Origin of the sequence: Paraburkholderia rhizosphaerae (assembly GCF_004366595.1) — a bacterium.
Classification (GTDB): domain Bacteria; phylum Pseudomonadota; class Gammaproteobacteria; order Burkholderiales; family Burkholderiaceae; genus Paraburkholderia; species Paraburkholderia rhizosphaerae.
Map to the genome: position 1 here is coordinate 1 of NZ_SORE01000026.1, position 107,157 is coordinate 107,157.

The following is a 107,157-nucleotide window of genomic DNA, read 5'->3' on the forward strand; positions in this document are numbered from 1 at the left end:
TGCCTGAGACGCCACCGTGCGTTTCTTCTTCATTGGCATATCCATGATTTTTATCGCTCATGATATGCCTCGCCCACGAAATCACGGATAGGTCCCGGGCGGCAAGTCCGAACGCCGCGCATGGTGACGCCGGCGTTACGGCGACCGCTACTCGCCCCAGCCCACCCACTCCTGAGCGAAACATACGCCGTTTGCATCGCTCCGGATCGCCGGTGTCTGGCTCGGGAAGGCCGGATTCGAGACCGGCACTGCGGCTCGCTTTAACGTCGAGCAGGGAAAGCTTGTGACTACCGCTGAATAAAAGAACGCAGAAGCGGCCTTTCTATTTGAACCAACTTAAACAATCACTCGGCCAATCGGTTTGCGACCATCGCTGAATAAACATAAAAGATGGCCATTTTTTAGCGGCCGTCAACTTCCCCTTTCCCCACATCATTTAGAGCCATCCCTCAACCAAGCAACAATAACATCACACCCGGAATCAGACGGCGTCTCCATTTCATAATAACCATTACCCACCAACGTAGCCAACCCTTCGTGTAGCGATATCGATTTCCCACCAGACTTTATCGAGCAACGACCGCTTATCACCAAAAACAAGTGAGCAATAGCATACCCCCCAATGGTATTTCCCGAGCCATATTTTTTACTCGCAACTCTAACCACATCCTTCCCGAAAATTTCCATAACGCTATCGCAAGTTATCTTTTTATGAGATATTTCATTAAATTTAATTATACTGAGAATTTTATGGGACGATAATTCCAGCATTTTCGAAGCCCTCCTTTCCGATGTTAGCAACGACTTCATTCAAGACCGAACTAGCCCCATTCATATAATGGCCGCTATGTGTATTGATATCCAGCCCAAAAAAGCCATTTGCAGCATCACCTGCAATATCCGCTTGTCCAGCGGCAACCACCGGCTTTCCTTCTGACAAAGCAGCGTGAGATATTTCCACCCCGTTCACAGAGTGAGGGCCGACTAAAAGCACCCCATCCGGAGTTACTACATATTTTATTGACCCAGAATTAACCAGCGCCTCGAATTGTGGATCATGAATCTTTGCAACCATCGGCTTGACGCCAAGCCGCTCAGCAGTTGCCAACTCCTGCTCAAGCAAATGGGGCAATTGATTTTCTAGTTCTTCGCAGTTCAGTCCGAGAGGATCGGCCCATCTTAAAGTGTTCGGCGCGTACCGATATGGATTGATACCGCCCATGAGCCCAATCGGATCCTGGCTGATGAAGCTTCCGGTCGCGAGGTCGAAGTATCTGTGCCGGTTATACAGAGAGAGCAAACGCCCTCATCGGACCACGAAGGCGGCAGTCAATAACGCGCTCGCCTAAAACCAAAAGACACAATGCAAAAGACCGCTTCCTCGCAACTGGCAGCAGTTTTTTGCACTTTGGATTCCGCTCACCAGGCGAAGGCTTGAAGAGGCCGGGTTCATGCAGGGGCAGCGCGTGAGAGTTAATGTCGAGCACGGTAGGCTTGTGATTACCGTCGAATGAGGAATAAGAGCATTTCGCAAGCTTTATCTTTAAAAGTATTTACTGGCGCTTCGCATAAATATCTATCTCGTCGCCAATATAGCTACTAAATTTGTATTCGGTTTTTTTTATTGCCTCTCCTTCTGTATAGCAAAATACGTCAGGATCATCGGCGTAGCGATCTACAAAAAATAGCGCTGAATACCCTTGATGCAACAGAAATGCAAATAAATTTTCCGGTGGTGAAACCCCGTTTTCCTCCATCAATTCCAATGTACATTCATTTATATCACCCAAATCCTTGGCTAATATGTCAGTCCCCACCTTAAAATCACCAGCTTCAGAGCCAACGAGAGACAAAAAAATCTTGTATAAATTTGGCAATGCTCCATATTTCTTTTCAATGCCGGATATTTCATCCGCATCGCATCCACTAACTCTCAACCCCTTCGCTTTCATGCCATTCGTAAGATCAACGAGTTTCTGCTGAAATTCAAGTGCATTCATTCTGCGTTACCCCCACTGAACATTTACTTCAATTCCCGGAAACATCTCTCTGAACTGATTTATCACACTAGAACACGAGTCACAAATTGGAAGCTCGGAATACAAGTCGATTCTCCCTGTCGCCGTTGTCGGAAATTCGTTAGCTATGTGCTCGAAAATCTTCACTTCCGAATCGAATTCTCGACTATGACCAACGTCAAATGTTGAGAATTTTCTGCTTTCCAAATCAGGAATTTTTACAAAGGGAGCATCATTAGTATTCCTTCCGCTAAGTGCGTCCGCCGTTCCTTTTCTCCCGTTTATTTCAAAGTCTGATGTTGCAATGTTTCTTTTTTTACCAACATTACCACTAGCTCTGTAATTTTCAGCGCGCAGTTTTGTTTCGCAGGTCAACCCCAAAGGGTCAACCCAGGTAAGAACATTTGGTGCAAATTGATACGGATTCGTGCCTCCAGCGAGGCCAATCGGATCCTGACTAATGAAACTGCCTGTGTTGGGATCAAAGTATCTGTAGCGGTTATAGTGCAGCCCCGATTCCCGATCAAAATACTGCCCCTGCAACCGGATCGCCTGCTCCACCCCCTCCCGATACACTCGCCCAACCCCACCCCACCCGTCATACCCCGCAGCCCAAACAACCTCGCCACGACCATCCGTCAACCGCACCGGACATCCATTCGGATCGGTATGGTAATGATAGACCGCTTTACCTCTACACCCGCCTTCCACCACCGCAAACGGATGAAACGTCCCGGGATAGTAGACATACTCCCGCCCGTCCTCACGGTAAAGCCGTTGCGCCTCACGCCCCACACTCGGCGGCGGCGTTACACCATATCGCAACGTCCGCTGCCCCTCGCAAAGCCTGTCGGCCGCATCATTGTCCTGCCGGACCTCCGCGAGCAGCGCATCGCCATCCCAGAAGAACCATGTCGTGTGCGCCGGGTTACGCTTGAACGCACGCCGCCCCGCGGCATCGTATCCATACCGTGTCACCTGGTCGCCGCAGCGCGATTCGATCAGGCGATGATTCGCATCCCACCGCAGGTAAAGTGCGCGCTCACCCTTACCCGGCACGACCGGCTCACGCATCCTCAGATTGCCCGCCGCATCGAATACGTATCGGCGCCCGTCATGCTCCCCCTCCCTCCGCCACGCCTCCAGGCGCGCATCGTCGTCTTGCCTGACCTCCCGCTTCGGCTCGCGAATCCGCGTACGCAAATGATTGCCCGCCGCGTCCGTCACGAAGCGGCTTATCTTGCCCGCGGGATCGATATGTTCCAGCAGCCGGCCAACCGGATCATAGCGATACGCGTCCACGCCCCATTCACTGTCGCGACGCCGCGTCAGATTGCCCACCGCGTCATACTGGTAGCCCATGCTGAACACCGGCGCCTCGTCGCGCATCACGCTTTGCGCGCTCAAACGGCCCATCGAATCGTACTGAAACGCCCGCGCAAGTCCCACGCCCAGCTGCTCGCGGGTCGCGCGACCCAGCGCATCGCGCTCGATCATCACGGGCGCTTGATCGTTCAGCGTCACACCCACCAGTTGGCCTAACAGATCAAAACCCTGCACAAGCCGGTTGCCCGCGCTAGTCGTACGCTCGACGCACTGCCCGATCTCGTCGTAGCTATAGTTCACCGAGAAGCTGTCCTGCTTCTCCTCAATGAGTCGCCCCGCGTCGTCAAAACGTCGCACCACACGCCGGTGCGCATTACTCATTTCGATGAGCGCGCCTGACGCGTCATATCGGAAACACTCGTGAATCTGCTGTCCCTGCCGATCCGGGTCGGACAAGCTCTTGCGCGTGATGCGTCCGAGCCGATCGGTTTCGTAAGCGATCACCTGACCCAGGGGATCGATGCGCGTATGCAAGCAACCTTTGGCGTCGTACTGGTAACGCGTCGATTGGCCCCAGTAGTCAATCTCTTCGACGATCCGCCCTAACGGATCGCGTATGAGCCGCCATGTCTCGCCGTTCTGATTGACTATCGTTGCAAGCTGTTCCTCGGTGTCATACACGTAGCGCGTACGGTTGCCGTCCGCACCCAGAAGAGCCGTCAGCTTGCCCGTGCCCGCATATTCCAGGCGCGTGTGCTCTCCGCCTTCATCGATATACGCAATCGGGTGGTCCTCGGCGTCATATTCAATGTTGACTCCGGTGCCATCCGGCTTGCGCGCCCACAGCAAGCGCCCCTTTCTGTCGTACGCATAGGCGCTCCGCTGATCAAGGGCATTGGTGCGCGTCAGCAGACAACCGCGTGCGTCGTGTTCGAACTTCTCTTCATGCCCCAGCGCATTGGTCACGCTGCACAAATAGCCATGCCAATTGAAGGCCAGCTTCGTCATCGCGCCACGTGCGTTAACATGCTCGCGCAACTGCCCGTGCTCGTCCCACGTGTAACGGGAAACCGCGCCAAGCGGATCGGCTTGAGAAAGCGGTAACCCACGCGTATCCCATTCCTGTTTCCACGACCGGCCACACGCATCGGTCATGACCAACGGATTCGAGTCCCTATCGAACGAAACCCGCGTGCAACTGCCGTCCGGCAATGTCACCGCGGTCTCGTTGCCGTTTTCGTCGTATTCAAACCGGGTACTCAAGCCGGTCGGGTCGATGATCTCCGTGGTATGCCCACACTCGTCGTATCGGTAGGTGGTCACGCCGCCCAACGGATCGATTTCACTGACAGGCAAGTTATCTTCGTCGAATCGGATTAGCGACACGTGGCCGCGCGAATCGATCACCTCCGTTTCCCTCAGCGCGGGACGGTAGATGAACCGGTAGTCGTGCAATCCGCCATCGCCCCATGCGTGAACGACTCGCCACGCTTGGTCGTATTCGTAATAGAAGGCTTGACCCAGGCGATCCGTGTGCCGCGTCAAGTAATGGCCGATATAGCGATAACTGCGCGGGGCATCGAGTGCGTCGCTAGCGGAGAACAAGTTCCCTACGTCGTCGTAGACGTATCTGACTAACGGGTGCGTCTGCCGGGTCATCGGATCGTACAGCGCAATCGACGCGATCCCGCCATCGCGCGCCGACTGTACATCCAGTTCACGTCCTCGCAAACCATCCCTTCCGCTTTCGACGATGCGCCGTAAGTAGCCATCCTCCCATTCGAAATGCCATGCATTCCCACACAAATCCTGAATGCGACCAATTCGGAGCCGGCGACGTTGACTCACATAAGGGGCGCGTAGTGTGCCTGTGTCCGGGAAAATATAAAGTTCGCTGCGCACGCGAACATGTAGCGCGCCGCCTTGCGCGCCATCTACCCGATACAGGCGTGCACCATCACGCCACTCTTTGACGGCATGCTCGATCCCGGGCGCTTCGGGTAGCTTTGGAAAAAAAATCTCGAGATGCGGACCCGAGAGAACGACAATACCGTCGTCGTCCACTTCCAAACGCAGATCGGCGGGTGTTCGCCAACCCTGGCCGCAAAAACCCGGCTCATCACAACGGTGAGAAGCGTAATGTCGCGGCCACGAAAGCGGTAACCTGCCGGTGATTGTGAAGTCCTGCTGTGCAACGTCCACGCTGCCGTCTCGGATATCGACAGGCTCAGCCTTCAGCACTTTGCATTTAAAGAAGCCGTTAGGAAGCCCCTTGAACGCTTTCTTCTTGATCTCCTTGAATCTTTTGCCCAAATTCTCAAGTCTTGTGCTAACTCCCTCAACCTTCCTCAGCTTCTTCAGCCCTTTCCCCACGGCGCTCATCGCGCCTTTCATCAACATCGCCGTCATGTTGACTGTGGACGGCCCGCCAACCGTCACGCCGCCAGGCGTACTGATATTCATCGCCGTCGGCAATACCGGCGATAGATTGACTTTAACCTTCCTGATCCTGAGCGGAGGAACAACGCCAACCGCATTGCAATCAAGCACAGGCATAGTCGCACGAGAAAAAGGCTCGCCATCGGCCAGTACGGTCTTGCTGCCCATGAAGATTTCATTATCGAATTGCGGCCCCGCCGGCACCCTGATAGGAGGCGCCCACACGCCAAACGGCACATGCGCAACCACGCCTCCAGTCCCTGCATTTCCTCGCTTCACACCATTGACATGTACCGTTCCGCCTATCACAGGAATGTAGTCAAACGGGTCGAACACCATCGCGATATGCGGTGTAGGCAGCGGTCCAGGGACAGGTGTCGCATAGGTGTGGATATCAATCCCGAGTTGAACATCGAAGTGCTTCGCGGATGGCGTGCTAATGGAGGGTCCTAGTGCAGGCGCGGCATCCTGCGCAGCTTCGGTCGCCTTAGCCACCCCGTCCATTGCGGCCATGAAACCATTGGACTCCGGTTCTGTGTCTTTCTGATCGGTTTGATCTGCCGAACTCATTGACAAGCCTTCTTCATTTGAACGTGAGGCGCGGCCACTCACGAAATATTCCGGACGTTACGTGCGCGGGAACTGCGGTCTAACCGTGCGCGCCTGTCTGATCCAGATCGTCGTTTTCCAGTAACCGCGCAATCTCAGCTTCCGTTTTGTCGAGCGGATGTCTGATCTCCGGTAATCCGTTCCAGCGCGGATGCAACAATTCGCGTGCCGTACCGACAACCTCCCGAAAACGCTCGTCACCGCCGGCAATCAAACGTTCACGCTTTTTATGGCAAGCGATGTAGCGCTCTTCGAGCTGAAGATCCATCGCCACTTCAATGGCCTCGACTTGACGAGCGGATGGAAACGCGCCCAGGCACAATGCTTTCTTATCAGCCATGTCAAGTATCTTGGCCGTGTCAGTCTCGTAGTCTCCTGCGCATGCCTCGAGTTCTTTCACGCGTCGAGCATCGTAATGACGCAGTAAATCCTGAATCACGATCGGCAGTGTCGTTGCGGCTCGCTGTGCGACTGGAATGGACACTGACTCGCGAATTGCAAGTACATAGTGTTCTTTCGCGGCATCAGGTAGTCGCGCATTGGCGAAGCAAAAGCCCGCCATGCGGAACCCCTCTACGACCAGCATCGGGTCTGGCACACACCGTGCCTGCTCAGCGCCACTTCGATAAGCGCGGGCTGCATCCTTCATCTTCCCCGCCGCGAGACACGCGCCACCTTCCCCGAACCACGTTTGAACGACGAGGTTCTGCGCGCCCGGCAGTTCCTTTTCTTTGGCCCGTATCGCCCAATCACGGGCGTCCCGATAGCTCACCACGGCATTGTCGAAGTCCGCATCCTTGATCTGGGCGCCCGCGATCATCAATCGCAGCACCGCCTCCTGGTCCAGCCATTGTTCGCGTCGAGCGATTTGCATCGCTTTGCCGGCTCGTTCCTGGACTTCATGCGCCGACCCTCGCGTCAGTAAAACCATCAGGTCGGCCATGATCTGACGGTACGCGCCGACAGATCCCGCTGCGCCGCCCGCGTGCATCGCGGTCTCGCGCATGATGTCGAACATGTCCATCGATATTTCTATTACCTGTACTTCATCCGGAAATCGGTCGGCCAGTGCCTGCCAGCGACGATCGCTTTGGGTATCAACAATGACTAAACGGATAGATTCCGGGATGGGCGCCTGCAAGGCGGCTTCGAGCCATGTTTCCCAGGCGCCGCTCGCGCTTATCGGATGCGGTTGAAGCACCGCCGCGACGTAGCGGAATTGTTCACGATGGTGCCGGGCAAAGGCACCAAGAAGGAGCAGAAAGCCCGCCGCACTATCGTACCGAGCCACCCTGTTGAAAGGCCAATTTCCTTCGGTATCCTCGTCATCGAATGACTGTCGATACTGTTCGATCAGCGCATCGCCCAGCACGCGGCTGTAGCTAAAACCGGTATCGAATGGTTGATCGAAGCGGATGAACAGGTCCGACGTATCCCATTCACCAGATTCGGATTGCAACGCGAAAAACGCGTCGAGCATGCGATCGGCGTTATCCGCAATCCGCAACACCATCACGCGGATGTGCTCGTTCTGCGTGTGCCGCATCCACAGATCACGCAGTTGCCCAAGGTTCTTTTCTACGGAATTCATCGTGCAATAGAGCTCGCGCCTCAGTCATCGGGTTCTGTAACGTGTCACTACAACGCATGCCGCATTGCACGCAGAAAAGCACGAACTTCGCTGCGCCATTCGTCTCCCAACGCGTTCACCACGATGATCGCGATCACGATGCTTATTGCGAGAATCGATAAACGTTTCATGAGAAGGACCGTCCGCAGGCCTCAGTTCAATGATATTTTTGAGCCATTGACGCTTACGCCAGACCGGTCGATGGTGATAGTCGAACCGTGAGCGGTGAGTTCTATTTTTCCGGCGTTGATGGAAATTCCAGGTCCTTGCCCTCGCTCGCCGACGCCCAATGTGACCAATGATGCGGATCTGACATCGGCTTTACCTTCGCCGAACATCAATAAGGTCGTGTCGGCCGAATGGGCCATTTCGTTTGCGCTCACGTGCCGGTGGCCCGTAGCGCGATGTTCGACATCGCCTTTCACATTGTGGGTATCCAATCCCGTCACATTGACGGTACGGCCCGCCCCATGGTTTTCTGTGGATGCCGCCGTAATCGTCTGTTCCCACTTTCCCGTGATACTCGATTTTGTGTCTCCGACAATGTCCTCGCGATATCCCCCGCTGGTAATGTCGCGCGTCTGCCCAGCTTCATACGTTTGCTTAACGACGCCGGTAACTTTCTGTGTATACGTGCCCGTGACAGTTGAGTCTTCATTTCCCGTTACCTCTGAACTGCTATCCCCCTTCACCCGCACCGAGTGATTGCCTGCCACCTTCAATGAATTGTTATTGCCGACTGAAGTCGATCCATTGTTCTTCACCGTCGTATTCATGTCCTTCTGCGCCTGTATCCAAAGCTCCTCCGCTCCCTGCTTGTCTTCCATGCGCAGTCCATTTTCCATTCCGGCGCCACCCTTCATCGACCTGGACAATATCCCGCTCTGCGTCGCATTCCCCGGCAACGCCCACGGCGGCATCGATTCTGCGTTGTACAAACGACCGACCACGATCGGCCGGTCCGGGTCGCCGTTCTCGAAGTCCACGATAACTTCGGTGCCGACACGCGGAATGTTGACTCCGCCGAACCCTCCCCCCGCCCACGGATACGACACGCGTATCCAGCACGACGAATTGTGATCTTTTACCCCCGAACGATCCCAGCGAAAGCTAAGTTTCACCCGCCCATACTGGTCGGTCCAGATCTCCTGCCCGGGCGGGCCCGTCACGATAGCCGTCTGCGGCCCGTTCGTGCGCGGCTTCGCAAAGTGATCGCGCGTCGGACGAAAGACCGTCTTCGCAGGCTGCACGACAAATGAGCTGAATATCGAGTATTCCGCTGCGCCACTCGAATCGCCAACCTCCGTCGCCGAGAAATACGCGCTAATCACCAGGTATTCCTGATTCGCCGCCTGACGCGGATAACCGTCAAGATGAAAAGTCGTGCCACACACGACATCGCGCACATTGCCGCTGCCCGATGCACGTTCACCATGCGCACGGACCTCCTCCATGCGCAACCGCGCAAAGTCCTCGCCATGCGACGGATCGGTGTAGTCACCCGGCCATTCGTAGCGCTCCAGATCGTTATGCGAAGTGTCCTGAGGCAGTTCGTTCTGCCTGATCAGATCCGCCTTCGGTTTCTTGAAGTCATAGTCACTCGTTATCCACCGGCCTGACTGAAGCGCGCCGCCCGTGTCGAACGCACTGATATATTCCTGATCGATCTTGTGGCCCGGCGGGAAATACCATAGCGTCTGATAGGCCGCGCTTTCCACCGGCTTATGTGCGCCAAGGTGATCCACCAGCACCATTCGATGAAACGTATTCGAATGCTCGAAGAACCAGTAAATCCCATGCTCCGCCATCAGGCGCTGGATAAAATAGAAATCCGTCTCACCATACTGGACCTGATAGTCCAACACCGGATACGTCCGGCTCAGCCGTATGTCGTACGAGTACATGTACTTGCCGAGCACGTCTTCGACAATTTCCACCACCGTCTTGCGCTGAAATATCCGGTAGTCTGACTGCTGATCGGCCAGCCATATCCATGGCTTCAATGAGAGTTCGTAGTTGCTCTGCCGGTCCGTCTGATTCAGATAGCGCGCTTCTGCGACCACACCGCTGATTTCCCGCGTGCCCGCACCCCTATTCGCCGCGCCCGCCATCCCCTCGAGCCCGGCCATGAAGGTTCCCATCCCGTCCAGTTGGATCGTGACCGTCAACTCCTTGCCGATCATCGACTTGAGATCAAGATTGGCTGCTTCTTCCGCTGGCACGTCGGTCGGCGTACGGCAAGCGAGCGTGTACGTATAGATCTTCGAGAGCGCTTCTTCGCCGCCGATAGTCTTCAGTTCAAGCAAAGGCCCACCAACGTCGGACATCGGCAAGGCAGCGCCCCTCATCGTCACAGTACGATTCGTTGTGAACATCTGCATATCGAAGCAATCCTTTCGTTTTCGGATGAACGTAACGCTACGGCATGGCAGTTCAGCGGCAATTGAACGCCATCACCTTCCCGATGATCCTTCTGGTTTCGGTCGTTACGCAGCTCGCCTGCGCCGCCTGTCGCATCGATCCGGTGCCCCATTCCTTCCGCGCCTGTTTTTCACAAGTGCTATCGCGCTGCCTCGACCATCTGGAAACGTGCTTCTCCAGAGGGGCTTTGCACGCAGGGGAGTCTGTTTCCCGGCCCGACACCGCCGACTGCAGATCCTGCTCGGCTATCAGTTGATCGCGCCACGCACAAAAGGTCATGCTGGTCTGGCTCGCATCGCAGTTCGCCAGTACCGCGCCCACCTCGCTCGCCGGCAGCCCGCTGCGTCTGGCGATTTCGTCGACAGGATCGGACGACGCTGCAAGCGACGGCACGCAGACCAGGCTTAGCAACAGACAGAACAGCGCTTTCATTCCGCTCGCGCCTCGATCCGGAATGGCGCTGCCTCTTCGCGGCGACGGTTAACGAGTCCCGCCGAACGCACTGCGCGCAACCTTCTCCCATGCACATCGCGGGGATGCACATTCACATTCCGCGTCATATGCGCGACGACCTGCTCATCCAGTCCCGCATTGGCCGCCGCAAGCGCAGGATGCGCGCCGGTCGGCCCGGTATTGAAGGTGTAGCTGACCAGCGCATCGAACTGATCCTGGGTCAGTTCCCGCGCGCTGACCTGACGGCGCACAGCAGCTTCCGCACTACGCACGCTCACCGCCAGTTGCGCATTGACATCGGCTGTGCTCACTGGCCGTCGCATCTCTTCTTCGGTACAGGGCCCATGATGCGCAAGCGCCCCCACACCGAATGTGCAGTTGTTGGCGATGTCGTTGTAGTAGTGAAGAATGGCGCCCTCGCGCGCCCGCAACGCGCTCAGGCCCGCCGTGCTGGTTCGCATCGTTTCGTTCGGCATCGTGGGTCACTCCTCGCTTTCCCATTGAATCAGCAACTCCGCAGGAATGGCCCTCACCGCATCGGCATATCCCTTACCGACGAACTGTTCTGCCCTGCGTAGCAAAATAGGGATCGGGCTGCTAGGTTCATGCAGTTCGAACCAGCGCCGTGCGTCACGGATATAACCGAGCGCGTCATCGCGATCCCGTGGCGCGTCTTCGCACCGAATCTCAACGGGACCGGTAGTCATTCGTGGTGAAGCACCCTCAGCGAGTTCGCGCGGCGCATCCTGGTCCGGCATGCGGGTTTCTACAGCATTGACGGACGACACATGGCCGGTCTGAGCATCGATCGACGGCTGCACGCTCCGCGGCCCATCGCCCGTCAGTCGCCGCAACAATCGGTTCAACGCCGAAAGGTCCGGTTGATAGACGCCCAGATGCTGTTTGCACCAGTTCTCGATCGCCCCCAAGCTGGCTAGCGCTTCGTCGAAGCCCGCCAGCGTGTCGGGTTGTTGCGCGCGAATATCCTCAAGCTGTCGCGTGACCGAGTCCGGCGCGAGTGAATCGTTCGGCCGCGGATGCGCAAACGCCCGCTCAACGTCGCGCACTTGCAAACGCGCCATGGTGGAACGCGTCAACGCGATCTCGCGCACGTCCGACATCAGGCCATCGGTGTCCGTCAGCGCCTGCAACGCATTCATGCGAATTTCGAGCGCCGCATCCTGATCGTCGTCGACACCCGGCTGCGGATGGATCGTGTCCGGAAAGGCATCCAGCCAAGCCGCCAGCAAGCGCAATCCTTCTGCCAGCCCCTTCGACATTTCAAGCCGCGTGCGACAGCGCGTGAACAACACGGCAACGCGCATGTCCTTGCTCCGCAGCATCAGCCGCCGGCACTCCCGCTCGACCTCACTCCAGTTCACCGGCTCCGGTGTACCCACGAAGTCGCCATATTGCGCATCCGTCTTCGCGACCACCCGCGCCGTCAGCACGACCCATTCCGGATCGTATTCAAGATCAGGACCGCATGGCGACGCTGCATTGACAGGCGTCATCCAGTCGTGCCCCACCAGCGTGGCGGATCTGGCCGACGAATTCGAAGCGCGCTGCTTTTTGCCGCTACTCATTTCGCCTCTTCGCGGGTTGCGTCGCACTGATTGGGTCCGTGTTCCTCACAAAACTGATCCACATATCGTTCCGGTTCGAATCGCATGCCCGTGATCGGCTCGCCGCTGCGCGAATGGCCGAGCCATCCCGACCAGCCCAGTTGCTGAGGACCGCCGATCTCCGCAGGTGGCGCGCTTTCTGCACGGATTCGAAGCTCCAGTTCCCACTCGAATTCACGGCCGACAAAACTTCGCACCCAATCGACCAGCCGCGGCAAATCCGCGCCACGCGGCGTGAAGCGCAGATACGCGTCCATCTCGAGCGGACCAATCACGATCCTGAACCGATGCTGGCGATCAGGCGCCTGCTCGCCGAGCATCGCGCCGTCGCCGATCGTCGCGGCCGCGCCAGGATTGCCAAGGTGGCTGTGATCGTCGGGTTCGACGTCGATCCAGTGGAAAACGTATTCGTCGATCGCGACCGGCACGCCAAAATAGCGTTCCAGTGTCATGCGCAATCCGTCCGGATCGCGCGCCTCGCGCACGAGGTTCGCGGACGCCGCCAGTTGCGCATGCGCAGGCAACGCCCGACGCGCGATTTCTCGCGTGTCCTGGCCACTCAGACTCGCGATATAAAACGAAAACCGCTCGCCATCCGGGCCGGGCCGGTCGAGTCCGGCCGCGGCCTGCCCCCCGGCCCACGCGCGATACAACAGCGTCAGATAGCGGTGGTGAAAGATGTCGAGAAAATCGACTAGCGTGTGATCGCCCCGCCCCTCTTCCCGCTCTCGCGCGATTTCCGTCATGTGGATGGGCAGCGGACCATTCGGCCCAAGCATGCCCAGCCCGAAGAGTCGCACATGAAGACGCCCATTCGACTCGCCGACGCTGGCGATCTCGCGTGGCGCGAACGCGAGGCTGGGCTTTTGTCCCAGCAGGAATGGCTCCGCGCGCGGACGCCGCGCGGCACCGATCGGATCGATACGCGCATTCGCGCCAATGCGACGCATCAGCGGAAAAAAGCCGTACCGCCAGGGCTCACGCTGCAAACGCTCGACGGTTTGCGCCGAGAGCGCCGCGTCGCACAGCATCGCAGTGAACGGTGCGCGCTCCATCAGGCCACCCCGCGCGTGCCCATGCGCACCGGCCAGCGCGCCACGCGACCGCGTTGCATCGAATGGAGTTCGGTCTGCGTGAACGAATTGATCGACACGTGCCGGGCCAGATAGTGCTCGAGAACCAGCCCGAAGAGATAGGGACTCGCGCCTGAAAACCCGCTCTCGTCGACCGTCAGCTGGCACTCGATACCGCGCCCGAACACGAGCGGACCGCCGCCGGGTAGTTTCCTCGCAACCGGCTTTGTTCTCACACCCACCAGGCTTTCCACCTGACGCCGCGGCCCGGTGTCGTCACTCGTCAGAAACAGCCGAAGCATGTCGCGAACGCCTTGCCCGCCGGGCCGATGGTCCAGTTCTTCGAGCGGCAGATAGTTGAAATTCAGTTGCCGGATCAGGCGCCACGCGTTTTCGCGTTCGGCAAACGGCGCGCGCGGCGTGCTCGGCGCGCGAATCAGGCCGACTCCCGTCACCGGGACCGACTCACCTGCGTTCAGGTCACGCATGCCATCGCGCGGCAACAGGTTCGGCAAGTCGCGGTTGGTCAGCCACGCGTCGACTGACAGATAGCGCATGCCTTCGCGATACGGGGCTTCATGCTGATCGACGAGCGACACGAATACTTCGGTGCCGATATAGGGCGTACGCGTGCCGTAACGGCGCGCCGAATCGGACAGCAACCGACGCTCGCGACGCAACGAGAAATATCGTCCGTGATTGCCTTCGTCGTTGTTCAGCGTTTGATAGAGCGGCCGGAACTCGAGCCGCGCCGACTCGCGCCCCACCTGAGCGATCAGCGAATCCACCGCATAGACTTCGTAATCGAGCGGCGCGACACGCTTGGGCACAAGATGGAATTCGGTGCTTGCCTCGTTCAGTTCAATCCTGTCCACCGCGCGTGGGAACAGGTTGATCACAGGCGTGCAGAACAACGCGAAGCGCGAGGCGTCGACCAGCCCCGTCAGCCGGTCAGGAAACTGATCGAGCAGCACGACGATTTCGGCCTCGCGGCCTTTCGCCTTGCGCAGTCCCTCCTTCAGACCAGTCAGCGCAAAGAAATAGAATCGGCTCGGGCAGGCGAAGTATTCGTGCAACAGGTTGTGACCATGAAACTTCGACCATACGAGCGGCAGCAGCCCCTGATCGATGCCCAATCCCTCGTGCGCGATCGCGCCCCGCGTGACAGCGGAAAACGGATGGTCCGTATCGGCGAATCCGCCTGGTTCGCCGGTGATTGTTGCCACGCCCGCCGCATGAACCAGTTCGAACAGTTGCGAGGCCACCTGTTCGTCGCCGGCCAGGTAGATCGGCAAACGGTCCAGTTCGCGCAACGACGCAATGCCCGCTTCGCCCGTCGTGCGTAGCCGCAAACGCAACGCAGCGCGCACCTGGGCATGCGGCGGTACATACCGGTCGAGCATCGGGATATCCGGCGGAATACCTGTTAGCCGCGCCTCGACAATCTCTAGCGGATAAAGCGTGACGTTCTGGCTTGTGCGGAATTCGCATGCAGTCTGTTCGCCGGGCGGAATCGTGCTTTTCAGCCTCGTGTCGCGCGGTACCGAAAAACCTTCGACCAGATTGCCTTCCGTAGGACTCGGATAGAAGCGGGCCACCGCCATCGACGGCGTCGGCGCCACATAGTTGGGATAGACGACCTCGAGCAGACGTCCGGTGAAGCGGGGAAACTCGGCATCGAGTTTCAGTTGTATACGCGCGGCCATCAAACTGAATGACTCGATCAGCCGCTCCACGTAGGGGTCGGCGATCTCGCCGGCCTGCATGCCGAGGCGCCGCGCAATCTTCGGGTGCATCTGCGCGAACTCGCCGGCGCGTTCACGCAGGTACAGAAGCTCCTGGTTGTAGTAGTCGAGCAATCGTGGATCCATCAGGGCGTCCTTATCCTAACGAGCGCTCGTGTTCAGCCGGCTCGTCTCCAGATCGAGTGAGCTTTGCACGAGGAATTCGAGCGGATAGGGATCCATGCGGATCATGCCGTGGATTTCGAACGCCAGCTCGTTGTAGTGACCTTTGCTGCCGGCGTCGGTCAGAGGCACGACGCGCACCGACGCCGGAATCAGACGCGGCTCGAATTCATGGATCGCGCGCTTGATCGCGACTTCGATATCGGCCCATTGACGCGACGCTGTGAAGGCACCGGCGAGCGGCGGCACGCCGAAGTTGATCGTCGATGCCGCCGCGTGCGGATAACGCTGCCGATCGATCGCGCCTTCGATGCTGGTCGCGTTGAGCAGAAAGGCGAGATCACGCTGGATGATGTCGCGCATCTGTGCGCGCGTCACCGCGTATTCGCGAGCAGCTTCCGTTTGCTTGTGGGGCGCATCGTCCCGCAAGCGGTCAAACAGGGTCGGCAGTAGATGTGGCTCCGCGCGGCGTGGCATGCTGCCGGGAGCAGTCAGGTCGCGGAAGGTGCGGTTCACAGGCATGCTCCGATCGCATACGGATGACGACTTTCGGTGCGTGCGTATCTCCCGGCCTCAGGCACACATCCAGCCAATTCGAGGATGGCGAAGTCGCGATGACGCTGCGCAGCTGGCGATAGGTTTTGCATCACGTACATGGTCACTCGCTCTGTTGCGGAACGGCTTTCGCATGGCCATTCAACGCGACCATCGGGCTGTCGATAGCGAGCGCGTGATGATCTCTGCGGGCGAGCAAAGGCGGCACGGCTCCCATACGCCGCGCAGCCGCCGCCTGATATTCCGGCGGGGCGAAAAGTGTCAGGATTTCCGAAATCTCGTCTTGCTCGGCGACGGACTCCAGATCGCTTTCATGAAGTGGTCCAAATGCCTCTTCCAGCTTCTCGATGTCGGACAGCAAACCGGTGATCGATCCGAATGCTTCATCGCCGGCGCGAGACTCGTCACTGAGTTTCTGCGCCGGGACGCCGCTCGCGGGCGCGCCTGCGTCAACCCACTCCACCGTCGGAACCTGGCGGGCATCGAGCGCGCGGTAGTACTGCCTGCTGAGATCGGCGAGCACATCATCTGCTCCGGTTCGCACCGGCGCGCTATCCGCCTCACGACCCGCTTCGTACCGCGCTTCGCCAGCAGATAGTCCTAGCAGATCGAGAATGGTTTCGCCTTCATGCGTTGGACCGTTGTCGCGTTTCGACTCGCTCGCGCCTTCACATGGCTCGTGCGACATGCAGGCGGGTTCCATGAATCGCGAGGCCGTTCGCCCGACGGAAGGTGATTTGCGTAAAACCGCGGAGAGACACGCGTGGAGAGTCATTGAGTACCACCCCTTTCATCTATCAGAGCAAAGGAACGATTACGAGTCGATGTAGCGACCAATTGATTAACGCACAACACGGTAATACATGTCCACCATAAATCGTTACATCTAAATTCCACTTTAGAAGAGAAATTCGAGATGAATGATTTAAGTCAAAAAAACTGCCACAGAACATTCTTGTTAATTCTTATATACGAACCGCAAATTTGATCCGAGTTGAGAGTGCTCCTAAATTCTCCATTGCATGCAATCCGCATACTCCATATATATCAATGCTTTACCGCATCGTCTATCCACCTAAATCAGCCGGACCGCATCCGACAATTTTCATCAAACAATAAATTCCACTGCAATTCACATCACAACAGACCACATTGACTCACGCGAAGTAATACCCCAATAATTCACGGATCATTCAATCGACACACGAATACGGTTCTCCTACAGATAATTCCTACATCGATGTCAGAAACAATAGATATCTGAATTTTATTTATGTCGATTTCCCGTCAGACACTATTCGGAAAGCTCGGGGCTACGCTCTTCCGAAGCATCGAGTCGGCCACCGCCTTCTGTAAATTGCGTGGCAACCCCTACGTGGAGTTGGTGCACTGGCTGCACCAACTCATGCAGTTGCCTGACAGCGACCTGCATCGCATCGTCCGGCATGCGGGTATCGAGCGCGACAGGCTGGAACAAGACCTCGCCCACACGTTGAACACGCTGCCCGCAGGCGCGAGTTCGATCACCGACTTCTCGCATCACATCGAACTGGCAATCGAGCGCGCATGGGTACTGGCAACGCTCGAATTCGGAGACAGTCGCATTCGCGGCGCGTGGTTAGTGTCGGCGCTCGTCGGCACACCGGAATTGCGACGTGTGCTGCTCTCCGCGTCGCGCACCTTCGAAAAGATTCCGCTCGATTCGCTGAACGGTCAGCTTGCCGCATGGATCGACGGCTCGCCGGAATCGTCGGACGCGGCCTTCGACAGCAGCGATTTCCCGGCAGCGGTGCCCGGTGACGCGTCGCGGGCATTCCCGTCGGCTGCGAAAACATCGTCGCTCGAAACGTACTGCACGGACCTGACCGCTCTCGCACGCGCCGGCGATATCGACGCGGTGACCGGGCGCGAATCGGAAATCCGCACGATGGTCGATATCCTGCTGCGGCGGCGTCAACACAATCCGCTTCTTACCGGCGAGGCGGGCGTCGGCAAGACGGCGGTTGTCGAAGGACTCGCACTTGCCATTGCCCGAGGCGATGTGCCGCCCGCGCTGGCAGCCGCCCGTTTGCTGACGCTCGACGTCGGCGCGCTGCTGGCCGGTGCCAGCATGAAAGGCGAGTTCGAGTCGCGGCTCAAAGGCGTGCTTGAAGCGGCGCTAAAGTCGGTATCGCCGGTCATCCTGTTCGTTGACGAAATCCACACGCTCGTCGGTGCGGGCGGACAGGCCGGCACGGGCGATGCCGCCAATCTGCTCAAGCCGGCACTCGCGCGCGGCGCGGTACGCATGATTGGCGCAACGACGTGGTCCGAGTACAAGCGACACATCGAAAAAGATCCCGCGCTCACACGACGTTTTCAGGTACTGCAGATTCCCGAACCCGCTGAGCCGGCCGCGATCGATATGGTCCGAAGCGTGGCCCATGCGCTGTCGAAACATCACGGTGTGATTATCCGCGATGAGGCGATCCGCGCAGCCGTCAAGCTATCGTATCGCTACCTCCCTTCTCGGCAGCTGCCCGATAAGGCAATCGGCCTGCTCGATACGGCGTGCGCGCGCGTGGCCTTGTCGCAACATGCCCCGCCTCGAGAACTGCAGGCCGTGCGCCAGCGACTTCACGCAGCACGCGTCGAACGCGATCTGCTCGAACAGGAACACCGGATCGGGCTCGACGCAGACAAGGCGCTGGAGGCAGCGCAGGCTCGCATCGGCACCCTCGTCGCCGAAGAGATGACGACCGAAACGCGCTGGCAAAACCAGGCCGCCGCTGCGAAGGCTTTGTCTGACGCGCGCGAAGCAGCACGTACAGACGACAGCGCCCACCACGACACGCGTCGCGAGCTGCGCGAGCACGAACGCAACCTGCGCGCACTGCAAGGCGAAACGCCCCTCGTCTTTTCCGAAGTCGATGAAGCCATCGTCGCCGAGATTGTCTGCGACTGGACGGGCATTCCCGTCGGCCTCATGGTGACCGACGAAATTGCCGCGGTACGCGCACTGCCGGCCACGTTAGCGATGCGCGTGATCGGACAGAGCGATGCGCTACGCCAGATCAGCGAACGCGTACAGACCGCGCGCGCGGGATTGGCCGATCCTGGCAAGCCATCAGGCGTCTTCCTGCTGGCGGGTCCGTCGGGCGTCGGCAAGACCGAAACCGCGCTCGCGCTTGCCGAAGCGCTTTACGGCGGCGAGCACAACCTGATCACGATCAACATGAGCGAGTATCAGGAAGCACATACCGTTTCCGGCCTGAAGGGCGCGCCGCCTGGCTATGTCGGCTATGGCGAGGGTGGTGTGCTGACCGAAGCCGTGCGGCGAAGCCCCTATTCGGTGGTGCTGCTCGATGAGATCGAGAAAGCCCATCGCGACGTGCACGAGATGTTTTTCCAGGTGTTCGACAAAGGCTATATGGAGGACGGCGACGGCCGTTACATCGACTTTCGCAATACGACAATCCTGCTGACAAGTAACGCAGGTTCCGAACGGATCGCGAGCCTGTGCGCGGACGCAACCGTCGCTCCGGATCAGGACGCTTTGCGTGATGCGCTGGCACCCGAGCTGCTAACGACCTTCCCGGCGGCTTTCCTCGGAAGGGTCACACTCGTGCCATTCCGGCCGTTGGCTCACGCGTCGCTGGTGAATATCGTCCGGCTGCACCTCAATCGCGTCGTGCGGCGCATGTCGGACAGTCATCGTATCGCGCTCTCTTACTCGGACCGCCTCGTCGACTACATCGTCATGCGTTGTCTTGTGCGAGAAACCGGCGCGCGCGTGCTGATCGGATTTATCGACCAGCACATCCTGCCGAGGTTGTCGGCGCTGTGGCTCGACGCGTTTTCATCGAAGAGCACGCTATCGCACATCGGCGTCGACGTGGTCGATAGCCATGCGACACCCGCTGCGGCGATCGTGTTCTCAACTGCACAAACCCCATTCGCTATTTCTTGCGGCGAGCCCTCATAACGCTCCCGCCCTCTTCCCTCGCTCACGGAGTCCCCTATGTCCGCTTCAAACAGTTCGCAGAAGTTCATCGCGCGAAACCGCGCACCACGCGTGCAGATCGAGTACGACGTCGAAATTTACGGTTCGGAAAAGAAAGTCGAACTGCCGTTCGTGATGGGCGTCCTTGCGGACTTGTCCGGACAACCCGTCGAGCCGCTCCCCGCGGTGGCGGACCGGCGCTTCCTCGATATCGATATCGACAACTTCGACGAGCGCATGAAAGCGACCAAACCACGTGTCGCGTTTGCCGTACCGAACACGCTCACAGGCGATGGCCAGCTATTGGTCGATATGACATTCGAGAGCATCGAGGACTTTTCACCGGCAGCTGTCGCCAGCAAGGTGGATTCGCTGCGTCAACTGCTCGATGCACGCACCCAGCTCGCGAATCTGCAGACCTACATGGACGGCAAGTCCGGTGCCGAAGCACTGGTCAATACTCTGCTCGCCGACCCAGCACTGCTCAAATCGCTTGTCGCGGCTCCCAAGCCGCGCGCGTCGAGCGAAACCGGCGATAACGACCACCCCGCTTCCCTTAACTGAGCGCAAAGATTCGCAATAAAACGTTCCATTCGGTTCACGTTCAGGCTTACAGAGGAAGATCATGGCAACCCAGCAGGTACAGGCATCCAGCGTGACACAACACGCGCCAGACGACTTTTCGCAACTGCTCGCGCAGGAATTTCGCCCCAAGACCGAGGCGGCGCGGGAGGCCGTCGAATTCGCGGTGCAAACGCTTGCCGAGCAGGCGCTCCAGCAGTCGATCACAATCAACGACGATGCGTACAAGAGCATCGAAGCCATCATTGCGCAAATCGACCACAAGCTGTCGGAACAGATCAATCTGATTCTTCACCATAAGGACTTCCAGAAACTGGAGTCCGCGTGGCGCGGACTGCATCATCTGGTGTCGAATACCGAAACCGACGAGCGCCTGAAGATCCGTTTCATGGACGTTTCCAAGGAAGAACTGCGCCGCTCGATGAAGCGCTACAAGGGGCTCGCGTGGGATCAGAGCCCGCTGTTCAAACAGATTTATGAAGAAGAGTACGGCCAGCTTGGCGGCGAACCGTATGGTTGCCTCGTCGCCGACTATTACTTCGATCACACGCCGCCGGATGTCGACCTGCTCGGCTCGATCGCGAAGATCGCCGCCGCCGCGCATACGCCGTTCATCTCGGGCGCGTCGCCGTCGGTTCTGCAAATGGAATCGTGGCAAGAACTCGCGAACCCGCGCGACCTGACCAAGATCTTTGCGCAGAACCTGGAGTACGCGCCGTGGAATTCGGTGCGCAGCACCGAGGACGCACGCTACATCGGCCTCGCGATGCCGCGCTTCCTGTCGCGTCTGCCATACGGCGCGCAAACGAACCCGGTCGACGAGTTCGATTTCGAGGAAGACACGCAGGGCTCGGACCATCGCAATTACGCATGGGCCAATGCCGCTTACGCGATGGGTGTCAACATCAACCGCTCGTTCAAGCTGTACGGATGGTGCTCGCTGATCCGTGGCGTCGAATCGGGCGGCACGGTCGAGAATCTGCCGTGCCACACCTTTCCGACCGACGACGGCGGCGTCGACATGAAGTGCCCGACGGAAATCGCCATCTCCGATCGGCGCGAAGCCGAACTGTCGAAGAGCGGTTTTATTCCGCTGATCCATCGCAAGAACACGGATCACGCGACCTTCATCGGCGCGCAGTCGTTACAAAAACCCGCTGAATATCACGATCCGGACGCGACCGCGAACGCGAGTCTGTCCGCGCGTCTACCGTACCTGTTCGCCTGCTCCCGTTTCGCGCATTACCTTAAGTGCATCGTGCGCGACAAGATCGGCACGTTCCGCGAACGCGAAGACATGCAGCGCTGGCTCAACGAATGGATCATGCACTACGTGGACGCGGACCCGGCGAACTCGTCACAGGAGACGAAAGCGCGGCGTCCGCTCGCTGCCGCCGAGGTGGTGGTCGAGGAAGTCGAAGGCAATCCCGGCTATTACCAGGCGAAGTTTTTCCTGCGCCCGCACTTCCAGCTTGAAGGGCTGACGGTGTCGCTGCGGCTGGTTGCGCGGCTGCCGTCGGTGAAGGAAGCGACGTAATTCGGGTCGCGCGGATGGACGGGTGCCCGGATACCCATCGGGTACTCGTTCACGATATGAAGTTCGACGAACATTTCGATAAGGATTACCAATAATGCCGCATGTTTTGCAAGGTGCGAGGTTCTATAGCGGGCGTAGCTACCTCAACGGCAACGGTAACGCGGAGTGCGTCGAGTTCATTCAGCAAACGTTAGATGCCCCGCGAACTATCAGATGGCGCGAAGGTGACAAAGTCATACGCATCCCACAAGGAAACGCCGACCTCATTCCCACGGGAAGTGCCATTGCGACCTTCGTCGACGGTCAGTATCCGCAACATGGCAGTACAGGTATGCATGCGGCCATCTATCTCGGACAGTCGGAAGATGGCATTGAGGTTGTCGACCAATGGCGAGGTCAAGGCAAAGTGCTCATTCGTACGATTCCGTGGAAGCCGCGCCATTCTGGCTTGAGTAACGATGGAAGTGAATTCCCGGTGATCGAATGGTGACTCGATATATTTCGCGACTCGTCCTCAGCCCCGGTTTGCCGCTGGCATTGTGCATGACCTGCAATGCCTACGCCGAAGACCTGCCATGTCCGCCATCCATTGCCGTCAACGAGTCACTGAATCAGCCAGCGCCGGAAGGTTGGCGTGTCGAACACGGTATATCGGACCATTTTCTGGCCGGCGTCACGTTCTTTGACGGCGACCCCAAAGATCGCATGAGTATTGCCCCTACGCATGACGAACAGACGGGCCGAGAAAATACTTCGACATGGGACTTGGGATCGGGCAGCACGCGGGTGTGGCTCGCGTGCCGGTATCTGGACACCGGAATCATGTTTTCGCGGCCATTGCCCAAGACCTTCACAACCTGTCGTGTCGTGACGGGGCCGGGCAGCATTGTCCGCTCGGTGAGTTGTATCTAGTCTTTTGAAAGTTGATCGTGCAATGAGCCGATACCTCTACTACGCGCTCGCTCTCTTTGTCGTTACGCCGCCGGTTTTTTCACAAACCCTGACTCCCGCGACGATCGCGAGCGACGTTCAACATCATGGAGCACAAGCCACGGTGCAGTCACTGGATCGCGCAGGAAAGTCGGACGATCGAAACGAAGTCAGGAGAAAGAACCCCATATGAGTGATTTTGACGACGCAACCGCCGCCGACTGGCTGAATGGTCACGCATTCGCCACATCGAATCAAGCGTGCGCAACCCATGTCCGGCTAGCGCTACATGCTGGCGGCATCGACATCCCAGCTGTGCCTGCACGTCGAGATGCAAAGAACTATGGGTCACTGCTGATCGAGCAGGGCTTTGTCGAGCTCTCGCCCGCCGAGCAGATACTCCCCGCGCGTGGCGATGTCGCCGTCATTCAGCCTTACGCGGGCGGCAATCCGGCCGGCCATGTGACGATGTACACAGGCCAGCAGTGGGTGTCCGATTTTCGGCAAACCGATATGTGGAGCGGCCCCGGATACCGGACGCACAAACCGCCGTTCAAAGTGTATCGCTGGCGAGGAGCACAGCCATGAGCGCGCGCATCGCCCAATTCATGCTGCTCGCGTGGCTGTGTGCCGTCGCGCCGGTCGCGTTCGCACAGAGCGCCGCCTCGGCGCAGCACTTTGTCGAGCAGCTCTATGGCGGCTACACCCTCGACGGCAATCCAACTGACCTGCGTACCAGCGGACGCGACGCAATCGCATCGCCGTCGCTCCTCGCGCTCATCCGGAAGGATCAGCAAGTCATGCGAGGCGAAGCGGGTTATCTCGACATGGACCCGCTGTGCCAGTGCCAGGACTTCGACATCAAGGACACGCTCGTCAAAGTTCACATGCGCACGAAGTCCCGCGCTGACGCGGACGTGTCATTCAGTAACTACGGTGCCGCGCAGCAGGTAATGCTAAGCCTTGTGTGGCACAACGGGCGCTGGCGCATCGACGACGTCAGCAGCGCGAACGACGCACGTAGCCTGCGCGAGGCGCTGACGCAGGAAATCAGGGAATACGGCGGTCCAGTCCGTAAGCAAGGCAGTACGTTTTCACACTAAGGAGCCAAAGGATGGCACAGGACATTTTCATCAAGATCAACGGCATTGACGGCGAATCGCAGGATTCCGCTCACAAGAATGAAATCGAGGTCAGGAGTTGGGGCTGGCACATCTCTCAACAATCGAACATGCACATGGGTTCGGGAGGCGGTGCCGGCAAGGCGACCGTCGACGATCTGGCGTTCGAGCATCTGGTCGATCGAGCGAGCCCGAACCTGATGAAGTACTGCCTGACCGGCAAGCATGTCGATCAGGCCGTGCTGACCGTCCGCAAGGCCGGCGGGAACCCGCTCGAATACCTGAAGATCACGATGAGCGATGTGATCGTCACGCAGGTTCAGCCGTCGGGGAGCAATGGCGATAACGGCATCCGTGAACAAGTGCGGCTGTCGTTCGCGAAGGTCAAGCAGGAATACGTCGTGCAGAACGCGCAAGGCGGCAGCGGTGGCGCTGTCACGGCGGGCTACGACATCAAGCTCAACAAGGAAGCTTAGGCGTCCAGCCCGGAAAGGTCCGGGGCGGGGCCGCCGGGCCTTTTCAAAGCATCACGTTCGACGTCTCACTTTCGCCTGTTCACTGCCGATGCGCTCGCTCATCCACGTCGTTGTCTTCGTTTTCGCGCTGCCGTTCGCGGGGTGCGCGAGCCATGATCCGAAAGCCGCCCATGAACCCGTCAGGCTCACGCTGACGGTGAAGGCCGCATCCACCGTCAACCCGGATGACCAGCAACGTGCCGCGCCGATCGTCGTACGAGTCTATGAACTCAAGAACGAGGACGCGTTCACATCGTCCGATTTCTTCTCGCTGCAGGACAAGGACAAAACGGTGCTCGGCGACGACCTTGTCGCACGCGACCAGTTCCAGTTGCGTCCCGGTAACAACAGGACGATCCAGCGCAATGCCGATCCGGCGACGACTACGCTGGGCGTGATCGCCGCCTATCGCGACCTGCCGAACTCCGTCTGGCGCGCCACCTGGACGCTGACGCCTGCGCCGCCGGCCGCCTGGTATCGCCGTGCGCCGAAGCTGCAACTGACGATCACCATCGATACCAACGCGATCCGGATCACGGACGCACAGCAACCCAACCCGTGATGGACCACACGCATGAGCTGGCATAACAAGGTTACCTGGAGCGAAGGGCTCTTTCTGCGCCCGCAACTTTTTCAGCAACAGGAACGCTACTTCGAATACTTTGCGCACAAACGCGCGGTGCCTCTATCCCCGTTCTTCTTCGGGTTTTCTCATTATGCAATCGACAACGAAGCGCTATCGCTCGGCAAGGTGATCGTCAAATCCGCCAGCGGTGTATTCGCGGACGGCACACCGTTCGATAGTCCGGGCACGACCCCGCCTCCCGCGCCGCTGACCATCCGGCCCGAACATCTCGAACAGGTGATCCATCTGGCCGTCCCGGTTCGCATGCCGAATACCGAGGAAACCACCTTCGACGACTCCTCTCATTCGTTGGCGCGCTATGCGGTGTTCGACACCGAGTTGCGCGATACGAATTCGATCGGGCAAGGACCCAAGACCGTGCAGTTGTCGAATCTACGCGTCAGACTGTTGCCACAGAAAGAGATGGCCGATGCGTGGATCGGGCTGCCGCTGGTTCGAGTCAAGACACTGCGTGCCGATGGAAGCATCGAACTGGACGACACGCTGATTCCTCCCGTCAGCGGATATGGCGCAAGCGCGCTGCTGACGAGTTGGCTCGCCAAGGTGCATGAACTCACGCGGCTGCGCGCGCAGGCACTGGCGAAACGGCTGACCGGCGGAGATGGCCAGGCCGGCACGGTGGCCGAGGTCTCCGACTATCTGCTGCTCCAGACGCTCAATCGATATGAACCGCTGCTGCAGCATCTGCGACGCGTGCCGACGACGTCCCCCGCCGACCTGTACGCGTTGTTGATCAGCATGGCAGGCGAACTGTCGACCTACGTGAGGCCGCGAACGCGCCGCCCACTCGACAGTCATCCGCCCTATCAGCACATCGAACCACACGTTTGTCTGAGACCCGTCGTCGACGATACGCACTGGTTGCTCAACGCGGTGCTGATACGCAGCGCGCAGAGCATCGCATTCGACGACGCCGGCTACGGCATGCACAACGCGGTCGCGGATCCGGCAGAAATCCGCGGCTTCGATGCGCTGGTTCTGGCCGTTGCCGCCCAGCTGCCGCCGGACACGCTGGTCCAGCAGTTCGCAGCCCAGGCCAAGCTAGGGCCGTCCGAACGGTTGCCCGATCTCATACGGTCGCATTTGCCTGGCATCGTGCTTCAGCCGCTGCCAGTGCCGCCTCGACAGATCCCATTCAATGCGGGCTACGTCTATTACGAGTTGTCGCGTTCGGGGCCGTTATGGGAAACGGTCACACAGCATGGCGGCATCGCACTGCATGTCGCGGGGGATTTCCCCGGACTGAAGCTGGAATTGTGGGGCGTGCGGGGATAAGTACGCGCGAAGGCCGCCGCGTCGTTCAGCCAAAGCGTCCGCGTGTCATGACAGCATGAGGAACACCGTGAATACAGAAGCAGGACTTCCCCTATTGGGCACAGGCGTTGCATCCGCGGACCCGGCCGAACCACGCGGCAGTCCACGCGCAACGGCCGAATCGCCCGAGTTCGGGAAACAGGGTGAGCCGTCGAGACCGTTCTCCAGCATCCCTGCCGGCGAACCGCAAGCGGCGCGTCTTCGTGCAGTCGAAGCCGCGGCGAATCCATTGCTCGAAGCCGCGCGTCCATTACTGCGCGCGCTCGCCGACATGCCCGATGAACTCGACGTGAACAGCACCGCGCATCTACACCTGCTGCTCAAGCAGGAAATTCGCGTTTTCCAGCGGCTATGCGAACAAGCCAACATCCGGCGCGAGCATATGATCGGCGCGCGTTACTGTTTGTGCACGGCGCTGGACGACGCCGCGACGCAAACGGCCTGGGGCAATTGCGACAACGGCGTCAAATGGATGAGCAATGGTCTCGCCACCGAGTTTCATGAGGACCGTCAGGGCGGCGACAAGGTTTATCTGCTGATCGGCCGGTTGATGAGCGAGCCGCACGACCACCTCGACCTGCTCGAGGTGATCTATCGGATTCTCAGCCTCGGCTTCATGGGTCGCTACCGGCATGAAACCGACGGAGCGCGCAAACACGATGCCGTGCGCCAGCGCATCTACAACGAGCTCCAGACACGCCGTGGTGTCGTGCCGATCGCGCTCGCACCGCACGTCCAGTCCGATGCGCGCGGACGACGCCTGTCCGTCTACGACTTTCCAGTCTGGATCACATTAGTGGTGCTCGGGGTCATCCTGACCGGCCTGTTCGCATGGTTCAAATATCACCTGCTCGAACGGAGCGCCGCCGTCGAAAAACAGATCATCGAGATCGCCCGGATGACGCCGCCGCCCGTCCCGAAACTGCCGCGCCTGATGGAACTGCTTAGGGACGAAATCGCGGCGGGCACTGTGAGCGTCGACGAAGACGCGCATCACAGCGCGGTGACGTTCCGCGGCGACGCGATGTTTCTGCCGGGCGCCGTCAACGTCAATGCGTCGATGGGTCCATTGATCGCGAAGATCGCCCGCGAAATCAGCAAGGTGCCGGGCAGGGTCGTGATTGCGGGCTATACCGACAGCGTGCCGGTCAGGAGCCGCCAGTTCGCATCGAACGATGCGTTGTCGGAGGAACGCGCAACCCAGGTGATGCAGATGCTACAGGCAGACGGCGTGCCCGCGGCGCGACTCGAAGCAATCGGCAAAGGCGCGTCGAATCCCATCGGCGATAACCGGACCGCTCAAGGCCGGGCACAGAACCGCCGTGTCGCCATCACGGTCACGCCCTGACTTAACTCATGTGCATCGGGATTCAACGATGAAGACGCTGTCGTTTCTGGTATCGCGCTGGTTCCTCGCATTGCTTGCGCTGATCGTCGTCGCGCTGGCGATCTGGTTTGTCGGACCGACCATCGCGCTTGGCGGATCAAGGCCGCTTGCGGGCATCGGCATGCGCGTGCTTGTGATCGTGCTTTTGCTCGTCGGTGTGCTGCTTTGGCTCAAGGACTGGTCGACGGGTATCGTGATCGGCGCGTTCTTGTGTCTGCTGATCTGGTATGCGTCGCCTCTTCTGAGTGTTGGGCACGCGCAGCCATTCGTACCCGCCGTGGCCCGCATCATTGCGATCGCAACGGTGATCGCGCTCTTCGTCGGATATGGGTTGTACAGGCTCTGGCAGCGGATGCGTCGTGACAGTGAATTTCTGAAAAAGGCGCTGGCGCTGGGCAAGAAAAGCGAAGCGATACCGGCCGCCGAACGGCTGGAGGACATCGAAGCGCGCTTCGCCATGGTGCTGGCACGGCTGAAGTCGATGCGAACCGGTGCGCGAGGCGCGGGGAAACTCTTTCAAGGCACGCGCTACTTATACGAACTGCCCTGGTATATCGCGCTTGGTGCGACTGCGTCGGGCAAGACCAGCGCATTGCTGAACGCCGGGTTGGCCTTTTCCGCTGCGGGATCGATTCCGCGCACGTCCAGCGTGCCAGACGCCACGCGGAATGTGGACTGGTGGCTGACCAACGACGCCGTACTGATCGATACCGCGGGGCACTATACGCATCACGGCACGTCGAATCAGATTCTGGCCCTGCCCGGCGATAAACACGACGCGATCGGCGCCCGACGTAGCACTCGGCGCACGGTGGCCACGCAGACACCGCGCGATTCGCTGGACGACAGCGGCTGGCGTCAGCAGGTCGACCAGAGCGAGTGGTTTGGCGTCCTGGATCTGCTGCGCCGTCATCGGCCGCGGGCGCCGATCAATGGCGCACTGCTTGCGGTCAGTATCGACGTGCTGACGGCGCAAGATCCGGCGGTACGCTCCGCCGAGGCCAGCGAATTGCGGCACCGGCTGGCCGAGTTGCGCGCGAAGCTCGGCATCCGCTTCCCGGTTTATCTGATGATCACACAGATGGACCGGTTACCCGGTTTCACGGACTATTTCGAGTCATTGACCGAAGAACATCGAGCGCAGATGTGGGGTTTCACACTGCCGCTCACGGGACAGGGCGCGAGGGGCGATCTTGCGATGCGTTGCGGCACAGAGCTCAAGCTACTGGCGAAGCGCCTCTTTGACGGCATGAACACGCGACTCGAAGACGAGTACGACGTCGAACGTCGTCGCCGCCTCGCGACACTGCCCGAAGCCTTCGCCGAACTCAGCGGCGCGCTGGAGGATATGCTCGCGCAACTATTCGTCGATTCGCGCTACGACGACACACAGAGCCGCGCCGCCCTTCGAGGGGTGTACTTCACCAGCGCGCTGCAAGGAGGGGCGAAGGTCGTTGCTGAACCGCTGACGATCGTGCAGCGTCTGATAGCGGGGCTAAGCGATCGTTTCCGATCGCATGAGGCCAGGACGGCCACGCATCAAAGTTATTTCCTGCACGACCTGTTCACCCGCGTCGTCTTCCCCGAAGCGCATCTTGTGCGCCCCAACCTGCGCTGGGAGTATCGCTTCCGGCTCGCGCGCGTGCTCGGCCATGCGCTCGTCCTGCTGCTGTTTATCTGGCTCGTGCTGGGTCTGCGCGTCAGCTTCGGCAACAACAGCGACTATCTGGACGCCATTTCGCACAACGCGCAGTCGCTCGCCTCGACAGTCGCGCAGCTCTATCGCGAACCGAAGCCCGAGGTCGTGCCCGACACGTTGAACGACGCCCGCTATCTGCCGAGGTGGACGGGCCTCGATCTCGCCGCGCCGGACAGCCGCTTCCGATATGGTCTGTACAGCGCGCAGCAGGTTGTCGATGCGAGCCGCGACACCTATCGCGCGCTTGAGGACAATCTGTTGCTGCCGTCGATCGTGCATCGGCTGGAAGATGTGATGGTGCAATCCATCGCCAGCAAGGACGCGAAAGCGACTTATGACGCGTTGCGCGTTTATTTGATGCTGTACGACAACGCAAAATTCAACGCATCGGACGTCAAGGCGTGGGTGCTCGACGATTGGGCGCGAAGCGACAGTGCGTCGATCTTCGGCGGGCGCGCATCGATGATCGGGCATGTCGAAGATCTTTTCTCGGGCGAGCGTGCCGTTCGATCGCCCCTCATGCGTAACGACGCGCTGATCCAGCAGGCGCGATCCTTCCTCGATACGAGCAATGCGACCCAGCGGCTCTATGATCGCGCGAAGGCAGACGTGCAGAAAGAAGCGCCCGACGAATTCACGTTGCTGCGCGCGGTCGGCCCACAGGCCGGCACAGTCTTCACGCGAGCCAGCGACGCCCCGCTGTCGCGTGGCGTGCCTGGCCTGTTCACTTTAGACGGCTACCGCAATCTGTTCGACAAGCGTCTACGCGAATTCGTGCAGGCCGCTCGTAACGACGATGCGTGGGTGATGGGCCGTTCATATCTTGACGGCTTCGCGCACGACGCTCAAAAAAAAACGGCTGGAATCGCGAGCACCGTGACGGGCAGCGATGACCCGTTGACGGAAGCGATCCGTCGGCTTTATCTGGCCGAATATGCGCGACAGTGGGACGCGTTTCTCGGCGACGTCCGCACGATCGCAGGGACGAGCCTGGCGTTCAATCTTCAGGTGCTGCGCCGCTTCGCGGCGCCCGACTCTCCATTAACCCGGCTTGCACGCGCCGCGGTGCGCGAAACGACGCTTACGCAAGCGGCGGCGAGCAGCGACGCGTCGTTGCTGCAAAGGACCTCGGATCAACTCGGTCAGCAGAAGGATAAGGTGCTCGGTATCCGGGCGGAAGAACGCATCGAGCGCGAACTGGTGGATAGCCATTTCGCCGCGCTGCGCGAGATGGTGACAGGCAGCGCCGAGACATCGACAGGCGCGTCGGCAGCGAATGCGCAAGCGGGCAAGACAGGGCTCGACGGCGTGACGAGTCTGCTCAACGAGTACTACACCGCGTTGACCGTTGCCGACAACGCGATCGTCAACAACAGCATGCCGCCCGCCAGCGACACCGCAGCGAAACTGAAGATGGCGGCGAATACGATGCCTGCGCCATTTCGCGACGTGCTGCTGGCGCTGTCGATGCATGGGTCGCGCGATGTCAATCAGGGCATTGGACAGTTGCTGTCGCGTCAGATGCAGGCGGTGGTCAGCGATACATGCCGGCTGACCGTCGAAGGCAACTATCCGTTCGCGCCCGACAGTTCACGCGACGTCGGCATCGACGATTTCACGCGTGTGTTTGCTCAGGGCGGCGTGATCGACGATTTCTTCGTGAAGAATCTCGCGCCGTTCGTCGACACCTCGTCGAAACCATGGCGGTATCGGACGCTGCCCGGCGCCACCGAACCGGTGCAGGGCCCCGATCTCGAACCGTTCCAGCATGCGAAGCAGATCCGCGAAATGTTCTTCGGCGACCAGGGCAAGCAGTTGCAATGGAAGGCCGATATTCGCGTGCCGGAACTCGATCCGACGGTGACGGCACTTGCCATCGACATTGACGGCCAAAGCATGCAGTACCAGCACGGTCCGCTTGCGCCCTTCCCCGTGACCTGGCCAGGGCCGCGCGGCGGCGTGCATGCGGAACTCACCGCGAGCCCGCGCATCGGCGCCGAGACGTCGACCCTCTCGACGGACGGCCCTTGGGCGTTGATGCGCTTGCTCGGCAAAGGGAAGATCGTCCGGACAGCGACGCCTGGACGCACGCGTGCGGCGTTCGATTTCGATGGACGCAAGGCCGTGCTCGATATCGCGAGTGCCGGCAGCGTCGCTAACCCGCTCACGAGCGACGTGCTGACGACGTTCCGCTGCCCGAATTCGATGCCGATGTTCGGCTTGCCTGATAGCGGACCGCCGCCGGGACTGCCGTCGGCCACCGCGACGCTCGCGGCACCGTCGAACGCGGCTCAATGATGCCCGCCTGCGTCGGCAAAAGGGCTTCCGCGCGAATCCGGAAGGGGCCTTGTCAGTATGGGTCGGAGCGAGAGGATTTGACTCCCGCTGATGACCGCGCGCGCCAGCCCAGGCTCGTGGATTTGAGTACCCCGTGAGTACCTGCGGGCCAAAAAATGAAAAAGGGTTTGCGGGGAAAATCCCGCAAACCCTTATCAATACTGGTCGGGGCGAGAGGATTTGAACCTCCGACCACCTGCACCCCATGCAGGTACGCTACCAGGCTGCGCTACGCCCCGAAAGCTGGCAAGTATAACAGACACTACGCTCGCTGAGCACGCTCGCACCTCGTATCGGCTTCATTGTGCGAGAGCGCTGATCGTTTAATGTCCAAGCAGATCGATCACGTGCAGCAACTCCTTGCGCAATTGATCGACATCAACGGTTGCCATCGACTGCGTGACCACCGGCGTTGTGACTTCTTCATGCTCTTCTGCTTCGCGCTGCGCGCCGCCATGCGTATCGAGACGATTGCGCGCGCCATTGATCGTAAAGCCCTGCTCATACAGCAACTCGCGAATCCGGCGAATCAGCAGAACCTCATGATGCTGGTAATACCGCCGATTCCCGCGGCGCTTGACCGGCCGCAACTGCGTGAACTCCTGCTCCCAATAACGCAGCACATGCGGCTTCACGCCACATAGTTCGCTCACTTCGCCAATCGTGAAGTAGCGCTTCGCCGGAATCGGAGGCAAGACGACTTTTTCGATCGTCGCTGTCATCGTCAGTTAGCCGTCGTGGTGGTTACGCGGAAACGTGCGCGTATCGATCTATATCGGCAGCTATCGATCAGCGCGCGAGGCTCGCCTCGGCGCCGTTCTCAACGAGCGCCTTCAGCTTTTGACTTGCATGAAACGTCACGACACGGCGTGCGGCAATCGGAATCGCCTCGCCCGTTTTCGGATTGCGCCCGGGACGCTGCGGCTTGTCGCGCAACTGGAAGTTGCCGAAGCCGGACAGCTTCACACTGTCGCCGCTTTCGAGCGCGTCGCGAATCACTTCGAAGAACGCCTCGACCATGTCCTTCGCTTCGCGCTTGTTGAGTCCAACGTTGTCGAACAGCAACTCGGCAAGTTCGGCCTTCGTCAGCGTCGGCGTTTCGCCCGGCGCCGCGGCAGATGATGTCGGGGTATCGCGAATCATGGCGCTACGTTGCGCCGTAAGAAGGGCTTCGAAATCACTCGAGTTCATTTCATTCATATCTATCAAATGGCGCGCAAACTGAAACGGAGAATGCGGGAACAACCCAAACCCGCCCCGAACAACCCGCGCCCTCCGGGTTATCCGCGCAACCGTGCGCCATATGCTCGAGCCAGACGATCCACCAGGGTTTGAATGGCCAGATCGACCGTTTCGTCCTGAAGGGTCCCACCAGTATCTTGCAAGGTCACACGGAACGCAAGGCTTTTCTCGTGGGCTGCCAGCCCACCGGAAGTACTTGATTTTGGACGAAATTCATCGAAAAGTGCAACCCTCTGAACGGTCTTGCACGCATCGAGCGGGAACGCCTTTTGCATCTCGTCGATCAGCGACTGAGCGTCGATTTTCTGGTCGACGACGACCGCGATATCGCGCCTCACCGGCGGGAATTTCGACACTTCGGTCGGGCTCGGCAATGCGCGACCCATCAATGCTTCGGCGTCGATTTCGAACAGAATCGGCGCGTGCGGCAAGTCATACTTCTGCATCCAGCGCGGATGCAGTTCGCCGATCCAGCCGACCGCGCGTCCATCGATCTCGATGCGCGCGCTGCGGCCCGGGTGCAACGCCTGGTGTTCCGCCTTCACGAAGCGCGCGGCGGACGCGAGCGCCGGTGACAGCAGCGCTTCGACGTCGCTCTTCACATCGAAGAAGTCAACCGCGCGCGTCGGCACGCCCCACTGCTCTTCGAGCACCGGACCGTAAGCGAGCGCGCCGAGCATCTTCGGCTGCGCGAAACCTTCGACGGTCATTTCGCCCGCGGCAATCGACGGGTCGTGCAGGAACACGCGACCTGCTTCGAACACGCGAATCCGGTCCGCACGGCGGTTCAGGTTATGCCTCAGCACATTGATCAGGCTGCCGAACAGCGACGTGCGCATCACCGACAGCTGGCTTGCGATCGGATTCAACAGGCGCACCGGGTTGCTGTTGCCGGCGAAATCGTGTTCCCACTCGGCATCGACGAAACTGAAGTTGATCGTCTCCGCATAATCGCGCGCCGCCAGCGCGTGGCGCAGCGAATGGATCGAGCGACGCGTTTCGTTGGTCGCGCGCATTTCGCTTTTCGCGACCGGCGGACGCGCCGGAATTTTTTCGAAGCCGTAGATGCGCGCGACTTCTTCGATCAGGTCTTCTTCGATCTCGAGATCGAAGCGATACGGCGGTGGCGTGACCGCGAACGTGTCACCGTCGCGATCGAACTCCAGACCGAGACGCGTGAAAATGTCCGCGATCTGATCGGCGCCGATCGCAATACCGATGATCCGTTGCGCACGCGCGACGCGCATTTTGACCGGCGCGCGCTTCGGCACGTTGACGATCTGATCGTCGACCGGGCCCGCTTGGCCGCCGCAAATGTCGAGAATCAGTTGCGTGATCCGCTCGATATGCTCGACGGTGGTCGAATAGTCGACGCCGCGCTCGAAGCGATGCCCGGCGTCAGTCGAAAAGTTGTAGCGGCGCGAGCGGCCGCGGATGCTGTCCGGCCACCAGAACGCCGCTTCGAGGTAGATGTTGGTCGTGTCGAGCGTGACCGCCGTGCTGTCGCCACCCATGATGCCGGCGAGGCTTTCGATATGGCGATCGTCGGCGATCACACCGACCGTTTCGTCGACCTCGACGGTATTGCCGTTGAGCAGCTTGAGCGTCTCGCCACGCTTGCCCCATCGCACATCCATCGAGCCATGGATCTTGTCCAGATCGAACACGTGAGACGGACGGCCGAGTTCGAGCATCACGTAGTTCGAGATATCGACAAGCGCCGAGATGCTGCGCTGGCCAGAACGTTCGAGGCGCTCTACCATCCATTGCGGCGACTTCGCGCGTGCGTTCACGCCACGAATCACACGGCCGGAGAAGCGGCCGCACAGGTCGGGAGCCGAAATCTTCACCGGCAGCGTTTCGTTCAACGCGACCGGCGCCGGCTTGATGTCGACCGGCTTGAGCGGCGCCCCCGTAATGGCAGCCGTCTCGCGCGCGATGCCGAACACCGACAGGCAGTCGGCCTTGTTCGGCGTCAGTTTGACTTCGAAAACGGTATCGTCGAGCTTCAGCGTGTCGCGAATATCCTGGCCGATCGGCGTGTCTTCCGGCAGGACCAAGAGACCGCTGTGATCTTCCGAAAGCTTTAGCTCACGGGCCGAGCACAACATCCCCTGGCTCTCGACGCCACGCAACTTCGACAGTTTGATCGCGAACGGCGCACCGCCCTCTTCCGCCGGCGGCAGTTGTGCGCCGACCAGTGCAACCGGCACCTTGATGCCCGGCGCAACATTCGGCGCGCCGCAGACAATATTCAGCGTCGCACCGGTGCCCGCGTCGACCTGGCAGACGTTGAGCTTGTCCGCATCTGGATGCTTGACCACTTCAAGCACGCGGCCGACGACGATCTTCGACGTCGGCGGCGCGACCGGCCGCAGATCTTCGACTTCAAGACCGGACATCGTCAGCGCATGCGACAGTTGCTCGGTCGTCAGCTGCGGATCGACGAAGGTTCTGAGCCAGGATTCCGGAAATTGCATGGTTCTGTACGTTCTAAACGGGTTGAGTCAACGTCCGGCCAGCGCGGGCTGATGCATCGCTATGCCCGCGCCGCGCCAACAACACAGTGTGCGGCGCAATCGGGTTCAGGCGAACTGCCGCAGAAAGCGCAGATCGCCTTCGAAGAACAGACGCAGATCCTGCACGCCATAGCGCAGCATCGTCAGACGCTCGAGGCCGCTGCCGAATGCAAAGCCGATATAGCGCTCCGGATCGAGGCCCATGTTGCGGATCACCGTCGGATGAACCTGGCCCGAACCCGAAATTTCGAGCCAGCGGCCCGCGTTCTTGCCGTGCTCGAACATCATGTCGATCTCGGCCGACGGCTCGGTGAACGGGAAATATGACGGGCGGAAACGCACCTGAATATCGTCGCGCTCGAAGAACTTCTTGAGGAAGTCGGTGTACACGCCCTTCAGGTCCGCAAAGCTGATGTTCTCTTCGATCCACAGGCCTTCGACCTGGTTGAACATCGGCGAGTGGGTTGCATCGCTGTCGACGCGATAGGTGCGGCCCGGCACGATCACCTTGATCGGCGGTGTATGAGTGCGCGCGTAGCGGACCTGCATCGGGCTCGTGTGCGTACGCAGCAGCAGAGGACGTCCGCCGGCATCCTTGCCGTCGACATAGAACGTGTCTTGCATCGAACGCGCCGGATGATTCTCCGGGCTGTTCAACGCGGTGAAGTTGTACCAGTCGGTTTCGATCTCGGGGCCATCGGCGACATCGAAGCCGATCGAGCCAAAGATCTGCTCGACGCGCTCCCAGGTTTGCATCACCGGATGCAGGCTGCCCGCGCCCTGACCGCGTCCGGGCAACGTCACGTCAATCGCCTCGGCGGCGAGACGCTGGTTGAGCAGCGCATCGGCGAGTGCCTGGCGACGTGAGGTGAGCGCCGCTTCCACTTGCTGTTTCGCGACGTTGATGCGCGCACCTTCGGTCTTGCGTGCTTCGGGATCGAGCTTGCCCAGCCCCTTCAACAGTTCGGTCAGCGCGCCCGACTTGCCGAGGAAACGCGCCTTCTCGTTTTCGAGCGTCGTGACGTCCGCAGCATGTTCGAAGGCGCTTTGCGCGTCCGCGACGATTTGGTCCAGGTCCATTGATCCCATCTTCTCAACGTCAGTGTTCAATTGAAGCAATTCCGGCTCGACCAACAAAAAAGGGGCTCGGTGAGGAGCCCCGTTCTTGTTGCAGCGTCACCGGAAAGTCCGGATATTCGCTGCAACGAACCTTGCTGTTACCAGGCGCCTTGCTTCTGGCGCCGGTGGTGCACCAAGGTGCACCCGGCACGATCAGGCTGCAACGGCGGCTTTCACCTGCTGAACGATTGCCGCAAAAGCAGCCTTGTCGAACACAGCCATGTCGGCCAGCACCTTGCGGTCGAGTTCGATCGACGCCTTCTTCAGGCCATTGATGAACACGCTATACGTCATGTCATGCTGACGCACCGCCGCGTTGATACGCGTGATCCACAATGCGCGGAACACACGCTTCTTGTTGCGGCGATCGCGGTACGCGTACTGGCCTGCACGCATCACCGCCTGCTTGGCGATGCGGTAGACGTTATTGCGACGGCCGCGGTAACCCTTGGCCAGTTTGATGATCTTCTTGTGACGGGCCCGTGCGGTAACCCCACGTTTGACTCGAGGCATGTTTCGCTCCTATGAGTATCGGTTAAGGGTTACGCGAACGGCAGCATTGCGCGCACGGAAGCCATGTTGGTCTCATGGACAGCCGTGGAACCGCGCAGATGACGCTTGTTCTTCGTGGTCTTCTTGGTCAGGATGTGGCGCTTGAAGGCTTGACCGCGCTTGACGGTACCGCCCGGACGCACCTTGAAGCGCTTTGCAGCGCTTTTCTTCGTCTTCATCTTAGGCATGACGAACAACTCCATTATTTGATGGATATGGGTGTGCGGTTGGCCATGACGGCCCTTCACCCGCCCTTCGAAACCCAGTCCACTTGGTATGCAGACGGCCGACGCTATGACGATGCGGCCTCTGCTTTTCAGACAAACGCCCGCTGTACTACCCGGTGCGGGCGCCGTTCCGAAACGTTGCCGGCGTTCGCAACATGAGTGCGACGAAGCGCCGTTCGATTCCTGCACGTGCTGCTCAACCTCAAACCCACTGCAAAAACTGCGAGAGCCACCTGAGACCGCCGGTTCCGGCGAACCCAGCGCGCATCACGCGATGCGCGAGCTTACTTCTTTTTCTTCGGCGCCAGCACCATGATCATCTGGCGCCCTTCCATCTTTGGCATCTGCTCAACCTGGCCGACTTCGTCGAGGTCGGTGCGCAGGCGCTCGAGCATCCGCATACCGATTTCCTGGTGAGCCATTTCGCGGCCACGGAAACGCAACGTGATTTTCGTCTTGTCGCCGTCTTCGAGGAAGCGAACGAGATTGCGGAGCTTGACGTTGTAATCGCCATCATCGGTACCCGGGCGGAATTTGACTTCCTTGACCTGGATAACCTTTTGCTTCAGCTTGGCTTCGTGCTGCTTCTTCGCTTCCTGGTACTTGAACTTGCCGTAGTCCATCAGACGGCAAACCGGCGGGACTGCCTGTGGGGCAATTTCGACCAGATCTACGTCTTGCTGTTCCGACATACGGAACGCATCAGCAAGCTTTACGATGCCAAGCGGTTCGTTGTTAACTCCGACCAGACGCACCTCGGGTGCCGTAATTTCACCGTTGATGCGATGCGACGACTTATCAGTAGCGATGTTACGTTTCCTCTAAAAATTGAAAAAAAGGAGCCGCGCTGCCAGGTGGGCTACTGGAACGACTGCACTTCCTGGCGCAGACGCTCGCTGAACGCGTCGACAGGCATTACGCCCAGATCGACGCCGCCACGGGCACGCACGGCTACCGTTTGAGCATCACGCTCCTTATCGCCTACGACAAGCAGGTACGGGACCTTTTGAAGCGTGTGCTCGCGTATTTTATAGCTTATTTTCTCGTTGCGCAAATCAGCCTCAACTCTAACCCCTTGTTTTTGCAACGAATGAGCCAGATTTTTCGCATATTCGGCCTGACTTTCCGCGATATTCATCACCACAACCTGTAAAGGCGCGAGCCAGCCGGGCATTGCACCAGCATGGTGCTCGATCAGGATTCCAAGAAAGCGCTCCATCGAGCCGACGATTGCCCGGTGCAGCATGATCGGCCGCCGGCGGCTGTTGTCTTCGGCGACGAATTCCGCGCCCAGACGCTCCGGCAGCACCATATCGAGCTGCAACGTACCGCACTGCCACGACCGGCCGAGCGCGTCCTTGATGTGGTATTCGACCTTCGGGCCGTAAAACGCGCCCTCGCCCGGCAGTTCCTCCCACTGCACACCGCACGCGCGCAGCGCCTCGCGCAGGCCTTCCTCCGCGCGATCCCACGTTTCGTCCGTGCCGGCCCGCGCATCCGGGCGCAACGACAGCTTGATGTCGACCTGATCGAAGCCGAAATCTTTATAGACGCTCATCGCCAGCGTGTTGAACGCGATCGACTCGCTGATGAACTGGTCTTCCGTACAGAAAATATGTGCGTCGTCCTGGACGAAGCCGCGCACGCGCATCAACCCGTGCAGCGCGCCCGACGCCTCGTTCCGATGACATGAGCCGAATTCCGCGAAACGCAGCGGCAGATCGCGGTACGAACGCAACCCGTGATTGAACACCTGCACATGCCCCGGACAGTTCATCGGCTTGATCGCGTAGTCGCGCTTTTCCGATTCCGTCGTGAACATGTTTTCGCGGTAGTTCTGCCAGTGACCCGACGCTTCCCACAGCGAGCGGTCCATGATCATCGGCGTCTTGATCTCCTGGTAGCCCGCGTCGTTCACGCGACGGCGCATGTATTGTTCGACCTGCTGCCACAGCGTCCAGCCGCGCGGATGCCAGAACACCATGCCCGGCGACTCGTCCTGCATGTGAAACAGGTCGAGTTGCTTGCCGAGCTTGCGGTGGTCGCGCTTTTCCGCCTCCTCGAGCATGTGCAGGTAAGCGTCCTGGTCTTCCTTCTTCGTCCAGGCCGTGCCGTAGATACGCTGCAACTGCTCGTTCTTCGCGTCGCCGCGCCAGTACGCACCGGCAAGCTTCATCAGCTTGAAAACTTTCAGCTTGCCCGTCGACGGCACATGCGGCCCGCGGCACAGATCCGTGAAGCCGCCGTGCGAGTACAGTTTGATCTCGTCGCTGGCCGGAATCGACTCGATAATCTCAGCCTTATATTTCTCGCCGATGCTCTTGAAATATTCGACCGCCTCGTCGCGCGACACGACACGACGCGACACCGGCTCGTCCTTCTTCGCGAGTTCCTGCATGCGCTTTTCGATCTTCTCAAGATCTTCTGGCGTAAACGGTCGGCTGTAGGAAAAGTCGTAGTAGAAGCCGTTGTCGATCACCGGACCGATCGTCACCTGTGCTTCGGGGAACAGGTCTTTAACCGCGTACGCGAGCAGGTGCGCCGTCGAGTGGCGAATGATGTCGAGGCCGTCCGCGTCTTTGTCCGTGATGATGGCCAAAGACGCGTCGTGATCGATCAGCGCGGACGTATCGACGAGCTCACCGTCGAGCTTGCCGCCGAGCGCCGCCTTCGCGAGACCCGGGCCGATCGACGCCGCGACTTCGGCGACCGTCACGGGGTGATCGTACTGTCGAACAGAACCATCGGGCAGACGTATCGAAACCATTGTGTTCTCCGTGATGCCGACCGGCCGGCGGCGGCTGAGACAATCCGTTTAAAAACGATTCGCGACAAAAACGACAAAAACCAAAGGCAAAAAAAATGCGGCCCCGCTATCGAGGGGCCGCATTCACTTTTCAGCAAATCGCAAGGGCGATAAAGGCGAACAGGGTCCTCGACTAGCGTCGCTCCGAAGTGGTTTCGGTCAACGTTCGCGGTGTCATAACCATGTTCGTCATTCTGGCGGATGCCAGACTCTTGCGGATTGGTGAAACACCGATGACTGCATAACCGCACTGCAATTCACCGATGCTTCGATTTTCGTTGGTAGGCTCGATTGGACTCGAACCAACGACCCCCACCATGTCAAGGTGGTGCTCTAACCAGCTGAGCTACGAGCCTGAAGAAACGAGATTATATGGAGCACTCAGAGTGTTGGCAAGTATTTTTATGCGTCGACTTTAAAAATGCCGGTCATTTTTGCGCGCGCCAGCGGCGTGTAGAAGGTGGCCGGAATGGCAGAGGAAATGGCGGTACGAAATCGCCGTGTGCTGAACCCCGAAGCATGTCCGCTCGACCCGATCAAGCCTTGCGCGCCGCACGCACGACACCCGTCACTTCACCAAGCAGACTGCACGCGCGCTGAATCTGCGATGCACTCGACACCTCGACGGTGAACAGCATATAAGCCGCGTTACGCCGCGATTGCGTCTTCACGCCGATCACGTTCATCTTCTCGCGCGCGAACACTTCGGAGATGTCGCGCAGCAGCCCCTGCCGATCCGTCGCCTCGATTGCGAGATCGACCGGATACACCGAGTGCCCGCGTCCGTTCATCACCTCCGCGGACCACGTGGTCTGCAACACGCGCTCCGGCGCACGCGTGGCCATCCGCAGAAAGGTCGGGCAATCGCTGCGGTGGATCGACATGCCCTTGCCGCGCGTGACGAAGCCAGCAATGTCATCCGGCGGCGCCGGCCGGCAGCACCGCGCGAGCTGCGTGAGCAACGCATCGACGCCGACCACCAGCACGCCGGTCGACGCGCCGTGCGCGACACTCGCGCCGCTGCTGCGCTTTTCGAACTGCTCGGGCGCTTCGACTTCGGGTTCGGCCGGCGGCGCATCGTGCAACGCCTGCTCGATCAGGCGCAAACTGAACTCTTCCTTGCCGACCACCGCATACAGATCTTCCGGCGCCTTGAAGCCGAGCTTCGCGGCAAGCTGGTCGAGACTGACCGATGTCTTGCCTTCGCGCTGCAATGTCTTTTCCACCAGCGCGCGGCCGTTCGCGACGTTCTCCGCGGAATCGACCGCGTTAAACCACGCACGCACTTTTTGCCGCGCCCGGCTGCTGCTCAGATAACCCAGTTGCGGATTGAGCCAGTCGCGCGAAGGACCGCCCTCCTTCACCGTGACGATTTCGACCGTCTGCCCGTTCTGCAACGGCGTGTTGAGCGGCACCATCGCACCGTCGACCCGCGCGCCGCGGCAGCGGTGCCCAAGCTCGCTATGCAGGTGATACGCGAAATCGAGCGGCGTCGAACCATGCGGCAGCGGAATCACACGTGCCTGCGGCGTGAGCGTATAGATGTGATCGTCATCGAGCGTCGCATCGCGCAGATGGCGCCATGGTTGGCGCGACGGGTCCGCGTCGCCGCGCGCCGCGTCGCCACCGTTGTCCACCGCCGGCTCGCCGTCGCGATCGCGCTCGTCTTCGCGCTCCGACACATCGTCCTTCCACGCGAGCAACTGGCGCAACCATGCGATCTTCTCGTCATACGATCCGCTCGAGCTGAACTGTCCGCCGTAACCGCGCGTGCCCGCTTCCTTGTAGCGCCAGTGCGCGGCAACGCCGTATTCGGCGAACTGATGCATCTCCTGCGTGCGAATCTGCACTTCGAATGCGCGGCCGTCGTCGCCGATCACGACGGTATGCAACGACCTGTAGCCGTTCGGCTTGGGCCGCGAAATATAGTCGTCGAATTCCCTCGGCACCGGTTGCCACAAGTTGTGCACGATACCGAGCACGGTGTAGCAGTCCTTGATGTCCGGCACGATCACGCGAAATGCGCGCACGTCGTAGAGCTCGGAGAAGTCGAGGTCCTTGCCGCGCATCTTGCGCCAGATGCTATAGATGTGTTTTGGCCGTCCGCTGACTTCGGCGCGAATATGCGCGGCCGCAAGCTCGCTCTCCAGTCGCGCGATCGCTTCGGAAATGTACGTCTCGCGTTCGACCCGCTTTTCATCGAGCAGCTTCGCGATCCGTTTGTAGGTGGCCGGCTCCTCGAAGCGAAACGCGAGATCTTCAAGCTCCCACTTCAATTGCCAGATACCGAGCCGGTTCGCGAGCGGCGCGTAGACGTCGAGCGTCTCGCGCGCGACGTCCGGCGGCGGCGCCAGCTTCGCCGCCGCGTAGTAACGCAACGACTGCAGACGCGACGCGAGGCGGATCAACACGACGCGAATATCCTGCGCGAACGCCAGCAGCATCTTGCGCAACGCTTCGACCTGCGCACGACGCGCCGCCTGCGCGTCGCGCCCGCCGGCATCGGGCAGCGCGCTTTGCGCGGCAGCGCGCAGGCTGACCGTACCGAGGCGCAGCAGCTTGCGCACGTCGGCGACGATCTGCGCGACTTCGTCGCCGAACCTCCCGGCGATCACTTTCTCCGGGTCTTCCAGATACGGCGTCAAGTCGAATAACGCGGCCGCCAGCACCGCCGGCGGATCGACGTTGAGCGTGCACATGATCGACGCGGTACCCGCTGCATGGTCGGCGACCGACTCGCCCGACGACAGCCGTGCATCGCCCGCACGCTCGCGCACGAACGCAAGCGCGTCATCGAACGATGGCAGGGAGGCGGCAGCGGCGGTTGGGGTCTCGGTATTCATGATGCAGCGGCCCGCGGCATATGGACCGCGGGCGAGCGGGCGGTCAAACAACTACAACAGTTACAGTTACAGCGACCGCGGTGCAACGAAAGGACATCAGCTGCGCTGCGCGGCCACCACGACAACTTCGACGAGGCACTTCGGGTTCGCGAGCTTCGCTTCAACGGTCGCGCGCGGCGGCGTCGCGCCCTGCGCGACCCATTCGTCCCACACCGCGTTCATGCCGGCGAAATGATTCATGTCGGCGATAAAAATCTGCACCGACAGCAGATGCGATTTGTCGCTGTTCGCCTCGGCAAGCAGACGGTCGACATGCGCGAGCACTTCGCGCGTCTGGCCGCCGATATCCTGATCGGTGTTTTCGGCGATCTGGCCGGCCAGGTACACGGTTCCGTTGTGCACGGCGATTTCCGAAAGACGCTTGCCGATGTGGTGACGAATGACTGCCATGAAAGTCCCTGTTGGTTGAATGGTTGTGCAGTTCAGGTTGCGGTTGAGTGCGCAAGGCCGGCAACGCGGACACGCGCCGGCGGCACGACCCTCTATTATGACGCGTCAACGGATTCGCCGATGAAGAAGCGCTGCGCGAGCGCAATCTGATCGGCGGCGAGAAACGCCGGTGCGTGTCCCACGCCCGCAATTTCGACGCTCGATACGTTGCGCCCCCGCTCGATCATCTGCTTGACCGTCTCGCGCGACAGCAGGTCCGATTGCGCGCCGCGCACGACCAGCACCGGCCCCTCGATCGCCGCGAACGCTTTCCACAGTGCCGCTTCGCCGAGCGCGGACATCTCGGGCGTGACGGCCGTAAACGGTTGCGCGATACGTGGGTCGTAGCGGAATTGCCAGGCGCCGTCGCGCTCGTGCAATAGCGGCGTGTTGATCTCACGCCATTCATCGGGCGTCAGCGGTCCGAACGATTCGGCCAGCAACGCCGCGTGCTCGATACCCTGCTGCAACGTATTGAAGCGTGCGGGCTGGCCGAGATAGGCGCCGATCCGTTTCAGCGCGTCCGGTTCGATATGCGGACCGACGTCGTTGATCAACATCCGGTGCACCGGCGACCCCTTCAGTCCCGCCAGCCCGATGCCGATCAACCCGCCCATCGACGTGCCGAACCAGTCGACCGTCTCCACTTCAAGCCGCGCGACCAGCGTCACCATGTCCGCGACGTACTGCGGCACGCCGTAGAAGTTGGGGTCGGCGAGCCATGACGACAAGCCGCGGCCGACCACGTCAGGACACACGACTCGATGCGTCGCCGCCATCGTTGCGGCAAAGCGGTCGAAATCGCGGCCACTGCGCGTAAGGCCATGCACACAGACGAGCACGCGCGGGTTGTGCGGATCGCCCCACTCCGTGTATGCGACGCGATGCAGGCCAGCGGGGCTCAGACACTGCACGTAGCGCTGTCGCGGCATGCGGTGAACGCAAGCGGTATCGAGGTCGGTGCGGGTGGTGGAAGCGGACACGTCGGTCATCGTGATGCCCTCCTGTGCGGACGAAACGAAGTCGGAACTGTCGGATAACGACACGCAGAGTCAAAACAGCGGTCAGAGCGCGGCAGTAGACGCGCGCGGAGCCAAAAATGCGAGGTCTTAGCGCAATCGCCATGCCGTCGATTGTAGCTGCCTGATTTTCAACGCCACGACGTGACGCGATGCAGGCCGCGCGCGACGCCGCGATAGCGCTAAAAAAACACAGCGGGCGTGACTTTCGCCACGCCCGCTGTCGCATCTCACTGCGATCGAACCGCTCAGTGCACCGCGCTCACATCGAGCGGCGCGCCGGTCTTCGCCTTGATCTCATCGACCGACACGCCGGGCGCGAGCTCAACCAGTTTCAGGCCCTTGTCGGTCACATCGATCACGCCGAGATCGGTAATGATCCGGTCGATCACGCCGACGCCGGTCAGCGGCAACGTGCACGCGTCGAGAATCTTGTGTTGATCACCCTTCGCGACATGCTCCATCAGCACGATCACGCGCTTGACGCCCGCGACCAGATCCATCGCGCCGCCCATGCCCTTGATCATCTTGCCCGGGATCATCCAGTTCGCGAGGTCGCCGGTCTTGCTGACCTGCATCGCCCCGAGGATCGCGAGATTGATGTGGCCGCCGCGGATCATCGCGAACGAGTCCGCCGACGAGAAGATCGACGAACCGGGCAGCGTGGTGACCGTCTGCTTGCCGGCGTTGATCATGTCCGCATCGATTTCGTCTTCAGTCGGAAACGGGCCGATGCCGAGCAGACCGTTCTCCGATTGCAGCCACACTTCGACACCCTTCGGCACATGATTCGCGACCAGCGTCGGCAAGCCGATGCCGAGGTTCACATAAAAGCCGTCCTGCAATTCTTTCGCCGCACGCGCGGCCATTTCGTCACGATTCCAGGCCATGGTCACTCTCCTTTCGCGCGGGTCACACGTTGTTCGATACGCTTTTCCGGATGCGCATTGAGCACGAGCCGCTGCACGAAGATGCCCGGCGTATGAATCGCGTCCGGATCGAGCTGGCCGACTTCAACGATTTCTTCCACTTCCGCCACCGTGACGCGACCCGCCATCGCGCACATCGGATTGAAGTTGCGCGCGGTGCGGCGATAGATCAGATTGCCCGACTTGTCCGCCTTCCACGCCTTGACGAGTCCGACGTCGGCGGTCAGCGAATGTTCGAGCACATAGTGGTTCTCGCCGAACTGGCGCGTTTCCTTGCCTTCCGCGATAAGCGTGCCGAAACCGGTGTTCGTGAAGAACGCCGGAATACCCGAGCCGCCCGCGCGCAGCTTCTCGGCGAGCGTGCCTTGCGGCGTGAATTCCAGTTCGAGTTCGCCGGCCAGATACTGGCGCTCGAACTCCTTGTTCTCGCCGACGTACGACGAGATCATTTTCTTGATCTGACGCGTTTCAAGCAGCAGGCCGAGCCCGAAGCCGTCGACGCCCGCGTTGTTGCTGATGCACGTAATGCCCTTCACGCCCGAGTCACGCAGCGCGGCGATCAGTGCTTCAGGAATGCCGCATAGGCCGAAACCGCCGACGGCAAACGTCTGCCCGTCCTTGACGATGTCCTTGAGCGCTTCGGCGGCGCTCGGATAGACCTTGTTCATCAATATGTCCCTTCCTTGAATGGAAACCCAGAGTCGATCCGATGCGAGGCGTGATGCGCGCACCGGATGCGAATCCATCGACGTGCATCGGGCAGTGCCCGAACCGTCATTCTAGTCACTGGCAGCAGGTGGAGTGCAAACCGCCCGTGCATCCGCGCGCGGCCGTTGCCAAACCGCGGTCCTGACAAGCGGATAACACGCAGACGACAAGCGGACGGCAAGCGGAATAACGACGAACCGCATGACCGGTCGCATGCTGCTGTGACTTGCGTTGTGATGCAGAAAGGGTACGACGCGCGCCCGGTGCGGCACAATACGCAAAAATACATAAGTATTCGCACCGCATTCATGCCCCTCGACTACCAGACCGCCTTCCATCTCGCGCCGATCGGCCTTGTCCTTTCGCGCGCCCGAAACATCGAAGACTGCAACGACGAAGTCGCGTCGATCTTCGGTTGCACGCGCGAGGCGCTGCTTGGCCAGTCGTTTCAGGTGCTGTATCCGTCCGCCGACGAGTTCGAGCGGATTGGCGCGCGCATTCCGCCGATCATGACCGCGCAGGGCAGCTATGCGGACGACCGCATCATGAAACGCGCGAACGGCGAACTATTCTGGTGCCACGTGACGGGCCGCTCGCTCGAGCGCACCGATCCGCATGCGGCGGGCATCTGGACCTTCGAGGATCTGAGCGCGACACGGCGCGTCGCGGTCGAACTGACGCCACGCGAGCGGGAGATTGCCGCACAGCTCGTCACCGGCAAGACCAGCAAGCAGATCGGCCGGATACTCGACATCAGTTCGCGCACGGTCGACGTGTACCGCGCGCGGCTGATGCGCAAATACGATACCTGCAACGCGACCGAGCTGTTGCAAAGGCTGTTAGGCCAATGAGGCGGGACAGCGACGATGAATTCGTCGCGTGTGGCGTTGGCGATCGACGCGTTCGTGGACCCGCGTATGAATCCACGAATGGCGCCGCGCATGGACCGGCTCAAGCAGCCGCTTTCTCAACCGACGCATTCGCAATCGCCGTGCGCAGCGAGTCAGGCATCGGCACCGACTTGCCCGCCTTGTAGTCGACCCACACGCAGCGCGCATTGCCGCGCGCATAGACGGTGTGAGGATCGTCGGCGCGCGTCAGCACGAAGCCCGTATCGAAGCTGCTGCGGCCCGGCGTCCCAACCGACATCTTGCCGATCACGTCGCCCGGGTATTGCAGCTGTTTCAGAAACTCCATCGACGCATTGACGATAACCGGCCCTTCACCGTCAACAGGCTGCCCCAGACCCAGTTGCTCGAACCAGGAAATCCGCACCTGCTCCATGTAGCGGAAATAAACCGTGTTGTTCACATGGCCGAACGCATCCATGTCGCCCCAACGGATCGGCAGCGACATTTCGAATACTGCGTGGTAATCGCTCATCAAGTTCTTCCAGGGAAATGCGGTAAAGCAGACGTCACCGCCATCATTCGATGATCGCGGTGACGTCAGGCGCGCGGCGGCGCCGAAACGAAAAGACTTATGAAAGGCCGAACCCGTCGTCGGCGGCGATGATCGAGCCGTTGATGAATTGAGATTCGTCGGCGGCCAGCAGCAGCAACAGGCCGTCGAGGTCTTCCGGCTTGCCGACGCGGTGGCGCGGCAGCATCGAGATCAGCTTCTGGCCCTGGTCGGTCGACCAGTGATGGTGGTTCATCTCGGTTTCGATATAGCCGGGGCAGATCGCGTTCACGTTGATACCGTGTCGGCCCCACTCCTGCGCCATCGCCTTCGTCATATGAACCACGGCCGCCTTGCTCATCGCGTACAGGCCGATTTGCGGCAGCACGCGCAGCCCCGCCATCGACGCGATATTGATGATCCGGTACGGCGGCTTGCCGCCACTGCCCGCCCCGCGCATGATCATGCGCTTGGCGACTTCCTGCGCAACGAAAAACGCACCGCGCGTATTCGTATCGAACACGTATTCGAAGTCGGCCGGCGTCACTTCCGCCAGACGCTGCGTGGTCGACACGCCGGAGTTATTGACGAGAATGTCGATCGTACCGGCCTCGGTTTCCGCATGCGCGACCGCGGCCTTGATGCTCTGATAGTCGGTCACATCGAGCGACACGACATGCGCGGCGCCGCCGGACGCCTCGATTTCCGCGCGCAATTCCTTCAGACGCTCGACGCGGCGGCTCGCCAGCACGACCTTCGCGCCAGCCTGCGACAACACTTGTGCGAACCGCTTGCCAAGACCCGTGGACGCGCCGGTAATCAGCGCGACCTTGCCTTCCAGATTGATCGAACGGCCCATCGTGGTTTTCCTTGTTTCGTTGAAGCGGCCCGGGCGCCGCACACTGGCGCGTGAACAGTGCGAACCACGCGTCGGCTCGCTGCGTGGCGTGTCGGCATACACTGTCGAGCCCGAGGCCGAATAATAGTACGATCGTCCTAATGACTGCGCATCCGGTTGCAGCGCCGGGACCGTTCGCCCACAATACGATCCCGAAAAAAGCATTCTAACGGCAAGAGGAGTTTCAATGACCCCCGCAAGTCTCATCGAGCAGTACGGCCCACGCGAGTCGATGGAATACGACGTGGTGATCGTCGGCGGCGGGCCGGCCGGGCTTGCCGCGGCGATCCGCCTGAAGCAGCTTGCGCAGGAAAAAGGCGTGGAACTGGGCGTCTGCGTGCTCGAAAAGGGATCGGAGATCGGGGCTCACATCCTGTCGGGCGCGGTGATGGACCCGCGCGCGCTCAACGAACTCATTCCGGACTGGAAGGAAAAAGGCGCGCCGCTCACCGTCGAAGTGAGCGAAGACCGGTTCCTGTTCCTGTCCGAAACGGGCGCGACCGCGGTGCCGAACTGGGCGCTGCCCGACAGCTTCAAGAATCATGGCAATTATGTGATCAGCCTTGCCAACGTCACGCGCTGGCTTGGGCAGCAGGCCGAAGCGCTGGGCGTCGAAATCTTTCCAGGCTTCCCGGCCGCCGAGGTGCTGTATGGCGACGACGGCTCCGTCAAGGGTGTCGTGACCGGCAATATGGGCGTCGGCAAGGACGGTCAGCCGACCGACAGCTTCCAGCTCGGCATGGAATTGCACGCAAAATACACGCTCTTCTGCGAGGGCGCGCGCGGGCACCTCGGCCGGCAGCTGCAGGACAGGTTCAAGCTGCGTGACGGCGCCGATCCGCAGGTCTACGGCATCGGCATCAAGGAACTGTGGGAAATCGACCCGGCGAAGCATAAGCCCGGCCTTGTGATCCACACCGCCGGCTGGCCGCTCGACCCGCAGACCTACGGCGGCTCGTTCCTCTATCACATCGACAATAACCAGGTGATGGTGGGCTTCGTCGTCGGGCTTGGGTATACGAATCCCTATCTGTCGCCGTTCGAAGAGTTCCAGCGCTACAAGACGCATCCGTCGATCCGCGCGTTTCTCGACGGCGGCAAGCGCGTGTCGTACGGCGCGCGTGCGATCACCGCAGGCGGGCTGCTATCGCTGCCGAAGCTGGTCTTCCCGGGCGGCGCGCTGGTCGGCGACGACGCGGGCTTCCTGAACGCGTCACGCATCAAGGGCAGTCATGCGGCGATCAAGTCCGGGATGCTGGCCGCACAAGCCGCATTCGACGCACTGCAAACTGGCCGTCAGGGCGACGAACTCAGCGCGTATCCGGACGCGTTCAAGCAATCGTGGCTGCATGGCGAACTGCATCGCGCGCGCAATTTCAAGCAGTGGATGAGCAAAGGTCTTTATCTCGGCACGCTGATGGTCGGCATCGAGCAGAAGGTATTCGGCGGCAATGTGCCGTGGACGCTGCATCATCAGCATTGGGACCACGAGATGCTGAAGCCCGCGGCCGAATGCAAGCCGATCCACTACCCGAAGCCGGATGGCAAGCTGACGTTCGACCGCCTGTCGTCGGTGTTCATCTCGAACACGAATCACGAGGAAAACCAGCCGGCGCACCTGACGCTGAAAGACGCATCGGTGCCCGTCAACGTCAACTTCAGAACCTACGCCGGACCGGAAAGCCGCTACTGCCCGGCTGCGGTGTATGAATTCGTCAAAGGCGACGACGGCAACGAGCATCTCGTGATCAACGCGCAGAACTGCGTGCACTGCAAGACATGCGATATCAAGGATCCGACGCAGAATATCGTGTGGGTCACGCCGGAGGGCGGTGGCGGACCGAATTATCCGAATATGTGATGCAGTGAGCGCGCGACTTATCAGCAACATCGCGTGCGCATCCGATTAAACAGAAAGCGCCGCTTCAAGCGGCGCTTTCGTTTTGCAGCAGCGCCTCGCGATTCGTGCGGGGCCCCGTGCTATTCACCACGCGTTGCGGCTAACGCTTCGACTCTCGCTTTCACTTGCTCGATGACCGGCGCCCATGCGCCAACCGAGGGCTGCCGTACCAGCTCGATCGAGCGATACCACGGCGTGGTTTGCGTTTCCTCGCCCCAAAACCACGCGGACACGCGATCGATCATCAGGCAGGTCGGCACGCCGAGCGCGCCGGCCAGATGCGCGGGGCCGCTGTCGATCGTCACGACCAGGTCGAGGTGCATCAGCAACGCGGCGACATCGTCGAAGCCGGCGGCAAAGCGCGCGGTCGGATCGACGATGTCGATCCCGTGCGCGCGCCATTGCGCAACCGTCGCCGCGCGGCCTGGCGACAGCGCGAACCACGTGATGCCAGGTACCAAGAGCAAAGGCTCGAGTTGTTCGACGGGTACCGACCGGCGTGTATCGCGGATATGCGCGGGGTTGCCGTTCCAGACGAGTCCGACGCGTCGTTGCCCGTTCGTTGCGGCTGCAACGACATACTCGCGCCATGCATCGATGCGTGCTGGCTCCGCGCTCAGATACGGTTGCGCCCAACCGCTTGCGTCGTGTATGCCGAGATGCAGCGGCAAGCTCATCAGGCCGCAGTGGAAGTCGGGATGCGTATCGAGACTGGTTTCGAGCGTGACATCCGCGGGCAGCATCCGCTCGAACAGCGAGCGCAGCGGACCATCGTGGCCGAAGATCACGCGACCGCCCTGTTCGCGCGCGCGTTGTGCAATGCGCGGCAGAAAGCGAACTGCCCACAGGCAGTCGCCATGCCCCTGTTCGCCATACACGACGAGCGTCTTGCCCGCGAGCGACTCGCCGTGCCAATGCGGACTGATCGCCGCAAGCGCTTGTTGTGCATTGTCGGTTCCGTCGTCGAACGCGACGCGCGCTTCGTAGTGCGGCCATCCTTGCGCGAAGCGGCCCGCACGGATCTCGAGTTCCGCGAGGTCGAACAACGCGTGCGGGCTGTCAGGCGACAGTTCGAGCACGCGGCGCAATAACGCTTCGGCTTGCGCAAAGCGCGCCTGCTCCTTGATGCACAACGCAAGCTTGTGCAGCACCACGGGATTGTTCGGCGCCACGCGCGCGGCTTCGAGCAGCAAGCGCTGCGACTCGTCGAAATCGTCACGTTGCTGAACAGCGGCCGCGCGCCAGACCAGCGCGTTCGCGTCGGCGGGATCGCGCGCAAGCAGCAGTTCCGTTGCCGATTCAACGAGCGGCCAGTCGCGCACGATAAACGCGGTCTGCGCGATTGTCGGCAATAACGCGGGATCGCTTGAAGCATCGAGGCGCCAGGCGCGCACGAGCGCGCTCAACGCGTCACGCAAACACGGCGTGTCGCGCATGGTGTGCCCATTGGGTGTATCGCGGCCGGCTTGCGCGAGCAGCGCTTTGCCATACGCAAGCCAGTCGGCGGCCACCGCGGTCGGCGCCTGCGCGCGCGCGTGTAGTTGCGCCAAACCCTCGGCGCTCGGATAGGTGGAGTCTGTCATTGGCGTGCTCCACGGACAGAGAATCGGTGCGGCGTCGCGCGTAGGTCTGGCTGCTCACGGAGCCGGCCCATCGCTGGGCCGCGCTTCGGATCAAACGGCGCTCGTCACGCCGATCCGGCCAACGCCCTATCGCGCGCGCTTCGATGCGATTACGGCGCGCTCGCCGCGATCTTCGGCGTCGCGACGACCACGTCGCCGCATTGCGCGCGATGCCGCAGCGCGTGATCGATCAGCACCAGCGCGAGCATCGCCTCCGCGATCGGCGTCGCGCGAATGCCGACGCACGGGTCGTGCCGCCCAAACGTTTCGACGACCGCCGGTTGCCCGGCCTTGTCGATCGACCGGCGCGGCGTGCGAATGCTCGACGTCGGCTTGATCGCGAGCGATACGGTAACGTCCTGTCCGGTGGAAATGCCGCCAAGCACGCCGCCCGCATGGTTGCCGACAAAACCTTCGGGCGTCAGTTCGTCGCCATGCACCGAGCCGCGTTGCGCGACGCTGGCAAAGCCTGCGCCGATCTCGACGCCCTTCACCGCATTGATGCCCATCATCGCGTGCGCGATATCGGCGTCGAGCCGGTCGAACAGCGGTTCGCCGAGCCCGACCGGCACACCGGTCGCGACCACGTTGATCCGCGCGCCGATCGAATCGCCTTCCTTACGCAGCGCGTCCATATACGCTTCAAGCTGCGGCACGATGTCCGCATTCGGCGCGAAGAAGGGGTTCTCGCGCACCTGCGCCCAGTCGACGAACGGCACGTCGATTTCACCAAGCGCGGCCATATAGCCGCGAATCTCCGTGCCCAGATGCTCGCGCAGCCATTTCTTCGCGACCGCGCCGGCTGCCACGGTCGGCGCGGTCAGACGCGCCGATGAACGGCCGCCGCCGCGATAGTCGCGGATGCCGTATTTCTGCCAGTACGTGTAGTCGGCGTGGCCCGGGCGGAAGGTTTCGGCGATGTTGCCGTAGTCCTTGCTGCGCTGATCGGTGTTGCGAATCAGCAGCGCGATTGGCGCGCCGGTGGTGTGTCCTTCGAATACGCCTGACAGGATCTCGACCTTGTCTTCTTCCTGGCGCTGCGTGACATGGCGCGACGTACCCGGCTTGCGGCGATCGAGTTCGATCTGGATATCGGCTTCGACGAGCGCCATGCCTGGAGGACAACCGTCAATCACACATCCGATTGCGGGACCGTGCGATTCGCCGAAGGTGGTGACGGTGAAAAGCGTACCGAGGGTGTTGCCGGACATGAGCGTCGTCCAATGTAAAGCGGGAAACCGTTATTATGCCAGCCCCGGGATCAGTGAGCCTGACGGGGCGGGCGGCGGAACGGTGTCCAAGGCGCCGACGGCCTCGCCTGCGCGGCCCGTGTGTTTGTTTGCAAGGCTTGCTTGTACCGTCCGCCTGGTAGCGCGCGCACGGGTCAACGCCACGTACTTGCGCCGCCTGCTTGCGCCGCTCCCCTTCCCCCCGCTCGCGCCGCTACTTCCGCGCGCCGCGCAATTCCGTCACGATCTGCTGCAAGCCTTCCGGCGTCACCTGCGCCGGATCGAGCGGTTCTCCGACCGCCAGCGTGAGCCGGCTCATCACCCCCTTGTGCACCGGCCGCGGCCAATGCGTGCCGCTGTCGCGCGAAAATACGCTGCCCCACAGCCCGCGCAGCGCCATCGGCACCACCGGCGCCGGCGCGCGGCGCAATATCTCGGTGACTCCATGGCGGAACGGACTGATGTCGCCGGTTCGGGTTAGCTTCCCTTCGGGAAAGATGCAAACCAGTTCCCCATCCGCGAGCGCCTGCGCGCAAGCGTCATAGGCGCGTTCGAGCAGCGCGGCATCCTCATGCGCGGGCGCGATCGGAATCGCCTTTGCGTCGCGGAACAGCCAGCCGATCAGCGGCGTGCGAAAAATCCGATGGTCCATCACAAAGCGGATCGGCCGCGGGCTTTCGGCCATGATCACGATCGCATCGACATAGCTCACGTGATTGCAGACCAGCACCGCCGCGCCCTGTTCGGGAATCCGCTCGGCGTGCACGAGGCGGATCCGGTAGATCGTATGCACGAGCAGCCATGCGATAAAACGCAGCAGAAACTCCGGCACGAGCGAGTAGATATAGATCGCGACGACAACGTTGAGCAACGCCGTCACCAGAAAGAGGCCCGGAATGCCGACACCAGCCGACGTCAGCGCGACCGCCATTAGCGCGGAGACGATCATGAACAGCGAGTTCAGGATATTGTTCGCCGCGATGATGCGCGCGCGATGGCTCGGCACGCTGCGCGCCTGAATCAGCGCATACAGCGGCACGCTGTAAAAGCCGCCGAACATCGCCAGCAGGAACAGATCGGCAAGCACGCGCCAGTGCGCCGGTACCACGAGAAACTCGGCGACCGACAACAAATGCTGCGCGCGCGGCAACGCGTGGCTCGCGAAGAACAGATCGATCGCGAACACGCTGATGCCGATCGAGCCGAGCGGGACGAGGCCGACCTCGATGCGCCGCTTCGAGAGCCGCTCGCACATCAGCGAACCGATGCCGATGCCGACCGAGAACGTCGCGAGCAGCACGGTCACGACATCCGGATTCGCGGAAAGCACTTCCTTCGCGAATCGGAAAAACGACGACAGAAAAGTCGCGCCGACAAACCACAGCCAGGAAATACCGAGCAGGCTCAGAAATACGGTGCGTTGCTCGCGTGCGAGCTTCAGATTGCGCCAGGTCTCGCTGACCGGATTCCAGTTGATCTGCAGGCACGGCTGCGCGGGCCTCGACGCGGGTACGAACCCCGACACCACACGTCCGATCACCGCGATCGCGATACAACCGGCCGCGAGAATCGCCTCGCCGTGCGATGCAAGACCCGCCGCCGCGCCGCCGACGATCGTGCCGAGCAGAATTGCGACGAACGTGCCCATTTCGACGAGCCCGTTGCCGCCGACCAGTTCCTGCTTCTCGAGATGTTGCGGCAGATAGGCGTACTTGACCGGGCCGAATACCGTCGAATGCACGCCCATCATGAACGTGCACAGGTACAGCAGCGGTGCACCATGCATCCAGAAGCCCGCCGCGCCGACCAGCATCACGCCGATCTCGAAGGTCTTCACGAAGCGGGTCAGCATCGCCTTGTCGTACTTGTCCGCGATCTGGCCTGACGTGGCCGAAAACAGCACAAATGGCAGAATGAAGATCGCGGAAATCAGAAACGCAGCCGTGTCCGCGTGCACGCCGGCAAAACGTGCGGCCTGATAGGTGACCAGCGACGTGAAGCCGATCTTGAACACGTTGTCGTTCATCGCGCCGAGGAACTGTGTCCAGAAAAACGGCGCGAAGCGCCGCTCGCGCAGCAGGCGGAACTGCGATGCGTGCGCGTCATCGGCGCGGGCGGCACGGCGGGCGGCGGGTAACGGTCGGTCGCTCATCGGGTGGTTGGCGGGTCAGGCCGGCAGGTGCAATGTAAGGTGGACGACTGGCTGCTCACGCAGCCGGCGCGACCAGCCCGGCGCTGGCTGCGGACACAAAAAAGCGCACGCTTTCGCGCGCGCTCCAATGTATCTGTATCAGCCGGCCGGCGCTCCAGCGCTCCAGCGACCGGCATCGCCGCGACATCGGGATAACCCGTACCGTACACCAAACCGGTGACGCGGTGACGTGAAACGCGCTCGCGCGTCGGGCGACCGGCCGCTGAAACGACCCTTTACTGCGCCTGTTCCCGCTCTTCCGGCCAGTCGCGAATATAGGCCTTGAGCATCCGGTTCTCGAAGCCTTGTTCTTCGACCACCGCCTTCGCGACGTCGTAGAACGAGATCACGCCCATCAGCGCGCGGCTATCCATGACGGGCAGATAGCGCACATGATGTTCGAGCATCATGCGCCGCACTTCATTGACATCCGTTTCCGGCGTGCAGGTCAGCGGGTGGTCATCCATGATCTTGCGGATGGTCGAGGTGCCGACGCTGCCGCCGTTGCGGGACAACGTCAGGATAATTTCGCGGAAGGTCAGCATGCCGACCAGATCGCCGTACTCCATCACGACCAGCGAGCCGATATCGTGTTCGGCCATCGCATTGACTGCGTCATTGAGGGGCGTGTCGGGGGTGACCGTGAAAAGGGTATTCCCCTTGACTTTGAGGATATCGCTAACTCGCATGATTCGTCTCCTGATGAAGCGCGGGAAGGCTTGAATGGCATTATTTTTGATGCTATCGGAAAGGACCCTAAAAGGAAAGCCGCCGCCAGCAAACACACGCGGGCAAGCCGTATGCCGCGCGCGCCGTTGTCCGGTGTGTTCACACGGGTGTTACGATGGCCTCACTCCCACCTTCGCGCGGCCTGACGGCCAGCCGTTCCGATGCCAGCCAACCGTTTCGATACGCTCGCGCTGCATGCCGGCGCGGCACCCGACCCCGCTACCGGCGCACGTGCAACGCCGATCTACCAGACCACGTCCTTCGCTTTTCATGATACCGATCATGCAGCCGCGCTGTTCAACATGGAACGCGCCGGTCATGTGTACTCGCGCATCTCGAACCCGACCGTCGCCGTATTCGAGGAGCGCGTGGCCGCACTCGAGAACGGCGCGGGCGCGATCGGCGCCGCCAGCGGCCAGGCCGCGCTGCATCTCGCGATCGCCACGCTGATGGGCGCGGGTTCGCATATCGTCGCGTCGAGCGCGCTGTATGGCGGATCGCACAATCTGCTCAGCTATACGCTGCCGCGCTTCGGCATCGAGACCACGTTCGTCAGACCCGGCGACATCGATGCCTGGCGCGCCGCATTGCGGCCGAATACGCGGCTCCTGTTCGGCGAAACGCTCGGCAACCCGGGCCTCGATGTGCTCGATATCGCGACGATCGCACACATCGCGCATCAGCACCGCGTGCCGCTGCTGGTCGACTCGACGTTCACGACGCCGTATCTGCTCAAGCCGTTCGAGCACGGCGCGGACTTCGTCTATCACTCGGCGACCAAATTTCTCGGCGGGCACGGTACGACGATCGGCGGTGTGCTGGTCGACGGCGGCACGTTCGACTTTGCCGCATCGGGCCGCTTTCCGGAGTTCACCGAACCGTATGCGGGCTTTCACGGAATGGTGTTCACCGAAGAAAGCACGGTCGCGCCCTTCCTGCTGCGTGCGCGTCGCGAAGGACTGCGCGACTTCGGCGCGTGTCTGCATCCGCAGGCCGCGTGGCAGTTGCTGCAGGGCATTGAAACCCTGCCGCTGCGCATGGAGCGTCATGTGGCGAACACCCGCAAAGTGGTCGAGTTTCTCGCCGCGCATGCGGCAGTCGAATCGGTCGCCTACCCTGAACTGCCGTCCCATCCGGACCATGCGCTCGCCAAACGGCTGCTGCCGCGCGGCGCGGGCGCGGTGTTCAGCTTCAACCTGCACGGCGATCGTGCGGCCGGTCGCCGTTTTATCGAAGCGCTCGCGCTGTTCTCGCATCTCGCGAACGTCGGCGATGCGCGCTCGCTGGTGATCCACCCCGCGTCGACGACACATTTCCGGATGGATGCCGCCGCGCTCGCTGCCGCCGGAATCGAGCAAGGCACGGTGCGCCTTTCAATTGGCCTCGAAGATCCGGACGACCTGATCGACGATCTCAAGCGCGCACTGAAAGCCGCGCAACAGCCCGCCGGTGGCCGAAAAGACGTTAAAGCGGTCGCGTCGGCGCAGCCTCACCCTGCCGCTAGCGCCGACATCACGCGCAAGGAGCCGCAATGATCGTCGACGTTCGCGGCCAGCCCGCCTATGCATACACGGGCGGCAAACCGTTCGACCCCACACTGCCAAGCGCCGTGTTTATTCATGGCGCGGAGCACGACCATAGCGTATGGGCGCTGCAGACGCGCTACTTCGCGCATCACGGCTTCGGCGTGCTGGCGCTCGACCTGCCGGGGCACAGCCGCAGCGCGGGCCCCGCGCTGCATCGCATCGACGCGATGGCCGACTGGCTCGCGGCACTGCTGGATGCGACCGGCATTGCTCGCGCGTTCGTCGCCGGACACAGCATGGGGTCGCTGATCGCGCTCGATTTCGCCGCCCGCTACCCGGCGCGCGCGACGCACATAGCGCTGGTCGCGACCGCCGTGCCGATGACCGTTTCCGACGCGCTGCTCGACGCCGCGCGCGAGCGCGAAACGGAAGCGATTGCGATGGTCAACCAGTGGTCGCATTCGACGCTCGCCGCGAAGCCGTCGTGCCCCGCGCCCGGTTTCTGGCTGCAGGGGATGAACCAGCGCCTGATGGAGCGCGTCGCCGCAACGGGCGAGCCGCATCTCTTTCATACCGACTTCAGCGCATGCAACGACTATGCGGACGGCCTCGAGCGCGCGGCGCAGGTGCGCTGCCCGGTACGGCTGATTGTCGGCAAGCGCGATGTGATGACGCCGCCGCGCGCGACACGCGCGCTCGCCGATGCGTTCCGCCAGTCGAACGCGAAGTTCGACGTCGTCACGCTCGACGCTGGGCACGCGCTGATGGCCGAGCAGCCGGACGCAACACTCGACGCGCTTTATACGTTCGCAGCACAGCGGCCGGTGCCGACGCAGACGCAGACGCAGTCGTAGCCCACCGTTCAAGCGCCGGACAAGCGCCCGACAGGCGGCGCGCAAGGTTCTTCACCCGTCGCTGTCGCGACTCCACCGCCGACACCTTACCTGCATGAGCGGCGGCGCACCATTGGCCGAACGGCCAGGTTGCGTCCCGCTGCGGGACGACGCAAAATGAAATCAACCTGCAAGCGCCAACGCACGGGAGCTGATGATGGACCCGCACTCCACGCACGAAGAACCGCACTTCGCCAGCTTTGCCGAGTTCTATCCGTACTACCTGGAAGAGCATCGCAATCTGACTTCGCGACGCCTGCACTTTCTCGGGTCGCTTGGCGTGATCGGCTGCGTCGCGATGGCGCTCGCGTCGTCCGACTGGTTGTGGCTGCCGGTCGCTGTCCTATGCGGGTACGGGTTCGCATGGGTCGGACACTTCTTCTTCGAAAAGAACCGTCCCGCCACGTTCCGCCACCCGATCTACAGCCTGATGGGCGACTGGGTGATGTTCAAGGACATCTGCGCCGGGAAGATCTCGCTGTAGCCGTCCGCTACGCAATCCGATGCGGCATCGGCGACGCATCGCGCGCGTTATCGCCCGAGCGCTGCGCGGACCGCTCGCCGGCACGCGCCGCGATCAACGCGGCTAGCGTCACATCCAGCCTGTCGTTTTCGAGCGCGGCCAGCAACGTCGCGCCATGCACGTGCGTCGAATCGAGCTTCGCCTGATACGCGAGTTCATCGCGATCGATCACGAGCAGATCGTATAACTGCCGCACGGTAATGTGATTCGGATTCGCGAGCAGCACGTGGTGGGGGTGCAAACCGTTGTCGTCGATCGGCACGATCCAGCCGATCGCTTCGAGTTGCTGCAGCAGGCGCACGGTCGTGTCCATATCCCGGCGAAGCATCCGCGCCAGTTCCGGCACCGTGTAGCCGCGCGAGCCGAGGTCGCGCGCTTCGCTGAGCATCGCGAGCAGTTCGAGCGCACACAGCAGATCGCCGCCCGGAAAGTAAGGGCGGTGAAACTGCCCGATGCGGATGGCCGGCAGCGCGGACGTGATCATCGCTCCTGCCAGCGTGATGAACCAGCTCAGATACATCCAGATCAGGAACAGCGGCACCACCGCGAAAGCGCCATACACCGCCGTATAGCTCGGTATGCGGCGAATGTAGAAGCCGAAGCCGCGCTTCGCGAATTCGAACGCAACCGCCGCGCACAGCCCGCCCACGGCCGCGTCGCGCCATGCGACACGGCAATTCGGCACAAACACGTACATCAGCGTGAACGCGAGCACCGTCAGCGGCAGCGCGGCGCCCGTCAGCGCCCATTCGATCATCGACGGAATATGCTGTGTGGCCGTGTACTCCATCGAGCGCGTAAAGAGATACGACGAAATCGACAGGCTCACACCGATCAGCAGCGGCCCGAGCGTCAGAATCGCCCAGTAAACCAGCACCCGCTGCGCAAACGGCCGCGCCTTGCGCACGCGCCAGATCACGTTGAACGCGGATTCGACCGTCATCATCGTCATCACGGACGTCAGAAACAGAAAGATCATGCCGAGCGTCGTCAGGCCCTTCGCCTTCGACGCGAACTGGTTCAGGTATTTGAATATCTGGTTATTGAACTGCACGGGCATCAGATGATCGGCAAGAAAGCCCTGCAGCGACATCTGAAATGACGCAAAAATCGGAAATGCGGTAAAGAGTGCGAACGCAACGGTTGCCAGCGGCACGAGCGAGAGCATCGTCGTGAACGTAAGACTGCCGGCGACCTGCGCAACGCGATCTTCACTACTGCGCTGCGCGGCGAAATGCGCGAGGCGTTTGAGTGTGTCGAAATCGACACGCATGCGGGACAACAGCGATAACACCCACGAGCGCAAGCCGGGCTCCTTCCACTTCATCGATCTCTCCGTGATGCTGCGATGCTGTCGTGTCTGATCTGCGGCCTGAGTGTGGGACCTGAGCGCGGGACCGAGCCCCTATAATACCCGTTCACTATCAAGAGCCCATGAAAGACATCCTCGTGCTTTACTACAGCCGGCACGGCGCGACGCGCGAACTCGCGCTCGCGATCGCGCAAGGCATCGACAGTGTGCCGGGCCTTCAGGCACGCGTGCGTACCGTGCCGCCGGTCTCGACCGTATGCGAGGCGAGCGCGCCCGATATTCCGTCCGAAGGACCGCCGTACGCGGAATTGCGCGACCTCGAAGAATGCGCTGGCCTCGCGCTCGGCTCGCCGACCCGCTTTGGCAATATGGCTGCACCGCTCAAATATTTCCTCGACGGCACCACGCCGCAATGGTTATCGGGCGCACTCGCCGGCAAGCCGGCGTGTGTTTTCACGTCGACCGGCAGCCTGCACGGCGGCCAGGAAACCACGTTGCTGTCGATGATGCTGCCGCTTCTGCACCACGGCATGTTGATCCTCGGCATCCCGTACACCGAAAGCCTGCTCAACGCGACGCAAACCGGCGGCACGCCGTACGGCGCTTCGCACCACGCGCGCGCGGATTCCGCGGTGCACGGCATTTCGGCCGATGAGAAGGCGCTGGCGATCGCACTCGGCGCGCGTATCGCACGCACCGCGGCTTCGATGACCGAACGTCCGTAGACGCGCGCGATGCGCAAGGGCTCACTATGACGATAAACACCCCGCCGCATTCGCCTGCCCGGCACGCTCGCGTGAACGATGCCCCGGCGACTTCCGCGACCGCTGCTTCGTCCGCTGATTCGTCTGGTTCCGCCGCTGGCTCGTCCGCCGCTGTGTCCGCCGCTGTGTCCGCTGCTGTGTCCGCTGTTTCGTCGACTGGCGCATCAGCGGCGACGTGCGCCCGGCGCGCGCCGCGATGGGCCGCGTACGGCGCGACGGCTGCCCTCGTGCTGCTGATCGCCCTGTGCGTCGCGTGGGAATGGCGCGTCGCGCCGCTGCGCCCCGGCGGTTCGGCGCTCGTGTTAAAGGCTCTGCCGCTTCTGCTTGCATTGCGTGGCGTGTGGCGGCGCAATTTGTATACGCTGCAGTGGGCATCGATGCTGGTGTTGCTGTACCTGATGGAGGGCATCGTGCGCGGGATGAGCGATCGCGGTCCGAGCGCGACGCTCGCATGGCTCGAAGCGCTGCTCGCGTTGCTGTTCTTCGTGTGCGCGCTCGCGTATGTCGCGCCATTCAAACGCGCCGCGCGGCGCGCAAAGAAAACGGCCTGACGCGACGCCCCCCTTGCGGGCGGCATCAAGGTGCTACGCTACACGCATCACTCGCGCCGCGACTGCGCGGCATCAACCGACATCGCGCCGCCCGCGCGCGGCACAGCGGAGCCGTAACGATGAAGATTCGCGTGCTGTCTGACCTGCATCTCGAATGCGATGAGCCCGACGTGATTCCGCACGCCGACGCCGACCTCGTCGTGCTCGCGGGGGACATCCACAATCATGCGCAAGGGTTGCGCTGGGCCGCAGAAACGTTCGATGGCGCCGTACCGGTCGTCTATGTGCCGGGCAATCACGAGTACTACGACGGCGAATTCGGCGCGCTTGAATCGGCGATGCTCGATGCCGCGCATTCGGTCGACAACGTGCACTTCCTGAACAACGCGGTGCTCGTCGATCCGCAACACCGCTGGCGCGTGCTGGGCACGACGCTGTGGACCGATTTCGAGTTGTACGGCGCGCAACCGGAAGCGCGCGCCGCGTCGATGGCAGCCGCGCAGCGCGCGATGCTCGACTACCGCGGCTTGATTCAGGTGACCTGGGGCGCCCCGGCGACCAACGTGACAAGTACGTCGCACACATCGGCGGCGGCCGAACACAACACGCGTCGCAATTTCACGCCGGCCGATTCGCTCGCGCTGCATGCGCGCTCGCTTGCGTGGCTGACCCACGAACTCGCGCAGCCATTCGCGGGCAAGACAATCGTCGTCACGCATCATGCGCCGCACCGGCGCAGCCTCGCCGAGCGCTATGCGAATGACCTGGTATCAGCGGGTTTCGTCAACGACCTGCCCGCGTTGGTACGCGCCCCCGTTGCGCTATGGATTCACGGGCATACGCATACGGGCTTCGATTATGTCGAAAACGGCACGCGCGTCGTGTGCAACCCGCGCGGCTACTTCGACTGGCGCACACGCAAGCTCGAAAACGAGCAGTTCAGCTGGAGCAAGGTCGTCGACATCTGAGCACAGTCACAGCAGCGCCTGGTCGAACGCGCGCTGCGTCATGCGAATCGGAAATCGGAAATCGGGCGCGGTGCGCGGATCAGACAGTCAAAGACTGCTCGCATCATCCTTGCGCGCGGACTTCATTGCGGTCGACTTGATTGGTACAAGCCGCGGCTGCTGCCGCAGACGACGCAACACGTCACGCGACGCGGCCACAGCGATCAATCCGAAAATGACAGCGACACCGATCATCAGATGCGTATCCATACTTTCCCTCTTGTTTAGCACTCGCAGCACGAGTGGCGTTGCGTAGCAGACTTGCCGCGTGGACCGCGCGAGCACAGCGGCATGGACTCCACGTTAGCAAAACCGGTACGCGAGGGAAGTAAGCAAGTGTTGCGACGCAACGGTCATTTGTAACGTCGTACCTGACTGCAAACGGGCTGAAAACCGAGTGAAAACCGAGCGATACACGTGAGCGCATCGGCTCAAGGCGGCTCGTGACCGCACGTACGCACCACGACTGCGGACACCACTTCAAGTGCGTGCGAATTTGCGCAATTCCGCATGATCGTTAGCCAGCGTTGCGGGCAACCCATCGCGCAGATATTCGACCCACGTGCGGATCTTCGCGTCCAGATACTGGCGCGACGCATAAATCGCATACAGATTCATTTCCTGCGCGGTGTACTCGGGCAGCACCCACACGAGTTCGCCGCTGCGCAATCCGGCGATCGCCGAGTAGATCGGCAGCAGCCCGATGCCCATGCCTTCGCGCACCGCCACTGCCTTGGCCTCCGCGACGTTCACCTGAAACGTCGCCGCGCCGAGCGCAATGGTTTCCTGCCCGTTCGGACCGTTGAACGTCCATTCGTCGGTGGGGAACATCGGCGTCAGCATGCGCAGGCACACGTGATTGCGCAGATCCGCGGGCGTCTGCGGCAAGCCCTTGCGTTCCAGATAAGCAGGCGAGGCGCACGTGATGCTGAACACGCTGCCCAGCCGTTGCGACACCAGCCCCGAATCGGGCAGACCCTGGGCGAGCGCGAGCGCGACGTCGTAGCCTTCGTCGAGCAGATCGGGCATACGCTGCGCAAGGGTCAACTCAACCTGCACATCCGGATAAAGCTGCTGGTAGCCGCCGACCGCCGGTACGACGTAGTGCTGGCCGAAACTTGTCATCGCGTGTACTTTCAGCTTGCCTGATGGACGCGCATGCGCGTCGCTCGCCTCTGCCTCGGCCTGGTCCACATACGCGAGAATCTGCTCGCAGCGCTGCAAATAGCGTTCACCGGCTTCGGTCAGCGCGATACGTCGTGTGGTCCGGTTCAGCAAACGCGTGCGCAAATGCCCTTCGAGGTCCGAAACGGCGCGCGATGCATAAGCGGTGGTGGTATTGAGATGCTGCGCGGCAGCCGTGAAACTGCCCGCCTCGACGACGCGGGCAAAGACGCGCATGTTCTGGAGCGTATCCATGTCGATCCTTGACTACATTGCAGGCGATTGTTGCACAAACCGAAAGGAACATTATTGCAACCTTCGTAAAGATCCCTTTCATCTTTGCCGGTTATTCATTAATCTGCTGAAAAATATAATGGCGCACATCGTTTCATAGTCAATTAGGGAGGAAATCGTGCAGTTTCCGGTGAGCAATGGGATCACCGCACTCGCGGTTCTTGCGATCCCGCTAATAATTGCCGGTTGCGCGAGTCCTGGAAACGTCGCCCCGCAGGCGCATGGCAACGACCCGATGTCGCTCGATGCGGGCGCTGCGATCCGCGCAGCGGATATCGATGCGAAATGGCCCGATGTCGACTGGTGGCGTGCCTATAAAGATCCCCAACTGGACAGTTGGGTAGCAGCCGCCCTCTCGGGCAACCCGACGCTCGCCGTTGCGCAGGCGCGCGTGCGCAACGCGCAGGCGCTCGCCGCAGTCAACGCGGCCGACCTTTCGCCGCAAGTCAGAGGCAATCTGTCGATTCAGGGCGAACACTGGCCGGACAACGTCTACTACGGTCCCGGGCCGCTCGCTAACCAGACCACCTGGAACAACACCGCGGCGCTCAGCCTGTCGTATCACCTCGACTTGTGGGGCCGCGATAAAAACGCAGCCGAAGCTGCGCTCGATCTCGCCCATGCGCGCGCCGCCGATGCGCGAGCGGCGCAACTCGAAATCGAAGTGAACGTCGTGCGCACCTACATCGACATGTCGATGAATTATGCGTTGCTCGACATCGAGAAGAGCACGCTCGCGCAACAGCAACAGGTCGCGACACTCGCGAACCGGCGGCTGCAAGGCGGTCTCGGCACCCAGCTCGAAGTCGCGCAAGCCGAGACGCCGCTGCCCGAGTCCGAGCGGCGCATCGACGCGCTCGAAGCGGAAATCGCGCTCGGGCGCAATCAGCTTGCCGCGCTTGCCGGCAAAGGCCCGGGCGCGGCCGATACGATCAAGCGGCCGCAACTGTCGCTCGCTGGCCCGGCCGGCCTGCCGTCGACGTTGCCCGCCGAACTGATCGGCCATCGACCCGACATCGTCGCGGCGCGCTGGAGCGTCGCCGCGCAGGCGCGCGGCATCGACGTCGCGCACGCGGACTTCTATCCGAATATCGATCTGCTTGCGTCGATCGGCGGGTTTGCCGCGATGGGGCCGTTCTTCCAGTTTCTGCATGCGCAGAACGGCTCGTGGACGGTCGGACCGGCGGCGTCGCTGCCGATTCTCGACGGCGGGCGTCTGCGCGCGCAGCTTGGCGTCGCGTCCGCGGGGTACGACGAAGCGGCCGAGCAATACAACCAGACGATCGTCAACGCGCTCAAGCAGATCTCCGACGAAGTCGTGCGGATCCGTTCGCTCGAAACGCAGGCGAAAGAAGCGCAGCGCGCCGTCGATATCGCGACGAAGAATTATCAGCTCGCACGTGAAGGCTACCGGCGCGGCCTGACCGACTATGTGAATGTGCTGATCGCGCAGACCCAACAATTGCGCGCGCAGGAAGGCGTCGCACGCGTGCAGGCCGATCGGCTGAGCGCGCGGGCGACGCTGGTGGCCGCGCTCGGCGGCGGTCTGTCGGAACCCGCTGATGGTCCCGACGAAACCGACACGTGGCCCGCGAGCGAACGCCGCAAGGCTGCTAAAGCGGCCAAAGGCGTCAGCGCACTGGTAGCGGCAGCGGCAGCGGCAGCGGCACCGGCACCGGCAGCGGCACCGGCACCGGCAGCGGCAGCGGCAGCGGCGAATACGCAGCCGGCGTCGGCACAACCGATCGCGGGGAAGGCGGCGCCCCGCACCGCGCCGCTCGACGCGGCCAACGCGAACACGCGCTGAGCCGCCCATCATGAACACGCCTTCTCCCGCTCAACCCGCCGCGTGGTCGCTGCCGTCGCTGTATGCGGCCGTTGCCGACTGGGCGCACACCGACGGCCGCACATGGGTGTATATCTTCAAGGCGCTCGCCGCGGCCTTTCTCGCGATCGGCATCGCGATGAAGCTCGAGATGCCGCAGCCGCGCACCGCGATGACGACCGTGTTCATCGTGATGCAGCCGCAAAGCGGCGCGGTGTTCGCGAAGAGCTTTTACCGGATCGGCGGCACGCTGGTCGGCCTCGTCGTGATGCTCGCGCTGCTTGGCCTCTTTCCGCAGCAACCGGTGCTCTTTATCGTGTCGACCGCGCTGTGGGTCGGCATCTGCACCGCGGGCGCCGCGCGTAACCGCAACTTCCGTTCGTACGGCTTCGTGCTGGCCGGCTACACCGCCGCGCTGATCGGCATTCCCGCTTCACAGCATCCGGACGGCGCGTTGCTGTCCGCGCTCACGCGCGTCTCCGAAGTGCTGCTCGGCATCGTCTGCGCGGGCGCGGTCAGCGCACTCGTGTTCCCCCAGCATACCGGCGAGCAGATGCGCACGACGGTACGCGCGCGCTTCAGCTCGTTCGTCGACTATGTCGGCAGTGTGCTCGACGGCCGCATCGAGCGCGCGCAAATCGAGGAAACCAACGCGCGTTTTATCGCCGATATCGTCGGCCTTGAAGCGATGCGCAGCATGGCAGTGTTCGAAAGCCCCGAGTCGCGGATGCGCAGCGGCCGGCTGTCGCGGCTGAACAGCGAATTCATGGCCGCATCGACACGGTTTCACGCGCTGCATCAGCTGATGAACCGTCTGCATATGGCGAGCGCGTGGGCGACCATCGACGCGCTCGAACCGTATTTTCGCGAAATCGCGCCACTGTTGCGGCACCGATCCGGCGAGCCGGTGCGCACCGCCGCTGACGCGGCGTCGGCGGCCGAACAGCTCGAAGCGTACAAAGAGGCATTGCCGAAGCGCATCCGCGCGACGCGCGCCGAACTCGCGGTGCATCCGGATGAGCCGATGCTCGACTTCGATACCGCGTCCGAACTCCTCTATCGCTTCGTCGAAGATCTGCACGCGTACACGGCGACCTACGCGTCGCTGGCCGTGCCGATGCATGCGCGCGAGCGCTGGATCGAGCATTACGAACCGAAGACGAATGCGCTCACGGCCGGCATCTCCGGCATGCGCGCGGCGATCGTGATGTGCGTGCTCGGCGCGTTCTGGATCGCGACCGCGTGGCCGAGCGGCACGACGCTCACGCTGAACGCGGCCGCCACCTGCGCGCTTGCGTCATCGTCGCCGAATCCGCCGCGCATGGCGTGGCAGATGGGGCTCGGCACCACCCTCGCGTCGTTGATGGCGATGATCGTCACGTTCGGCATCTATCCGCATATCGACGGCTTCTGGCTGCTGTGCGCGGCGCTTACGCCATTTCTCGCGTTCGGCGTATTCATGACGACGCGTCCGAAGCTGGTGGGCTACGGGATGGGCTACTGCATCTTCTTCTGCTTTCTTGCAGGCCCGGACAACCTCGAGGTCTACGAGCCAATCACGTTCATGAACGATGCGCTCGCCCTGGTGCTGTCGATGCTGGTCACCGCGGTCGCGTTCGCGGTGCTGTTGCCGCCGTCGACGCCGTGGCTGCGCAACCGGCTGCTGGTCGATTTGCGCCGTCAGGTGGTGGCCGGCTGCCGCGGCAGCTTGAACGGTCTGCGCACGCGGTTCGAGAGCGGCGCGCGCGACCTGATGTTCCAGATCAATGCGCTCGCCGCCGACGAGCCCGAACTGAAACGCGACACGTTGCGCTGGTTGTTCGCGGTGCTCGAAGTCGGCAACGCGATTACCGACCTGCGCCGCGAAATCGACGAGCTGCCGCCGGACCCGCGCTATGCGCGCTCGATGCCGTGGCGGGTCAAGTTGCGCGCGATGCGTGACGACGTCGGCCGGCTGTTCGATACGCCGACCGCGAAGCGGCTCGACATCGCACTTGCCGCGACCAACGATGCGATCGCCGCGGTCCAGCAGGTGCTCGCGGCGTTTGAGCCGCCACGCGACGAACGCCATCGGCTGCAACGTATCCTGAGCCACGCGCACTTTATCCGCAGTGCGCTGCTCGACCCCCAATCGCCGCTCGCAACGCTGGCCAACCACGGCAACGGCGCGGGCACTGCGCCACCTGGAGCGCGCCATGCCTCGTGAGATCGCCATCCTCGATGCCTATATGCCGGCCGTCATCGTGCTGTTTTTTATCGGTGCCGTGGTGACCTGGGCGATCGATCGGGTACTCGCATACTTCGGGCTATACAGCGTGGTCTGGCACCCGTCGCTGTTTCGCGCGAGCCTGCTGGTCGTTATTTGCGGCGCGCTCGGGCTGGCCGTTTATCGTTGAAAAATTCGCGTTGATAAATTCGCGTTGATAAATTCGCGTTGATAAATTCGCGTTGATAAATTCGCGTTGATCGTTTCGATTACTGACCGTCATCATGACCATCCGTAACATTCTGGGCTTCATCGCTACCGTGGCGATTTTCGTCGTCGCGGTGCTGATCGGCCGCGCGCTGTGGCTCCATTACATGTATGAACCGTGGACCCGCGACGGACGCGTGCGCGCCGAAGTGATCAATATCGCGCCGGACGTATCGGGCGCTGTCGTCCAGCTGCCGGTGCGCGAAAACCAGTTCGTCAGGAAAGGCGACCTGCTGATGCAGATCGACCCGTCGCACTATCAGATCGCGGTCGAGCAGGCGCAGGCCGCGGTCGCCGCGCGCAAGGCCGAACTGACGATGCGCATCGACGACGCGAAGCGGCGCGCGGACATGGACAGTCTCGTCGTGTCGAAGGAAGCCCGCGAAAACGCCGCGCATACCGCCAATTCGGCGCAGGCGCAGTATCAGCAGGCGATTGCCGCGCTCGATGCGGCAAAGCTCAATCTCGAGCGCACGCAAGTCCTGTCGCCGGTCGACGGCTACGTGACGAATCTGAACGTGTTCCGCGGCGACTATGCGATCGCGGGCTCGCCGCGCTTCGCGATCGTCGACAGCCACTCGTTCTGGGTGAACGGCTACTTTGAAGAAACCAAGATGCCGCGCGTGCGGGTCGGCGATGCGGCCGATATGCGTTTGATGAGCGGCGGGATGCTGCACGGGCACGTCGAGAGCATTTCGCGTGGCATCTATGACCGCGATAATCCGCAAGGCAGCAACCTGCTCGCCGACGTGAATCCGACCTTCAACTGGGTGCGGCTCGCGCAGCGCGTGCCGGTGCGCATCAAGATCGACTCGGTGCCCGATGGCGTGCTGCTGTCGGCTGGCACGACCTGTACGGTGGTCATCAGGCCATCGGCGCGGCCAACGCAATAGGCGCAATAGGCGCAATAGGCGCAATAGGCTCGATAGCCGGCGCGAGCAGCGCCGTTCGCGCGACGCTACCCTGATCGGGGACTCATGCCCGCAGGCTGTCACGCGCCGAATCGAATTCGGCGGCAAGCCGTTTGTCGACGACCGCCTCGTCATTCAGCTCGGACGCCGGCTCGAGCAACGACGCGACCTCAACCAGCAATCGATAGATATCCGCATCGAGAAACGCCGCACGATGAACCGCGACGTGAAACTCCAGCGCTTCCTGCAGATTGTCCGGCCGCGCGCCGCGCGCATCCGGATACGCGAGATCGGGCACGGCGGACAGCGCCCAGAAAGACTCAGGAAGAAGTCGTTTTGCGCGGCATGCCGAAGCCGCCCAGCAACGCGGCAAGCGGCTGCTTCGATGCCGGCTTTTGCGGCACGTTTTCGGTTTCGTCGCGCCTGGCCGACGCCGCGGACAACGCGCTCGGCGAAGGCTCGTACGGCTTCAGGAAAAAGTCGTCGATCGGCGCCTGACGATGCGCATGCCCACCGCTACTACGCTCGAAGCCGCCGCCTGAGCGGCGCCGGCTGCCGCGCTCATCGCGCTCGTCGCGGCCGCGCCGAGCGCTGCCCCGCTCGTCGTGATGATGGCGCACCGGCGAGTCGACAACGAGGCGTTCGACATCGAGCGGCCGCTTGATCAGCTTCTCGATGTCCTGCAACTGCTTGCGCTCGTTCGCGCTGAACAGCGACAGCGCATCGCCCGACGCACCGGCGCGGCCGGTGCGCCCGATCCGGTGCACGTAGTCTTCCGCATTGAACGGCAAGTCGAAGTTGATCACCGCGGGCAGCTCGGCGATATCGAGCCCGCGCGCGGCGACATCCGTCGCGACCAGCGCTTCGATTTCGCCGCGCTTGAACGCGTCGAGCGCCTGCATCCGCTCGCTTTGCGAGCGATCGCCGTGGATCGCGGTCGCGACCACGCCGTCGCGTTCGAGCTGCCGCGCGAGCCGGCTTGCGCCGATCTTGCTGTTGCAGAACACGATGACCTGCTTCAGGTTGCGCTCGCGAATCAGCTGCACGACGGCTCCCGTCTTGTCGCCTTCGGCGACCTCGTAGACGATCTGCGTGACATTGGCCGCCGTCGAGTTGCTGCGCGCGACCTCGATGGTTTGCGGATTACGCAGGTAAGTGGCCGCCAGCTTCTTGATTTCGCCGGAGAACGTCGCGGAAAACAGCAGCGTTTGCCGGTCTTTCGGCAGCAGATTCAAAATGCGCTGCAAATCGGGCAAAAAGCCCATGTCGAGCATACGGTCCGCTTCATCGAGCACGAGAATCTGCACCTGGCCGAGATTCGCGGTTTTCTGCTGCACGTGATCGAGCAGGCGGCCCGGCGTTGCGATCAGGATTTCGACGCCGCGCCGCAGTTCGGCCGATTGCGGGTTCATATCGACGCCGCCGAACACCACCGCGCTGCGCAGCGCCGTATGTTTCGCATACGCCTGCACGTTGGCGGCCACCTGGTCGGCCAGTTCGCGGGTCGGCGTGAGAATCAGCGCGCGCACCGGGTGGCGCGCCGGCGACGCGCTCGTGCTGGCGAGCGGCAACAGACGCTGGATGATCGGCAGCGAGAAACTCGCGGTTTTGCCGGTGCCGGTCTGAGCGGCGCCCATCACGTCGCGGCCGGCCAGCACGACAGGAATCGCTTGCGCCTGAATCGGCGTCGGCGTCGTGTAGCCCTGCTCCGCGATGGCTTTCAGGATGTCGGCTGACAAGCCGAACTGGTCGAAGGTCGCGGTGCTAGGAGTGGCAACTGTGTCGGACATGGTGGCTTTCGCTATAAATGCGCCCGCGCGCTACTTGCGCGCGGCCCTTGAACTGACCTGAGGCGGCCTGTAAAAACCGGCCTCACGGCCCGGGTGATCGGCAATCGAAATCGAATCGGCGATTGAACCGGGACCAAAAACCCGGCTTGAAACCGGGCCGTGCATTCAGACCGTGAAACAGGCCATCAAGCGGGCCGCTTGTCACGCCGCTGGTCAAGGCCGCTTGCAGGCTGTACATCCGGCTGACCAACAGGCTAACGGCTGACCAACAGGCTAACCATTGGGCTGTAATACCGGCCGTGAACCGCGCGGCCTCGGACATGCTCACGCGCCGTTTGACTGTCTGCTGAAGCGGCCGGCGCCGCGCAAAGCGGCAGAATGAAGGCGGAGCCACGATGTGCCGCACGCGCGCTGGATAGCTCAGCGCAAAGCAGGCGGTCGAAAAGCCGAAGAAGGCCGCGACGCGAAACCGGCCGGCTCCGGATGGCGCTAACACACGCCGCAAAGGGCGGTATTGTAGCACTTCAGCGCCAACTTCCTGTACCCATGCTTGGCCGTCGATTCACGGCCCGGCCATTCAGGTAGTTGCACGCCGGGCCGGCTAGCCGTCGATAAGACTGGCGCGTGCTTGCGACAATAGCGTGACATGGGCGCGCATTCCCGCCTAACGAACGACCGTTATGCAATTGGACAACACCGGCGGCGCATCGGGACCCGCCATCGCGTCGTACAGGTCCGCGCGCGTGCCCTTGGTCCACCACGTATAGCTGCCCGCCTGATATTTCGCGCCGGAACCCGACAACGTGTTCACGAACAGCATCTGCTGCCCGTTGACCGGCACCAGCGCGAAGCTCTGCCCGTTGGCCGCGCCCAGATACGTGACGTTGAAGGTCCGGCCGGTCGCGCACGTGTATTTTTGCGTGCGCGGGTGCGTCGTACGCAGGTCGCCAAAACGCGGCGTGCCCGTCGGCGCCGCGCGACACGGTAACGCGATCGCGCATGCAGCAAGCACGGCCGCCACGGGAATCGACTGCATGATCAGCCTGTTGATCATCGAACGCTCCGCTTCATCGAACCGCGGCGACGCTGCGCCGCACGCTACTTCGCGGACACCGGCCTCACCGCCGCCGCCGCCTGTTTCGCCCGCGCACGCGCTTCGTCGGTATTCTCGCCGGTCGCGACCGCGACACCCATGCGCCGCTTCACAAAGCTCTCCGGCTTGCCGAACAGACGCAGATCAGCCTCGGGCACCGCGAGTGCCTGCGCAACGCCTTCGAACGCGATGCCCGCTTCGTCGAGCCCGCCGTAGATCACTGCCGACGCGCCTGGCGCGCGCAGCGACGTATCCACCGGCAAGCCGAGAATCGCCCGCGCGTGCAGTTCGAACTCCGAAAGCCGTTGCGACGCGAGCGTGACAAGACCGGTATCGTGCGGGCGCGGGCTCACTTCGGAAAACCATACGTCATCACCACGCACGAACAGTTCCACGCCGAACAGGCCACGCCCGCCTAGCGCCTCGGTCACCTTGTGCGCGACCTCGCGCGTGCGCTCGAGCGCGACCGCGCTCATCGGTTGCGGCTGCCACGATTCGACGTAGTCGCCCGCAACCTGCACGTGACCGATCGGGTCGCAAAAGTACGTGCGCGTCGCGCCGTTTGCCGGATCGATTGCGCGCACCGTCAACTGCGTGATCTCGTAGTCGAAATCGATAAAGCCCTCGACAATCACCCGCCCGCGATTCACGCGGCCACCCGCCAGCGCATACTGCCATGCGGGCTCGACGTCGGCGGCGCTCTTCACCACCGACTGCCCCTTGCCCGACGACGACATCACCGGTTTCACGACGCACGGATAGCCGACCTTCGCGATGCCCGCTTTCAGTTCGTCGAGCGAGTCCGCAAACGCATACGGCGACGTCGGCAGGCCCAACGCTTCGGCGGCAAGACGGCGAATACCTTCGCGATTCATCGTCAGTTGCGTCGCGCGCGCGGTCGGAATCACTTCGGCGATCGCGTCGGCTTCGATCGCCGCGAGCGCGTCGGTGGCGATCGCTTCGATCTCCGGCACGATCAGATGCGGCCGCTCCTGTTCGACGAGCGCGCGCAATGCGACCGGATCGGTCATGTCGATCACATGCGCGCGATGCGCGACCTGATGACCCGGCGCATGCGGGTAACGGTCGACCGCAATCACTTCGACCCCGAGGCGCTGCAGCGCGATGATCACCTCCTTGCCCAGTTCGCCCGCGCCGAGCAGCATGACGCGCGTAGCCGTTGGGGAAAGCGGTGTGCCGATACGTTGGCCGGTCTGCATGGAGGAAGCTCCGAAGAAATGCAATGAGTGCAATGGGTGGATCGAATGGTGCGGCGATGTTAACATGCGCGGCCGCTGCGTTTGCGGCACCGGAGCGTCGATGAGCGAAGCAGGCGCATTCGCTTGCACCGCGCTTGGTGCGTTACCCTTAGCCTTCCCCGTTTGAACAGGAACGATGCCATGGTCCTCACGCGCATTGCATTTTTTCCGCTCACGCGCGAGCGGCGCGCGGCGCGCATGCGAAGTGTCGCCGCGCTGCTCGCGGTCGTGGCGTTGTCGGCCGCGTGTGCAATGCCGAAGCACACCGTCGCGGACACACCACCGCCCGATCCGTTCAACCCCGCGGCCACGCAATTGCTCGACAACACCAGCTGGCAGCTGACCGGCTGGACGCGCGCGGATGGCACCACACGCGATATACCGGGCGGCGGCGACGCGGCCGAGGCCGGTGCCGGCAAAGCCGAACCGATCACACTGACGCTGTCCACCGCTAACGGTCAGCGCCGCGCAAGCGGCTTTTCCGGCTGTAACCGCTACACGGGCAGCTATATGCTTCGCGATGGCAAGCTCAGCTTCGGACCGCTCGCCGGCACGCGAATGGCATGCGTCGGGCTGGGTGGTGAAATCGAAGGTGACTATCTGAACGCGCTCGCGCATATCGAGCGCAGCGGCGTACAAATGCGTCCACCGCAGGAATTGCAACTGATCACTACAGCCGGCGACACGCTCGTGTTTGCACGCAACGATAAATGACGTCGCGGCAACCGTCCGTCTGCAAGTTGCTGTCAAACCGCATCGCGCCGGTAACACACACGACAGCGCGCGCAACGCTGTCGTTTGCGCGGATGCGACACGCATCCGCAACGACGTGGTCAGCGGAGTGTGCAGCGACGCTCGTGACGCTCGCCACCGTGCTCCGCCTTCGGCAATCACGCACCAACGACGCATGCGGGTGGCACGCGCACAACGGCCAAGCAATGCCACCACTCGAACCGAAGCGTCTGGTCGGTTTAAACTCGACGGGTTGCGCTGCGGCGCGTCCGTCATTCGTCGATGTCTAGCATGCATACGGTAGTGTTCGGCTGGTTCGGCGGGTCAACTGTCTGGTTGCTCCCGCTCCTCTGGCGCCTCGTGAAATCCGCATTGCCGGGCGGTACCGGCCTGCGTGGACCGGGCACGATCCGTCTGTGGCTCGGCTTCGTCTGCGTGATGGTCGCGAGTTGCACGATCGAAGCGTCGCTGTTCGATATCGCCGGCCTCGATCATGCCGGTCATGCGCTCGCAAGCGGCTTCGGCCATCTGCTCGGCCGCATCGGCACGCCGCTCGCGATGCTCGTGCTGTTCGCGGCAAGTCTGCCCTGGCTGCTCGGTTTTCGGTGGTCGCGTGCGATCCGCTGGGCCGATGCGACGTTTGGGCTCGGTCTGCCCGGCATGCGCGACGCCGAACGGCGCAGCCGGCGCGCCGATGAGGACGCGGCGGCGGCGCACGCCGCACGTCATGTGAATCCGGTCTCGCCGCGCTCCACGGGACGATATGCGCGCCCGACCGTGTGGCGGCCGCCTGAGCAGACACGTGCGAAAGGCGCGTCTGGTGCAGCGCGCGGTGATACGACCGGTGGCAACGCCAGTCGTGCGGATACGCGAGTGGCGCAAACCAGCCAGGCAGGATGGATGCCTTCGGACGGCCGCGTCGTAGAGAGGCGCACGGGAGTTGGGCGTACCACGGATGGCCGTCCCACGGATGGCCGTCCCGCCGAACCCGTTGCGCCGCCGGGTTGGCTGCGTGGCGAGGCAGACTCGGCAATGGCGCGCGATCCCGAGCGAGCGCGTGAAAGCGCAGCCGGATCTATTGCGCGACGCGCCGCGTTGGGCGGCGCAACGGACCAGTCGTCGAAGACGTTCGGCATGTCGGGCATGGCGCCCGCTGGCGGCAATTCTGCGGGGACCCCCGCTACTGCGCCGTCGCGGAACCTGACCGCGCAACGTCCCGCTCCGTCGACTCCGCAGGCTGGCGGGACCGCGTCGGCGCCGCGCGCGCCAATACGCCCCGCCGGGATGACGCAGTCCCAGTCGCTCGCGCAATCGGCCGATCAGTTGGCCGATCAGTTGGCCGATCAGTTGGCCGATCAGTTGGCCGATCAGTTGGCCGCTCACCAGGCCCCTCAGACGCCGACAATGCCGCGTACCCCGACGTCATCGCCATCACGACAGCAAAGCCCCGGAAGCGGCACCGCAACGCGCCTGCCCACCGCAGGCTACAAGCGGCCCACCCCCACGGCTCCCGGCGTCGAACCCACGCCGAGCGTCAGCGAAACGCTGCGCAGCATCGAAGCGAACGCCGCCCAATGGACGACACTTGCGGGTGCGAGCCTCGCACGGCGCAGTCAGGCGGAGCCATCGAAGACGACGGGCGCTGATGGCGCAGCCGCCGAAGGCGTCCCGGCGATTTCCGCGCATTCGACCGATTCGCACCCGATACCGGAGGCGATCGAACACCGCGTCGCCGATCACCGCCCCACCAACGAAGATGCGCCGCAAGCCACGACGCTGGATGCGCCAGACCGCGACGTCGCTGCGCACAATGCTCCGCTTGCGCGAGAAACCCGCGAACAGGTCAACGCGATACCCTCACGCGAAAGCGAAGCGCGCGGCTCGGACATTGCGTCGGACAACTCAGGCGTGACGGCCGCGCCCGATACATCGGCGGCCGCCGCAAGCGATACGTCGTCGGTTACGAACGCCGCGTCTCGCGCCGCCGACGTCACCCCGACAACCGGCACCGCGCCCGCGCCCTGGGAAGCCATCGAAGACGCCGTTACTGCGCTGCGCACCGGTTCATCGCCAATCCCGCATCAACTTCCGACAGTCGCCGCGGTCGCGCTCGATTTCCCCGGCACACGGCATGGCGCGCCGCAGTTGCACGTCGTGACGCCCCACATTGCGCAGCAGACCGGCCCTACTGCCGCGGCATCGCCCGCGTCGTCTGCAACGACAGCGCCCGCGACGCAAACGGGCACATCCGGACCACACATCACGGCGCCATCGAATGTCGTCCGCTTTCCGGGCACGACGAGTGTGACGAGTGCGCTGGGTGCGCAAGCAAGCCACCCGGCGATGCACACGCCTTCGAACGTCGCGGCTGCGCACCACGACGCCCGGTCTGACCAACAAGACGAACGGTCCGCCGCCCAAGGCTCCGCCGGCACGGCAGACGACACCGCCGACACGAACGACAGCGTAGACGCCGACACCCAATCCGGCACCTCCGACCACGCCCGCAGCACCGACCCGGCGGAGTCCACCGACTCGACGCTTGCCTCATCATCCGCCCGTGCACCCGTGCGCGGCCATGCGGCGACCAGCTTCGAGTTTCACGCACCCGCGGCGTCGCATATCGAATTGCCGGGCCTCGCGTTGCTCGCGCGCGCACGGACCGAAGTCGAACCGATCTCCGATGAAAAGCTCGCCGAAACCGGCCAACTGATCGAGCAGCGCCTGCAGGAATTCAAGGTGCCGGTAACCGTCGTCGGCGCATCGGCCGGCCCGGTCATCACGCGTTTTGAAATCGAGCCGGCATTGGGCGTGCGCGGCAGCCAGATCGTCGGTTTGATGAAGGATCTGTCGCGCGGGCTCGGCCTCACGTCGATCCGCGTGGTCGAGACGATTCCCGGCAAGACCTGCATGGGCCTCGAACTGCCGAACGCGAAGCGCCAGATGATCGGCCTCAGCGAGATTCTCGAAGCCGGCGTCTATCAGCACTCTGCGTCGAAGCTGACACTCGCGATGGGCAAGGACATCACCGGCCATCCGGTCGTCACCGACCTTGCGAAGGCGCCGCATATGCTGGTTGCGGGCACAACCGGTTCGGGCAAGTCGGTCGCGATCAACGCGATGATCGTGTCGCTGCTCTACAAGGCGACGCCCGAGGATGTGCGGATGATCATGATCGACCCGAAGATGCTCGAGTTGTCGGTCTATGAGGGCATCCCGCATCTGCTCGCGCCGGTGGTCACCGATATGAAGCTCGCCGCGAACGCGCTGAACTGGTGCGTCGGTGAGATGGAAAAGCGCTACCGGCTAATGTCGGCGGTTGGCGTGCGCAACCTGGCGGGCTTCAACCAGAAGATTCGCGATGCACAGGCGCACGAGAAGAAGATCGGCAACCCGTTCTCACTGACGCCCGACGACCCCGAGCCGCTGTCGCCGCTGCCGCTGATCGTCGTGGTGATCGACGAGCTCGCGGATCTGATGATGGTGGCCGGCAAGAAAATCGAGGAGCTGATTGCGCGCCTCGCGCAAAAGGCGCGCGCCGCCGGCATTCACCTGATCCTCGCGACGCAGCGGCCATCGGTCGATGTGATCACCGGCCTGATCAAGGCGAACATTCCGACCCGCGTTGCATTCCAGGTGTCGTCGAAAATCGACTCGCGCACGATTCTCGATCAGATGGGCGCCGAATCGCTGCTTGGCCAGGGCGACATGCTGTTCCTGCCGCCCGGCACCGGTTATCCGCAGCGGGTGCACGGCGCGTTCGTCGCGGACGAAGAAGTGCATCGCGTGGTCGAGCATCTTAAGCAGTTCGGCGAGCCGCAATACGAGGAAGGCATTCTCGACGGGCCCGCGGGCGAAGGCGCGCCGCAGGACCTGTTCGGCGATGCACCGGATGCGGAAGCGGATCCGCTCTATGACGAAGCGGTCGCGTTTGTCGTGCGCACGCGCCGCGCATCGATCTCCGCGGTGCAGCGGCAGTTGCGCATCGGCTATAACCGGGCGGCGCGCCTGGTCGAACAGATGGAAGCCGCCGGGCTGGTGTCGTCGATGGGGATCAACGGCAGTCGCGAGGTGCTGGCGCCGGGGCCGGCGCCGGAGTGAAGGCCCTGAGTGCGGCTTAGCGTGCGGGTTAGCGTGCGCGACGCAGCCACAGCGTCGCGCGCGTGACACACTGGCGCGTGTGTCTGCGTACCTGCGTGCGCGCCGCGTACCGCGCACATCAAAACTCATAGCGCGCCCAGAAAAACGCGACGTCTCCTTCGTTGATTCCCGGAATACGAGGAATGAACGTGCCCATCAGCGACGCGCGCCGGTAACGCAGCGAACCAATCGGCAATGCGATCGGCACCGGCACATAGTGCGCGATGTCGTTGCGCGCGGTCAGTCCGATGAAATACCCGCCTCCCAGCGACAGCCCGCCGAGCACGGGCGTCGTGTACCACTGGCGGGCCCAGCCGCCGATCGGTTCCGGGTTTTCATGCGAATCGAGGAAGACGAACGCGAACAGGATGTCGTCGTTGCCATTCTCGTCGGTGAAATGCTTGCCCGCGCCGCCGCCCCACGAATACGCATTCAACGACTGGCGATGCTCTTCCGTATAGCCGTTGATGTGCCAGCCGTAGCCGGTCAGATACAGATCCCACGTGCCTTCGTGCGCGACACGCGCGACCCGGTCGCAGGCGCGCGCTATCCAGTCGATCGAGTACGCGCAATCCGCCCGCGCAGGTATTGGCAACGCTGGCATCGCAGTTGCCGTTACAAGCGCGATCGTCCCTAGCGTCTTTCTCATCGAGGCCTGACCGTGGTTGTTTCACATCGGCAAGACGAGTACGCGTACGACTTGCTGATGCGGCAACGACCGGCTCGGTGGTCGCTTTGATTGCCGCGTCAGTGCTGCTTTGGTTACTGCTTCAGGTACTGCCCTGGTTGGCCGACCTCGTCGCCGCGGTCGTCGCCGCGAATCACCCCATTCACTACCGCGATACCCAGACGAAATCGACCGGCGCGCCGATGTCGAGCCGTGTTGGATTCGCCTCGAGCAGGCCGCTCTGCATATCGCGCCGGAACACGTACGCGCTATCGCTGTTCTGGTTGCCGACGATCAGCCAGTGACCGGTCGGATCGATCGAAAACTCGCGCGGCGCACGACCGAGAGTCGACTGGCGTCCGACTTCATGCAGTTGGCCGTCGGCCGGATCGACCGCGTAAATCACGATCTCGTTCGCGTCGCCGCGATTGCTCGCGTACACGAAGCGCCCATCAGGCGACAGATGAATCGCCGCCGCCGCCACTTCGCCGTTGAAACCCGGCTTCGTCATCGGCAAGGTCTGAATCAGCGTGAGATTGCCGTCGCTATAGCGGAACACACTGACTGTCGCGGCCAGTTCGCTCGTCAGATACGCATGCCGGCCATCCGGTGCGAACACGAGATGGCGCGGACCCGAGCCCGCTTTCATATTGACGTAGCGACGCTCGGTCGGGCCGAGCAGCCCGCGGCTGCCATCGGGCGTAAAGCGATAGACGAACAGCTTGTCGGCGCCGAGATCCTGTGCGAACAGGTACTGGCCATCCGGCGAAAACACGGTCGAGTGCACGTGTGCGTTGTCCTGCCGTCCTTTCACGGGGCCACCGCCTTCGTGATGTACGGTCAGCGCCGCGGCGCCGACCTTGCCATCGGCTGCAAGCGGGAAGACCGCGAAGCTGCCGCCCGGATCGGCCGCCACCGAATAGTTCGCGGTCGTCAGATAACGGCCATCCGGTGAAAGGCTCAGATAACAAGGATCGTTGCCCTCGGACGACACCTTGTTCAGGAACGTCAATTGCCCGCTCGCCGCGTCGAACGCGAATGCGCTGATGCCGCCACGCTGCGAGGCCGGACCATTGTCGCCAGGCAATTCGTCGACTGCGTACACGAAGCGGCCGTCACGGCTCGCGACGAGATAGGACGGATTGACCGTCTGCGCGGCCGATACACGCGTCGCCATGCCGCTGCCGGTATCGAAGCGATAGGTGTAGATGCCTTCGCTCTTCGGCCCGGTGTAGGTGCCGACGAGCAGGTCGTAGACGCCATCGGCGGGTGGCGCGGCCGTCCCTTGTGCGGACGCTGACATGGCAATGAGCGGGACCATGAGTGCAAGACCTTTTATGATCGAGGCTGTCGAACGCAGGAACAAGCGTGAAAAGAAATACGGCAAGAAGCGTGAGAAGCGCAATGGACGCACGAGCGAACGCGGACACGCACGCAGCGGCGCGCCGTGCGTCGACGCCCGGTTGTCGCAATGCATGAGGTTCTCCTTGACATCGGTTCGTTCGGTTATTGCGGTGTCGCTGGGCTGCAGTCCGCTACGATGCGTATCGTTGGCGGGCGTGCCGGAGAAGTTGCGGTGTAATCAGTTGGTGCAGTTGGTTGTACGGGCAAGTATAGAAGCGATGCAGTTGATCGCACAGTCACGCGCACCTCGGTTTGCGCCGGTGAGTTCGGTGGAACCGGCATGGCCGGCCCGGCTCCGGCCACGCGACAACCGGGAATCACGTCGTACCGCAAGCGGCCTTTCGGGCCTCAATCTGACTAACTCAAACTATGGAGTCTTCATGAACGTCACACTCAGTCTCGGCCCGCTCGTTTCGTTGATCGCCGGCATTCTGATTCTGGTCATGCCGCGCCTGCTCAACTACATTGTCGCGCTGTACCTGATCATCATCGGCATCATCGGCCTGATTGGCATGAAATAGCCTCGCGCGGTTGCGGCACGCACCGCAACGCGATGCATTCGCCCGGCATGGCGCGCGTACGGCGAACTCGCCGCACGCCGTCACGTTCAATAGACGCAAAGCGGCATGACGCGCAACGCATCGTTGCACGATCACGCGTGTATGCCGTCGCAACTCAAATGGCAGCGCACCGACGCAGCGTGAAGACGCGACTACGCCTGCCTGGTTGTGCGCGGCACCGGCAGGCCAACCTGATGCGGGTTCAACCTCGCGGCAGGTTCAGCGCGCCCCCACAGAAACCTGAATGTGAACCCTGAACGTGCTCAGCCGTTTGCCAGCTGGTCCAGACGCAGGCGGCCCTGCAGCGACAAGCTGCCGACGGCATAATGACCACCGGCATCGCTATAGCGATTGAAGCACGCACGCTCGATCAAAAAACGTGCGGCGGTATCCATTCCGTTGCGAGACAGGCCGAGCGTACGGCAATCGAGAGACAGCAGTTTGTCGTCAGGCAGTTCGCTGGCGGCGGAAAGAATGGAGATGCAAGCGGATTTCGACGGGTTCAGCATGGCTTTCATCCTCGAAACTGCACTTTGGGGGTAGCGGCAGCGAAGCGACGGACAAAGCAGGAAACAACGCTGCCGACATATGAATCGTCTGGAAGACCCGATTGTAGGCATTGAAAATGAGGCCTGCCAATACTCAATTTCAGCCTTTTGCGTTCTATCAATATGTATCGCGCTGCTTCGGTAAGATCGACGTTTAATGAACGGACGCATTCGCATAATGCGCATTTTTTACCACCGCTCTCACCGGTCATTTGATCGAATCTCAAGCTTATGCCCGCACCCATTGAAGACTACGCACTCATCGGCGACGGTCACACCGCCGCGCTCATTTCCCGCGATGGCTCGGTCGACTGGCTTTGCTGGCCGCGTTTTGACTCCGGCGCATGCTTCGCCGCCCTGCTCGGCGCCGAGGAACACGGACGCTGGCTGATCACGCCCTGCGGCGACGCGGTCAAGCCGACGCGCCGCCGGTACCGCGGCGAAACGCTGATTCTCGAAACGGACTACGAAACGCCGGACGGCGCGGTCACCGTCGTCGACTTTATGCCGCCCGGCAACGGCTGGTCCGAGATGATCCGCATCGTCGTCGGCAAACGCGGCGCCGTGAAGATGAACATGGAGCTCGTGCTGCGCTTCGACTACGGCTTCTCGATTCCATGGGTCAGCCGGCTGATGCACGACAGCGGCATCAAGGCGATCGTCGGGCCGGATACGGTCGCGCTGCGCACGCCGGTTGAACTGAAGGGCGAGAACATGCGCACGGTAGCCGAGTTCACGGTTTCAGAGGGCGAGCGCGTGCCGTTTTCGCTCACCTATTCCGCGTCGCATCTGCGCATTCCGCCCGCGCACGATCCGCTGACCGCGCTTGCGCGCACCGAGAATCACTGGCTCGAATGGTCGTCGCGCAGCACGGTCAACGGCCGCTACGCGAAGGAAATCCAGCGTTCGCTAATCACACTGAAAGCGCTCGCGTATGAGCCGACCGGAGGCATCGTCGCCGCACCGACCACGTCGCTGCCGGAGCAGCTCGGCGGCACGCGCAACTGGGACTACCGCTACGTGTGGCTGCGCGATGCGACGATCACGCTGCTCGCGATGATGCGCGGCGGCTACTACGACGAGGCGCGTGCGTGGCGCACGTGGCTCGGCCGTGTGATGGCCGGCGCTCCCGAGCAGGTCCAGATCATGTACGGTCTGGCCGGCGAGCGGCGCCTGCCCGAGTTCGAAATCGACTGGCTGCCGGGTTACCAGGGCGCGAAACCAGTGCGCATCGGCAATAACGCGGTCGGGCAGCTACAACTCGACGTGTACGGCGAAGTGATGAACGCACTGCATCTCGCGCGGGTCGGCGGCTTGCAGGCCGACGAGACCGCGTGGAACGTTCAGCGCGCGATGCTCGCCCACCTCGAGAAGATCTGGGAAGAGCCCGACGAAGGGATCTGGGAGACGCGCGGCGGGCGCCAGCACTTCACATTCTCGAAGGTGATGGCGTGGGTCGCGTACGACCGGGCGATCAAGTCGGCCGAGCAGTTCGACCTGCCTGGGCCGCTCGATCACTGGCGCGAGATGCGCGCGCGGATCCACGCGGACGTGTGCGCGAAAAGCTGGAATCCGGAACTCAAGGCATTTACTCAAATCTATGGGGGAAGCGAACTCGATGCAAGCGTGCTATTGTTACCCTTGCTCGGGTTCCTGCCACCTTCGGACCCGCGCGTCGCAAGCACCGTCGACGCAACCGAGCGTTATTTGATGCACGACGGATTTGTAATGCGGTATCGTACGACCCAATTTGACGATGGCCTGCCGCCGGGAGAAGGTACATTCCTTGCGTGTTCGTTCTGGTTCGTGGACAACCTGGCGTTGCTCGGGCGAGTAACGCAAGCGCGTGAGATGTACGAGCGCCTTCTGTCCCTTGCCAACGACGTTGGGCTGCTCGCCGAAGAGTACGATCCGGTGGCTGGACGTCTGGTCGGGAATTTCCCGCAAGGGTTTTCACATGTCGCGCTCGTTCACACGGGGCTGAACCTGATGAAACACGAGCAGGAAATGGCCAAGGCGACCGGGCAGCCGCCGCACGACGGGCAAGGCGCTGCCGGATCATCGAACGCCGATGCCGAACCTACGCCGGTAGCATGATTTGATGACGTTTCTGATGACATTTCGTTTGTGGCCTGGCGCACCGTTGCTGCATTGCACAACATCGCGCGGTTGGATATCATCGAACGGGTCTGACGGCCGATAATCAATGTTCAATAACCACTTCGGGCCGCCTCGACGCTACGCGTGCTTTCGCGCAGCCCCGCGCGCACCGCAATAACGCTGGAGCAACCATGCTCTATCAATTTCATGAATTCCAGCGGGCACTTTTGAGTCCGCTCACCGCCTGGGCACAGGCCGCATCGAAATCGTTCGCGAATCCGGCCAGTCCGCTTGCGTATGTGCCGGGCGCCACCCGACTATCCGCTGGCTACGAACTGCTGTACCGGCTCGGCAAGGATTATGAGAAGCCCGAGTTCAACCTGCATCAGATCGTCAAGGACGGCCACAACATTCCGATCGTCGAGCAGACCATCGTCGAAAAGCCGTTTTGCCGGCTGATGCGCTTCAAGCGCTATGCCGACGATTCCGACGCGGTCGCGCAACTGAAAGACGAACCCGTCGTGCTAGTCTGCGCGCCGCTATCGGGCCACCATTCGACGCTGTTGCGCGACACCGTGCGTACGCTGCTGCAGGACCACAAGGTGTACATCACCGACTGGATCGACGCACGGATGGTGCCGTTCGAAGACGGTCCGTTCGATCTCGACGACTACATCGCGTATATCCAGGAGTTCATTCGCCATATCGGCGCGAAGAATCTGCACGTCATTTCGGTCTGCCAGCCGACGGTGCCGGTGCTCGCGGCGATCTCGCTGATGGCGAGCCGCGGCGAAGAGACGCCGCGCACGATGACGATGATGGGTGGGCCGATCGACGCTCGCAAGAGCCCGACGTCGGTCAACTCGCTCGCGACGCAGCACTCGCTCAACTGGTTCGAGACGAACGTGATCTACAACGTGCCATCGAACTATCCGGGCGTCGGACGCCGGGTCTATCCGGGCTTCCTGCAGCATGCGGGCTTCGTCGCGATGAATCCGGAACGGCACGCGGCGTCGCATTGGGATTTCTATCAGAGCCTGCTGCGCGGCGACGAAGAGGATGCCGAAGGACATCGCCGTTTCTACGACGAATACAACGCGGTGCTCGACATGGCCGCCGAATACTATCTTCAGACAATCCAGGTGGTGTTCCAGGAGTTCCGGCTCGCTGAAGGCACATGGGAAGTCGCCGGCGAACTCGTGCGCCCGCAGGACATTCGCGGCACCGCCCTCTTCACGATCGAAGGCGAACTCGACGATATCTCCGGCAGCGGTCAGACGAAAGCCGCGCACGAACTGTGCACCGGCATTCCGGCGAAGCACCGCCGGCATTTCACTGCTGAAAAGTGCGGGCACTACGGCATCTTCTCGGGCCGCCGGTGGCGCACGATCATTTATCCGCAAATTCGCGACTTCATTCTCGAACACAACAAGGCGAAAAAGCCCGAGGTGGAACAAGTCGAGGCTTGATGCGCGAGGTACAGCGTGCCCCGCTCGGCGCGCCCCGTCGTACAACTGATGAATAGGATAAACGGCAACGGCCTCGTCATGAGGCCGTTGCCGTTTCTATTTGCGCGTCGAGCTACGTGCGCCGCTTCCCCGGAACCTGTTAGCGGCGCAGCAGATACGCAAGCAGAATCTCAGTGTTCATTTGCACGATCTCGCTACGCTCCGCAGCCGAACTGAAATCGCGCGCAAGCGTTGCTTCAAGCGTGAAACGATTCGACACGATGTAGTAGCCCATGCCGGATAGCGTCACGTAAAAGCGCAGCGGGTCGACATTCGCGCGGAACAGTCCCGCGCGCTGACCGCGCTCGAGAATGCCGCCGAGCGTCGCGACGATCGGTGAGATCATTTCGCGGATACGCGTGGACTTCCGCATATACCGCGCCTCGTGCAGATTTTCGTTATTGATAAGCCGCAGCAGTTCCGGATGATCGCGATAGTAGTCCCACACAAAATGTGCGAGACGCGTGATCGCCTCGACCGGCGCAATGCCTGCAAGGTCTAGCGTACGCTCGGCTTCGGTGAGTGCGCTGAACGCGTGTTCGAGTACCGCGGTGAAAAGCTGCTCCTTGCTACCGAAGTAGTAATAGAGCATGCGTTCATTGGTTTCCGCGCGGCGGGCGATCTGATCGACGCGTGCGCCGAACAACCCACCATTTGCAAACTCCTCGGCCGCCGCGAGCAGGATACGGCGACGGGTGCCTTCAGGATCTCTTTTGATTTTCGGCTGATTCATGGTGGCAAGGTGCTTCGTGAGCCGCGTATTCCGGATCACACCGCCAGCTTCATGACCGTGGCTCCTGACACGAAGCGGCATGGCGGCGCTGCGCGGGCTGGTTGGTGGGAACACCCTCCTGCGGTCATTCGTAAAGCGCTTCGATTATGGCACATGGTTCGGCAATGGCAACTGGGGAATTCGGCGATAATAGATATTTGGCCAAGCGTTATTACGCGAGCTGCGGCGCAAAGGCGCGTGCGATGCCTGGCTGGCGTTGCGTGGGTGTGCAGTGTGTCGGTGTGCATTACGTGGTCCGCATGCCGTCATCGAGCTTCGTGATCCGATAGAACGCCGGTCCGCTTGTGGTCTCGAGCGTTGCATCGTCCGACAGAGCGCCGCCCGACCGATCGCGGCTCGACACATCGGCGTCCGACGCATGGGCGCCCCGCGGAAACAACGCACCAAACCCGCCCCGATCCGCATGACCTTGGCGTGCCGCCATCGCCATCGACGAATCGAAGCAAGCAGAAAGTCCCGACCTCGTCACCGTGACCGATTCGAAAACACTCGCGAAAACACTCGCAGACCGCATCGAAGATCTGCTGCCGCAGACGCAATGCACGAAGTGCGGCTACAACGGTTGCCGCCCGTATGCGCAAGCCATTGCGCAAGGCAGCGCGAACTACAACCAGTGCCCTCCGGGCGGCGCGCAAGGCATCGCGCGGCTCGCCGCGCTGCTCGGCAAGCCGGTGATTCCGCTGAACCCGGACAATGGCGTCGAGCGCCCGAGGCCGGTCGCGTTTATCGATGAGAACCTGTGTATCGGCTGCACGCTATGCATGCAGGCGTGCCCGGTCGACGCGATCGTCGGCGCGGCAAAACAGATGCACACGATGGTCGCCGAGCTTTGCACCGGGTGCGATCTATGCGTGCCCCCCTGCCCGGTCGATTGCATCGCGATGATCCCTGTCACCGGCGACGCAACCGGCTGGGACGCGTGGAGCCAGCAGCAGGCCGATGCCGCGCGCGAGCGTTATCACCGGCGCAGCGCGCGTCTCGATCATGAACGTGAAGCAGCCGAAGCGCGCGCGGCGGCACGGCGGTCGGCGGCCGGCAGTGCAGTAGCGGGCGGTGCTGAGGCCACGGGCGCCGCCGCGGCGCCCGCGAGCGCATCGCAGACGGGTCCCGGCGCGGCGGCGAGCCGGTCCGCTGCCGTCGATGACGCTGAAGCGAAGAAACGCGCGATCATCCAGGCCGCACTCGAGCGCGCGCGCAAGAAGAAGGAACAGACGTCAGCGCAAGGCCAAGGTCCGCAAAACACGACGAACGTCAGCGCCGACGTGCAGGCGCAAATCGACGCGGCAGAGGCGCGCCGCCGGCGTCTGGGCATCCACGACAAAAACAGCGCGCAAGCGACGAATGACCCATCGCAGGCGCACCCGGCACGCGATGCGGCCACATCGCGCGGCGCGACCGAAGCCGGGCGCGCAAGCGGCAACCCCGACGACGATCACGAAGACGACGCGAGCCACGCCCCCGACCACGCCAACCCGAAGCGCTAAAGCGCCGACCTTTTCCGCATGAACGCGAACGCATGAACGCGAACAAACGCCGCGCGATCTTCGAGACGCTGCATAGCCTGAATCCGCATCCGACGACCGAACTCGAGTACACGACGCCGTTCGAACTGCTGATCGCCGTGATGCTGTCCGCGCAAGCCACCGACGTGTCGGTTAACAAGGCGATGCGCAAGATGTTTCCAGTCGCCAATACGCCTCAGCAGATCGTGAAGCTGGGCGAAGCAGGCGTCGCCGAATACATCAGGACGATCGGTCTGTACCGGACCAAAGCGAAAAACGTGGTCGCCGCGTGCCAGATTCTGCTCGACCAGTACGGCGGCGAGGTGCCCGCCGACCGCGAAGCGCTTGAAGGTCTGCCAGGCGTCGGCCGCAAGACTGCGAACGTCGTGTTGAACACCGCGTTCGGCCATCCGACGATAGCCATCGACACCCATATCTTTCGGGTTGCGAATCGAACCGGTCTTGCACCGGGCAAGGACGTGCGCGCGGTCGAAGCGGCGCTCGAAAAATTCACCCCGGCCGAGTTCCGGCACGATGCGCATCACTGGCTGATCCTGCATGGCCGCTACGTTTGCAAGGCACGCCGTCCAGAATGCTGGCATTGCGTGATCGAGCCGCTTTGCGAATTCAGGCAGAAGACGCCGCCGCCCGAACTGTGATCGCGCCTGCGTGCCGCGCGGCGCAGCAAGGCATTCGAGCGGCGGCGCGTGAAGACGCGGCAGCGTAAAATGTCAGATCTCGTCGTCCGGCGGCGTCGCGTCGTCGCCCGTCGCGTTACGCCGCCGCAATGCAGCGCTTTGCGCCAACCAAGCCCCTATTCCGCTTCCTGCCGCCTTCACCACTGCCGATGTTCAATCCCAGCCGCGACGAAGTCCGACGTTTTTTCACCGACACCTGGCGCAAACAGCGCGCGGGCGAAATCCTGACACCGCTTGAATCGATCGCGGCGGACTGGATTGTCGAACATCCGGAATACCAGGCCGACCTGACCGACCCTGAAGCCGCCACCACGCAGGACTATTCGCCCGAGCGTGGCAAGACGAATCCGTTTTTGCATCTGTCGATGCATCTGGCGATCAGCGAGCAACTGTCGATCGACCAGCCTCCCGGCATTCGCGCGGCGCATGAGCGGCTGGTGGCGCGGCTCGGTTCGACCCATGACGCGCAGCACGCGATCATGGAGTGCCTCGGCGAGACGATCTGGGAAGCGCAGCGGACCAACACGCCACCCGATACGGACGCGTATCTGCAGCGAATCGAGCGTCGCGCTTCGCGGGACTGATCGCGAGACTGGTCACGCGCGCGACCCTCTCACGGCCAGATCCCGCGCGATCCACGTAGCCGCGCCAGACATGCGCACCAAAACAAACACCCCGCCGCAGCGGGGTGTTTTCGTATTCGCGTTCGGATTCGTCGAGCTGGTGAGCCAACGCTGACCCGGCGATTACTTTTTCTCGACCAAATCGCCCTTCAGTGATTCGATATACGCGGCGATATCCTTCATATCGTTCAGCGACAGGCTCTGCACCTGCGCCTGCATGATCGGATTGTTTCGGCCGAGCTGCGGGTTACCGGTGCCCATCTGGTACTGGCGCATCGCCCAGAAGAGATAGTCGGCGTGCTGCCCCGCGAGCTTCGGATATTCCGGGCTCACCGGGTTGTTCAGCTTCGAACCGTGGCAGGCCGCGCAGTTATGGCTTTCGACCAGGTTCTTGCCGTTGTCCGCATCGGCCGCGTACGCCGCATCCGAGGCGACGGCGAACCCGGCCAGCGCGAACGACGCGCATGCAATCTTGAATATCGTGTGGAGGACGTGTGGGTGCTTCTTCATGAATTCTCCTGGCCCGCGTGGCGGAATGACCGAGCGACTGTGCTAAAGAAAGCGCGGCCGGTCATTTGTCGGGGTTGTTCTTCGAAGTGGGAGTTTGCGCCGCGTAGTACGCGGCGATATCCGCGATGTCCTGGTCCGACAGCGAGCTCGCGATCGCGTGCATCGTGGCGAAGTGGCGGTCGCCCTTCCGGTACGCCTGCAGCGCGTTGATCAGATACGCTGCGTTCTGGCCGCCGAGGATCGGTACCCGATACACCTCCGGGTAGGCCGTCCGGTAGTCGGGAATACCGTGGCAGCCGATACACATCGCGACCTTGCCCTGGCCCGCTTTCGCGTTGCCGACGACATCCGCTGCGTATGCATTGGCCGCAAGGCCCGCCATGCACGACAGCGCTGCGATCACGACGTGTTTGCCGACGAATTTTTTCATAGCTCTTGTAACCTGGCTTGAGGGGAAACGGCACAAAAACGAGGGCACAAAAAACGAAAGACCATGCGCGGGATGGCACCGCAAACATGCGGCGCGCCACGCGCAAGCCCCGAATCATGGCCTCAAAAACGGGCGCTCAAAAAAGCGGCGACCCGCGCCGTCTTTTTTTGCTAATCGCCACGCAGGCCAAAAAAATCGGCCCAATTGTACCAAGACGCCGCGCCGGGCGTCCACCGGACGGGCTGCGACGGCCAGGTCCGCGGCTTGCGCGTCGCGTCGCCCGGCAAGGGGGCGGCGCACGGCCTTCTGGCCAGACCCGCCCGACACGCTCGCGACCCGCCCGCCGCGATGCCGCCGACGACGCCAGGCCGCAGCGTCGAGGCTACCAGCCCATCTGCCTTATACTGGGATTTTCCCCGAACGAGCGTCCTGCCATGCGTTTCGAAGGCTCCTCGCAATACGTCGCCACCGACGACCTGAAGCTCGCGGTCAACGCGGCGATGACGTTGAAGCGCCCGCTCCTGATCAAGGGCGAGCCCGGCACCGGCAAGACCATGCTCGCGGAGGAAGTGGCGGCCGCGCTCGACATGCCGCTGCTGCAGTGGCATATCAAGTCGACGACCAAAGCGCAGCAAGGTCTGTACGAATACGACGCGGTGTCGCGGCTGCGCGATTCGCAGCTCGGTGACGAGCGCGTAAAGGACATTCGCAATTACATCGTGAAAGGTGTGTTGTGGCAGGCGTTTGAGTCGAACCAGCAAACGGTGTTGCTGATCGACGAAATCGACAAGGCCGACATCGAGTTCCCGAACGATCTGCTGCGTGAGCTCGACCGGATGGAGTTCTACGTGTACGAGACGCGCGAGCTCGTGAAGGCGAAGCAGCGTCCGCTCGTGATCATCACGTCGAACAACGAAAAGGAATTGCCGGACGCGTTCCTGCGCCGCTGTTTCTTCCATTACATCAAGTTCCCCGACCCGTCGACGATGCAGCAGATCGTCGAAGTCCACTACCCGGGCATCAAGCAGGTGCTGCTGCGCGCGGCGCTCGAAAGTTTTTACGAATTGCGCAACGTGTCGGGCCTGAAGAAAAAACCGTCGACGTCCGAACTGCTCGATTGGCTCAAGCTGCTGCTCGCCGAGGACATTCCGCCCGAAGCGCTGCGTTCGAGCGATCACAAGCAGATCGTGCCGCCGCTGGCTGGCGCGCTGCTGAAAAACGAGCAGGACGTATCGCTATTCGAGCGTCTGGTCGCGATGAACCGGAATAACCGGTAAGCGCGCACGCTCGCCCTGCGGAGAACCCGGCATGCTGATCGACTTCTTCTACACGCTGCGCGCCGCGAAGCTGCCGGTTTCGGTGAAGGAATATCTGACGCTGCTCGAGGCACTGAAAGCGAACGTGATCGAGCCGTCGCTCGACGAGTTTTACTATCTGTCGCGGCTGACCCTCGTCAAGGACGAGCAGTATTTCGACAGGTTCGACCAGGCATTCGGCGAGTATTTCAACGGCATCGGCGACACCGCGACGCTCGCGCTCGATCTGCCCGACGACTGGCTCGCGAAGAAACTGCAGCGCGATCTGACGCCCGAGGAAAAGGCGCGCATCGAAGCGCTCGGCGGCCTCGACAAGCTGCTGGAACGCCTGAAAGAAGTGTTCGACGAGCAGAAAGGCCGTCACGAAGGCGGTAGCAAATGGATCGGCACCGGCGGCACGTCGCCGTTCGGCAACGGCGGCTACAACCCGGAAGGCATCCGCATCGGCGGCGACACGGCGGGCAATCGCAGCGCGGTCAAGGTGTGGGACGCGCGCGCCTACCGCGACTATGACGATCAGGTCGAAATCGGCACGCGCAATATCAAGGTCGCACTGCGGCGGCTGCGCCGTTTCGCGCGCGAAGGCGCCGCGCAAGAGCTCGACCTGCCCGACACGATCCGCAGCACGGCCGCGAACGCCGGCTGGCTCGACCTGAAGATGGTGCCGGAGCGCCACAACAACGTGAAGGTGCTGATGCTGCTCGACGTGGGCGGCTCGATGGACGATCACATCAAGCGCACCGAAGAACTCTTTTCGGCCGCGAAGGTCGAGTTCAAGCACCTCGAGTTCTACTACTTTCACAACTGCGTGTACGACTTCCTGTGGAAGAACAATCGGCGCCGCCACACCGAGCGCACGCCGACGTGGGACGTGTTGCACAAGTTCACCGCCGACTACAAGCTGATCTTCGTCGGCGACGCGACGATGAGTCCGTACGAGGTGCTGCAGCCGGGCGGCTCGGTCGAATACAACAATCGCGAACCGGGTGCGGTCTGGTTGCGCCGCCTCGCCGACCATTTCCCGCGCTTCGCGTGGCTCAATCCGGAACCGGAAGCGCTGTGGGAGTACCGGCAGTCGGTCTCGGTAATTCGCGAGGTGCTGGGTCACCGGATGTATCCGCTGACGCTCGCGGGACTCGAAACGGCGATGCGCGTGCTGAGCAAATAACGCGGCGGGCCGTCCTGCGGGGGCAAAACGCAGAAGGTCATGATCAAGGACAAGCTCACCTCACGGCGGATATTCGCCGCGACGCCCCTCCCCGCCCCCCTCCCAAGCACTCATCCCCGGCTCAATTCCCACAAACCCTGCCAAATGCGGCAGAATGCCGCAGCAATTCGCGTGAATCCGTACCAATCACGCAACAAAAGGCATTGGAGACACCATCCGCATGAGTTCCCCGTCGTCACCCGATCTGTCGCGCCCGCCGCCTGCCCCGCTCAAACCGCTCGCCGATTCATCGCTGTCGGCACTGGTTGCGGGCTTCGTCGCGATGATGACCGGCTATACGAGCTCTTTGGTCCTGATGTTCCAGGCCGGCCAGGCCGCGCACCTGACCGATGCGCAGATTTCGTCGTGGATCTGGGCGCTGTCGATCGGCATGGGGCTGTGCACGATCGGCCTGTCGCTGCGCTTTCGCGCACCGATCGTGATCGCGTGGTCGACGCCGGGCGCCGCGCTGCTCGTCGCATCTCTACCGCATGTCGGCTACGGGCAGGCGATCGGTGCGTTTATCGCGTGCGCGCTGCTGCTGACCGCGGTCGGATTGACCGGCTGGTTCGATGCGCTGATGAAACGGATTCCGGCCGGCATCGCATCGGCGCTGCTGGCGGGCATCCTGTTCGAAATCGGCATCGAGATTTTTCGCGCCGCGCAGTTCCAGACCGCGCTCGTGCTGACGATGTTCTTCACGTACCTCGCGATGAAACGGATCGCGCCGCGCTACGCGATCGTCACGACGCTCGTGATCGGCACACTGGTCGCGGGCGGCCTCGGTCTGCTCGATTTCAGCCACTTCAAGATCGCGCTCGCGCATCCGGTCTTCACGATGCCGGCGTTTTCGCTATCCGCAATCGTCAGCATCGGCGTTCCACTGTTCGTCGTCGCGATGGCTTCGCAAAACGTGCCGGGTATCGCGGTGCTGCGCGCCGATGGCTATACGACGCCATCGTCGCCGCTGATCGCCACCACGGGCGTTGCATCACTGTTGCTCGCGCCGTTCGGCTCGCACGGCATCAATCTTGCGGCGATCACCGCGGCGATCTGCACCGGCCGCGATGCGCATGAAGACCCTATGAAGCGCTACACCGCGGCACTGTGGTGCGGTGTCTTCTATCTGATCGCGGGCGTGTTCGGCGCGACGATCGCCGCATTGTTCGCGGCGCTGCCCAACGCGCTGGTTGTGTCCGTCGCCGCGCTCGCGCTGTTCGGTTCGATCATGGGCGGGCTTTCAAACGCGATGCAGGACGGCAAGCACCGCGAAGCGGCGCTTGTCACCTTTATGGTGACCGCGTCGGGGCTGACCTTGCTATCGATCGGCTCCGCATTCTGGGGGTTGGTCGCGGGCGTGCTGACGCAGGTCGTTCTGACCGCGCGAAACCCGGCTCAATAGCGCGATCGATGCGCGTGTTGCGGCACATTCGACGGCTCGCTGAATCCCCACCGCTAGCGGCATGCGCATCAGTCGAACCATTGTCAGCCGATCCGCCATAAAATGAAGGGATCGGGCGGCGTTTCGTCTGATGTCCGGCCGCCAGGAAATTCGGCGGCCCTGCCCGGTGTCGATCCGTCGCAAATCGGCGGCGAGGTATGCGCGAACCTCGGCACACCCCCGCTCAAACCCGGCGCGGACACCGAACGCCCGAGGCCCTCGGCACTGCGGGACCCTGCGGGATGAAGGCCGCCTCCGGCCAGCCGGCAACCAACCGGCACCGGCAGCAGCGTCATCAATTTCTGACCACGGCGCGTATGCGCCTCAAAGGCTCGACATGACAACTGCACTCGATCAACTCAAGCAATACACGACTGTCGTCGCCGATAGCGGCGATTTCCAGCAACTCGCCCAGTACAAGCCGCGCGACGCGACGACCAACCCGTCGCTGGTGCTGAAGGCCGTGCAGAAGGACGACTACAAGGCGCTGCTCGAAAAAACCGTGCGCGATCATGCGTCGAAGCCGGTCGGTGCGATCATCGACCATCTGCTGATCGCCTTCGGCTATGAAATCCTGAAGATCGTGCCGGGCCGCGTGTCGACCGAAGTCGATGCACGGCTGTCGTTCGATACGAAGGCGTCGATCGACAAGGCACGCGAACTGATCAAGCACTACAAGGACGCGGGCATCGACCGCGAACGCGTACTGATCAAGCTCGCGTCGACGTGGGAAGGCATCCGCGCGGCGGAAGTGCTGCAGAAGGAAGGCATCAAATGCAACATGACGCTGCTGTTCTCGCTGGCGCAGGCGGTCGCCGCCGCTGAAGCGGGCGCGCAACTCATTTCGCCGTTCGTCGGCCGCATCTACGACTGGTACAAGAAGAATGCGGGCAGCAACTGGGACGAAGCGCGCGACGGTGGCGCGAACGACCCGGGCGTGCAATCGGTGCGCCGCATTTACGCTTACTACAAGAAGTTCGGTTACCCGACCGAGGTGATGGGCGCGAGCTTCCGCACGACCAGCCAGATTCTCGAACTGGCCGGTTGCGATCTGCTGACGATCAGCCCGGACCTGCTGCAAAAGCTGCAGGACAGCACGGACAAGGTCGAACGCAAGCTGTCGCCGGAAGCGAGCAAGAACGCGGAAATCGCTCGCGTGCCGGTCGACGAGCCGTCGTTCCGCTTCCTCGTCAACGACGAAGCGATGGCGACCGAAAAGCTGTCGGAAGGCATCCGCGTGTTCGCGGCCGATGCGATCAAGCTCGAAAAACTGATCGAATCGCTGCGTTAAGCGGTACCGGCGACGGGGCGCCGCTGCAAGCTGCGGACAGACCCACCAAGCCTGAAGGTTGAAGGTACGTAGGCTCGAACAGCGCATGAGGCAGCGATGCCGCACGCGCTGTTTTTTATGCATCATGCGCAGGTCGAACGCCATGCCAACAAACTTTCACGGACTGGCGAACGGTGGAGACTAGAATCGTCAGCACAGCTTGTGTTTCGCGCACGACGCGCAACACGCTGTTCGACATCGCAAGCTCAAACGCTTTGTATGGGAGACGACGAATGCTAGTTCAGCCTTATCTGTTCTTTAACGGCCGGTGCGAGGAAGCGCTGAGGTTCTACCGTGAGACGCTCGGCGCCGAAGTGTTGATGCAGAAATACTTCCGGGAAGCGCCGCCGAACCCCGAACGCCCGCTCAAAGCGGGCACCGAGGACAAAATCATGCATTGCACATTTCGCGTCGGCACGAGCGAACTGATGGGGTCCGACGGCGACTGCGAGCCGGGCACCAATGCACCGAGCGGCTTTGCTCTGTCAGTGACCGGCGACGACAACGCGTCTGCACAGAAGATTTTCAATGCGTTATCGGCCGGCGGCAATGTGATGATGCCGTGGCAACCGACCTTCTGGAGCGAAGGTTTCGGTATGGTGGTCGACCGCTTCGGAATCATGTGGATGGTCACGAGTCCGCACCACGCAGGCCACAAGGGCTAGCTCGCGTCCGGCACACCGCGGCCGCGCATCGGCAGATGCCGTGCGGCCGCGTCAATGCTGTTGCTGCTGTTCGCGACGCTGCGCGACGCGCGTGCGCCGCTCGATGTTCCACGCAGGTTCGGTTTCGACCAGCAGCGCGCGCAATCGCTCGACCTGCTCCACGACACGCTCGTTCAACCAGCATGGCCCTTGCAGATCCGGCGCCGCATTTCCGACCGCCGCGGCGTCGCGTACCACAGGCGCCAACGCATCCGGCATCCGGAAGTGCGGCGCGTTTGTGAATCGCAACGCGCGCGCCAATTCGAGCAGCACGGAGCGCACCGCGAACGCCTCGCGACCGCACTGGCCCGCAAACCCGGCGCGCATCGCCGGATCGGCGCGCGTCAGCACGCCGTTGGACATGATCTCGAGCGCACTCAGCAACATCCGGTGCAGTTGCTGGATCTGCTCGAGCCGCGCCGGCGCCACTTCGATCTCTTTCGCGACCCACGGTATCACCGCGCGCAGTTGCACCAGACGCCGCGCCATGCGCAGAAACGTTGCGTCCTGTTCGTCGGCGGAAAGCCAGTCGCCATGCGCCATGCGCGTGTAGATGCGCGCGCAGTCCCGCAGATTGTCGGAAAGCTGATACCGCCACGTGTACGTTGCGTGCAGCGGCAACGCAAACGAGAAGGCGAGCGCGATCACCGTGCCGATCGCGACATCGGCCGCGCGCCACAAGCCATCGGACATCTGGTTGTCGCCGAGTCCGCCGACAATGCACATCGTGATCGCGGTCAGCAACGCCATATAACCGTATCGGCCGATCGCAAACGCCGCGCAGATACCCGCGACCAGCGACATGCACAGCACCGTCAGCGCAAACGAATCGAACAGGCTGTGCTGGACGATCAGCGCGAGACCGATCGTGCCGCCAATCAAGGTGCCGATAGTCCGCTCCAGCGCTTTGCGACGGATATTGCCGTGATGCTGCAAACCGCCGATCACGATCAGCACCGTGATCGGCGCCCAGATGCCGTGCGGCACATCGGTCGCGTGGATCACCGCAATCGACACGAGCATCGCCACGCCGACGCGTATGCCGTGCAGCACCTTCGCATTGCGGTAGCGGTAGTACGGCGACGTCAGCACGCGCATCAGGCGCGCGAGTACCGGGCGTCGGCGCGCGCCCGGCGCGATGGCCGGGTCGCCGGCCGCGGGTTCGGAATCGTCCAGCGCCATATTCGCCTCGCAGTCGTTCGAATCCGGGAGTTCACGTTACGGCATGCTTTGCGCAGTATCGCGCACCTCTGCGGCACCGGACAGTCCACAGGCGAAGAAAATCGCCCGGCACGCAACAGCAGGCAGGCGACTCGGCAATTGTCTGAAATCGGAGTCCGGCGCCGCTTTGCGCACAAGCGCGACGATGCGCCGGAAAAAGCCAACACAACCGCGGATACCGCAGCCGCGCGCCGTCCGCTTGACCGGAACGACAAAATCCGGCTCGCGACGCAGCACGGCGCGGCGCGGCGCGGCATACAGCGGTGCGCGTCAGATCATGGACTGCTCTTGCGAATACGCTGAACTGTGCCGGCATCGACCGCCGACGCCTGATTGCCCCATGCGCTGCGGATAAACGTGACGACCTCCGCGACCTGCTGATCGTTCAGACGCTGACCGAACGCGGGCATCGTGAACACAGTTGGCGCACTGTGCGTGCCCGGCATCGATGCGCCGTGCAACACGAGGCTGATGAGCGAGGTCGGATCCTGCGCATTCACCGTCGAACTCAGCGCGAGCCGCGGGAATACGCCGTCGTAGCCTTTGCCATCCGAGCGATGGCAAGCCGCGCAGTTATCGAGGAAGGTTCGCGCGCCGGGCACGCCGGTCTGCCCCGCATGCAATGCGAGCGCCGCCTTGTTCGAGTACACGAGGGCCGCCTGTTGCCGCGCCGGCGCAAGCGACTGCAAATACGCGGCGATCGAGTTCAGATCGGGTTCGCTCATATATTGCGTGCTGTCGAGCACGACATCGCGCATCCCGCCGAACGCAGCCGAGTGCGTATTGCGGCCGGTCTTCAGGAACGCGACGATATCCTCGCGGCTCCATTCGCCGAGACCGTCCACGCGATCGTCGCGCAGATTGTTCGCGAACCATTGCTCGACGACGCCGCCTTGCAGGAAAGCCAGGCCGCCGCCATCGGTGAGCGCGTGTTCCTGCAGCAGCGTGCCGCGCGACGTATGACACGCGCCACAGTGCCCGAGCCCCTCGACCAGATACCGGCCACGTTCCAGCGACATCGCCGCACCATCGGCGGCCTGCGCATTGGTGCCGGTTGCAACGTCGGGCGCGAATGCGATGCGCCACAGCGCGAGCGGCCAGCGCATCGACAGCGGCCAGCGGATGCCATTCGGTATGTGCGGCTGATAAACCGGCGCGACACCGTGCATGAAGTACGCGTACAGTGCTTTCACGTCGTCCGGCTGGATATGCGCGTACGACGGATACGGCATCGCCGGGTACAGCGTATAGCCGGCCTTCGATGTGCCGTGCCGCAGCGCGTTGTCGAAATCCGCGTACGCATACGCGCCGATGCCGGTCGCCGCGTCCGGCGTGATGTTGGTCGAGTAGACGATGCCGATCGGCGTGTGCATCGGCAGGCCGCCTGCGAACGGCTTGCCGCCCTTCGCGGTATGGCACGCCACGCAGTCGCCGACGCGAGCGAGGTATTCGCCGCGCTTGATCAGTGCCGCATCGTCGGCACTTGCGCTTGCACCGGTCGACGATGCCACCGAAGCGATCGCACTTGCACCCGCAACAAGCCCGAATGCACCGGCGACGGTAACGGCGACCGCCACCGCCGCGCGGGAACGAAGTTTCGTAAGCGCGTTTCTCATGCTTGCACCATCGGGCCTGGGTTCTTCAAATACTGTTCACGGATCGCGCGCGCCGACCAGTAACTCAGCGCACCGACTAGCCCGGTCGGGTTGTAACCGAAGTTCTGCGGGAACGCCGACGCGCCCAGCACGAACACGTTGTGCACGTCCCAGCTCTGCAGATAGCGGTTCACCACGCTCGTCTTCGGATCGGCGCCCATTACCGCGCCGCCGGTCGTATGCGTGCTCTGATAGACACGCGTGTCGAAGTGCGTGCCCGGTTTGCGCGCATTCACATCGACGTGGTCGGTCAGCACACGTGCGATACGTTCGGCCTGCGCGACGGTGTACTGCGTCATCGCGATCTCGTTGTCGTGCCAGTCGAACGTCACGCGCAACAACGGCTGGCCGTACGCGTCCTTGTAGTTCGGATCGAGGCTCAGATAGTTGTCGCGATAGGACATCACGGACCCTTGCGCGACGATCGTCATCATCCGTTGATAGCTGTCCTGGACCGCCGCCTTCCAGCCGCTGCCCCACGCCTTCGTGCCTTTCGGCACACTCGCCTGTCCGATCGGCCGCGCGCCGGTGCGCATATGGCGAACGTTCGCGCCGCCGATAAAACCGAGCGGACCGTGATCGAACACATCGCCGTTGAAGTCGTCGATGGCCTGGCCGGCCGCGCCCGCGCCGATAAACGGGTTCAGCTGCGTGCCCCGCGGCAGGAACGCATTGACGCCGCCGTTCATCTGATACGCGAAGTTGCGGCCAACCACGCCCTCACCGGTCGCCGGATCGTACGGCTGTCCGATACCGGATAGCAGCAACAGCCTCACGTTGTGCATCTGGAACGCGCTCAGGAACACGATGTCGGCCGGCTGCTCGATCTCGCGCCCCTGCGCGTCGATATATGTGACGCCGGTCGCGCGCTGGCCGCTCGCATCGCGGTTGACGCGCACCACCTGGCAGCGCGTGCGCAACTCGAAGTTCTTCTTCTGATAGAGCGCTGGATGAATCGCGGTCTGCGGCGACGACTTCGAGTACATATAGCAACCGAAGTCTTCGCAAAAGCCGCAGAAATTGCACGGCCCAAGGCGTACGCCGTACGGGTTCGTGTACGGCGTCGACACGTTGGCCGCCGGAATCGGGAACGGCTCGTAGCCGAGCTCGCGCGCGGCGCGCGCAAAGAGCTGCGCGCCGTAGATGTCTTTCAGCGGCGGCGTCGGATATTCGGTACTGCGCCACGACTCGTGACGATTACCGCCCGCGACGATATTGCCGTTCAGATTGCCCGCCTTGCCCGAGATACCGGCCACTTCTTCAAAGCGCGTGAAATACGGCTCGAGCTCGTCATACGCGACGCCGAAATCCTGAATGGTCATGCCGTCCGGAATAAACGCCTTGCCGTAGCGCTGTTCATAATGGCTGCGCAGTTGCAGGTCGGACGCCTGCGGCCGCCATGTGAGCCCATTCCAATGGAAGCCCGCGCCGCCAACGCCATTGCCGAGCAGCATCGCGCCGTGCTGACGATACGGTACCGCAAGCCCGTCGGGCGCATGCCGGAACGTGAGCGTCTCTTTCGACAGGTCCTGATACAGCTTGCCGCGAATCGCGTACGCGAGTTCGTCCGCGATATTCGGGTACTTCGCGGTGTTCGCGGTGTCCTGCATCTCGCCGCGCTCGAGTGCGAGCACGTTCAGGCCCGCTTCGGCCATTTCCATCGCCATGATCGCGCCGGTCCAGCCGAACCCGACCATCAGCGCATCGACTTTGTCTTTTTTGATCGCCATGGTTAAGCCTGCTCTCCGAGAATCGATACCGGACCGAGCGGATACTTCGCGTTCGGCTGCTCGACCCAATCGGCAAAATCCGCGCGCGCGCCGGGGAAGCCGATCATTTTCCAGCCGGCCATACCTTTGTTGCCGCCGTACATCGGGTCGGCGAAGTAGCCTTCTTTCGTGTTCTTCAGCAGCGTGCTGAAGAAGAGCTTTGGCGGCACCGCATCGAGATGCAGCTGACCTGCTTCGAGCTGTTCGAGGACCTGCACGCGCGTACCGCGAGGCAACTGCGCAAACGCTTTGCCGTGATCGCGCACGCATGCGGCGTCGCACGCTTCGATACCGTGCCGGTAGATGTCGCGCGGCACGAGGCCGAGCTGATAGCCAAGTTGCGGGTCCGCCTCCGGATGGAACGGCCCCTGCATGTACCAGAGCCGTCCATGCCCGTACGGCGTTTCCATCTGACGATCGATAAATTCGGGCACGCCGGCTTCGAGTGCGCCTGCACCGGTGTTGTCGGCGGGGATCAGTTCGTCCACGGCGGCGTGAATAAAGTCCCATTCAGCGGCAGTGAAGAAGACCGGTGTGTACTTTGCGGCGGTGGCGGCCACGCCAGCGGTCGGCGCGGCGCTCGCGTTGTCCGACGCTTGCGAATGGGTGCAGCCCTCTTGCGTGACGATCACCGGCGCAATCGCCGTGGCGGGAAGAATCGTGAATACCTGGCGCAGAAATTTTCTGCGCGGCTGGTCGTCGTTTTTCATCGGGTAACGTGGGTCGTCAAATGGAAGGGATCGCGCGCGGCGTTGTTACCGGCGGCGTGATGTTCTAAAGAAAGCGGCTCGAGACGACCGGTTCGGAAGAGACGGTCTTTTCGAATGAAATGCTTTGAATGAGGCGGCGGATCTAGCGCTGGAATCAGGCACGGACGCGCCGTGCCTGACTGCGCCGGGTACAACACGTCGTTGCTGGTTCCGCGCCGCTACCGGCTAGAAAGCGGTCCAATCCTGGTCGGCCGTCGCCGGCGTGCTGGCAGCCGGTTGGGCGACCGGCTGTGCGGCCGGCTGCGCAGCGGGTGAAGCGATGGCCATCGCCGCTTCAGCGGAACTGCCCGCCGTCGCCGCGACGGCCGGGACCACGCGTCGTGCGGCACGCACCGGCGTTGTCGCGGATGTGGCCGGCATTGCGGCACGCGTGGGCACCGCAGCGGCACGCGTGATGCGCGTCGTCGCGAGCGCAGCCGTCGCGCCGCCCTGCTCGACCTTGAAGCTCACCACCGCCGCGCGCAGATTGCCGGCCTGATCTTCGAGCGAAGCCGCCGCGGCGGCCGCCTCTTCGACCAGCGCCGCATTCTGCTGCGTGACGTGATCCATCTGCGAAATCGCCTGGTTCACCTGTTCGATGCCGCGGCTCTGCTCATGCGACGCGGCCGCGATCTCGCCGACGATGTCATGCACGCGCTCGATCGACTGACTGATCTGCTGCATCGTGCTGCCGGCTCGCGAAACAAGTTCGGTGCCTGCGCGCACGCGGTCAACCGAGGTGCCGATCAGATCCTTGATCTCCTTCGCGGCCGAACTCGAGCGCTGCGCAAGCGAGCGCACTTCCGCCGCGACCACTGCGAAACCGCGGCCGTTTTCACCGGCACGGGCCGCTTCGACTGCGGCATTCAGCGCGAGGATATTAGTCTGGAACGCAATGCCTTCGATGATGCTGGTGATCTCCGCAATCTTGCCGGAGCTGTCGCCGATGCCGTTCATCGTGTCGACGACCTGACCGACGATTTCATTGCCTTCGACCGTCACATGACGCGCGGTCGCCGCCAGTTGGCTTGCCTGCTGTGCGTTGTCCGCGTTGTGCTTGACGGTCGACGTCAGCTCTTCCATGCTCGCCGCGGTTTCCTGCAGTGAGGCCGCCTGCTCTTCCGTGCGTGCGGACAGGTCGACGTTGCCGGCCGCCATCTGCCGCGTCGCGGTCGCGATCGCTTCGCTGCCGTTGCGCACATTGCGCACGGTCTGCAGCAGACGCTCCTGCATGTTCGCGATGCCTTGCAACAGTTGACCCATTTCATCGTGCGACTTCACGTGAATCGAGCGCGTCAGATCGCCTTGTGCGATCTGGTCGAAATGCGACAACGCATCGGTAAGCGGATGCGAAATCGCGCTGCGCAGGCTCACGAAGCTGCCGATCGCGGTGATCACGCCAAGCGCCATCGCAACGTACGTGATGATCCGGAACAATGCAAACGTGTGCTCTTGTGCGTCGAAGCTTTCCTTGGCCGACGAAAACTGATACGCCCTCAGTTTCGCACTCGCGTCGTGGTACGCCGCGTACAGGTCGTTGTTCGACAGCGTTGTCTTCATGATCTGCGCGCTGTCGCCACCGAGCAATGCATTGCCGAACTGATCGAGCCCGTCGTCCATTGCATTGCGCTTCTGGATCACATCTCGCGCAAGCTGGTCTTCTTCAGGCGTGCGCGGCAGCTTCATATAGTTGTCGAGCGCCGCGCGCGCTTGCGTGCGGTAATCGCGAGAATGGGTAATGATGCCGCGCAGATCCGGTGCGCTCGGGTTCAGCGCCGCGCGAAACAGTGCGGAACGTTCGCGCTGCAAGTCGATCTCCGCATCGCCGATATTGGTCGCACTCGGTAGTTGGTCGCTATAGGTATCGCGATTCGCGTCGTTACTGCTGGTCATTCCCGCAATGCCTAACCCGCCGATCACGAGTAAAAGCACGGAAAGCAGCGCCATTGCGAGTGCGAGGCGCGATCTGATCGAAATACGCATTTGCTAATCCCCGAAGCCTGTTATCTATTTCTGCCACGCTTCTATTTACGGCGCATAAGGGGAATTCTTTAGCAAATACTTCAAAGTTTGAGAAAGAACAGGAAATGAAATGAAAATGTATGTTTTATGTCTTATTCCTGTTTGCAAATGGACAAGCGGGTGCAATACCAGTCGTATAGTGCTATGAATAAAAAACCCGCAGCGAAGGCTGCGGGTTTCATGGGTTTCGACGAATCAGAGCGTACGCGCGATCCGCGCGGCTTTACCCTTCGACGGCATCCAGATAGTCTTCGGGCCGCGTGCGGTCTTCGGCATGCTTCATGCCGAGCACACGCACCAGCACACTCACGACCACCGACACGACGAGATTCACGATCAGCGACCACACGGCCGCGTAACCCGGAATCGCGAACCCGCCGATATGAATCGTGAAGATCGAGCTGGCCAGCTTCAGCGAGATCGCCATCCAGGTGCCGGTCGCGATACCCGCCGCCCAGCCTAGCAGCAGGCCGCGGTAGTCGAGCACACGCGTATAGAGGCCGAGCACGATGGCCGGCAGGGTCTGGATGATCCAGATCCCGCCGAGCAGTTGCAGCTGGATTGCGTAGGTGAGCGGCAGACCGAGAATGAACGCGACCGCACCGACCTTGACGATTAGCGAAACGAGCTTCGCAATATTCGTTTCCTGCTCGTGGGTCATATTGCGATTCACGAACTCCTTATGGATGTTGCGCGTGTACAGGTTGGCCGCCGCGATCGACATGATCGCCGCGGGCACCAGCGCCCCAATGCCGATCGCCGCGAACGCGACACCGACGAACCATGACGGGAAGAAATGCAGGAACAGTGCGGGCACCGCGAAATTCGGGCCGAACGCCTTGAAGTACGGCACGAACTCGGGCATGTCCTTCACGCCGGCTGCGAGCGCCATGAAGCCGAGCAGCGCGAGCAGACCGAGCACCAGCGAATACGCGGGCAGCATCGCCATATTGCGGCGGATCGTATTGCTCGATGCCGAAGACAAGATCGCGGTCACCGAGTGCGGATACAGGAACAGCGCGAGCGCGGAGCCGACCGCGAGCGTTGCGTACGCGCTGTAGCCGTTCAGGCTCGACACATCGGGTGACTTCAGCAACAGTTTCTCGGGCGGCACCGCGCTGAAGATATGACCGAAGCCGCCCAGTTGCGGCGGAATCCAGACGATCGCCGCGGCAATCGTGATGTAGATCAGCACGTCCTTGACGACCGCGATCATCGCCGGCGCGCGCAGCCCGGACGTGTACGTGTAGGCGGCGAGAATCGCAAACGCGATGATCAGCGGCAAGTCGCCGACGAAGCCAGTCGTGTCGAAGCCGAGCGCGCCGATCACCACTTCGATACCGACCAGTTGCAGCGCGATATACGGCATCGTCGCGACGATACCGGTCAACGCGACCGCAAGCGCGAGCATGCGGCTGCCGTAGCGCGCGCTGACGAAATCGGCGGACGTCACGTAGCCGTGGCGCTTCGCGATGGTCCAGAGTTTCGGAAATACGACGAACGCGAACGGATAGATCAGCACCGTGTATGGCAGCGCAAAGAAGCCGGTCGCGCCGGCGCCGAACACGAGCGCGGGCACCGCGATGAACGTATAGGCGGTGTACAGATCGCCGCCCAGCAGAAACCACGTGACAATCGTGCCGAAGCGCCGGCCGCCGAGGCCCCACTCTTCGAGATGTCGGAGATCGCCGCGGCGCCAGTGCGCGGCGATAAAGCCGAGTATCGTCACGCCGATAAAGAACAGCACAAAGACGAAAGTTGCAATCGCGTTCATCGTGCTCCTCCCTGCGATTGCGATTTCGATTTCGTTTTTGTCTTTGTCTTGAAGTAGACAAGCGCGGTGATGACCGCGCTGATCAACACCCACAGCAACTGGTACCAATAGAAAAACGGAAAGTCGAACAGTTGCGGTTCGATCCGGTTATAGGACGGCACCCAGATCATCGCGATCCATGGCAGCAATAGAAGCCAAAGCCAGTGTCTGCTGGATAGCTTGGCGTTAGGGACGGGGTTTGTTCTGGTTTTGGCGTCGGCGTCGTGAGCCATGACGTCTCCTCTTTTATGTGTCGTCCCGAGTTAGCGCGTTGGCGCTTTGGCGCGTGCCCGGGCGTAATGCAAGCTGATTACGTTTGAATTGTCATGTGCCCACGCTGGGCGCGATGGCCCCGCGAGTATGAGCAAGGGCAGCTCGCCCGTGAGCGCCCCAAAGAGTATAGGAGCGTTGAATAACCGGTCAAGCAGGGCGGACCCGAAGCGCCGAGCGGCCGCCAGAGATGATTCAAGCGACGATGCCTGTTGGACGGACACCGGCGGACGGGGCGCGTCGTGGCGTCGTGGCGTCGGCCCCGCCCGTTGCTGCTCCTTTCGGAGACAGACGCACTCAAATAGTGAACGCTGTGCCGTTCTGTCCAGTCGAGGCTTGCAGCCCCTTCAACCATTGACGGGCCGGCAGGCCGAGTTGTTTTTCGATCAGCTTCGCGCGTTGCTGCAGCATCGCGAACGGCACCTGAAGCGGCGGGCCGGAAAACGCGATTGCGATGCGATTACCCTCGTGCACTTCCGGCAAAGCGAACACGCGGCCATCGAAGGCTTCGTTCAGACGCTTCATATTGCGCACGAAACTCGGATGGTCGCCAAACAGGTTGATCGTTGCGACGCCCGCATTCGTGAGACACGCACGGACCGCGCGATAGAACGCAACACTGTCGAGCACCGGACCGCGCGCGGTGGCGTCGTACACGTCGACCTGCATCACACCGATCGTGCCGTGATTCGCGCGATCGTTGACGAAGTCCCACGCGTCGGTTTCATGCACGGTGAGACGCGCATCGTCGGGCGGCAGTTCGAACATCGTGCGAGCGGCGACGACCACGGCGGGGTTCAATTCGATCGCTTCGACTTTCGCGCGTTTCAGGAAACGATGCGCGAATTTGGTGAGCGCGGCTGAGCCGAGGCCCAGTTGCACGATGCGCGCGGGGGTTTCGAGGAACAGCAGCCACGCCATCATTTGCTGCGCGTATTCGAGCTCGAGATGATCGGGCTTGCGCAGACGCATCGCGCCCTGAACCCATTCGGTGCCGAAGTGCAGGTAACGGACGCCGCTTTCTTCGGAGAAGGTGACGGGGGCGAAGCGGGGTTTGCGTGGAGCGTCGATTTGCGGAGCGTCTTCCAGATAGCCTTCGGTGTGCGATGGGTGGCGGTTCTTGCGATGCAGCTTTTGCCGTGACGCGGGGGCGTCGTCGCGGTTCTGGCGGTTGTCGCGGAAGGCGCGCGCTTCAGCGGAAGCGCGTTTGATCAGTTTCGTCATTGATGAATGGCACGCCGGAGGGCGTTGGGGGTTTAAGGCGGATGAGAGGATAGCATTGACGTGGTGTGCGGGCGGGCTGCGACGCTTTGTGCGATGTGGAATGATCGTGGGGGATCAGGGAATCAAACGCGAATGGGGGCGGTTGGGATTGAGGGGGGTCCTGTCGCGTCCCATGCGGTTAACCGCCGCCGGATCCGTGGCGGCGCCGCCGACGGAGGTGTCAGAAATCTTGTGTGCTGAGGCCGGTTAAAAGATCTCAGGTCATGGCGCTGGTGAATCGCTCGCCGAACAGAATAGCGAACTGATT

General features: G+C 62.1%; 92 protein-coding genes, 2 tRNA genes and 1 pseudogene. 39 read left to right on the plus strand and 56 right to left on the minus strand.

Going from position 1 to position 107,157, the window contains the following annotated elements; all coding sequences use genetic code 11:
• Positions 1 to 199: 199 nt before the first annotated feature.
• A pseudogene (locus BX592_RS35290) lies at positions 200 to 301 on the plus strand (SymE family type I addiction module toxin); the annotation flags it as partial.
• Positions 302 to 432: 131 nt separating this feature from the next.
• On the opposite strand, the gene BX592_RS26875 reads toward BX592_RS35290, so the two are convergent.
• A complete protein-coding gene (locus tag BX592_RS26875; protein ID WP_134196325.1) occupies positions 433 to 771 on the minus strand; it encodes a hypothetical protein in 339 nt (112 codons plus the stop codon).
• Positions 749 to 1,300 carry an RHS repeat-associated core domain-containing protein gene (locus tag BX592_RS26880; RefSeq protein ID WP_134196326.1) on the minus strand — a complete coding sequence of 184 codons (552 nt, stop codon included), beginning with the start codon at positions 1,298 to 1,300 and terminating at the stop codon, positions 749 to 751. Before BX592_RS26880 ends, BX592_RS26875 begins: the two co-directional genes overlap by 23 nt.
• A 112-nt stretch (positions 1,301 to 1,412) precedes the next feature.
• On the opposite strand from BX592_RS26880, the gene BX592_RS34925 reads away from it, so the two are divergent.
• The gene (locus BX592_RS34925) at positions 1,413 to 1,514 is read left to right on the plus strand and encodes a SymE family type I addiction module toxin (RefSeq protein ID WP_134196408.1); all 102 of its coding nucleotides are present in this window, start codon (positions 1,413 to 1,415) and stop codon (positions 1,512 to 1,514) included.
• Positions 1,515 to 1,553: 39 nt separating this feature from the next.
• Here BX592_RS34925 and BX592_RS26890 read toward each other — a convergent pair whose 3' ends face one another.
• The 12 genes from BX592_RS26890 to BX592_RS34030 form a co-directional block, all read right to left on the minus strand.
• Positions 1,554 to 2,000: an SMI1/KNR4 family protein gene (locus BX592_RS26890; RefSeq protein ID WP_134196327.1), complete on the minus strand. Its 447-nt coding sequence runs from the start codon at positions 1,998 to 2,000 to the stop codon at positions 1,554 to 1,556.
• A 6-nt stretch (positions 2,001 to 2,006) separates the two neighbouring features.
• A complete protein-coding gene (locus tag BX592_RS26895; RefSeq protein ID WP_134196328.1) occupies positions 2,007 to 6,353 on the minus strand; it encodes an RHS repeat-associated core domain-containing protein in 4,347 nt (1,448 codons plus the stop codon).
• Positions 6,354 to 6,432: 79 nt separating this feature from the next.
• Complete coding sequence (locus BX592_RS26900; protein WP_134196329.1) at positions 6,433 to 7,983, minus strand: hypothetical protein; 1,551 nt, start codon at positions 7,981 to 7,983, stop codon at positions 6,433 to 6,435.
• Between the two features lie 47 nt (positions 7,984 to 8,030).
• Positions 8,031 to 8,153 carry a hypothetical protein gene (locus BX592_RS34930; RefSeq protein WP_279589209.1) on the minus strand — a complete coding sequence of 41 codons (123 nt, stop codon included), beginning with the start codon at positions 8,151 to 8,153 and terminating at the stop codon, positions 8,031 to 8,033.
• A gap of 21 nt (positions 8,154 to 8,174) precedes the next feature.
• Entirely contained in the window at positions 8,175 to 10,403 is a 2,229-nt protein-coding gene (locus tag BX592_RS26905) for a type VI secretion system Vgr family protein (protein WP_134196330.1), read from the minus strand.
• 52 nt (positions 10,404 to 10,455) lie between these two features.
• Positions 10,456 to 10,875: a lysozyme inhibitor LprI family protein gene (locus tag BX592_RS26910; RefSeq protein ID WP_134196331.1), complete on the minus strand. Its 420-nt coding sequence runs from the start codon at positions 10,873 to 10,875 to the stop codon at positions 10,456 to 10,458.
• A complete protein-coding gene (locus tag BX592_RS26915) occupies positions 10,872 to 11,372 on the minus strand; it encodes a glycoside hydrolase family protein (protein ID WP_134196332.1) in 501 nt (166 codons plus the stop codon). Before BX592_RS26915 ends, BX592_RS26910 begins: the two co-directional genes overlap by 4 nt.
• Positions 11,373 to 11,378: 6 nt before the next feature.
• Positions 11,379 to 12,410, minus strand: coding sequence for a type VI secretion system protein TssA (gene tssA, locus BX592_RS26920; protein ID WP_377681594.1), 1,032 nt, complete (start codon positions 12,408 to 12,410; stop codon positions 11,379 to 11,381).
• Between the two features lie 68 nt (positions 12,411 to 12,478).
• Positions 12,479 to 13,576 (minus strand): type VI secretion system baseplate subunit TssG, encoded by a 1,098-nt coding sequence (gene tssG, locus BX592_RS26925; protein WP_134196334.1) that lies wholly within the window; start codon positions 13,574 to 13,576, stop codon positions 12,479 to 12,481.
• A complete protein-coding gene (gene tssF / locus BX592_RS26930) occupies positions 13,576 to 15,465 on the minus strand; it encodes a type VI secretion system baseplate subunit TssF (protein ID WP_134196335.1) in 1,890 nt (629 codons plus the stop codon). The genes tssG and tssF overlap by 1 nt, the downstream gene beginning before the upstream one ends.
• A gap of 15 nt (positions 15,466 to 15,480) precedes the next feature.
• Positions 15,481 to 15,978 (minus strand): type VI secretion system baseplate subunit TssE, encoded by a 498-nt coding sequence (tssE, locus tag BX592_RS26935; RefSeq protein WP_243849751.1) that lies wholly within the window; start codon positions 15,976 to 15,978, stop codon positions 15,481 to 15,483.
• Positions 15,979 to 16,159: 181 nt separating this feature from the next.
• A complete protein-coding gene (locus tag BX592_RS34030) occupies positions 16,160 to 16,579 on the minus strand; it encodes a TagK domain-containing protein (protein ID WP_166676479.1) in 420 nt (139 codons plus the stop codon).
• A gap of 750 nt (positions 16,580 to 17,329) precedes the next feature.
• Here BX592_RS34030 and tssH point away from each other — a divergent pair.
• From tssH to tssM, 12 genes are all read left to right on the plus strand, one after another.
• Positions 17,330 to 20,020 carry a type VI secretion system ATPase TssH gene (gene tssH, locus BX592_RS26945; protein ID WP_134196338.1) on the plus strand — a complete coding sequence of 897 codons (2,691 nt, stop codon included), beginning with the start codon at positions 17,330 to 17,332 and terminating at the stop codon, positions 20,018 to 20,020.
• Positions 20,021 to 20,056: 36 nt separating this feature from the next.
• A complete protein-coding gene (gene tssB / locus BX592_RS26950; protein WP_134196339.1) occupies positions 20,057 to 20,602 on the plus strand; it encodes a type VI secretion system contractile sheath small subunit in 546 nt (181 codons plus the stop codon).
• A 61-nt stretch (positions 20,603 to 20,663) separates the two neighbouring features.
• Positions 20,664 to 22,157, plus strand: coding sequence for a type VI secretion system contractile sheath large subunit (gene tssC / locus BX592_RS26955; RefSeq protein WP_134196340.1), 1,494 nt, complete (start codon positions 20,664 to 20,666; stop codon positions 22,155 to 22,157).
• 94 nt (positions 22,158 to 22,251) lie between these two features.
• Positions 22,252 to 22,647: a BPSL0067 family protein gene (locus tag BX592_RS26960; RefSeq protein ID WP_134196341.1), complete on the plus strand. Its 396-nt coding sequence runs from the start codon at positions 22,252 to 22,254 to the stop codon at positions 22,645 to 22,647.
• Positions 22,648 to 22,700: 53 nt separating this feature from the next.
• A complete protein-coding gene (locus BX592_RS26965; protein WP_134196342.1) occupies positions 22,701 to 23,069 on the plus strand; it encodes an STY0301 family protein in 369 nt (122 codons plus the stop codon).
• 207 nt (positions 23,070 to 23,276) lie between these two features.
• A complete protein-coding gene (locus tag BX592_RS26970) occupies positions 23,277 to 23,675 on the plus strand; it encodes a hypothetical protein (RefSeq protein WP_134196343.1) in 399 nt (132 codons plus the stop codon).
• A complete protein-coding gene (locus tag BX592_RS26975; RefSeq protein ID WP_134196344.1) occupies positions 23,672 to 24,190 on the plus strand; it encodes a DUF3828 domain-containing protein in 519 nt (172 codons plus the stop codon). The genes BX592_RS26970 and BX592_RS26975 overlap by 4 nt, the downstream gene beginning before the upstream one ends.
• 11 nt (positions 24,191 to 24,201) lie before the next feature.
• Positions 24,202 to 24,684, plus strand: coding sequence for an Hcp family type VI secretion system effector (locus BX592_RS26980; protein WP_134196345.1), 483 nt, complete (start codon positions 24,202 to 24,204; stop codon positions 24,682 to 24,684).
• Positions 24,685 to 24,772: 88 nt separating this feature from the next.
• Positions 24,773 to 25,285 carry a type VI secretion system lipoprotein TssJ gene (gene tssJ / locus BX592_RS26985; RefSeq protein ID WP_134196346.1) on the plus strand — a complete coding sequence of 171 codons (513 nt, stop codon included), beginning with the start codon at positions 24,773 to 24,775 and terminating at the stop codon, positions 25,283 to 25,285.
• Positions 25,286 to 25,297: 12 nt separating this feature from the next.
• A complete protein-coding gene (gene tssK, locus BX592_RS26990) occupies positions 25,298 to 26,644 on the plus strand; it encodes a type VI secretion system baseplate subunit TssK (RefSeq protein WP_134196347.1) in 1,347 nt (448 codons plus the stop codon).
• Between the two features lie 67 nt (positions 26,645 to 26,711).
• Positions 26,712 to 28,031: a type VI secretion system protein TssL, long form gene (gene tssL, locus BX592_RS26995; RefSeq protein WP_243849748.1), complete on the plus strand. Its 1,320-nt coding sequence runs from the start codon at positions 26,712 to 26,714 to the stop codon at positions 28,029 to 28,031.
• Between the two features lie 28 nt (positions 28,032 to 28,059).
• Positions 28,060 to 32,067, plus strand: coding sequence for a type VI secretion system membrane subunit TssM (gene tssM, locus BX592_RS27000; protein WP_134196349.1), 4,008 nt, complete (start codon positions 28,060 to 28,062; stop codon positions 32,065 to 32,067).
• Between the two features lie 201 nt (positions 32,068 to 32,268).
• Here the strand turns inward: tssM and BX592_RS27005 are convergent.
• The 15 genes from BX592_RS27005 to BX592_RS27080 form a co-directional block, all read right to left on the minus strand.
• Positions 32,269 to 32,345 (minus strand) — tRNA-Pro (locus BX592_RS27005).
• An 84-nt stretch (positions 32,346 to 32,429) separates the two neighbouring features.
• Positions 32,430 to 32,828 (minus strand): MerR family transcriptional regulator, encoded by a 399-nt coding sequence (locus BX592_RS27010; RefSeq protein ID WP_134196350.1) that lies wholly within the window; start codon positions 32,826 to 32,828, stop codon positions 32,430 to 32,432.
• A 67-nt stretch (positions 32,829 to 32,895) separates the two neighbouring features.
• Positions 32,896 to 33,306, minus strand: a complete 411-nt coding sequence (locus tag BX592_RS27015; protein ID WP_134196351.1) for an integration host factor subunit alpha — start codon at positions 33,304 to 33,306, stop codon at positions 32,896 to 32,898.
• Positions 33,307 to 33,386: 80 nt separating this feature from the next.
• A complete protein-coding gene (gene pheT / locus BX592_RS27020) occupies positions 33,387 to 35,828 on the minus strand; it encodes a phenylalanine--tRNA ligase subunit beta (RefSeq protein ID WP_134196352.1) in 2,442 nt (813 codons plus the stop codon).
• 105 nt (positions 35,829 to 35,933) lie between these two features.
• On the minus strand, positions 35,934 to 36,947 hold the full coding sequence (gene pheS / locus BX592_RS27025) for a phenylalanine--tRNA ligase subunit alpha (protein ID WP_166676480.1): 1,014 nt from the start codon (positions 36,945 to 36,947) through the stop codon (positions 35,934 to 35,936).
• A 192-nt stretch (positions 36,948 to 37,139) separates the two neighbouring features.
• Positions 37,140 to 37,499: a 50S ribosomal protein L20 gene (gene rplT, locus BX592_RS27030; RefSeq protein ID WP_006052502.1), complete on the minus strand. Its 360-nt coding sequence runs from the start codon at positions 37,497 to 37,499 to the stop codon at positions 37,140 to 37,142.
• A 29-nt stretch (positions 37,500 to 37,528) separates the two neighbouring features.
• Positions 37,529 to 37,726, minus strand: a complete 198-nt coding sequence (gene rpmI / locus BX592_RS27035) for a 50S ribosomal protein L35 (RefSeq protein WP_134196410.1) — start codon at positions 37,724 to 37,726, stop codon at positions 37,529 to 37,531.
• A 323-nt stretch (positions 37,727 to 38,049) separates the two neighbouring features.
• Positions 38,050 to 38,574, minus strand: a complete 525-nt coding sequence (infC, locus tag BX592_RS27040) for a translation initiation factor IF-3 (protein WP_134196353.1) — start codon at positions 38,572 to 38,574, stop codon at positions 38,050 to 38,052.
• A gap of 50 nt (positions 38,575 to 38,624) precedes the next feature.
• The gene (gene thrS, locus BX592_RS27045) at positions 38,625 to 40,532 is read right to left on the minus strand and encodes a threonine--tRNA ligase (protein WP_134196354.1); all 1,908 of its coding nucleotides are present in this window, start codon (positions 40,530 to 40,532) and stop codon (positions 38,625 to 38,627) included.
• 318 nt (positions 40,533 to 40,850) lie between these two features.
• A tRNA-Val gene (locus BX592_RS27055) sits at positions 40,851 to 40,927 on the minus strand.
• A gap of 180 nt (positions 40,928 to 41,107) precedes the next feature.
• A complete protein-coding gene (locus BX592_RS27060) occupies positions 41,108 to 43,414 on the minus strand; it encodes a RelA/SpoT family protein (protein WP_134196355.1) in 2,307 nt (768 codons plus the stop codon).
• Between the two features lie 96 nt (positions 43,415 to 43,510).
• Positions 43,511 to 43,864 (minus strand): RidA family protein, encoded by a 354-nt coding sequence (locus BX592_RS27065; protein ID WP_134196356.1) that lies wholly within the window; start codon positions 43,862 to 43,864, stop codon positions 43,511 to 43,513.
• A gap of 95 nt (positions 43,865 to 43,959) precedes the next feature.
• Positions 43,960 to 44,835, minus strand: coding sequence for an alpha/beta fold hydrolase (locus BX592_RS27070; protein ID WP_243849752.1), 876 nt, complete (start codon positions 44,833 to 44,835; stop codon positions 43,960 to 43,962).
• A gap of 335 nt (positions 44,836 to 45,170) precedes the next feature.
• Positions 45,171 to 45,812: a CoA transferase subunit B gene (locus BX592_RS27075; RefSeq protein ID WP_134196358.1), complete on the minus strand. Its 642-nt coding sequence runs from the start codon at positions 45,810 to 45,812 to the stop codon at positions 45,171 to 45,173.
• 2 nt (positions 45,813 to 45,814) lie between these two features.
• The gene (locus tag BX592_RS27080; RefSeq protein ID WP_134196359.1) at positions 45,815 to 46,519 is read right to left on the minus strand and encodes a CoA transferase subunit A; all 705 of its coding nucleotides are present in this window, start codon (positions 46,517 to 46,519) and stop codon (positions 45,815 to 45,817) included.
• A 348-nt stretch (positions 46,520 to 46,867) separates the two neighbouring features.
• Here BX592_RS27080 and BX592_RS27085 point away from each other — a divergent pair, with 348 nt between their 5' ends.
• Complete coding sequence (locus BX592_RS27085) at positions 46,868 to 47,410, plus strand: LuxR C-terminal-related transcriptional regulator (protein ID WP_134196360.1); 543 nt, start codon at positions 46,868 to 46,870, stop codon at positions 47,408 to 47,410.
• A gap of 100 nt (positions 47,411 to 47,510) precedes the next feature.
• Here BX592_RS27085 and BX592_RS27090 read toward each other — a convergent pair whose 3' ends face one another.
• On the minus strand, positions 47,511 to 47,942 hold the full coding sequence (locus tag BX592_RS27090) for an acyl-CoA thioesterase (protein ID WP_134196361.1): 432 nt from the start codon (positions 47,940 to 47,942) through the stop codon (positions 47,511 to 47,513).
• Positions 47,943 to 48,039: 97 nt separating this feature from the next.
• The gene (locus BX592_RS27095; RefSeq protein ID WP_134196362.1) at positions 48,040 to 48,819 is read right to left on the minus strand and encodes an SDR family oxidoreductase; all 780 of its coding nucleotides are present in this window, start codon (positions 48,817 to 48,819) and stop codon (positions 48,040 to 48,042) included.
• A 226-nt stretch (positions 48,820 to 49,045) separates the two neighbouring features.
• Here BX592_RS27095 and BX592_RS27100 point away from each other — a divergent pair, with 226 nt between their 5' ends.
• Positions 49,046 to 50,719 (plus strand): electron transfer flavoprotein-ubiquinone oxidoreductase, encoded by a 1,674-nt coding sequence (locus BX592_RS27100; RefSeq protein ID WP_134196363.1) that lies wholly within the window; start codon positions 49,046 to 49,048, stop codon positions 50,717 to 50,719.
• 119 nt (positions 50,720 to 50,838) lie between these two features.
• Here BX592_RS27100 and BX592_RS27105 read toward each other — a convergent pair whose 3' ends face one another.
• From BX592_RS27105 to BX592_RS27120, 4 genes are all read right to left on the minus strand, one after another.
• Complete coding sequence (locus tag BX592_RS27105) at positions 50,839 to 52,341, minus strand: tetratricopeptide repeat protein (RefSeq protein WP_134196364.1); 1,503 nt, start codon at positions 52,339 to 52,341, stop codon at positions 50,839 to 50,841.
• A gap of 149 nt (positions 52,342 to 52,490) precedes the next feature.
• Positions 52,491 to 53,591: a chorismate synthase gene (gene aroC, locus BX592_RS27110; RefSeq protein ID WP_134196365.1), complete on the minus strand. Its 1,101-nt coding sequence runs from the start codon at positions 53,589 to 53,591 to the stop codon at positions 52,491 to 52,493.
• 232 nt (positions 53,592 to 53,823) lie between these two features.
• Entirely contained in the window at positions 53,824 to 55,761 is a 1,938-nt protein-coding gene (locus BX592_RS27115) for an MFS transporter (protein ID WP_134196366.1), read from the minus strand.
• A gap of 275 nt (positions 55,762 to 56,036) precedes the next feature.
• The gene (locus BX592_RS27120; RefSeq protein ID WP_134196412.1) at positions 56,037 to 56,489 is read right to left on the minus strand and encodes a CBS domain-containing protein; all 453 of its coding nucleotides are present in this window, start codon (positions 56,487 to 56,489) and stop codon (positions 56,037 to 56,039) included.
• Positions 56,490 to 56,690: 201 nt separating this feature from the next.
• Here BX592_RS27120 and BX592_RS27125 point away from each other — a divergent pair, with 201 nt between their 5' ends.
• The 3 genes from BX592_RS27125 (at position 56,691) to BX592_RS27135 (ending at position 59,432) form a co-directional block, all read left to right on the plus strand.
• The gene (locus BX592_RS27125; RefSeq protein ID WP_134196367.1) at positions 56,691 to 58,064 is read left to right on the plus strand and encodes an O-acetylhomoserine aminocarboxypropyltransferase; all 1,374 of its coding nucleotides are present in this window, start codon (positions 56,691 to 56,693) and stop codon (positions 58,062 to 58,064) included.
• Positions 58,061 to 58,909 (plus strand): alpha/beta fold hydrolase, encoded by an 849-nt coding sequence (locus tag BX592_RS27130; protein WP_134196368.1) that lies wholly within the window; start codon positions 58,061 to 58,063, stop codon positions 58,907 to 58,909. The genes BX592_RS27125 and BX592_RS27130 overlap by 4 nt, the downstream gene beginning before the upstream one ends.
• Before the next feature lie 196 nt (positions 58,910 to 59,105).
• Positions 59,106 to 59,432 carry an Mpo1-like protein gene (locus BX592_RS27135; protein WP_134196369.1) on the plus strand — a complete coding sequence of 109 codons (327 nt, stop codon included), beginning with the start codon at positions 59,106 to 59,108 and terminating at the stop codon, positions 59,430 to 59,432.
• A 7-nt stretch (positions 59,433 to 59,439) separates the two neighbouring features.
• Here BX592_RS27135 and BX592_RS27140 read toward each other — a convergent pair whose 3' ends face one another.
• Positions 59,440 to 60,798, minus strand: a complete 1,359-nt coding sequence (locus BX592_RS27140) for a YihY family inner membrane protein (RefSeq protein ID WP_243849749.1) — start codon at positions 60,796 to 60,798, stop codon at positions 59,440 to 59,442.
• Positions 60,799 to 60,905: 107 nt separating this feature from the next.
• Between BX592_RS27140 and wrbA the strand changes: the two genes are divergently transcribed.
• From wrbA to BX592_RS27155, 3 genes are all read left to right on the plus strand, one after another.
• The gene (gene wrbA, locus BX592_RS27145; RefSeq protein WP_134196370.1) at positions 60,906 to 61,508 is read left to right on the plus strand and encodes an NAD(P)H:quinone oxidoreductase; all 603 of its coding nucleotides are present in this window, start codon (positions 60,906 to 60,908) and stop codon (positions 61,506 to 61,508) included.
• A 176-nt stretch (positions 61,509 to 61,684) separates the two neighbouring features.
• Positions 61,685 to 62,098 (plus strand): DUF2069 domain-containing protein, encoded by a 414-nt coding sequence (locus BX592_RS27150; protein ID WP_243849753.1) that lies wholly within the window; start codon positions 61,685 to 61,687, stop codon positions 62,096 to 62,098.
• Between the two features lie 119 nt (positions 62,099 to 62,217).
• A complete protein-coding gene (locus BX592_RS27155; protein WP_134196372.1) occupies positions 62,218 to 63,066 on the plus strand; it encodes a metallophosphoesterase in 849 nt (282 codons plus the stop codon).
• A gap of 519 nt (positions 63,067 to 63,585) precedes the next feature.
• Here the strand turns inward: BX592_RS27155 and BX592_RS27160 are convergent.
• Positions 63,586 to 64,524: a LysR family transcriptional regulator gene (locus BX592_RS27160; RefSeq protein ID WP_134196373.1), complete on the minus strand. Its 939-nt coding sequence runs from the start codon at positions 64,522 to 64,524 to the stop codon at positions 63,586 to 63,588.
• A 157-nt stretch (positions 64,525 to 64,681) separates the two neighbouring features.
• Here BX592_RS27160 and BX592_RS27165 point away from each other — a divergent pair, with 157 nt between their 5' ends.
• The 4 genes from BX592_RS27165 (at position 64,682) to BX592_RS27180 (ending at position 69,754) form a co-directional block, all read left to right on the plus strand.
• Positions 64,682 to 66,370, plus strand: coding sequence for an efflux transporter outer membrane subunit (locus tag BX592_RS27165; protein WP_134196374.1), 1,689 nt, complete (start codon positions 64,682 to 64,684; stop codon positions 66,368 to 66,370).
• Positions 66,371 to 66,380: 10 nt separating this feature from the next.
• The gene (locus BX592_RS27170; RefSeq protein ID WP_134196375.1) at positions 66,381 to 68,594 is read left to right on the plus strand and encodes an FUSC family protein; all 2,214 of its coding nucleotides are present in this window, start codon (positions 66,381 to 66,383) and stop codon (positions 68,592 to 68,594) included.
• Positions 68,584 to 68,784: a DUF1656 domain-containing protein gene (locus BX592_RS27175; RefSeq protein ID WP_134196376.1), complete on the plus strand. Its 201-nt coding sequence runs from the start codon at positions 68,584 to 68,586 to the stop codon at positions 68,782 to 68,784. The genes BX592_RS27170 and BX592_RS27175 overlap by 11 nt, the downstream gene beginning before the upstream one ends.
• A 94-nt stretch (positions 68,785 to 68,878) precedes the next feature.
• A complete protein-coding gene (locus BX592_RS27180) occupies positions 68,879 to 69,754 on the plus strand; it encodes an efflux RND transporter periplasmic adaptor subunit (protein ID WP_134196377.1) in 876 nt (291 codons plus the stop codon).
• Between the two features lie 82 nt (positions 69,755 to 69,836).
• On the opposite strand, the gene BX592_RS27185 is transcribed toward BX592_RS27180, so the two are convergent.
• The 4 genes from BX592_RS27185 to purT all read right to left on the minus strand — a co-directional run bounded on the left by BX592_RS27185 (position 69,837) and on the right by purT (position 73,875).
• Complete coding sequence (locus tag BX592_RS27185; protein WP_134196378.1) at positions 69,837 to 70,070, minus strand: hypothetical protein; 234 nt, start codon at positions 70,068 to 70,070, stop codon at positions 69,837 to 69,839.
• 22 nt (positions 70,071 to 70,092) lie between these two features.
• Positions 70,093 to 71,562, minus strand: a complete 1,470-nt coding sequence (locus BX592_RS27190; protein ID WP_134196379.1) for a DEAD/DEAH box helicase — start codon at positions 71,560 to 71,562, stop codon at positions 70,093 to 70,095.
• A 664-nt stretch (positions 71,563 to 72,226) separates the two neighbouring features.
• A complete protein-coding gene (locus tag BX592_RS27195) occupies positions 72,227 to 72,613 on the minus strand; it encodes an MliC family protein (RefSeq protein ID WP_377681592.1) in 387 nt (128 codons plus the stop codon).
• Positions 72,614 to 72,660: 47 nt separating this feature from the next.
• Complete coding sequence (gene purT, locus BX592_RS27200) at positions 72,661 to 73,875, minus strand: formate-dependent phosphoribosylglycinamide formyltransferase (RefSeq protein ID WP_134196380.1); 1,215 nt, start codon at positions 73,873 to 73,875, stop codon at positions 72,661 to 72,663.
• A 180-nt stretch (positions 73,876 to 74,055) separates the two neighbouring features.
• Between purT and BX592_RS27205 the strand changes: the two genes are divergently transcribed.
• Together BX592_RS27205 and BX592_RS27210 are read left to right on the plus strand one after the other, a co-directional pair.
• The gene (locus BX592_RS27205) at positions 74,056 to 74,628 is read left to right on the plus strand and encodes an META domain-containing protein (protein ID WP_134196381.1); all 573 of its coding nucleotides are present in this window, start codon (positions 74,056 to 74,058) and stop codon (positions 74,626 to 74,628) included.
• Positions 74,629 to 74,937: 309 nt separating this feature from the next.
• Positions 74,938 to 78,747, plus strand: a complete 3,810-nt coding sequence (locus tag BX592_RS27210) for a DNA translocase FtsK (RefSeq protein WP_134196382.1) — start codon at positions 74,938 to 74,940, stop codon at positions 78,745 to 78,747.
• Between the two features lie 118 nt (positions 78,748 to 78,865).
• Here the strand turns inward: BX592_RS27210 and BX592_RS27215 are convergent, their stop codons facing one another.
• Together BX592_RS27215 and BX592_RS27220 are read right to left on the minus strand one after the other, a co-directional pair.
• A complete protein-coding gene (locus tag BX592_RS27215; protein ID WP_134196383.1) occupies positions 78,866 to 79,435 on the minus strand; it encodes an antimicrobial peptide resistance and lipid A acylation PagP in 570 nt (189 codons plus the stop codon).
• Positions 79,436 to 79,619: 184 nt separating this feature from the next.
• On the minus strand, positions 79,620 to 80,774 hold the full coding sequence (locus BX592_RS27220; protein ID WP_134196384.1) for a lactonase family protein: 1,155 nt from the start codon (positions 80,772 to 80,774) through the stop codon (positions 79,620 to 79,622).
• Between the two features lie 463 nt (positions 80,775 to 81,237).
• Here BX592_RS27220 and BX592_RS27225 point away from each other — a divergent pair, with 463 nt between their 5' ends.
• Positions 81,238 to 81,378, plus strand: a complete 141-nt coding sequence (locus tag BX592_RS27225) for a DUF3096 domain-containing protein (protein ID WP_134196415.1) — start codon at positions 81,238 to 81,240, stop codon at positions 81,376 to 81,378.
• A 302-nt stretch (positions 81,379 to 81,680) separates the two neighbouring features.
• Here BX592_RS27225 and BX592_RS27230 read toward each other — a convergent pair whose 3' ends face one another.
• Positions 81,681 to 81,926 (minus strand): hypothetical protein, encoded by a 246-nt coding sequence (locus tag BX592_RS27230; protein ID WP_134196385.1) that lies wholly within the window; start codon positions 81,924 to 81,926, stop codon positions 81,681 to 81,683.
• 270 nt (positions 81,927 to 82,196) lie between these two features.
• Between BX592_RS27230 and BX592_RS27235 the strand changes: the two genes are divergently transcribed.
• Both BX592_RS27235 and BX592_RS27240 read left to right on the plus strand, forming a co-directional pair.
• Complete coding sequence (locus BX592_RS27235) at positions 82,197 to 84,062, plus strand: glycoside hydrolase family 15 protein (protein ID WP_134196386.1); 1,866 nt, start codon at positions 82,197 to 82,199, stop codon at positions 84,060 to 84,062.
• Positions 84,063 to 84,256: 194 nt separating this feature from the next.
• On the plus strand, positions 84,257 to 85,534 hold the full coding sequence (locus BX592_RS27240) for a polyhydroxyalkanoate depolymerase (protein WP_134196387.1): 1,278 nt from the start codon (positions 84,257 to 84,259) through the stop codon (positions 85,532 to 85,534).
• Positions 85,535 to 85,673: 139 nt separating this feature from the next.
• Here the strand turns inward: BX592_RS27240 and BX592_RS27245 are convergent, their stop codons facing one another.
• Both BX592_RS27245 and BX592_RS27250 read right to left on the minus strand, forming a co-directional pair.
• Positions 85,674 to 86,306 carry a TetR/AcrR family transcriptional regulator gene (locus BX592_RS27245; RefSeq protein ID WP_134196388.1) on the minus strand — a complete coding sequence of 211 codons (633 nt, stop codon included), beginning with the start codon at positions 86,304 to 86,306 and terminating at the stop codon, positions 85,674 to 85,676.
• 286 nt (positions 86,307 to 86,592) lie between these two features.
• Positions 86,593 to 86,790 carry a hypothetical protein gene (locus BX592_RS27250; protein WP_134196389.1) on the minus strand — a complete coding sequence of 66 codons (198 nt, stop codon included), beginning with the start codon at positions 86,788 to 86,790 and terminating at the stop codon, positions 86,593 to 86,595.
• Positions 86,791 to 86,794: 4 nt separating this feature from the next.
• Here BX592_RS27250 and rsxB point away from each other — a divergent pair, with 4 nt between their 5' ends.
• From rsxB to BX592_RS27265, 3 genes are all read left to right on the plus strand, one after another.
• Positions 86,795 to 87,850, plus strand: a complete 1,056-nt coding sequence (gene rsxB, locus BX592_RS27255; protein WP_377681591.1) for an electron transport complex subunit RsxB — start codon at positions 86,795 to 86,797, stop codon at positions 87,848 to 87,850.
• A 32-nt stretch (positions 87,851 to 87,882) separates the two neighbouring features.
• Entirely contained in the window at positions 87,883 to 88,527 is a 645-nt protein-coding gene (gene nth, locus BX592_RS27260; protein ID WP_134196391.1) for an endonuclease III, read from the plus strand.
• Between the two features lie 188 nt (positions 88,528 to 88,715).
• Positions 88,716 to 89,150 (plus strand): DUF1841 family protein, encoded by a 435-nt coding sequence (locus tag BX592_RS27265; protein WP_134196392.1) that lies wholly within the window; start codon positions 88,716 to 88,718, stop codon positions 89,148 to 89,150.
• A gap of 162 nt (positions 89,151 to 89,312) precedes the next feature.
• On the opposite strand, the gene BX592_RS27270 is transcribed toward BX592_RS27265, so the two are convergent.
• The gene (locus BX592_RS27270) at positions 89,313 to 89,699 is read right to left on the minus strand and encodes a c-type cytochrome (RefSeq protein WP_134196393.1); all 387 of its coding nucleotides are present in this window, start codon (positions 89,697 to 89,699) and stop codon (positions 89,313 to 89,315) included.
• A gap of 61 nt (positions 89,700 to 89,760) precedes the next feature.
• Positions 89,761 to 90,129 (minus strand): c-type cytochrome, encoded by a 369-nt coding sequence (locus tag BX592_RS27275; RefSeq protein ID WP_134196394.1) that lies wholly within the window; start codon positions 90,127 to 90,129, stop codon positions 89,761 to 89,763.
• A 434-nt stretch (positions 90,130 to 90,563) separates the two neighbouring features.
• On the opposite strand from BX592_RS27275, the gene BX592_RS27280 reads away from it, so the two are divergent.
• The 5 genes from BX592_RS27280 (at position 90,564) to BX592_RS27300 (ending at position 96,088) form a co-directional block, all read left to right on the plus strand.
• A complete protein-coding gene (locus BX592_RS27280; protein WP_134196395.1) occupies positions 90,564 to 91,406 on the plus strand; it encodes an AAA family ATPase in 843 nt (280 codons plus the stop codon).
• Positions 91,407 to 91,437: 31 nt separating this feature from the next.
• On the plus strand, positions 91,438 to 92,613 hold the full coding sequence (locus BX592_RS27285) for a vWA domain-containing protein (RefSeq protein WP_134196396.1): 1,176 nt from the start codon (positions 91,438 to 91,440) through the stop codon (positions 92,611 to 92,613).
• A gap of 220 nt (positions 92,614 to 92,833) precedes the next feature.
• Entirely contained in the window at positions 92,834 to 94,054 is a 1,221-nt protein-coding gene (locus BX592_RS27290) for a benzoate/H(+) symporter BenE family transporter (protein WP_134196397.1), read from the plus strand.
• Between the two features lie 376 nt (positions 94,055 to 94,430).
• Positions 94,431 to 95,384, plus strand: a complete 954-nt coding sequence (gene tal, locus BX592_RS27295) for a transaldolase (protein WP_134196398.1) — start codon at positions 94,431 to 94,433, stop codon at positions 95,382 to 95,384.
• A 272-nt stretch (positions 95,385 to 95,656) separates the two neighbouring features.
• The gene (locus tag BX592_RS27300; RefSeq protein WP_134196399.1) at positions 95,657 to 96,088 is read left to right on the plus strand and encodes a VOC family protein; all 432 of its coding nucleotides are present in this window, start codon (positions 95,657 to 95,659) and stop codon (positions 96,086 to 96,088) included.
• A gap of 51 nt (positions 96,089 to 96,139) precedes the next feature.
• On the opposite strand, the gene BX592_RS27305 is transcribed toward BX592_RS27300, so the two are convergent.
• From BX592_RS27305 to BX592_RS27340, 8 genes are all read right to left on the minus strand, one after another.
• Positions 96,140 to 97,309: an FUSC family protein gene (locus BX592_RS27305; protein ID WP_134196400.1), complete on the minus strand. Its 1,170-nt coding sequence runs from the start codon at positions 97,307 to 97,309 to the stop codon at positions 96,140 to 96,142.
• A 314-nt stretch (positions 97,310 to 97,623) separates the two neighbouring features.
• Positions 97,624 to 98,964 (minus strand): c-type cytochrome, encoded by a 1,341-nt coding sequence (locus BX592_RS27310; RefSeq protein WP_134196401.1) that lies wholly within the window; start codon positions 98,962 to 98,964, stop codon positions 97,624 to 97,626.
• Positions 98,961 to 100,733 (minus strand): GMC family oxidoreductase, encoded by a 1,773-nt coding sequence (locus tag BX592_RS27315; protein ID WP_134196402.1) that lies wholly within the window; start codon positions 100,731 to 100,733, stop codon positions 98,961 to 98,963. Before BX592_RS27315 ends, BX592_RS27310 begins: the two co-directional genes overlap by 4 nt.
• 2 nt (positions 100,734 to 100,735) lie before the next feature.
• Positions 100,736 to 101,482 carry a gluconate 2-dehydrogenase subunit 3 family protein gene (locus BX592_RS27320; protein WP_134196403.1) on the minus strand — a complete coding sequence of 249 codons (747 nt, stop codon included), beginning with the start codon at positions 101,480 to 101,482 and terminating at the stop codon, positions 100,736 to 100,738.
• A 225-nt stretch (positions 101,483 to 101,707) separates the two neighbouring features.
• Positions 101,708 to 103,504 carry a methyl-accepting chemotaxis protein gene (locus tag BX592_RS27325; RefSeq protein ID WP_134196404.1) on the minus strand — a complete coding sequence of 599 codons (1,797 nt, stop codon included), beginning with the start codon at positions 103,502 to 103,504 and terminating at the stop codon, positions 101,708 to 101,710.
• A 262-nt stretch (positions 103,505 to 103,766) separates the two neighbouring features.
• A complete protein-coding gene (gene mctP, locus BX592_RS27330) occupies positions 103,767 to 105,317 on the minus strand; it encodes a monocarboxylate uptake permease MctP (protein ID WP_134196405.1) in 1,551 nt (516 codons plus the stop codon).
• Positions 105,314 to 105,589 carry a DUF3311 domain-containing protein gene (locus tag BX592_RS27335; RefSeq protein ID WP_134196406.1) on the minus strand — a complete coding sequence of 92 codons (276 nt, stop codon included), beginning with the start codon at positions 105,587 to 105,589 and terminating at the stop codon, positions 105,314 to 105,316. The genes mctP and BX592_RS27335 overlap by 4 nt, the downstream gene beginning before the upstream one ends.
• 334 nt (positions 105,590 to 105,923) lie before the next feature.
• Positions 105,924 to 106,850, minus strand: coding sequence for a class I SAM-dependent methyltransferase (locus tag BX592_RS27340; protein ID WP_134196407.1), 927 nt, complete (start codon positions 106,848 to 106,850; stop codon positions 105,924 to 105,926).
• Between the last annotated feature and the right edge of the window lie 307 nt (positions 106,851 to 107,157).

Excerpts from the sequence above, each read along its gene's own strand:
- BX592_RS26875 (WP_134196325.1), bottom strand. The coding sequence starts at position 771 with ATGCTGGAATTATCGTCCCATAAAATTCTCAGTATAATTAAATTTAAT.
- BX592_RS26890 (WP_134196327.1), bottom strand. The coding sequence starts at position 2,000 with ATGAATGCACTTGAATTTCAGCAGAAACTCGTTGATCTTACGAATGGC.
- BX592_RS26895 (WP_134196328.1), bottom strand. The coding sequence starts at position 6,353 with ATGAGTTCGGCAGATCAAACCGATCAGAAAGACACAGAACCGGAGTCC.
- BX592_RS26900 (WP_134196329.1), bottom strand. The coding sequence starts at position 7,983 with ATGAATTCCGTAGAAAAGAACCTTGGGCAACTGCGTGATCTGTGGATG.
- BX592_RS34930 (WP_279589209.1), bottom strand. The coding sequence starts at position 8,153 with ATGAAACGTTTATCGATTCTCGCAATAAGCATCGTGATCGCGATCATC.
- BX592_RS26905 (WP_134196330.1), bottom strand. The coding sequence starts at position 10,403 with ATGCAGATGTTCACAACGAATCGTACTGTGACGATGAGGGGCGCTGCC.
- BX592_RS26910 (WP_134196331.1), bottom strand. The coding sequence starts at position 10,875 with ATGAAAGCGCTGTTCTGTCTGTTGCTAAGCCTGGTCTGCGTGCCGTCG.
- BX592_RS26915 (WP_134196332.1), bottom strand. The coding sequence starts at position 11,372 with ATGCCGAACGAAACGATGCGAACCAGCACGGCGGGCCTGAGCGCGTTG.
- tssA (WP_377681594.1), bottom strand. The coding sequence starts at position 12,410 with ATGACGCCTGTCAATGCAGCGTCGCCATGCGGTCCTGATCTTGAATAC.
- tssG (WP_134196334.1), bottom strand. The coding sequence starts at position 13,576 with ATGGAGCGCGCACCGTTCACTGCGATGCTGTGCGACGCGGCGCTCTCG.
- tssF (WP_134196335.1), bottom strand. The coding sequence starts at position 15,465 with ATGGATCCACGATTGCTCGACTACTACAACCAGGAGCTTCTGTACCTG.
- tssE (WP_243849751.1), bottom strand. The coding sequence starts at position 15,978 with ATGCCACGCCGCGCGGAGCCACATCTACTGCCGACCCTGTTTGACCGC.
- tssH (WP_134196338.1), top strand. The coding sequence starts at position 17,330 with ATGTCGATTTCCCGTCAGACACTATTCGGAAAGCTCGGGGCTACGCTC.
- tssB (WP_134196339.1), top strand. The coding sequence starts at position 20,057 with ATGTCCGCTTCAAACAGTTCGCAGAAGTTCATCGCGCGAAACCGCGCA.
- tssC (WP_134196340.1), top strand. The coding sequence starts at position 20,664 with ATGGCAACCCAGCAGGTACAGGCATCCAGCGTGACACAACACGCGCCA.
- BX592_RS26960 (WP_134196341.1), top strand. The coding sequence starts at position 22,252 with ATGCCGCATGTTTTGCAAGGTGCGAGGTTCTATAGCGGGCGTAGCTAC.
- BX592_RS26965 (WP_134196342.1), top strand. The coding sequence starts at position 22,701 with ATGACCTGCAATGCCTACGCCGAAGACCTGCCATGTCCGCCATCCATT.
- BX592_RS26970 (WP_134196343.1), top strand. The coding sequence starts at position 23,277 with ATGAGTGATTTTGACGACGCAACCGCCGCCGACTGGCTGAATGGTCAC.
- BX592_RS26975 (WP_134196344.1), top strand. The coding sequence starts at position 23,672 with ATGAGCGCGCGCATCGCCCAATTCATGCTGCTCGCGTGGCTGTGTGCC.
- BX592_RS26980 (WP_134196345.1), top strand. The coding sequence starts at position 24,202 with ATGGCACAGGACATTTTCATCAAGATCAACGGCATTGACGGCGAATCG.
- tssJ (WP_134196346.1), top strand. The coding sequence starts at position 24,773 with ATGCGCTCGCTCATCCACGTCGTTGTCTTCGTTTTCGCGCTGCCGTTC.
- tssK (WP_134196347.1), top strand. The coding sequence starts at position 25,298 with ATGAGCTGGCATAACAAGGTTACCTGGAGCGAAGGGCTCTTTCTGCGC.
- tssM (WP_134196349.1), top strand. The coding sequence starts at position 28,060 with ATGAAGACGCTGTCGTTTCTGGTATCGCGCTGGTTCCTCGCATTGCTT.
- BX592_RS27010 (WP_134196350.1), bottom strand. The coding sequence starts at position 32,828 with ATGACAGCGACGATCGAAAAAGTCGTCTTGCCTCCGATTCCGGCGAAG.
- BX592_RS27015 (WP_134196351.1), bottom strand. The coding sequence starts at position 33,306 with ATGAATGAAATGAACTCGAGTGATTTCGAAGCCCTTCTTACGGCGCAA.
- pheT (WP_134196352.1), bottom strand. The coding sequence starts at position 35,828 with ATGCAATTTCCGGAATCCTGGCTCAGAACCTTCGTCGATCCGCAGCTG.
- pheS (WP_166676480.1), bottom strand. The coding sequence starts at position 36,947 with ATGGACCTGGACCAAATCGTCGCGGACGCGCAAAGCGCCTTCGAACAT.
- rplT (WP_006052502.1), bottom strand. The coding sequence starts at position 37,499 with ATGCCTCGAGTCAAACGTGGGGTTACCGCACGGGCCCGTCACAAGAAG.
- rpmI (WP_134196410.1), bottom strand. The coding sequence starts at position 37,726 with ATGCCTAAGATGAAGACGAAGAAAAGCGCTGCAAAGCGCTTCAAGGTG.
- thrS (WP_134196354.1), bottom strand. The coding sequence starts at position 40,532 with ATGGTTTCGATACGTCTGCCCGATGGTTCTGTTCGACAGTACGATCAC.
- BX592_RS27060 (WP_134196355.1), bottom strand. The coding sequence starts at position 43,414 with ATGAATACCGAGACCCCAACCGCCGCTGCCGCCTCCCTGCCATCGTTC.
- BX592_RS27065 (WP_134196356.1), bottom strand. The coding sequence starts at position 43,864 with ATGGCAGTCATTCGTCACCACATCGGCAAGCGTCTTTCGGAAATCGCC.
- BX592_RS27070 (WP_243849752.1), bottom strand. The coding sequence starts at position 44,835 with ATGCCGCGACAGCGCTACGTGCAGTGTCTGAGCCCCGCTGGCCTGCAT.
- BX592_RS27075 (WP_134196358.1), bottom strand. The coding sequence starts at position 45,812 with ATGGCCTGGAATCGTGACGAAATGGCCGCGCGTGCGGCGAAAGAATTG.
- BX592_RS27080 (WP_134196359.1), bottom strand. The coding sequence starts at position 46,519 with ATGAACAAGGTCTATCCGAGCGCCGCCGAAGCGCTCAAGGACATCGTC.
- BX592_RS27085 (WP_134196360.1), top strand. The coding sequence starts at position 46,868 with ATGCCCCTCGACTACCAGACCGCCTTCCATCTCGCGCCGATCGGCCTT.
- BX592_RS27090 (WP_134196361.1), bottom strand. The coding sequence starts at position 47,942 with ATGAGCGATTACCACGCAGTATTCGAAATGTCGCTGCCGATCCGTTGG.
- BX592_RS27095 (WP_134196362.1), bottom strand. The coding sequence starts at position 48,819 with ATGGGCCGTTCGATCAATCTGGAAGGCAAGGTCGCGCTGATTACCGGC.
- BX592_RS27100 (WP_134196363.1), top strand. The coding sequence starts at position 49,046 with ATGACCCCCGCAAGTCTCATCGAGCAGTACGGCCCACGCGAGTCGATG.
- BX592_RS27105 (WP_134196364.1), bottom strand. The coding sequence starts at position 52,341 with ATGACAGACTCCACCTATCCGAGCGCCGAGGGTTTGGCGCAACTACAC.
- aroC (WP_134196365.1), bottom strand. The coding sequence starts at position 53,591 with ATGTCCGGCAACACCCTCGGTACGCTTTTCACCGTCACCACCTTCGGC.
- BX592_RS27115 (WP_134196366.1), bottom strand. The coding sequence starts at position 55,761 with ATGAGCGACCGACCGTTACCCGCCGCCCGCCGTGCCGCCCGCGCCGAT.
- BX592_RS27120 (WP_134196412.1), bottom strand. The coding sequence starts at position 56,489 with ATGCGAGTTAGCGATATCCTCAAAGTCAAGGGGAATACCCTTTTCACG.
- BX592_RS27125 (WP_134196367.1), top strand. The coding sequence starts at position 56,691 with ATGCCAGCCAACCGTTTCGATACGCTCGCGCTGCATGCCGGCGCGGCA.
- BX592_RS27130 (WP_134196368.1), top strand. The coding sequence starts at position 58,061 with ATGATCGTCGACGTTCGCGGCCAGCCCGCCTATGCATACACGGGCGGC.
- BX592_RS27135 (WP_134196369.1), top strand. The coding sequence starts at position 59,106 with ATGGACCCGCACTCCACGCACGAAGAACCGCACTTCGCCAGCTTTGCC.
- BX592_RS27140 (WP_243849749.1), bottom strand. The coding sequence starts at position 60,798 with ATGAAGTGGAAGGAGCCCGGCTTGCGCTCGTGGGTGTTATCGCTGTTG.
- wrbA (WP_134196370.1), top strand. The coding sequence starts at position 60,906 with ATGAAAGACATCCTCGTGCTTTACTACAGCCGGCACGGCGCGACGCGC.
- BX592_RS27155 (WP_134196372.1), top strand. The coding sequence starts at position 62,218 with ATGAAGATTCGCGTGCTGTCTGACCTGCATCTCGAATGCGATGAGCCC.
- BX592_RS27160 (WP_134196373.1), bottom strand. The coding sequence starts at position 64,524 with ATGGATACGCTCCAGAACATGCGCGTCTTTGCCCGCGTCGTCGAGGCG.
- BX592_RS27170 (WP_134196375.1), top strand. The coding sequence starts at position 66,381 with ATGAACACGCCTTCTCCCGCTCAACCCGCCGCGTGGTCGCTGCCGTCG.
- BX592_RS27175 (WP_134196376.1), top strand. The coding sequence starts at position 68,584 with ATGCCTCGTGAGATCGCCATCCTCGATGCCTATATGCCGGCCGTCATC.
- BX592_RS27180 (WP_134196377.1), top strand. The coding sequence starts at position 68,879 with ATGACCATCCGTAACATTCTGGGCTTCATCGCTACCGTGGCGATTTTC.
- BX592_RS27190 (WP_134196379.1), bottom strand. The coding sequence starts at position 71,562 with ATGTCCGACACAGTTGCCACTCCTAGCACCGCGACCTTCGACCAGTTC.
- purT (WP_134196380.1), bottom strand. The coding sequence starts at position 73,875 with ATGCAGACCGGCCAACGTATCGGCACACCGCTTTCCCCAACGGCTACG.
- BX592_RS27205 (WP_134196381.1), top strand. The coding sequence starts at position 74,056 with ATGGTCCTCACGCGCATTGCATTTTTTCCGCTCACGCGCGAGCGGCGC.
- BX592_RS27210 (WP_134196382.1), top strand. The coding sequence starts at position 74,938 with ATGCATACGGTAGTGTTCGGCTGGTTCGGCGGGTCAACTGTCTGGTTG.
- BX592_RS27215 (WP_134196383.1), bottom strand. The coding sequence starts at position 79,435 with ATGAGAAAGACGCTAGGGACGATCGCGCTTGTAACGGCAACTGCGATG.
- BX592_RS27220 (WP_134196384.1), bottom strand. The coding sequence starts at position 80,774 with ATGGTCCCGCTCATTGCCATGTCAGCGTCCGCACAAGGGACGGCCGCG.
- BX592_RS27225 (WP_134196415.1), top strand. The coding sequence starts at position 81,238 with ATGAACGTCACACTCAGTCTCGGCCCGCTCGTTTCGTTGATCGCCGGC.
- BX592_RS27230 (WP_134196385.1), bottom strand. The coding sequence starts at position 81,926 with ATGCTGAACCCGTCGAAATCCGCTTGCATCTCCATTCTTTCCGCCGCC.
- BX592_RS27235 (WP_134196386.1), top strand. The coding sequence starts at position 82,197 with ATGCCCGCACCCATTGAAGACTACGCACTCATCGGCGACGGTCACACC.
- BX592_RS27240 (WP_134196387.1), top strand. The coding sequence starts at position 84,257 with ATGCTCTATCAATTTCATGAATTCCAGCGGGCACTTTTGAGTCCGCTC.
- BX592_RS27245 (WP_134196388.1), bottom strand. The coding sequence starts at position 86,306 with ATGAATCAGCCGAAAATCAAAAGAGATCCTGAAGGCACCCGTCGCCGT.
- BX592_RS27250 (WP_134196389.1), bottom strand. The coding sequence starts at position 86,790 with ATGGCGGCACGCCAAGGTCATGCGGATCGGGGCGGGTTTGGTGCGTTG.
- nth (WP_134196391.1), top strand. The coding sequence starts at position 87,883 with ATGAACGCGAACAAACGCCGCGCGATCTTCGAGACGCTGCATAGCCTG.
- BX592_RS27265 (WP_134196392.1), top strand. The coding sequence starts at position 88,716 with ATGTTCAATCCCAGCCGCGACGAAGTCCGACGTTTTTTCACCGACACC.
- BX592_RS27270 (WP_134196393.1), bottom strand. The coding sequence starts at position 89,699 with ATGAAGAAGCACCCACACGTCCTCCACACGATATTCAAGATTGCATGC.
- BX592_RS27275 (WP_134196394.1), bottom strand. The coding sequence starts at position 90,129 with ATGAAAAAATTCGTCGGCAAACACGTCGTGATCGCAGCGCTGTCGTGC.
- BX592_RS27280 (WP_134196395.1), top strand. The coding sequence starts at position 90,564 with ATGCGTTTCGAAGGCTCCTCGCAATACGTCGCCACCGACGACCTGAAG.
- BX592_RS27285 (WP_134196396.1), top strand. The coding sequence starts at position 91,438 with ATGCTGATCGACTTCTTCTACACGCTGCGCGCCGCGAAGCTGCCGGTT.
- BX592_RS27290 (WP_134196397.1), top strand. The coding sequence starts at position 92,834 with ATGAGTTCCCCGTCGTCACCCGATCTGTCGCGCCCGCCGCCTGCCCCG.
- tal (WP_134196398.1), top strand. The coding sequence starts at position 94,431 with ATGACAACTGCACTCGATCAACTCAAGCAATACACGACTGTCGTCGCC.
- BX592_RS27300 (WP_134196399.1), top strand. The coding sequence starts at position 95,657 with ATGCTAGTTCAGCCTTATCTGTTCTTTAACGGCCGGTGCGAGGAAGCG.
- BX592_RS27305 (WP_134196400.1), bottom strand. The coding sequence starts at position 97,309 with ATGGCGCTGGACGATTCCGAACCCGCGGCCGGCGACCCGGCCATCGCG.
- BX592_RS27310 (WP_134196401.1), bottom strand. The coding sequence starts at position 98,964 with ATGAGAAACGCGCTTACGAAACTTCGTTCCCGCGCGGCGGTGGCGGTC.
- BX592_RS27315 (WP_134196402.1), bottom strand. The coding sequence starts at position 100,733 with ATGGCGATCAAAAAAGACAAAGTCGATGCGCTGATGGTCGGGTTCGGC.
- BX592_RS27320 (WP_134196403.1), bottom strand. The coding sequence starts at position 101,482 with ATGAAAAACGACGACCAGCCGCGCAGAAAATTTCTGCGCCAGGTATTC.
- BX592_RS27325 (WP_134196404.1), bottom strand. The coding sequence starts at position 103,504 with ATGCGTATTTCGATCAGATCGCGCCTCGCACTCGCAATGGCGCTGCTT.
- mctP (WP_134196405.1), bottom strand. The coding sequence starts at position 105,317 with ATGAACGCGATTGCAACTTTCGTCTTTGTGCTGTTCTTTATCGGCGTG.
- BX592_RS27335 (WP_134196406.1), bottom strand. The coding sequence starts at position 105,589 with ATGGCTCACGACGCCGACGCCAAAACCAGAACAAACCCCGTCCCTAAC.
- BX592_RS27340 (WP_134196407.1), bottom strand. The coding sequence starts at position 106,850 with ATGACGAAACTGATCAAACGCGCTTCCGCTGAAGCGCGCGCCTTCCGC.